The following is a 111081-nucleotide window of genomic DNA, read 5'->3' on the forward strand; positions in this document are numbered from 1 at the left end:
GAGGAAACTCCGCTGCAGCACCACCCGGATCACCGCCGTCGTCCGTGCCGTCGTCGCACTCGAACTCGCCACCTGATCGAGATGGAAAAGGCTCAGTGGCCGCTGGTGCCAGCCTGGTTCTGACGCGCGGATCTGTCGGTCAGGTAGCTGCGCCAGCTGTGGTGTGGGAGCTGTTCCTGCCCGAAGAGTGGGCGGACTCGATGCTTTGAGGCCCACAGACATAGGGCGGCCTCGGATCTCGGAGGCCGCCCCGATGCGGGGCCCGTACCTATGTTGCGTCGCCGTCTTCCTCTAGTGATTTGGCAGTTCGCGGCTTCCTCATGACCGTCGATGCAGCCGTGATATCGGCGGTGGATCACCTCCGGTGAGTTGCCGACCCGCCGGGCCACCCTCAGCGATCGGCACCCCCGCGTTCAACCATCGTGTGATGCACACGTGCCGCAGGTCGTAGGGGCGCCTTGCCAGCGGCGAGGCAACTCGCTCCGGCGGGAGCGCATATCCCCGCGCCTCCTCCCACACCCGCCAGTACGTGGAAAGAGCCGATCACTCCCCCGCGCTCGTTCCCGAAGACGCGCCCTTCCTTCGCCGTCCCGAACACCTTCAGGTGAGTCTCAAGGATCGCGACCAGGATGGACGGGATCGGGACCGGCCGGTCGGTGGTCGCTTCCCGCGCCTTCAAGCCTCGGCGGTCGTGCCGCTCCCCGGAGTCGGTCCACTTGCCGGAGACGGGGCGACTCTCCCGCAGCGTCAGCGTGCCCCAGCCCGCCGCCGGCAAGTGGCAGTCCGACCACCGGATGCCTCCTGCCTCAGCGTGCCGGAGCCCCGCGTAGTACAAGACCGCACAGAAAGCCACCAGGCGACGGCCGCGACAGCGGTCCCAGGACCCGACGTAAGAGACGGCGGCGAGCAGCTGCCCCGCCTGTACAGCGTTCACAAGGACGCGCCGGTCCACCACGTCGTTGGAGCCGCCGTGCTTCCGGCGGACGCGCTGTAGCGGGTTCTCCGGGAGCCCCCCGACGACCACGGCATGTCGCTAGGCACTAGCGACCTGAGCAGGGGGATATGGGGTGCTAGCGGTGCCGCTAGCCCTAGCGAGGTGTGCCGCTAGGTCTAGCGGCGAGGCTCAGTCAGCCTGCGTTCCGATTTCCGTCACGCTCCGCGACGGAGGCGGTGGTGCGGGCGGGGGGTGATCGACGCAATCACTCCGGAGCCGTGTGCGGAGGTTTCGAATCCTGCCGGGGACACCCTGTATGAGGTGCCCAAAGACCCCGTCACCAGTGGAGACGCTGAAGCCGAGGTCTTCGCGGTATGTGCAGCCATATGCCGCCCGAAGCAGCCGTATGACAGGGTCCGTGGACTCAGCACCCCGATTGCCCGAGAGTAAGGCCCCGTGTCGGCCCCGGCGTGAATGCGGAACCGTCTACTCCCTCAGGCCGGGGGCACGTGGTGCTCATGACACTGGCTCGCTCATTACCCGACGATGCCACCGAGTGGTGGTTCTACCTCGGTACGTTCGTTCTCTACGCACTCGGCCGGTGGTTCTTCGCCTGGCGGCAGGCTCGACGCGAGGGTAACAACCATCCTGTGCGCGCCGCGCTCGCCGAGGAGGACGATCCTGGTGCGGTGAATGCGGCACTGGCGGGTGGGTTCCGCTCCTATCGGCAGTTCTTCGGCTTCGTCGTCAGCGCCGTCGCCGTAGTCGTGGTTGCCGCCCTGACAGGTGGCCGACTTCGCGTCACACTGCTGTGGATCATTGTGCCGCTGTTGGTGATAGCGCTGTCGTACCTCGACTTCCGTCAGGGCCGGAAAGCGCGCTCAAGTGCTGGGTAGGGGGCCAGGGGCAGTCGCAGGAGCGCGCCGCCCGGCCTCACTCCTACTCGCACAACGACTCCTCGTGCCGCTACCGACGCAGTTCCACGGTGATGTGCGGGGACAGTGCGCGGAGGAAGTCGGGGGCGTCGAAGAGTGCTCCTGCCGACAGGACGCCGGAGGTGTGGGGCCGGGCCGTGAGGATGCGGTTGGTCGCTTCGACTACGAGGGGGGCGGTGATGGCGTAGATGTCCTGGCCGCGGGCTGTGGCGCGGCGTTCGGTGTGGCCTGAGCGGATGAGGACGTCGACGAGGAAGGTTTGAGCGGAGCGGCCGCGGTCGTCGATCGGGGACGGTGTCGGTGTGTCGGGGGACGCGATGTCCCGGGCCGCCTCGACCGTCATGTAGGTGGTCACTTCGGGGATGGAGAGGTGGCTGGGGATGGTTACGACGTCGGCCATGGTGAACTCACCGATGACGGGGCGGGGGCCCATCGGGGCGGGGAAGGGCCAGTTCAGGGTGGGTGGGGTGTCGTGGCGGTGCTCCAGCCGGCCGTTGGTGTAGCGGATGCGTCGGCCGCCTCGGCGGTGGCGGGAGACCGCGCCCGCCGTGCGGGTCCCGGGTGTGGGGTGCCAGTTGCTCAGTCCGTAGGCGATGTGGGCCTCGTCGGCCGCTGTCCAGTCGCCCATCGTCGCGGTGGCCAGCAGGTCGCCCAGGCCGCCGAAGAAGGCCATCGCCGGGACGATCACCGCTTGCGCGTCCCGTGCCCGGTCGGCGAAGTGCGCGAAGGTGTCGACGTTGGCCTCGATCTCGGCCGCCACGTCCAGATAGGGGATCCCGGCTCGCAGGGCCGCCTCGATCACGGGGGCGGCCGTCGTGGCGAAGGGGCCGGCGCAGTTGATGACGGCCGCGGTGCCGGCCAGAGCGCGGTCGAGGGAGGCCGGGTCGTCGACGGATGCCGGGCGGGCGTGCAGGCCGGTTTCGTACGCCAGCGCCTTCAGCTTGTCGGCGTCTCGGCCGGAGAGTACCGGGAGGAACCCACGTTCCCTCAGTTCCGTCACCACGAACCGCCCGGTGTGCCCGTATGCGCCGAACACCGCCACTGTCTGGCCCGATTGCATGGTTCTCCCCGTACTCGAATGATGCGCTGCGGTCTGTCACGGACATCCTGGCGAGGATCGGCACCTGACCAGGAGTGTCCGGAACGCCATGGCTCATACAATTCCGGACATGACCACTGTCGCGCTGGCCGTCACCGACGGCATGCTGCAGTTCGAGCTGGCCCTGGCGTGCGAGGTGTTCGGAGCCGATATGACCGGGGTGGCGGACCCCTGGTACCGCCTCTCGGTCTGCGGACCGGCGGCCGTGCGGGTCGGCCGTTTCCGGTTGGAGCCCGATCACGGACTCGACCGCCTCCCGCACGCCGACACCGTGATCGTCCCGGGCTGGGCCGACGTCGGCCAGGACCCGCCGGCCGAGCTGATCGACGCGGTGCGCGCGGCCCACGAGGCGGGCGCACGCGTGGCCTCCCTCTGCACGGGTGCCTTCGTGCTGGCGGCCGCCGGGCTGCTGGACGGCAAGCGGGCGACCACGCACTGGGCGCACACCCGGGAGCTGGCCGAGCGTCATCCCCGGGTGACGGTGGATCCGGACGTCCTCTACGTGGACAACGACAGCGTGCTCACCTCCGCAGGCAAGGCCGCCGCCATGGATCTGTGCCTGCACCTCGTCCGCGTCGACCACGGCTCGTCGATCGCCAACACGCTGGCCCGCCGCCTGGTCGTGCCGCCGCACCGGGACGGCGGCCAGGCCCAGTTCGTGAACACCCCGGTCCCCGCCCCGGACAACTACCCGCTCGCCGGACTCTTCCCCTGGGTGATCCAACGGCTGGACCATCCGCTCACCGTGGAGGACCTGGCCCGCCAGGCGGGGATGAGCTCGCGCCACCTGGGCCGTCATTTCAGGGCGGTGACAGGTACCACCCCGCTGCAGTGGCTGCTCACCCAACGGATCCGTCACGCACAGGAGTTGCTGGAGACCACCGACGACACCGTCGACACCATCGCGGCGGCGACCGGCATGGGCACCGCCACGACGCTGCGCCGGCACTTCAATCGGACGGTGGGTGTGCCGCCGGACACCTACCGCCGTACCTTCCGCTCGCGGCCCCGGCCCGGCCCGGCCCGAGCCATGGCGGCGACAGCGCCGACGCCCTGAGACATGAGGGGCAGGCCCACGCGGGGTTATGGCTTCGGCCGGGGCGCCGCGCGACGCCGGGGTGGGGTGAAGGTGTACAGGTCGAGGATCGCGGGCTGGGGAGCGATGCCGGGGCCGCCCGCTCGTATCCAGGTGGCGATGTCCTCCGTCGCCTCGGGGTCGTTGACCAGGCCGAGCCAGACGGGGCGGGCGCCGGCGGCGCGGGCGGCCGGGGAGGGCTGGACGACGATCACGTTGGCCTGGTCGCATACGTCGAGGCAGGTGGAGACGCGTACGGGCACCACCTCGGCGAGACGTGCGGTTTGCGCCGCGTGATCGACGCCGGGCACTTTGGGGGTGCCGCAGCAGCAGTCCCGGCACACGACGACCCGGCACGGCACCGGGTCGGCCGGTGCCTCCGCCGCGGTCGTCTCGTCAGTCGGCCTCGCGGACATGCCGAACCGCCCTCCTCTCCGGGGAGATCCGCCCCGGTGGTCGTCGAGGAGGCGACCGCGTGAGTCTCCTGGCTCTCGGGTCGTCGCTCGTCCCGGTCTTCCCGCCCGTGTCCGGGCGGTGACCTGTGCGGGATCCGCTCGCCGATCACAGTGGCGGGACCGCGCCGGATTCACACCGGCTTCCTCGTTCCGCCGTCGCCTTGTCGCCGGGCATCATCGCATCCGGACCGACACCACGTCACCACCGGCGTCCGCAGGGTCAGGTGGCGGTCGCGGTCGCCGAGGCCCGGCCCGCCCGGCGGCCGGAGAAGAGGCAGCCGCCGAGGAAGGTGCCCTCCAGCGAGCGGTAGCCGTGGACGCCGCCTCCGCCGAAGCCCGCGACCTCGCCGGCCGCGTACAGGCCGGGGACCGGGTCGCCCGAGGCGTTCAGGACACGGCGGTGCGGGAGATACGCGAGTTGCCCCTGCGGCGGCAGGGGTGTTACCGGCGATAGCCCAGGGGACCTCCCGCGGCCAGAGTGCTGCTTACATGAACTCCGCGCCGCCAAAAGGGAGTTGACGCTGACCGCGGTACGCCCCGTAGGCTGGCCGGTGCAGCTGGTTCGCCCCGTCCGCCAGGCGGGATGCGTCGCAAGAGGGAACCCGGTGGGAATCCGGGACTGCCCCGCAGCGGTGAGCGGGAACGACCGCCGTCATACGCACTGGGCCCCACGAACGGGGCCTGGGAAGCGACGGCCAGTAGGTGTCTCGTACGAACGACCTCGTACAAGCTGTACGACCTCGTACGGCAAAGACGTGCCCGCGAGTCCGAAGACCTGCCAACTGCCCGTGTGCGAACGACTCGTGCGCGGACATCCCGGTGACCTCGAGGGCGGGTCGGCGTACACACCAGGTCGCCCCTTCGCGCTCTCGTCCCGTCCCCGGGATCTCAGGGATTCATCTCGCGAAGGAGATCTCCGTGACCACCAGGACCGCAGCCGCGGCAGCACGGGCCACCGTGTACGGCTACCCCCGCCAGGGACAGAACCGAGAGCTGAAGAAGGCGATCGAGGGCTACTGGAAGGGGCGTGTCACCGCCGACGCCCTCCAGGCCACGGCCGCCGGACTGCGCCGCGCGAACTGGCGGCAGCTGGCCGGGGCAGGCATCCACGAGGTGCCCACCGGCGACTTCTCGTACTACGACCATGTCCTGGACACCACCGTCATGGTCGGAGCCGTGCCCGCACGCCATCGAGCCGCCGTCGACGCGGACGCCCTGGACGGATACTTCGCCATGGCGCGCGGCACCCAGGACGTGGCGCCGCTGGAGATGACCAAGTGGTTCGACACCAACTACCACTACCTGGTGCCCGAGCTGGGCCCGGACACCGTCTTCACGGCCGACTCCACCAAGCAGGTCGCGGAGCTGAGGGAGGCGCTCGCCCTGGGCCTGACCGCCCGACCGGTACTGGTCGGGCCGGTCACCTACCTGCTGCTCGCCAAGCCCGCCCCGGGCGTGCCCGCGGACTTCGTCCCGCTCACCCTTCTCGACCGGCTGCTGCCGGTGTACGCCGAGGTCCTCGCCGACCTGCACGCGGCGGGCGCCGAGTGGGTTCAGCTGGACGAGCCCGCCCTGGTCCTGGACCGTACGCCGGCCGAGCTGAACGCCGTCGCACGCGCCCTCCGCGGCCTCGGCGCCCTCACCGACCGGCCGAAGCTGCTGGTCGCCTCGTACTTCGACCGGCTCGGCGAGGCCCTGCCGGTGCTGGCCAAGGCGCCGGTCGACGGTCTCGCCCTGGACTTCACCGAGGCCGCCGCCGCCAACCTCGACGATCTCGCCGCGGTCGGCGGTCTGCCCGGCAAGCGCCTGATCGCGGGTGTGGTCAACGGCCGCAACATCTGGGTGAACGACCTGGAGAAGTCCCTGAGCACCCTCGGCACCCTGCTCGGGCTGGCCGGCCGGGTCGACGTGTCGGCCTCCTGCTCCCTGCTCCACGTGCCGCTCGACTCCGCCCCGGAGCGGGACATCGACCCGCAGATCCTGCGCTGGCTCGCCTTCGCCCGCCAGAAGACGGCCGAGATCGTCACCCTCGCCAAGGGGCTCGCCCAGGGCACCGACACGATCAGCGCCGAACTCGCCGCCAACCGCGCCGACCTGGCCTCCCGGGCGAGTTCGTCGGTCACTCGTGATCCCGCTGTACGGGCCCGCGCCGCCGCCGTCACGGAGGCCGACGCCCGCCGCTCCCAGCCGTACTCCGCACGGGCCGCGGCTCAGCGGGCCCACCTCGGGCTGCCGCTGCTGCCGACCACCACCATCGGCTCCTTCCCCCAGACCGGCGAGCTGCGCACCGCCCGCGCCGATCTCCGCGCGGGCCGGACCGACACGGCCGGCTACGAGGACCGCGTCAGGGCCGAGATCCAGGAGGTGATCTCCTTCCAGGAGAAGACCGGCCTGGACGTCCTCGTGCACGGTGAGGCCGAACGCAACGACATGGTCCAGTACTTCGCCGAACAGCTGACGGGCTACCTCGCCACACGGCACGGCTGGGTGCAGTCCTACGGCACCCGCTACGTCCGCCCGCCGATCCTGGCCGGGGACATCTCCCGTCCCGCGCCGATGACCGTGCGCTGGACGACGTACGCCCAGTCCCTCACCTCCCGCCCGGTCAAGGGCATGCTCACCGGCCCGGTCACCATGCTCGCCTGGTCCTTCGTCCGCGACGACCAGCCCCTCGGCGCCACCGCCCGGCAGGTCGCCCTCGCTCTGCGCGAAGAGGTCGACGACCTGGAGGCGGCCGGGACCTCGGTGATCCAGGTGGACGAGCCCGCGCTGCGCGAGACGCTGCCGCTGCGCGCCGCCGACCGCGCGGTGTACCTGGCGTGGGCCACCGAGGCGTTCCGGCTCACCACCGGCGGCGTACGGCCGGACACCCAGATCCACACCCACATGTGCTACGCCGAGTTCGGCGACATCGTCCAGGCCATCGACGAGCTCGACGCCGACGTCATCAGCCTGGAGGCCGCCCGCTCCCATATGCAGGTCGCCCGCGAGCTCGCCGCCCACCGCTACCCGCGCGAGGCGGGACCGGGTGTGTACGACATCCACTCCCCGCGCGTGCCGAGCCCGCAGGAGGCAGCGGCCCTGCTGCGCACGGGGCTGGAGGCCGTCCCCGCCGAACGGCTGTGGGTCAACCCCGACTGCGGGCTGAAGACCCGCGGCTGGCCCGAGACCCGCGCGTCCCTGGAGAATCTCGTCGCCGCGGCCCGAACGGTCCGTGCGGAGCTCTCCGGCTCCTAGAAGCCCCTTGCCCGGCCGAGAGGGCCGCACGCCCGGCCCTCTCGGCCGTGATGCCGTACCCAGACACGTCCGTACGGGCCGTGCGCGAAGGACAGGAGCGAAGGCATGACCAGCCGTGTCACCTTGATCTCACCGGCGGCGAACCGGTCCCTGCGGGAGGCGCGGTTCGACGACGGCAGTCCGCTCGACGCGAGGGGCGCGGCCCGTGCCCGGTCCGCCGCCTCCGCGCTGCGCGCCGCAGATCAGGTGCTGGTCTCCCCCAGCCCGCGCTGCCTGCAGACCGCCGAGGCCCTCGGTCTCGACGCCGCACGGGCTCCGGAGTTGGCCGGCCTGGACGTCGGCCGCTGGCGGGGCCGGACGCTCGGCGAGGTCGGCGCGGCCGAACCGGACGCTCTCGCCCGCTGGCTGGCGCGGCCGGACGCCGCACCCCACGGCGGCGAGTCGGTACGTGCCCTGTGCGCACGCGTCGCCCGCTGGCTGGACGCGTCGCAGGAGACGCACGGCAGAACCGTCGCCGTCGTGGAGCCGGAGATCGTACGGGCCGTGGTGATCAAGGTCCTCGACGCGCCCGAGGCGACCTTCTGGCGGCTCGACGTCCCGCCGTTGACGGCGACCGAGCTCAGCGGGCGAGCCGGGCGCTGGAACCTGCGGCTGGGGCGGGCGCTCGGCGAGGGGCAGGCGGACGCCGGGGACTGACGGGGCGATCATCCGGTCACCGGCAGGTCGGTCACGGCCGGCGCGGTGAGGTGGAGGAACGTTCCTGTCCCGGATCCCGTCCGGCGGCTCCACCGCGGTGGCGGACGAGGAGCGCCGCCACCGCGCAGCGCAGGCATTCCGTGTCCGGGTGCGTGCCCTCCGACGCCGTCGGGTGCGGGCCGGGACAGCCCTCCGCCGGACCGCCCACCAACTTCTCCAGCTCGCACAGCAGTTCCTCACCCCGCCGCACCCGCTGCGCCAGCACTCGTACGCGGGCGCTCTGGCCGCCGATCTGCCGTCTGCTGGCGATCAGTCGCTCGTACTCCGCCACGGTCAGCGCCACCGCCTCCCGGCCGCCGAGCGTGATGTGCCGCGGTTGTGGTCGTCTGGCCACTCGGGTCCTCCGCCCAGGTCCCTCACTGTCGCCGTCGACGCGAAAGGGCCCCCGGGATGGTTCCGGCGGCCCCTCTGCGCCTGCTCACGCGCAACTGCGGTGCGGTTCTTCTCAGTGCGGTACGGGAGTCGCCTGCGCGGGCGCCGCGACCGCTGCGGGACGCGGAGCCAGCAGACGCTGTGCCAGTTCACCGAAGACCAGCCCGAAGCCGGTCCACAGGGTGAGCTGGATGGCGAGGGCGGAGAGCCGGAACCGCCACAGCAGCATGGCCGGGAACTCCTTGGGCACCTCGTTGACGACCGGCAGGAACGCGAACGCGATTCCGATCACGAGGACGAAGGAGGCGACGGCGGCCACGGTGGCGTACCAGTTGCCCCACCTGGGTGCGAGGCGCTTGCCGAGGATCACGGACCCGACGGCGAGCAGCACGCTGAGCAGCATCATCAGGAAGTACAGGGTGGTGCGCTTGCCGATGGTGTCGGGGTCGCCGACCGACGGCGGGTTGGCCGGGTACTTCAGGAACGGTACGACGTACACGGCGAGCAGTGCCGCTCCGGACAGCAGCAGCGCCGTGGCCCGCGGGCTGAAACGGCCGACCCTGCCGAGGGCGAAGCAGTAGGCGAGCGCGGCGATGCCGCCGAACGCGACCCCGTAGATCAGGACGCCGGTGGCGAGACCCGCGGTGGACTGCAGGGAACGGGAGACGAGCTCCATCTCGTGCTCGTGGGAGTGGGCTTCCTCGAAGCTGATCGCGCTGTCGACGTTCGACTCACCGAGGAAGTAGGCGACGGCGAGGGCGAGCACGCCGGCGGCAAGGCCGGCGAGCATGCCCCGCACGAGAAGGTTCCGTACGGTTGCGGAGTTCATGGGTGCGCGGCGCCCCTCGTCAGTGGCAGGGGAAGCCGAGCAGGTGGCGGGCGTCGTGCACCCACTCGTGGACGTCCTCGCCGGAGACGACGGAGGTGGCGCCCTGCTCGGCGCCGACGAAGTACAGCAGGACCAGCATCAGGATGCCGAAGAACGCCGCCCACGGAGCGATCGCCTTCAGTGGCAGCTTGGCGGGAACGACGGGGTTGGTGGCTGTCGGCTGGGCGACGGTCTGCGCCATGGCAGGCCCTCCTCTGGGAGTTCGCGTCCCATCTCGGTGGTGCACAGGACGACAGCTGCGGGTCTGACTCACGCGCGGGCCGCCCGTTCGGGCGGTCCGTGTCGTTCACAGTGGCGCGACCGTGCCGGACTCTCACCGGCTTCCGCCATGCCGTCGTCGATATCGCACAGACCGTACCGCGTGACGGGAGCATGGCCAAGACCGCGCCATCGGCTTCGGCAGCGGAAGGCCCCCGCGAGCAGGTCGCTCGCGGGGGCCCTTCGTTGTGCCGCCTGCCGGTGATGGTTGAGAAGACGATCACGAGCAGGACATCTGTGCGGGTGACGAGGTCAGGGCGCGAGCAGCAGGCTGTCGCCGCGCTCCTTGGCGACGACGTAGCGCATGGCCACGTCCTGCCAATCGACCACCTGCCACATGGCCTCGATGAAGTCGACCTTCTGGTTGCGGTACTGCAGGTAGAAGGCGTGCTCCCAGGCGTCGAAGACCAGGATGGGGGTGGAGCCCTGGCCGACGTTGCCCTGGTGGTCGTAGACCTGCTCGACGATCAGCCGGCCGCTGAGCGGCTCGTAGGCGAGGACGCCCCAGCCGGAGCCCTGCGTCGTGGCCGCCGCCTTGGACAGCTGCGTCTTGAAGCCCGCGAACGAGCCGAAGGACTCGGCGATCGCGTCCGCGAGCTCGCCCACGCCGTCCTTCTCCAGCGGCTCGCCGCCGCCGTCGCCCGTCATGTTGTGCCAGTAGATCGAGTGCAGGATGTGCCCGGAGAGATGGAAGGCCAGGTTCTTCTCCAGGCCGTTGATCGAGCCCCACGACTCCTTGTCCCGCGCCTCCGCGAGCTGCTCCAGCGTGTCGTTCGCACCCTTCACATAGGCCGCGTGGTGCTTGTCGTGATGCAGCTCGATGATCTCGGGGCTGATGACGGGGGCGAGCGACGCGTAGTCGTACGGGAGCTCCGGGAGCGTGTAAACCGCCATGTGCAAGGCCCCTCCGCGTTATTGCGAGCAATATGCAGTTGCACAATAACAGCAAGAAACGGAGTGCCGTGCTCGGACGGCTCAGGCGGAGCGCTTGCGGGAGGCCGTCTTCTTGGCCGCGGTCTTCTTGGTGGCCGTCTTCTTCGTGGTCGACTTCGCGGTGGACTTCGCGGCCGTCTTGGATGCCGCCGCCTTGGACGTCGACTTGCGGGCGGGGGTCGCCGTCTTCTTCGCGGCGGTCTTCTTCGCGGTGGACGTCGACTTCTTGCCGCCCGTCTCCTTGGGGGCGGCGCGGGTGAGGGATCTGACGTCGGCCGGCTCCTCGCCGCGGGACTCCTTCGCCGCCCGGACGCTGTTCTCCAGGGCCGCCATCAGGTCGAGCACCTTGCCGCCGGAGGGTGGGGCGGGGGCCTCCGGTGGGGTCTCGCCGGCCGCCTTGGCGGCGATGACCTCCTCCAGGGCCTCGCGGTACTCGTCGTGGAGGTCCTCCAGGTCCACCTCGCCGAGGGTGTCCATCAGCGCGTCCGCCAGGTCGAGTTCCTTGTCGCGGATCGTGACGTCGACGTCCGGGGCGACCCCCTCGGGGGCGCGGACCTCGTCCGGCCAGAGCAGACCGTGCATGGCGATGGCGTCCTCCACCACCCGCAGCATGCCCAGCCGCTCCCGGCCGCGCAGGGCGTACTTGGCGATGGCGACCTTGTTGCTGCGCTTCAGCGCCTCCCGCAGCAGGGTGTACGGCTTGGCCGCCGGGGCGCCGCTGGCCGCGAGGTAGTACGCGGCGTCCATCTGGAGCGGGTCGATCCGCCCGGCCGGCACGAAGGCGACGATCTCGATCGTCTTCGCGGTCGGGATCGGCAGGCGGGTCAGATCCTCGTCCGTGATCGGGATGATCGAGCCGTCCGCGTCCTCGTAGCCCTTGCCGATCTCCCCCTGGCCGACCTCGCGGTCCTCCAGTTCGCACACCTTGCGGTAGCGGATGCGGCCGCCGTCCTCGGTGTGGATCTGGCGGAAGGAGATCGAGTGGCTCTCGGTGGCGTTCACCAGCTTGATCGGAATGCTGACGAGACCGAAGGAGATGGCGCCGTTCCATATGGATCGCACGTACAGAACCTTTCCGACGTTTCGTCCAGCTTTGTCATAATTCGCGTGGGATTCTCATGATATGACGCCGATCACAGAGGTGGAGGGGCGGAGGGTCGCGCTCAGCAACCTGGAGAAGGTGCTGTATCCGGCGACCGGCTTCACCAAGGGGGAGTTGCTGCACTACTACGCGACGACGGCACAGGCGCTGCTGCCGCATCTGCGGGACCGGCCGGTTTCCTTTCTGCGCTACCCGGACGGGCCGGACGGGCAGGTCTTCTTCACCAAGAACGTGCCGCCCGGTACGCCCGAGTGGGTCACCACCGCCGAGGTGCCGCGCTCGGAGGGGCCGGCGCGGATGGTGCTGGTGCAGGACCTGGCCTCGCTGATGTGGGCGGCGAATCTCGTCGCCGAGTTCCACACCCATCAGTGGCTGATCGGGGATCCCGGTGAGGCCGACCGGCTCGTCTTCGACCTCGATCCCGGGCCGCCGGCGCATGTCGTGCACTGCTGCGAGGTCGCGTTGTGGCTGCGGGAGCGGCTGGCGGCGGACGGGATCGAGACGTACGCGAAGACCTCCGGGTCGAAGGGGCTGCATCTGCTGGCGGCGGTGCGGGGGGCGTCTCCGGATCGGGTGTCGGAGTACGCGAAGGGGCTGGCCGTGGAGGCGGAGCGGGCCATGCCGCGGCTGGTGGTGCACCGGATGACGCGGAGTCTGCGGCCGGGGAAGGTGTTCGTGGACTGGAGTCAGAACGCCGGGCGGAAGACGACGGCGGCGCCCTACACCGTGCGGGCGCGGGCCGAGCCCTGTGTTTCGGCACCGGTCACGTGGGAGGAGGTGGCGCAGTGCCGAAGTGCCCGGCAGCTGGTGTTCGGGGCCGGGGACATCGCCCCGCGGTTGCAGGACTTCGGGGACCTGCTGGCCCCGTTGCTGGACGTTCGACGTGCCCGTCCGCTGCCGTGACCGCGGCTGAGCGGGTCCGCGGCACCGCCCAGGTCACACCCTCTCCCACGTCCCCCGGTCCCGCGCCATCCCGTGCAGCGCCTCCACGTCCGCCGGCTTCAGCACGCCCCCCAGCCGGGCCAGCCCCTCGATCTCGGTCTCCCGCAGGACGCGGATCTCGCGCAGGGGTACCGGTACCGACACCTCCGTCGCGCCCACCAGGGCGAGGACGGGGCGGACCTCGGCGGTGAGGGCGTACGAGGCGCGGTCGGCGGCGGTGCGGACGCGGCGCAGGAGTGGCAGCGGGTCGCGGCGGCCGAGGGTGACCAGGGGATCGGTGACCAGGACGCGTTGGCGGCGGGCGGAGACGGCGTGGAGGGCGAAGAGGCCGCCGGGGCCGATCACCAGGTGGTGGATGCGGTCGCCGCCGGGGAGGGGGACGGAGTGCAGGGTGTGCCACCCCGCGCCGTCGAGGCGGTCGAGGGCCTCGCCGACCGTCTGCTCGGCCGCGAGGGCGCGGCGGCGCGGGTCGGGGCGGAGGCGGTGCGGTGGGGCCGGGTCCCGGTCGAGGGAGACGAGCAGGGCCTCGCCGGGGCGGTTGGGGGCCAGGTCGTCGTCGGGGTGGAGAGTGAGGCGGGCGAGTTCGGCGGGGGTCGGGACCGGCGGCGGGCCCACGGTGACGGGGCCGGTGATGAAGGGACCGAGGGCGCGCAGTACGTCCTCCCTGCGCTCCTCGCTGAGCAGGTTGACCCGGCCCGCCTCACGGTCGTACCAGGCGATGTTGCCGCCGTCCGCGCGGCAGACGTACAGCCGTTCGTGACCGTGCCGCCAGGTCGGCACGACGCGCAGTCCGCTCATGCGCCATCACCCCTTGACCATGGGAACAGGCGGGGTGCTCCAGGGGCAAGAACCCGGCTACCTTTGACAGCGGTGGCGAGCGGAGTGGGGAGGCGCCGTTGCGGACCCGCGGGAGGCAATCCGAGGTACCGGCTCCGGACACCCCGTGGAGCGAGATCGTGCCGGGCCTGTGGATGGGCGGGCACGAGTTCCGGAGCTCCTCGGGGCAGGTGGAGTTCGCCGTCGTACGGGACGAGTTCGATCTCGTACAGACGCTGCTGCGACTTCCGGGGCACGGTCCCGACGCGCAGGTGGAGCACCATGTGTGGCCGATTCCCGACGGTCCGCTGGACGGCACGCAGCTCGCGGGCGTGATCCGGCTGGCCCGGGCGGCCAACGAGGCGCTGGACGCGGGCCGCAAGGTCCTCGTCCGCTGCTACCACGGCTACAACCGCTCGGGTCTGGTCGTCGCGCACGCCCTGATCCACCGGGGCCGGTCCGCCGAGGAGGCGATCCGGCTGGTCCGCGCCCGCCGTTCCCCCTGGGCGCTGCACAACGAGCTGTTCGTCGAGTACCTGCGCGCGGGCCTGGCGACGGCCCGGCTCCTGGAGGAACTGGCCGAATAGCGCGGCCCCGGGGGCGAGAAGCCGGGCAGCGGAGTGATCGTTTCTGCGGACGAATAGGGTGTGCGGGGCCCTCGCACCGCCCTGCCACCGAACAGTTCGAGCCACCCCGTACGCGTCACAGGAGTACCGTGCCCCGCACTCGTCCGATCCGGACCGCCCTCGCCGCCGGTGCCGTCGCCCTCGTGGCGGTGTCCGTGACCGGCTGCGGTGACTCGGGCGGCCTGCGCGGCGCCGGGACGACCCCGACCGCGATCAGTCCGGCGAAGCTCTGGCCCGACCTGCGCCCGGCGTCCAGCCCGGCCTGGCCCTACGACGAGGCGAGCACGGAGACCGTGAAGGGCGTCACCGTGCCCGGCGACGACATCCACGAGGCCGATCCGGGCGCGGTCGTCCGCGCGGAGATCGCGGCGCACCCGGACGACTACGGCAGCAAGGGGGCGTACCACGCCACGGTGGCCCGGATGGACGACTGCGACCCGGGCGGGGAGGCGCGCCGGTGTCCGCTCCTGAAGGCGTACTACCGCGACCTCACCGGGGACGGGCGCGACGACATGACGCTCGGCTTCCGGCTGTATCCGACCAACCAGACGGCCGTGCGCGTCTACACCGTCGAGCACCACAAGCTGGTGCAGGTGCTGGCCGACAACGACGCGATCGTCGGGGTGGAGCTGGCCGGGCGGGCGGTGATCGTCCGCTCCCCGGCGGGGATCACCGGGTACGAGTACCGCACCACCTGGACCTGGGACCCGGACCAGCGCGCGATGGTCTTCTCCCGCGACGAGTTCCTGCGCACCGGCAAGCGCAAGCACCCCCGTACGCACTCCCCCCGCCCCACCCTGTCCCCCTCGGCGAGCCCGCGGTGAGACTTCCCCAGTGGGCCGGGACCCTGGCCGCCAAGACCGCCGCCTTCATCACGGTGATGTGCTGCGCGCTGGCCGCGCTGCTGGGCGTGCTGGTGCATGTCTCGGTGACCGACCAGACGGTGGGCCAAGCCCGCGAGCAGGCGCTGGACCGGCTGACCGACGCGACCGCGGCCTACCGGGCCGGGGACGCCCTGCCGCCCGGCGCCGGGGTGGACCCCGCGGGGCTGCCGGGGCCGCTGCGGGCGCTGGCGCTGTCCGGGGAGCGCGGCACCATGGTCGCCACGCACCGGGGGCGGCCCACGATGTGGGCGGCGGGCCCGGCCGAGGGCGGGCGGGCGCTCGCGGTGGAGGTCGACCACTCGCAGCAGGCGAACACCATCGCCGGTCTGGACCGGGCGATCCTGTGGTCGTCGGTGCTGGCCATCGGGGCGACGCTGCTGTTCGGCGCGATGGCGGTGACCCGGGTGACCCGGCGGCTGCACGGCACGGCGCGGGTGGCCCGGCGGATCAGCGCGGGCGACCTGGACGCCCGGGTGCACGACCCCCGTACGAAGGACCCGACCCGGCCGCCGGACGAGGTGGCCGCGGTCGCGGCGGCGCTGGACACGATGGCCTCGTCGCTGCAGAGCAAGCTGCTGAGCGAGCAGCGGTTCACCGCGGACGTGGCGCACGAGCTGCGCACTCCGCTGACCGGGCTGCACGCGGCGGCCGAGCTGCTGCCGCCGGGACGTCCGACGGAGCTGGTGCGGGACCGGGTGGCCGCGCTGCGCACGCTCACCGAGGACCTGCTGGAGATCTCCCGGCTGGACGCCGGCCGGGAACGGCTGGAGACGGACGGCGAGGAGCTGGGCACACTGGCCGGGCGGGTGGTGCGGGCGTCGGGGACGGACACCGAGGTGCGCGTCGAGCGGGACGCGCGGGTGGAGACCGACCGGCGGCGACTGGAGCGGGTGCTCGGCAATCTCGTGGCCAACGCGCACAAGCACGGGCGCACGCCGGTGGTACTGACGGTGGACGGGCCGCGGGTCACCGTGCGGGACCACGGGGACGGCTATCCGGAGTACCTGGTGCGGCACGGCCCGCAGCGGTTCCGTACCGAGGGCGGGTCGAAGGGCCACGGGCTGGGGCTGACGATCGCGGTGGGCCAGGCGGAGGTGCTGGGTGCCGCGCTGACCTTCGCCAACGCCCTGGACGGCGGGGCGGTGGCGACCCTGACACTGCCTCGGACACCGCCCCGGCGGCCCGCGCTGCCGGATTGCTGACACCCCCGGGCGAACACAACACATAAGACGCACCATTTGGGTAAGTTCCGGACATGACCAAGGCCGGAACCACCGTGGCAGCGGCGCAGTCCCCCGCACCCGCCGTACGCCTCCCCCGGCGCCGTGGCATCGAACTCACCCTGATCCTGCTGGCCGTCCTGCTGTCCGTGTCCGGCTACTGCGCCGTGGGCCTGGCCAGGCACGGCACCCTTCCGCCGGGAGCCGCCGGCTACGGCGCCGGGCTCGGTGTGCTCGCCCTGCTCGCGCACATCGCGGTCCGGCTGCGCGCCCCCTGCGCCGACCCCCTCCCGCTGCCGATCGGCGTGCTGCTCAACGGCCTCGGCCTGGTCCTGATCTACCGGCTCGACCTGGAGACGCCGGGCGAGCGGGCGGCGCCCGCCCAACTCGTGTGGTCCGCACTGGGCGTGGCGCTGTTCACCGCGGTCGTCCTGCTGCTGCGCGACCACCGGGTGCTCCAGCGCTACGCCTACCTCTGTGTGGCCGCCGCCCTCGGTCTGCTCACGCTGCCGATCCTGTTCCCGGCGGTGAACGGCGCCCGCATCTGGATCCGGATCGCCGGATTCTCCATCCAGCCGGGCGAGTTCGCCAAGGTGCTGCTCGCGGTGTTCTTCGCCGCGTACCTGGCGGCCAACCGCGGCGCGCTCGCCCACACCGGCCGCCGGATCGGGTGGATCCAGCTGCCCACCGGCCGGGTCCTCGGCCCGATCGCCGCCATCTGGCTGGTGAGCGTCGGCGTCCTGGTGCTGGAGCGCGACCTGGGCACCTCACTGCTGTTCTTCGGCCTGTTCGTGGTCCTGCTGTACGTCGCCACCGGCCGTACCGGCTGGATCGCGGTCGGTCTGCTGCTCGCGGTGCTCGGCGCGGTCGCGGTGGGCCGGCTGGAGCCGCATGTGCACGCCCGCATCCAGGACTGGCTGCACCCGTTCGCCACGATCGACGCGGGCCAGGGCCCCAACCAGCTCGCGCAGTCGCTGTTCGCGTTCGCGGCCGGCGGCGTCCAGGGCACCGGCCTGGGCCTGGGCCACTCCATCCTGATCGGCTTCGCGGCCAAGTCGGACTTCATCCTGGCGACGGCGGGCGAGGAACTGGGCCTGGCGGGCCTGGCGGCGGTCTTCCTGCTCTACGCCCTGCTGGTGGAGCGCGGCTACCGGGCGGGCCTCGCGCTGCGCGACCCGTTCGGCCGTCTCCTCGCGGTCGGCCTCGCCTCGATCGTCGCGCTCCAGGTGTTCGTGATCGCGGGCGGGGTGACCGGCCTGATCCCGCTGACCGGTATGGCGATGCCGTTCCTGGCGCAGGGCGGCTCGTCCGTGGTCACCAACTGGGCGATCGTGGCCCTGCTGATCCGGGTGAGCGACTCGGCCCGGCGGCAGTACGACGGGCAGGAGGCCCCGTGACGAAACACATCCGGTACGCCGCCGCGCTCTGCGCGCTGCTGCTGGTGGCCCTGCTGGCCAACGCCACCCGTGTTCAGGTCGTCCAGGCCCGCTCCTACGACGACAGTCCGGCCAACCGCCGTGCCGCGATCGCCCGTTACCAGCAGCCGCGCGGGAACATCCTGGTCGACGGCGAGCCGGTCACCGGCTCCGTCGACACCGGGGAGCAGCTGCGCTACGAACGCACCTACGGGCAGGGCCCGTTGTACGCCCCGGTCACCGGCTTCTCCTCGCAGCGGTACGGGACGACGTTCCTGGAGCACACCGAGGACGCGGTGCTGTCCGGCGCCGACCCGATGCTGTCGCCGTTCCCGCTGTGGAACGAGGTCACACGGGCGCGGAACCCGGGCGGGGACGTCGAGACGACCCTCGACCGCGACGCCCAGGAGGCGGCGTACGCGGGTCTGGGCGCCCGCAAGGGCGCGGTGGCCGCGGTCGAGCCGGCCACCGGCCGCGTCCTGGCGCTGGTGTCCACCCCGTCGTACGACCCCGCCGAACTGTCCGGGAACGGCGAGGCGGTGGAGTCGGCCTGGGCCCGGCTCAACGACGACCCGGAGAAACCGATGCTCAACCGGGCGGTGCGGCAGACGTATCCGCCGGGCTCCACCTTCAAGGTGGTCACCGCGGCGGCGGCCCTGGACGCGGGCGTGGTCACGGACCTGGACGAGCGGACGACCTCCCCCGACCCCTACACCCTGCCCGGCACCCGGACCAGGCTGACGAACGAGGCCGACGGCTGCGCGGACGCCTCGGTGCGGGTCGCCTTCGCGTGGTCGTGCAACACGGTGTTCGCCAAGCTGGGGGTGGACGTGGGCGCCGAGCGCATGCGGTCCACGGCCGAGGCCTTCGGCTTCAACGACCGCGGCCTGAGGGTCCCCTTCTCGGTCGCGCCGAGCACCTTCGACGCCGGCGCGGACCGGGCGCAGCTGGCGCTGTCCTCGATCGGGCAGTACAACACCCGGGCCACCCCGCTGCAGATGGCGATGGTCGCGGCGGCGGTGGCGGGCGGCGGGCAGCTGCGGCCGCCGTACCTGGTGGAGCGGACCGTCCGCGGGGGCGGTGAGACCCTCGCGGCGTCCGGGCAGCGTCCGGCGCGCCAGGCGATGCGGCCCTCGACGGCCGCCCGGATGCGGGAGCTGATGACCGACGTGGTGGAGGAGGGCACCGGCGGCAACGCGGCGATCCCCGGGGCCACGGTCGGCGGCAAGACCGGCACCGCCCAGCACGGCATCGGCAACTCCGGGGTGCCGTACGCCTGGTTCGTGTCCTGGGCGCAGGCCGACGGCGACGTGGAGCCGAAGGTGGCGGTCGCGGTGGTGGTGGAGGACGCGTCGGCCAACCGGGGGGACATCAGCGGCGGCGGCGTCGCGGCGCCGATCGCCAAGGCGGTGATGAGGGCGGTTCTCGGTCTGTGAGACGCGGGTACCGCGCGGCGGGCGAGCCGCCCTACCGTCCGGTCATGACCACACCCGCAGCCACCCATGAACTCGCCCAGGTCAACATCGCCCGCCTCAAGTTCCCGCTGGACTCACCGCAGTTGAAGGACTTCGTCGACGCGCTCGACCCGGTGAACGCCGTGGCGGACGTCGCCGACGGCTTCGTCTGGCGGCTGCAGAGCGAGTCCGGCAACGCCACCGACGTACCCGTCTTCGGCGACGAGTGGCTGATCGTCAACATGTCGGTGTGGCGGGACACGAACGCACTCACCGCGTTCATGTACCAGGGACAGCACCGGGAGTTGCTGGCCCGGCGCCGCGAGTGGTTCGAGCGGGTCCAGGAGGCGGTGACGGCCCTGTGGTGGGTTCCGGCCGGTCACCGCCCCACGGTCGCCGAGGCGGAGGAGCGGCTGGTGCGGCTGCGGGCGCAGGGGCCGACGCCCTACGCCTTCACGCTGCGTACGCCGTTCCCGCCGGCGGAGGGCGAGGGGGAGGGGACCCTGGCCGTCAGCCGATCGGTTTGATCATTTCGGAGCGGATCGTGAGGGTCTTCTTCGCGGCGGCCCGAAGGTCGACGTCGGACGGGTCCTGAGTCATGGTCGCCGTGGTCACCTCGGCGACCGAGGCGCCCGTGTTGTCGTCGGCCCAGCCGCACACCGGCACGGTGATCTTCGTGCCGAGCTGCTCCTGGGTGAGCACCTCGCAGCTGATGGTGATGCCCAGGTCGAAGTCCTTCGCCGGTACGGCGAGAGTGGCGCCGTCGCCCTTGGCGGCGCCCTTCATCATGTTGTCCCGGGCTTCGTCGGTGTTCTTGAACCGGCCGTACATGCCCGAGATCACGAGGGTGCCCTTGGTCTCTTCGCCGCCTGGGCTGTAGCGGCCGACCACGGCCCTGGTGACCTTGGCGTCCCAGGCGCCGTCCGCCTCGTCCTCGATCTTCTGGCCCTCGGAGTCGGAGAGGTCCTCGACGAGTTGGTACTTCTCGTCGAGCAGCACCTTGGGCAGGGTCAGCCTCATCTTCGCCTCGGGGAAGCCGCTGTCGGCCTGGGCCCCGATCAGCGCGAGCGCCACCACGATCGCCACGAGCACGCCGACGCCGCCGCCCACGATCCCGAGCACCAGGCCGACCCGCCGCTTCGGGGGCGGCGGCACCATCACGGGCGCGCCGCCCCAGCCGGGGTACGGCTGCTGCTGGGGGTACGGGGTTCCGTACGGGCCGGGGGGCGGCTGCTGGCCGTACGCGGGCTGCGGGTACGGCTGCTGCGGGTACGGGGGTTGCGGCTGCTGCGGGTACGGGGGGCCGTAGGGCTGCTGCGGCTGCTGGGGCGGCGGAGGCATGGACACGCCAGCACGCTACTGCACCCGGGTGAGCGGTCAGAATTCGGCCGTGCCCGAGGCGCCCGCCTCGATGGCCTGCCCCACCTCCGCCACCCGTTCCCGCTCCTCCGCCGCGAACCGCTCGGCGTCCAACCGCTCCGCGATCTCCTCGTCCTGGGTCATGAGGAGGTCGAGGTTGGAGTCGCCCATCTCGAACACGCCCAGGTCGACGTAGGCCTGCTGGAGGCGTTTGCCCCACAGGCCGATGTCCTTGACGCAGGGGACGATGCGGCTGAAGAGCAGCTTGCGGAAGAGCTGGAGGAACTCGGAGCGCTCGCTGAACTCCTCGGCCTCCGCCTTCGGGATGCCGAAGTTCTCCAGCACCTCCACGCCCCGCAGGCGGTCGCGCATCAGATAGCAGCCCTCGATGACGAACTCCTCGCGCTCGCGCAGTTCGGCGTCGGTGAGCTGCTTGTAGTAGTCCCGCAGCGCCATCCGCCCGAAGGCGACGTGCCGGGCCTCGTCCTGCATCACATAGGCCAGGATCTGCTTGGGCAGCGGCTTGTCGGTGGTGTCCCGGATCATGCCGAAGGCGGCCAGGGCGAGCCCCTCGATCAGCACCTGCATACCGAGGTAGGGCATGTCCCAGCGGGCGTCGCGCAGGGTGTCGTCGAGCAGGGACTGGAGGTTGTCGTTGATCGGGTAGAGCAGCCCGATCTTCTCGTGCAGGAAGCGGCCGTAGATCTCGGCGTGCCGGGCCTCGTCCATGGTCTGGGTCGCCGAGTAGAACTTGGCGTCGAGGTCGGGGACGGACTCCACGATGCGCGCCGCGCAGATCATCGCGCCCTGCTCGCCGTGCAGGAACTGGCTGAACTGCCAGGAGGCGAAGTGCTGCCGCAGCTCGCCCTTGTCCCGGTCGGTCATCTTCGCCCAGTACGGCGTCCCGTACAGGTTCATCGCCTCGTCGGGGGTGCCGAGCGGATCGTACGGATCGACCTCCAGGTCCCAGTCGATGCGCCGCTGCCCGTCCCACTGCTTGTCCTTGCCCTTCTGGTAGAGGGCGAGCAGCCGGTCGCGGCCGTCGTCGTACTCCCAGCTGAACCGTGCGGCGCCGCTCGCGGGTACCTGCCAGTGCGGGTCGCCGGGGTCTTTGGCGTACAGGTCGTAGGTCGGCATACCTCGCAGGCTCACACGTAGACGGCGAGTCAACAAGTGGTGCGCAGGGGATTGACGGCCTTGCTGACAGGCAGTCTCATAAGAGCCGCAGGAGATGTGGACCAGGGCAACGAGGTGGGACAGCCATGACGACCGTGACGGAAGCCGACGCGCTCGCGGGACTGCGCGACGCGCTGGGCCTGCTCAAGGACCGGGAGCAGGTGGCCGAGCGGCTGCTCGCCTCTTCCGCCAAGCATTCCTTCGACCCGGACCGGGAACTGGACTGGGACGCGCCCTTCGAGGAGGGCAAGTGGTTCTGGCCGCCGGAGCTGGTGTCGCTCTACGGCACCCCGCTGTGGCGGCGGATGAGCGAGGAGCAGCGCATCCTGCTCTCCCAGCACGAGGCCGCCGCGCTCGCCTCCCTCGGCATCTGGTTCGAGATCATCCTCATGCAGCTCCTGGTCCGGCACATCTACGACAAGGCGGCGACGAGCGCGCACGTCCGGTACGCGCTGACGGAGATCGAGGACGAGTGCCGGCACTCGAAGATGTTCGCCCGGCTGATCTCGCGGGGCGACGCGCCCTGGTACCCGGTGAGCCGGGCCCACCAGAACATGGGGCGGCTGTTCAAGACGGTCACCACCACCCCCGGCTCCTTCACGGCGACCCTCCTCGGCGAGGAGGTCCTGGACTGGATGCAGCGGCTGACCTTCCCGGACGAGCGGGTGCAGCCCCTGATCCGGGGCGTCACCCGCATCCACGTGGTCGAGGAGGCCCGCCACGTCCGCTACGCCCGCGAGGAACTGCGCCGCCAGATGGTGACCGCGCCCCGCTGGTCCCAGGAGTTCACCCGGGTCTCCTCCGGCGAGTTCGCCCGCATCTTCTCGGTCGCCTTCGTCAACCCCGACGTGTACACCAACGTCGGCCTCGACAAACGAGAGGCCATGGCCCAGGTGAAGGCCAGCGCCCATCGCCGAGAGGTCATGCAGACCGGCGCCAAGCGCCTGACGGACTTCTTGGACGACATCGGCGTCCTACGGGGCGTCGGCCGACGGTTGTGGAGGTCATCGGGCCTGCTCGCCTGACGTCCGGAGGGTTACGCTGCGGTTCATGACCCCCGCCGCGCCCACCCCCGCCTACCGTCGGCTGAGCGTCGAGGAACGCCGTAGTCAGTTGCTCGACGCCGCGCTGTCCCTCTTCGCGCACCGCGCCCCCGAGGACGTGTCGCTGGACGACGTGGCGGAGGCGGCGGGAGTCTCGCGGCCGCTGGTGTACCGGTACTTCCCCGGCGGCAAGCAGCAGCTGTACGAGGCCGCGCTGCGCTCCGCCGCCGAGGAGCTGGAGCAGTGCTTCGACGAGCCCCGCGAGGGCCCGCCCCTCCCCCGGCTGCACCGCGCCCTCGACCGCTATCTCACCTTCGTCGACGAGCACGACGCCGGCTTCACCGCCCTCCTCCAGGGCGGCAGCGTCGTGGAGACCTCCCGGACCACCGCCATCGTGGACGGCGTGCGACGGGCCGCCGCCGAGCACATCCTCAGCCACCTCGGCGTCACCCGGCCGGGCCCGCGCCTGCGGATGACCGTCCGGATGTGGATCACGGCCGTCGAGGCGGCCTCCCTCATCTGGCTGGACGAGCAGAAACAGCCGCCCGGGGACGAACTGCGCGACTGGCTGGTGGAGCAGTTCGTGGCCGTGCTGACGGTGACCGCGGGCCGCGACCCCCAGACGGCGGCACTCGTCGCCGGCCTGTCCGAAGATGGCTGAGACTGGTCCCGTGAAGAGTCAGGACACCCCCTTCGAGGGCGGCCCCATGGACGGGCGCGTGCTCCCGGTACTGCTGGGCATGACCGGCCAGCCCCCGAAGACGTACCGCATCCCGGTCCCGGACGCCCACGGCGGCCCGCCCACGGTCCTCGTCTACCGCCGCGTTCCCCGGGGCCAGAGCAGGCGGCTGGGGCTGGTGCAGGGCTGGAAGTACGTGTACGACCCCGAGGGGAAACAGGGCGGCCAGGTCACCTGGCCCTGGTCGAAACCGCGAAACGGGCCGGACACCACGCCGAACGGCAAGCCGGACGACACCGCCGGGTGAATCGGTTGCCCCGAACGGCGTACATCCGGCGCCCGCCCGGGCCCACCCGTCCCATGCTCACGGTGCGGATAAGAAGAAAGGCGGATGATCCGCCTACCGCACCGGAGGTGATGACGTGTCAGGAAGACTTCTCGGCCTCGCCTGTACGGCCGCCATGGCGGCCCATGCCGCCCTCGCACCCGCCCCCGCCGCGGCCGCGGCACCGGACCCCCAGCCCTCCCTGGCCCAGCTGCTGACCGACCTCCAGCGGCTGTACCGGCAGGCCGAGCAGGCCACCGAGACCTACGACGCCACCGAGGAGAAGCTGCGGGCCCAGCGCGCCGAGGTCGACCGGCTGAACCGGGAGCTGGCCCGCGCCCGCCTCTCCCTGCAGGCCGGCCGGGGCGCCGCCGGCCGGCTGGCCCGGCAGCAGTACCAGGGCAGCACCAACATCTCCCCGTACGTACGCCTGCTGCTCGCCCGCGATCCGCAGCACGCGCTCGACGAGGGCCATGTGATCGGGCAGTTGGCGCGTGAGCGGGCGAGGACCGTGGGGCGGCTGACGAACAGCCGGCAGCGCAGCGACCGGCTGGCCCGCCAGGCACGCAAGGCGCTCGACCAGCAGCTCACCCTCGCCGAGCGGCAGAAGAAGGCACGCGACGACGTGCGCTCCCGGCTCGCCGAGGTGGAGAAGCTGCTCGCCTCGCTCAGCGCCGAACAGCTCGCCGCGCTGGCCGAGTTCGAGCGCGACGGGATCGCCGACGCGCAGAAGAAGTTCATGGCCTCCGGCGCGCTCAGCGGCGAACGCGCCCCCTCCCCCGAGGGCGACCGGGCGGTGCGCTATGCCGTGCGGCAGCTCGGGAAGCCCTACGAGTGGGGTGCGCAGGGCCCGGAGGCGTACGACTGCTCGGGGCTCACCTCGCAAGCCTGGGGGCACGCCGGAGCCCCGATCCCCCGCACCAGCCAGGAACAGTGGGCCGAGCTCCAGCACATCCCGCTCGCCGAGCTGCGCCCCGGGGACCTCGTCACCTACTTCCCCGACGCCACCCACGTCGCCCTCTACCTCGGCGACGGCATGGTCGTGGAGGCACCGCGCCCCGGCGACCAGATCAAGGTCTCACCGATCGGGGCCAAGCCGGTACTGGGCGCCGTACGCCCGGACCCGGAGGGAAAACCCCTCCAGCACTACACCCCGCCGGAGGTGACCCCCCAGGGGCTCCGGGAACCGAGCGACCAGCCACGGACGACCTGAAGCCGCGACTAGGCCCCCGCCACCGACCCCAGGTACGCCTCGGTCTTCGCCGGCTCGTAGAAGAAGTTCTCGAAATCGGCCGGATCGTTGAACCCGTTCGCGAACCGGTCGGCCACCGGCTGCATCTGACCAGCCGCCCCGATCAGGTTGAGGATGTGCTCCGGCGGCGGAGCCAGCATCGCGTTCGTCCACTTGGTGACGTGCCGCGCCGTCTCCCAGTACCGGTCGAACGTCCCCCGCATCCACTCCTCGTCGAAGGGCTTGTCGCCCTGCTCCAGGATGGAGGCGAGGTACGAGGCCGCGCACTTGGCCGCCGAGTTGGAGCCCTGGCCGGTGATCGGGTCGTTGGCCACGACCACGTCGGCCACGCCGAGCACCAGGCCGCCGCCGGGGAGCCGGCCGATGGGGTTGCGGACGGTCGGGGCGTAGCGGCCGGAGAGCGTGCCGCCGGCGTCGGTCAGCTCGACCTTGGTGGCCCGCGCGTACTCCCAGGGCGTGAACCGCTCCATGAGTTCCAGGGTCAGGGAGAGGTGCTCCGCCGGGTCCTTGACGCCGTGGAAGACGTCCAGCGGGCCGCCGGGTATGCCCTCCCAGAACAGGATGTCGGCGGGCCCGGAGGTGGTCAGGGTCGGCATGATGAACAGCTCGCCGACGCCCGGGACCAGGTTGCAGCGCACGGCGTGGAAGTCCGGGTGCTCCGGGCGCGGGCCCAGGCCGTGGACGTAGGCGACCGCGAGGGCGCGCTGCGGCTCGGTGTAGGGGGACCGCTCGGGGTCGCGGGCGAACATGGACACCAGCTCGCCCTTGCCCGCCGAGACCAGCACCAGGTCGTAGGTACGGGAGAAGTAGTCGAGGTCGGAGACCGCCGCGCCGTGGATGACGAGCTGGCCGCCGCGCTGCGCGAACGTCTCCATCCAGCCGGCCATCTTCACCCGCTGGTCCACCGACTGGGCGTACCCGTCGAGCCGGCCCACCCAGTCGATCACGCGCTGGGTCGGGCCCGGGTCGTGCGAGCCGGGGGCCGCGACCGAGACGCCGAGTCCTTCGATCTTCGGGGCCTGGGACTCCCAGAAGTTCAGCTGGAGATCGCGCTCGTGCCCCAGTGCCGTGTCGAACATGCACTGCGTGGACATGACCCGGCCGGAGCGGATCTCGTCCGCGGTCCGGTTGGACATCAGGGTGACCTCGTACCCGTGCGACTGGAGGCCGAGGGCGAGCTGGAGGCCGGACTGGCCGGCTCCCACGACGAGTATCTTCCGCATGCGGGTGGTGCTCCTAAATGGCGACTGCTCGGGGGATTCCCCGGGTTTACTCGGGGGTCTCGTCGAGCGCGTGCCCGACGAGGGCAAGGAGGGTCTCGATCACCGAGATCCGGCGGCGGGCGTCCATGATCATGACGGGTATGCGTGCGGGTACCGTCAACGCCTCCCGCACGTCCTCCGGCTCGAACAGCTCGCTGCCGTCGAAGTGGTTGACCGCGACGACGTACGGCAGCCCGCAGCTCTCGAAGTAGTCCAGCGCAGGGAAGCAGTCCTTGAGGCGGCGGGTGTCGGCCAGCACGACCGCGCCGATCGCGCCGCGCACCAGGTCGTCCCACATGAACCAGAAACGCTGCTGGCCCGGCGTGCCGAACAGGTAGAGCACCAGGTCGTCGTCGAGTGTGAGACGGCCGAAGTCCATGGCCACGGTGGTGGTCTGCTTGCCCGGGGTGGCGGCGAGGTCGTCGGTCTCCTCGCTCGCCTCGGTCATCAGCGCCTCGGTCTGCAGGGGCGTGATCTCCGAGACGGAGGTGACCAGCGTGGTCTTGCCGACGCCGAAGCCGCCCGCCACGACGATCTTCGTCGCGATGGGGGCGCGGGTACGGTCCGTCTGCCAGGACTTCAGATCCTCGTCGGACTCGACGAAGGGGGTGCCCCCGACGGAGGCGACGGCGTCAGAGACGACGGAGTCCACTCAGCACCCTTTCCAGCAGAGCGCGGTCCGGGCGGCCGGTGCCGTGACCGGTCCCGGTTCCGTACACACGGATCTTTCCCTGGTCCGCGAGGTCGCTCAGGAGCACCCGGACCACCCCGAGGGGCATCTTCAGCAGCGCGGCGATCTCGGCCACCGTGCGCATACGGCGGCACAGTTCGACGATGGCCCGCATCTCCGGCATGACCGCCGAGAGCGGCGCGCTGGTCAGTTCCCGGCGCTGCTCGGGGGCTTCGAGGGCCGCCGTGCTCGCCACGAACGTCTCCACCAGCAGGACGTGGCCGAAGCGGGTACGGCCGCCGGTGAGCGAGTAGGGGCGGACGCGGGCGGGCCTGCGGTCGCCGCCGCGTACGGGGAGCCTCTTCGGCGTGCTGCCGCTCATCGGGCGCTCCCCGTCGACTCGGACTCCAGGGATTTGCGCAGTTCGCTGCGGAGTTCGGGGGTCAGTACGTGACCGGCGCGGCCGACGAAGAGCGCCATGTGGTAGGCCACCACGCTCATGTCGCACTCCGCGGAGCCGTGCACGCCGAGCAGCGAGCCGTCGCTGATCGACATCACGAACAGGCTGCCCTCGTCCATCGCGACCATCGTGTGCTTGACCGTGCCGAACGCCATCAGCTTCGCGGCGCCGACGGTGAGGCTGCCGATGCCGGAGACGATGGTGGCGAGGTCGGCGGCGGAGCCTCGCGGGCCCCTGGGCGGGGGGCTCTGGCGGGATTCCCGGTGACTGGGGTCGGAGGAGAGGAGCAGGAGGCCGTCGGAAGAGACCACGGCGACGGACTGGATGCCGGGGACTTCCTCGACCAGATTGGTCAGCAGCCAGTGCAGGTTGCGGGCCTCACTGCTCAGTCCGAAGGTACTGGGCGCGGTCAACTGCTTGCCTCCTCGACGGTGCCCCCCGTGGCTTCTTCGGATGCGGCGATCTCCGCCTCTGCGTGGCGGTAGCCGGCCTGCGCCCCCTGGCGGAAGCCGCCGAGCCTGCGGCGGAGGGCCTCGGCGTCTACGGAGCCGCTGCGCTGGCGGGGCGTCTGTGCGGGTGCGGTGATCTTCGGGGTCCGCTTGGGCAGACCCTTCGCCGTGAGCTGTTCGTCCTCGGCTTCGTCTTCGGCTTTGGCGTCGTGTTCGGCCTTGGCCTCGTCTTCGGCCTTGGCCTCGTCTTCGGCTATGGCTTCGGCTTCGGACGGGGCGTTCCCCTCCCCACCACCCGTACTGGCTTCGTTGTCGGGTGCGGGTGGCCCCTGGGAGGGCTCGGCGCCGTCGGCGGCCTGGGATTCGGGGGCGACCTCGGGGAGCAGGAGCTCCATCGTCGTCTCGGCCGGGCTCTCGTGGGTCGGCTCCGGTTCCGGCCGGGACGAGTCGTGTACCGGCTGCTCCGCGTCCGGTGTGGCCCGTACCGCCTTCTCCGCCAGGGTCACCAGCGGGTCCCCGCCCGAGCGGCCGTGCAGGACGTTGGAGTTGGCCTCGGCGTCGGCGCCCGGCAGGGAGAAGGAGTGGGCGCCGCCCGCCACGGTGGTGGGGGCGGGGACGGCCGCCACCGGGGGCTCCGCCAGAAGGGGTGCGGGCAGGACCACGACCGCCGCCACGCCGCCCTGCTTCTGCTCGCGCAGCTGGACGCGGGCGCCGTGGCGGTGGGCGAGGCGGGCCACGACGTACAGGCCGAGGCCGAGGCCGTCCTCACCCTCCTGGTCGTAGGGGGACTCGGGGTCGAACTCGGCGAGGCGGGAGTTGAGGCGCTCCAGGCGTTCGACGGCCATGCCGATGCCCTCGTCCTGCACGGAGAGCATCACCTCACCGCTCTCCAGCAGCCAGCCGGAGACCTCGACGGGCAGGTCTGGCGGGGAGAACGAGGTGGCGTTCTCCATGAGTTCGGCCAGCAGGTGGGAGAGGTCGTCGGCGGCGAAGCCCGCGATGTGCGCGTGCGGGGGCAGGGCGGCTATGCGGACCCGCTCGTAGCGCTCGATCTCGCTGACCGCCGCCCGGACGACGTCGACCAGCGGGACCGGGCCGTGGTGCTGCTGGACGTGCTCGGTGCCGGCGAGGACCAGGAGGTTCTCGCTGTGGCGGCGCATGACCGTGGCGAAGTGGTCGAGCTTGAACAGCGTGGACAGCTGCTCGGGGTCCTGCTCACGCTCCTCCAGGCCCTCGATGACGGCCAGTTGGCGCTCCACCAGGCCGAGGGTGCGCAGCGCGAGGCTGACGAAGGTGCCGCCGATGCTGGCGCGCAGCCGCTCCAGCTGGGCGGCGGAGTCGGCGAGTTCGGCGCGCAGCTCCTCGCGTGCGTCGGCCATCCGCTGGCGCTGGCCGACCAGGTGCTTGCGGTCGGTCTCCAGGGTGGTGACGCGCTCATGGACGGCGAGGGCGTGCGCGTGCAGGGCGTTGACGGAGCGGACGACCTGGGCGAACTCGTCGTTGCGGCCGGTGAACTTGATCGGCTCCTCGCCCGTCGGGTCCTCGGCCCCGGCCAGGCGCGCGGAGCCCCGGCGCAGCACGGACAGCGGGCGGGTGAGGGTGCGTGCCATGGCGGTGGCGATACCCACGGCGACGAGCAGCAGGGCGCCGAGGGCGGCGGTGCGGATCTCCAGCGCGGTGACGTCGTCGTCGCGCTGCTTGGCGAGGTCCTTGGTGCGGTGGTCGTAGAGGGCGGACTCCGCGCCCCGCATCAGGTCGACGCGGGCGGACAGGGCGGCGTCCAGCTTCTTGGTGCTGGTGGCCAGGTCGCGGTCGGTCAGCGTCGGCTGGTCGGTGAGGGAGGCGAGGTACCTGTCGGCGGAGTTGACCTCGGCTCCGGTGACCGTGGAGTCGTACGAGGTGACGGCCGTCTTGGGCGCGGTCCCGCGGAAGTCGGCGAGGGCCGCGTCGGAGCGCAGCCGGGCCTGCTGGGCGGCGGCGGTGAGCGCGTCGCGCTGCTTGCGGTCGGCCGCCGAGGTGGTGGTGCTCGTGGTGGGCAGGCCGGTGGTGGGGTCGGTGACCGTCTGCTCGCTGGTCGGCACGTTCAGGGCCGCGAGGAGCAGGCCGCGGGCGGCGGCGGACTGCTGTACCGCGGAGTCCAGCTCGGCGAGCGCGTACGCGCCGGAGCCGGCCCGCGGGGGCATCTGCTCGGCGAGGTCCTCGGCGAGCCGGTGGAGTTCGGTGATGGCGGCGGAGTAGGCCTGGTGCGCTTCCAGGGCCGTGCTCTTGCCGGTGAGCGCGGCCCGGCGCACGGCGGCGATGCCGTCGAGGTCGGTGCGCAGCCCGCCGGGTGTGTCGGTGTCGGCGCGCAGGTCCTCGACCTGCCGGTCGACGCGCTCGCTGCGCTGCTCGGAGGGCGCCTTGGACTTGTCGCGGCCGGCCGCCACGTAGGAGGTGACCTCGTCGCGCTCGTCGGCCAGCGAGTGGGCGAGCGAGAGGGCGTCCTGGGTGCGCTGGGCGAGGGTCACCAGGTCCTGGGAGTCGCTCAGCTGCCCCGAGGCGGCGATCAGGGACGGGGCCCCGGCACCTGCGATGGCGGCGGCCACCACGGCGACGGCGACGATCAGCCGGTTGCGTACGTGGGTGGGGCGGCCGGTGCCGACGGGGGTGTGCTCGGCGCCGTCTTCGGAGGCCGTCTGCTTGCCTGTGCGCCGAGGCCGCTTCATCTGCACCGGTGCTCGCATTCCTGAACTCGTCTACCCATGGGCCCGGATGGCGTTCCGTCACATCGATGCCAAGTGGTGCGTACACCCGGGACGGTTCGTCCCCGACCCTCCCAGTGCCGGTGGTCAGTGGCCGCGCATCACCTGACCCGCCACCCAAAGGAGTGAACCTTGCCGAGGAGTTGGCGGGCAAGTTCCTGTGGCGTGTGCGCGGGCCTTGCGCGGTGGGCCGGTTGGACGCGGGCGGCAGGCTTTGGCAGGATTCGCCACCACGCCTTCCCGGAGTGCGCCATTCCACCCCAAAACAGGCGCCTGACCTGCGGGGTGGCGGGAATTCCGCGATCGTTGCCAGCCTTTGGCGGTCCTTGTGAAGAGGTCGTGCAGACTGGCCGAATGCGTACTGAACTCGTTTCGGAACCCGGTGACGCCACCCGCCCCAACGAGGACTTCGCCGCCGTCGCGCTACCGGCATCGGGGCAGGGCGGTGCCGTGGTCGTCCTGGACGGTGTGACCCCGCCGAGGGACGGGACGGGCTGTCTGCATTCCGTCCCGTGGTTCACCGCGCGCCTGGGTGGCGCCCTGACGGAACTGACCGTTTCGCGGCCGGATATGACGCTGCCGGAGATCCTCTCCCGGGCGATCCGTCGAACGGCCGACGCACACGGGGCCACCTGTGACCTTTCTCACCCGCGCACCCCCCAGGCGACGGTCGTCCTGGCCCGCTGGACCCCGGAGACGGTCGACCACCTGGTGCTCTCCGACTCCGCCCTGCTCCTCCAGTCCCCCGACGGCACCATCACCCCCGTCCTGGACGACCGCCTGGCCCGGCTCCCCCGCGCCTGGCTGGCCGGTGACGCGATCTGCGACGCGCGGGCCCGCAACAAGGAGGGCGGCTTCTTCACCGCCGCCGCCGACCCCGGCGTCGCCGTCCGCGCGGTCACCGGCACCCTCCCCCGCCACGGGGTCCGCGCCCTCGCCGCGCTGACGGACGGCGCGACCCGCTGGACGGAGAAGTTCCGCGAGGGCGACTGGACGGCCCTGTTCGACGTGGTCCGCAAGGAGGGCGCCCGGTCACTGGTCGACCGGGTACGGGAGCTGGAGGCGGCGGACCGGGAGGAGCGGGCGTTCCTCGGGCGGAGCAAGACGCACGACGACGCGACGGTGGCGTACGTGGAGCCGTGAGGGGCCCTGGCGGTTCGGCTACTTCTCCATGCCCCGGTTCAGCTGGTGCAGCAGCCGCGCCAGCTCCGCGACCTCCCGCCGGTCCCAGTGGGCGAGCTGGCTGACGTACCTCGCCCGGCGGGCCTCGCGGACCTTGCCGACCCGGCCGCGGCCCTCCTCGGTCAGGGTCACCAGCCAGGCCCGGCCGTCCGCCGGGTCCGGTTCGCGGGTGACGAGGCCGAGCTCCTCCAGGGCGCGCAGCTGGCGGGACATGGTGGCCTTGCCCACGCCGATGTAGGCGGCGAGTTCCGTGGCGCGCAGGCGGCCGTGCTCGTCGAGGCGGACGAGGAGGCCGTACGCGGCGGACTCCAGGTCCGGGTGGACCTCGCGGGCCATCTCGCCCTGGCTGGCGCGGGCGCGCCGCAGCAGCACCGTCAACTCGCGTTCCAGGTCCAGGAACTCCTGGTCCGCACCGGTCGGCGTCACCTCGGCGGCGACGGGATGCCCGTCGCCGTTCGCGTCCTCGTGCACGTCAGCACCCCTGCTCGGTTTCCCGGTCCTGAAAGTTTCTGCCAAAAATCGTCATCGCCGCAGCTACGTAAGTATTTCGCAGGCGTAGACCAACGGCGGCATCCGGACCCCCTTCCACGCCGTCATCTACGTGCGTAGCTTCCTAATCAGGCCCCGGAATGGCATGCCCACGCCAGTGGACACCCGTGGATCCCCACCACCTCCCCACCTCCCCCCACCTGACCTCGGAGGCACGTCATGCGCGTGCACAGACCCGGTTCCCCCTGCCCGCGGGCCCTGACCGCCCTCGCGGCGGCCCTGCTCGCGGCCGTCTCCCTCACCCTCCCCCTCTCCACCGCGCACGCCGCCGGCACTCCCACCCGCGGCTCCGCCCACATGGGCATGGGCGTCCTGGCCCACGACGGCCGGGGCGGCGCCCCCAGCGCCGGCGCCGTCACCCGGACCGAGGGCGTCGACGTCTCCGGCTACCAGGGCAACGTCGCCTGGTCGACCCTGTGGAGCAGCGGGGTCAAGTGGGCGTACACCAAGGCGACGGAAGGCACGTACTACACGAACCCGTACTTCGCCCAGCAGTACAACGGCTCCTACAACATCGGCATGATCCGCGGCGCGTACCACTTCGCGACCCCGGACACCGCCGGCGGCGCCACCCAGGCCGACTACTTCGTCGACCACGGCGGCGGCTGGTCCAAGGACGGCAAGACCCTCCCCGGCACCCTCGACATCGAGTGGAACCCCTACGGAGCCGCCTGCTACGGCAAGTCCGCCAGCGCGATGGTCAGCTGGATCGCCGACTTCCTGAACACCTACAAGGCGCGCACGGGACGGGACGCCGTGATCTACACGGCCACCAGCTGGTGGACCCAGTGCACCGGCGACTACGGCGGCTTCGCGGCCGGCAGCCCGCTGTGGATCGCGCGGTACGCGTCGGACGCGGGGACGCTGCCGGCGGGGTGGTCGTACTACACGATGTGGCAGTACACCTCGTCCGGGCCGACGGTCGGGGACCACGACAGGTTCAACGGGGCCCTGGACCGGGTGGTCGCCCTCGCGAACGGCTGACGTACGGGCCTACGGCGAAGGCCCGGGCCTCCCTCACGGGACCCGGGCCTCGCCTCTCCGGCAGCGTCCGTCACGCCGCCACCGGAACCTCCGGCGTCGCGTCGCTCGTGGCGGGCGCGAGCGCCAGCTCCAGGACCTGGCGCACATCGGTCACGGCGTGGACGTCGAGCCTGTCCAGCACCTCGGCCGGGACGTCGTCCAGGTCGGGCTCGTTGCGCTTGGGGATGATGACGGTGGTCACCCCGGCGCGGTGCGCGGCGAGGAGCTTCTGCTTCACGCCGCCGATGGGCAGCACGCGACCGGTCAGGGAGACCTCGCCGGTCATCGCCACGTCCGTGCGGACCAGTCGGCCGGACAGGAGCGAGGCCAGGGCCGTCGTCATCGTGATGCCGGCGCTCGGGCCGTCCTTCGGGACCGCGCCCGCCGGGAAGTGGATGTGCACGCCCCGGTCCTTCAGGTCGGCGACGGGCAGCTCCAGCTCGGCGCCGTGGGAGCGGAGGAAGCTCAGGGCGATCTGCGCGGACTCCTTCATCACGTCGCCCAGCTGACCGGTGAGGGTCAGGCCCGCCGCGCCCGTCTCGGGGTCCGCGAGGGACGCCTCGACGAACAGGACGTCGCCGCCCGCGCCGGTGACCGCCAGACCGGTGGCGACACCGGGGACGGCGGTGCGGCGCTCGGCCGGGTCCTGGGCGGACTCGGGCACATGGTGCGGCCGGCCGATCAGGCCGCGCAGGTCGCCGTCGCGGACGGTGAACGGCAGCTCCCGCTCGCCCAGTTCGTGCTGGGCCGCGACCTTGCGCAGCAGCCGGGCGATCGACCGCTCCAGGTTGCGCACGCCCGCCTCACGCGTGTACTCGCCGGCGAGCTTGCGCAGCGCGCTCTCGTCGAGGGTGACCTCGTCCTTGTCCAGACCCGCCCGGTCCAGCTGGCGCGGGAGCAGGTGGTCGCGGGCGATGACGACCTTCTCGTCCTCGGTGTAGCCGTCCAGGCGGACCAGCTCCATGCGGTCGAGCAGGGCCTCCGGGATGGCCTCCAGGACGTTGGCCGTGGCCAGGAAGACCACGTCCGACAGGTCCAGCTCCACCTCCAGGTAGTGGTCCCGGAAGGTGTGGTTCTGGGCCGGGTCGAGGACCTCCAGGAGGGCCGCCGCCGGGTCGCCGCGGAAGTCGGAGCCGACCTTGTCGATCTCGTCCAGCAGGACGACCGGGTTCATCGAACCGGCCTCCTTGATCGCTCGGACGATCCGGCCGGGCAGCGCGCCGACGTACGTACGCCGGTGGCCGCGGATCTCGGCCTCGTCGCGGACGCCGCCGAGGGCGACGCGGACGAACTTGCGGCCCATGGCGTGCGCGACGGACTCGCCGAGCGAGGTCTTGCCGACGCCGGGCGGGCCCACCAGGGCCAGGACGGCACCGCCGCGCCGGCCGCCGATCACACCCAGGCCGCGGTCGCCGCGCCGCTTGCGCACCGCCAGGTACTCGGTGATCCGCTCCTTGACGTCCTCCAGGCCCGCGTGTTCGGCGTCCAGGATCGCCTTGGCGCCCTGGATGTCGTACGCGTCCTCGGTGCGCTCGTTCCACGGCAGTTCGAGGACCGTGTCGAGCCAGGTGCGGATCCAGGAACCCTCGGGCGACTGGTCGCTCGCCCGCTCCAGCTTGTCGACCTCCTTCAAGGCCGCCTCGCGGACCTTCTCGGGCAGGTCGGCGGCCTCGACGCGGGCGCGGTAGTCGTCGGACTCCTCGCCGTCCTTCTCACCGTTCAGCTCGCGCAGTTCCTTGCGGACGGCCTCCAGCTGACGGCGCAGCAGGAACTCCCGCTGCTGCTTGTCGACACCCTCCTGGACGTCCTTGGCGATGGTCTCGGCCACGTCCTGTTCGGCGAGGTGGTCGCGCAGCTGCTGGGTGGCGAGCTTCAGACGGGCGACCGGGTCGGCCGTCTCCAGCAGTTCGACCTTCTGGTCGGTGGTCAGGAAGGGCGAGTAGCCGGAGTTGTCGGCGAGGGCGGAGACCTCGTCGATGGCCTGGACGCGGTCCACGACCTGCCAGGCGCCGCGCTTCTTCAGCCAGCTGGTGGCGAGCGCCTTGTACTCCTTGACGAGTTCGGCGACCTGGCCCGGCAGCGGCTCGGGCACGCTCTCGTCGATGCGCGTGCCCTCGACCCACAGCGCCGCGCCCGGCCCGGTGGTCCCCGCGCCGATCCGCACCCGGCCGCGCCCGCGGATCAGGGCTCCCGGGTCTCCGTCGGCGAGCCGGCCGACCTGCTCGACCGTGCCCAGCACGCCCGTCTTGGCGTACGTCCCCTCGATGCGCGGCACCAGCAGCACCTTGGGCTTCCCCGGCTCCGTCCGGGCGGCGGCCTGCGCGGCCTCCACCGCGGCCCGCACCTCGGAGTCGCTCAGGTCCAGCGGGACCACCATCCCGGGCAGCACTACCTCGTCGTCGAGCGGCAGCACAGGCAGGGCGAGTGGTGTGGACGCCGTGGACTCAGCAGTCATGATCTCCCCTTCGGCAGTCAAATTGAGCTATGCCGACTCAATGCTCATGAGCCTCCGATTGATTCCCCAAGGGGTGTTCGCTCTCAGCGATCATCAACGGAACCGTTGACGCGATCACGGGGGGCACCGCGCGATCCCTCTCAAAAGCAGTTGCGGCCCGCCCCGGCATTCCCCGTACCGTCCCCGCGTGACCGACACCGCGACGCTGCTCGCCGCCTACGACGCCCAGATACGCGCCACGCCGCCCGCGCCGCCGCCGGGCGTCACGCACGAGTACGACGGCAGGCTGCTGCGGGTCGTAGGCGGGTTCCGCGGCTTCCTCGGCACGCCGCCCGACCTGGGTCTGCGGGGGCGGGAGCTGGACGAGCTGATCGCGCGGCAGCGGGACTTCTTCGCGGCGCGCGGGGAGGCCGTGGAGTGGAAGGTCCGCGGCCACGACGCCCCGGCCGACCTGACCGATCGGCTGCGCGCGGCGGGCTTCGTACCGGAGGAGCAGGAGACGGTCCTGGTCGCTCCCGTGGCGGAACTGGCCGTACGGCGGCCCGTACCGCCGGAAGGTGTCACGCTGCGCCGGGTCACCGCCGAGGCCGACATGCGGCGGATCGCCGACATGCAGACGGTCGTCTGGGGTCAGGACATGAGCTGGCTCGCCGGGCACCTGTCCGGGCTGCTCGCCACCGCCCCGGACGATCTCTCCGTGCATGTCGCCGAGGCGGCCGGCGAGGTCGTCTGCGCGTCCTGGCTGTCCTTCCGCCCGGGCACCGAGTTCGCCGCTCTGCTGGGCGGTTCGACGCTCGCCGAGTGGCGCGGCAAGGGCCTCTACCGCGCCCTGGTGGCCATCCGCGCCGCCCTCGCCGCCGACCGCGGTGTCCGGTACCTGTACGTGGACGCCTCCGCCGACAGCGCGCCCGTCCTGCGGCGGCTGGGCTTCAGGGCGGTGACGACGACCACGCCGTACGTGTGGTCGCCGGGGCGGGAGTAGCCCGCATCGGTCCACGCGCGCGAGGTCAACGTCCCGGAGCGGAAGTACACCCACTTGCGCGTGCCCTAGAGGCAGGCGGCCCGGGTCAGGCGGTGCGGGCCCGCTGCGGGCGCCGGACCAGGGGCCAGCCCGCCACGCCTATGGCCAGGGAGATCAGGTGGCCCCAGTTGGTCATCGGGTCGGTGAAGGCGACCAGGTCGCTGACCAGTACGCCGCCGACCAGGACGAGGAGCGGCCAGCGCAGCCACGGGGTGAGCAGACCGGCCAGGGCGCCGACGCCGGCCGCCACGCCGAAACTGATGCCGTAGTCCAGGCGGTGCAGCGAGGTGTCCGGCAGGTGCCCGGCGAGGACGGCGAGCCCGACGGGCACCTCGGTCCCGAGGGTGGCCAGCACATGGCCGAGCAGGAAGATCCCGGCCGTGCGCGCGCCACCCGCCCGCCGCTCCAGCGCGGTCAGCACGAGCAGGAAGCCGAGCGCGTACGGCGACAGGATCCCGCCCGCGATCCACAGTGCGCTGGCCACCAGCACCAGCACGGGCGTGCGCACCAGGTGGGCGACGTCCGTGCTGGAGCCCTGGTGCAGGGCGTGCACGAGCGACGGGTCGGCGTACCTGGTGATCAGGGAGGTGACGACGAGCACGGCCGCGTAGCCGAAGGTGAACGGCGTGCCGGTGGGGGTGGGTAGCAGCCGCCAGGGGCGGAGGGCAGTGGCGCGGCGGGCGCGGGGCGGGGCCGGGTGGGCGGCCACGGGGTCCGGCGCGGTGGCCGGTCGGGCGGGCGCCGCGGAGCCGCGCTGGCGCGGCATTCCGTCCAGCAGGTCGGCGACCTCGGCGGTGGGTTCCACGGTGCGGCGCTCCTTCCGTCCCGCCCCACCCTTCGTGCCCCGTGCGTCGCTGTCTATGACCGACGCCACGCGAGTGCGGATTCACAGCAACCTCTGAGACTTCTTTCGCGTCCGCCCGGGCGCGACGGGCGTTAATTCCCGTGGCGGTGAAGCCCCGTTGGGGCAGGATGGCCCCATGACCGCCACCCACGACACGCCCGTGGTCCTGGATCGCCGCGAGGGCCCGTACGGCGAGGTGGTGCTGCGCCGCCACGGCGGGCTACTGCAGATCATCGCCAACGGCTGCTTCCTGATGGACACCTCCGACGGCCGCTCGGAGCGGCTGCTCGTCGACGCCGCGTACGGCGCCCTGGACGGCCGGCCGGAGCCGGACGTACTGATCGGCGGCCTGGGCGTCGGCTTCTCGCTCGCTCACGCCGCGGCCGATCCGCGCTGGGGCCGGATCACGGTCGTGGAGCGCGAGCGCGCCGTCGTCGACTGGCACCTCGACGGTCCCCTGTCCGAGCTCTCCGCCGCGGCGCTCGCCGACCCTCGTACCCGGATCGTGGAAGCCGACCTGATCAGATACGCCAATGAGACATGCGCCACGTACGACGCCCTGTGTCTGGACATCGACAACGGCCCCGGCTGGACCGTCACCGAGGGCAACGACGGCCTCTACTCGGCGTCCGGACTGGCAGGCTGCGCAAGGCTGTTGAGACCCGGCGGGGTACTCGCCGTGTGGTCGGCGAAACCCTCTCCGGAATTTGAAGGTAGCTTGCGGAATGCCGGGTTCCATCAGGTGCGTACCGAAGAGATCCCCGTTGCCCGGGGCGTTCCGGACGCCGTGCACCTCGCCGTACGCCCTGGATAGCGAGGGCGACGCGACTCCCCGTAATGTGCTTCCCTGACGCAGATCATTCAAGCGTCAATCGCAACCATGCGCAGACCGAGGAATCACCCCACTGGTTCCGGAAAGCACACTCAGGGGCGGGCGATGGAGCAGACACACACCTCCCACAACGGCGCGGCGGCGGCCACCCCAGGCGCGCAGCGCCGGGTCCTGGTGGTCGAGGACGACCCGACGATCGTCGACGCCATCGCGGCCCGGCTGCGCGCGGAGGGATTCCTCGTGCAAACCGCCGGAGACGGTCCGGCCGCCGTCGACACCGCCGAGGCCTGGCAGCCCGATCTGCTGATCCTCGACATCATGCTGCCCGGCTTCGACGGCCTGGAGGTCTGCCGCCGCGTGCAGGCCCAGCGGCCGGTGCCGGTACTGATGCTCACCGCGCGCGACGACGAGACCGACATGCTGGTCGGGCTCGGGGTCGGCGCCGACGACTACATGACCAAGCCGTTCTCGATGCGCGAGCTGGCCGCGCGGGTGCACGTGCTGCTGCGCCGGGTGGAGCGGGCCGCGGTCGCCGCGTCCACCCCGCGCTCGGGCATCCTGCGCCTGGGCGAGCTGGAGATCGACCACGCGCAGCGGCGCGTGCGGGTCCGCTCCGAGGACGTCCACCTCACGCCCACCGAGTTCGACCTGCTGGTGTGCCTGGCGAACACCCCGCGCGCGGTGCTCTCCCGGGAGCAGCTGCTGGCCGAGGTCTGGGACTGGGCGGACGCCTCCGGCACCCGGACCGTCGACAGCCACATCAAGGCGCTGCGCCGGAAGATCGGCGCCGAGCGGATCCGCACCGTGCACGGTGTGGGCTACGCCCTGGAGACCCCGACGCCATGAGCGACGGGCCGGCCGCACGGAGGGGCCCCGGGGATCCCTGGGGCGGCGTTCGCCCGTTCTCTATCAAGACCAAGCTGGGCGCGCTGGTCGTCATCTCGGTGCTGATCACGACCGGGCTGTCGATGATCGCGGTGCACACCAAGACGGAGCTCCGCTTCATCACGGTGTTCTCGATGATCGCCACACTGCTGATTACGCAGTTCGTGGCGCATTCGCTCACCGCGCCGCTGGACGAGATGAACACGGTGGCCCGGGCCATCTCGCACGGCGACTACACGCGCCGGGTGAGCGAGAGCCGCCGGGACGAGCTGGGCGACCTGGCCGAGACGATCAACGTCATGGCCGACGAGCTGGAGGCGCAGGACCTCCAGCGCAAGGAGCTGGTGGCGAACGTCTCCCACGAGCTGCGCACACCCATCGCGGGGCTGCGGGCGGTGCTGGAGAACGTCGTCGACGGCATCGCCGAGGCCGACCCCGAGACCATGCGGACGGCCCTGAAGCAGACGGAGCGTCTGGGACGTCTCGTGGAGACGCTCCTCGACCTGTCCCGGCTGGACAACGGCGTCGTACCGCTGCGCATGCGGCGCTTCGAGGTGTGGCCGTACCTCTCGGGCGTGCTGAAGGAGGCCAACATGGTCGCCTCCGCGCGCGCGGGCATCGCCTCCGGCTCCGGCAGCCACACCCGTACGGACGTCCATCTGCACCTCGACGTCTCCCCGCCGGAGCTGACCGCCCACGCGGACCCGGAGCGGATCCACCAGGTCGTGGCGAATCTCATCGACAACGCGGTCAAGCACAGCCCCCCGCACGGCCGGGTGACCGTGAAGGCCCGGCGCGGACCGCAGCCGGAGTCGCTGGAGCTGGAGGTCCTGGACGAGGGTCCCGGCATCCCCCGATCGGAGTGGCGCCGGGTCTTCGAGCGCTTCAACCGAGGCGCGGTACGCCGCCCCCACGGCCCCGGCAGCGACGGCGGCACGGGACTGGGCCTGGCGATCGCCCGCTGGGCGGTGGACCTGCACGGCGGCCGGATCGGCGTCGCCGAGTCCGCACGAGGCTGCCGGATCCTCGTCACCCTCCCCGGAGAACCCTCCGTACCGAACTGACCGCGCCCGCGGCCCCGGAGCCGTCCGCCCCGCCACGGCCGACCTCATCGGCACCCCCGCCCCCGTTGGCCCGGCGATCTCCACCCCGGCCGGATCGGTGTGGCTGAATCCGAGCGGAGTTGCCGGAAGCTCGTCACCCTTCCGGGAGAGCCTTCTGTGCCAAGTTGACGTAAAGTTCGAACCGGAGCCACAAGATCCACGAGTGTCCCGGCTGACGGACACGTGTGATCAGGGGGAGGCCCGCGCCGCGTCGCGCCCGGGTCCCGGCCGAGGTATCCCTTCCACAGGTGAACCACGCTTGTTTCCCGCCATATCAACCCCCGAAACACAGTTTTCGATGTGACTTACGCGACGATGAACGGGCCCGACCTGACCTTCGCGGTCTTGGAGGCGTAGCCTTTATTCCCGCTGTCCATCACCTTGTGAAGCGGAAGAGGGCGGTTGCCGCCGTGTCGCCACAGTCCCCCAGTAACTCGAGCATCTCCACCGACGACCAAGCCGGGAAGAACCCCGCTGCCGCGTTCGGTCCGAACGAGTGGCTCGTCGACGAGATCTATCAGCAGTACCTCCAGGACCCGAATTCGGTAGACCGCGCCTGGTGGGACTTCTTCGCCGATTACAAGCCGGGCGCCGCTCCGGCCGCACCGGCCCAGGCCGCGCCGGCGGCACCCGCCGCTCCCGCGCCTGCCCCGGCGCCCGCGAAGCCCGCTCCCGCCGCCCAGGCCCCGGCGCCCGCGAAGCCCGCCGCTGCGGCCGCCAAGCCGGCGCAGCCCGCCGCTCCGGCCGCCAAGCCCGTTCAGCCCGCGCAGCCGAAGGCGAAGGCCCAGCCCGCCGCCGAGCCCGCCGCGTCCGCGGACGGGCCGGAGTTCGTGACGCTGCGCGGCCCGTCCGCCGCGGTCGCCAAGAACATGAACGCCTCGCTGGATCTGCCGACCGCCACCTCGGTCCGCGCGGTCCCGGTGAAGCTGCTGTTCGACAACCGCATCGTCATCAACAACCACCTCAAGCGGGCCCGCGGCGGGAAGATCTCCTTCACGCACATCATCGGCTACGCGATGGTGCAGGCCATCAAGGCCATGCCCTCGATGAACTGGTCGTTCGGCGAGAAGGACGGCAAGCCGACCCTCGTCAAGCCGCCGCACGTCAACCTCGGCCTGGCCATCGACCTGGTGAAGCCCAACGGCGACCGCCAGCTGGTCGTGGCCGCCATCAAGAAGGCCGAGACGCTGAACTTCTTCGAGTTCTGGCAGGCCTACGAGGACATCGTCCGCCGCGCCCGCGACGGCAAGCTGACGATGGACGACTTCACCGGCGTCACGGTCTCCCTGACCAACCCGGGCGGCCTCGGCACGGTCCACTCCGTGCCGCGTCTGATGCCCGGCCAGTCGGTCATCATGGGCGTCGGCTCCATGGACTACCCGGCGGAGTTCCAGGGCACCTCCCAGGACACCCTGAACAAGCTCGGCGTCTCGAAGGTCATGACGCTCACGTCGACCTACGACCACCGGGTGATCCAGGGCGCCGCCTCCGGCGAGTTCCTCCGCCAGGTCGCGAACCTCCTGCTCGGCGAGAGCGGCTTCTACGACGACATCTTCGAGGCGCTGCGCATCCCCTACGAGCCGGTCCGCTGGCTCAAGGACATCGACGCCAGCCACGACGACGACGTCACCAAGGCCGCCCGCGTCTTCGAGCTGATCCACTCCTACCGGGTCCGCGGCCACGTCATGGCCGACACCGACCCGCTGGAGTACCGCCAGCGCAAGCACCCCGACCTCGACATCGTCGAGCACGGCCTCACGCTCTGGGACCTGGAGCGCGAGTTCGCCGTCGGCGGCTTCGCCGGCAAGTCGATGATGAAGCTGCGCGACATCCTCGGCGTGCTGCGCGACTCGTACTGCCGCACCACCGGCATCGAGTTCATGCACATCCAGGACCCCAAGCAGCGCAAGTGGATCCAGGACCGTGTGGAGCGCCCGCACTCCAAGCCGGAGCGCGAGGAGCAGCTGCGCATCCTGCGCCGCCTGAACGCGGCGGAGGCCTTCGAGACCTTCCTGCAGACGAAGTACGTCGGCCAGAAGCGCTTCTCCCTGGAGGGCGGCGAGTCCGTCATCCCGCTGCTCGACGCGGTACTGGACAGCGCGGCCGAGTCGCGTCTGGACGAGGTCGTCATCGGCATGGCCCACCGCGGCCGGCTCAACGTCCTCGCCAACATCGTCGGCAAGTCCTACGCGCAGATCTTCCGCGAGTTCGAGGGCAACCTCGACCCGAAGTCGATGCACGGCTCCGGCGACGTGAAGTACCACCTGGGCGCCGAGGGCACCTTCACCGGCCTGGACGGCGAGCAGATCAAGGTCTCGCTCGTGGCCAACCCCTCGCACCTGGAGGCGGTGGACCCGGTCCTGGAGGGCGTCGCCCGCGCCAAGCAGGACATCATCAACAAGGGCGGTACGGACTTCACGGTCCTGCCGGTGGCGATCCACGGCGACGCGGCCTTCGCGGGCCAGGGCGTGGTGGCCGAGACCCTGAACATGTCGCAGCTGCGCGGCTACCGCACCGGCGGCACGGTCCACATCGTCATCAACAACCAGGTCGGCTTCACCGCGGCCCCCGAGTCCTCGCGTTCCTCGATGTACGCGACGGACGTGGCCCGCATGATCGAGGCCCCGATCTTCCACGTGAACGGCGACGACCCGGAGGCCGTGGTCCGCGTCGCGCGGCTCGCCTTCGAGTTCCGTCAGGCGTTCAACAAGGACGTGGTGATCGACCTCATCTGCTACCGCCGCCGCGGTCACAACGAGTCGGACAACCCGGCCTTCACCCAGCCGCTGATGTACGACCTGATCGACAAGAAGCGCTCGGTGCGCAAGCTCTACACCGAGTCCCTGATCGGTCGCGGCGACATCACCCTGGAAGAGGCCGAGCAGGCCCTGCAGGACTACCAGGGCCAGCTGGAGAAGGTCTTCACCGAGGTCCGCGAGGCGACCTCCCAGCCGCTCGCCCCGGACTTCCAGGAGCCGCAGGACGGCTTCCCGGTCGCGGTCAGCACGGCCGTGTCCACGGAGGTCGTCAAGCGCATCGCCGAGTCCCAGGTCAACATCCCCGACCACATCACCGTCCACCCGCGTCTGCTGCCGCAGCTGCAGCGCCGGGCGGCCATGGTCGAGGACGGCACGATCGACTGGGGCATGGGCGAGACCCTCGCCATCGGCTCGCTGCTCCTGGAGGGCACCCCGGTCCGCCTGGCGGGCCAGGACTCCCAGCGCGGCACCTTCGGCCAGCGGCACGCGGTCCTCATCGACCGTGAGACGGGCGAGGACTTCACCCCGCTGCTGTACCTCTCCGAGGACCAGGCCCGCCTGAACGTCTACAACTCGCTGCTCTCCGAGTACGCGGCGATGGGCTTCGAGTACGGCTACTCGCTCGCCCGTCCCGACGCGCTGGTGATGTGGGAGGCCCAGTTCGGCGACTTCGTCAACGGCGCGCAGACGGTCGTGGACGAGTTCATCTCGTCGGCGGAGCAGAAGTGGGGTCAGACGAGCGGCGTAGTGCTTCTCCTCCCCCACGGTTACGAGGGCCAGGGCCCGGACCACTCCTCGGCCCGCCCGGAGCGGTTCCTCCAGATCTGCGCCCAGAACAACATGACGGTCGCGATGCCGACGCTCCCGTCGAACTACTTCCACCTCCTGCGGTGGCAGGTGCACAACCCGCACCACAAGCCGCTGGTCGTCTTCACGCCGAAGTCGATGCTGCGTCTGAAGGCCGCGGCCTCGAAGGCGGAGGAGTTCACGAGCGGGGAGTTCCGCCCGGTCATCGGCGACGCGTCGGCCGACCCGGCCGCCGTCCGCAGGGTCGTCTTCTGCGCCGGCAAGGTCTACTACGACCTGGAGGCCGAGCGTCAGAAGCGCGGTGCCACCGACACGGCGATCATCCGTATCGAGCGCCTGTACCCGCTGCCGGGTGCCGAGCTCCAGGCGGAGATCAAGAAGTACCCGAACGCCGAGAAGTACCTGTGGGCCCAGGAGGAGCCGGCGAACCAGGGTGCCTGGCCGTTCATCGCCCTCAACCTGATCGACCACCTGGACCTGGCGGTCGGCGCGGACATCCCGGCGGGCGAGCGCCTGCGCCGCATCTCCCGCCCGCACGGCTCCTCCCCGGCGGTGGGTTCCGCGAAGCGGCACCAGGCCGAGCAGGAGCAGCTGGTGCGTGAGGTGTTCGAGGCGTAGGCCTTTCGCCACCTCGCACGAAGGGCCCGGCCCCGAGCCGTACGGATCTCGTACGGACTCGGGGCCGGGCCCTTTCGTCTCCCCTTCGCCTCTCCGACGACGGTCCGTCGGGGCCTACTCCTCGTCCTCGTCGTCGAGCCGGGCGAGCCAGGTCGCCAGCCGCTCCACGGGAACCTCGAAGTCCGGGTTGAGATCCACGAACGTCCGCAGCTGCTCGGCCAGCCACTCGAAGGTGACCTCCTCCTCGCCGCGCCGCTTCTCCAACTCCTCGATACCGCGGTCGGTGAAGTACATGGGGCCTCTCCTGCGATGTGTGCCGTGTCCGGGCCGTCGCCCGGTCCTCTGGGCACAGCCTATGCGGGACGGAGGACGACACCTGAACGAGTGTCTTGACTTCTCGGGTACACGATATATCGTGATTCTCGGAAGACGCGATATGGCGTGTCGCATCCTGCCCGAGGAGGGCTCCACCATGTCCGAGTGGTCCGTCGCCGAGCCCACCAAGCTCACCTTCGACACCCCCGTGACCGACCTGCACGTCCGCATCGTCAACGGAACAGTGAACGTCGTGGGCACGGACGAGGGTTCCGCGCGTCTCGAAGTCACGGACATCGAGGGTCCGCCCCTCGTGGTCACCCAACAGGGCGGAATACTCTCCGTGGCCTACGAGGACCTGCCCTGGAAGGGCTTCCTCAAGTGGCTGGACCGCAAGGGCTGGCGGCGCAGCGCGGTCGTCTCCCTCGCCGTCCCGGCGGACACCCGCGTGGAGGTGGGCGTGATCGGCGCCGCCGCCGTCGTCTCCGGGATGCGCGGCCCCTCGCTGGTCAAGGGAGTCACCGGCGACACCACGCTCGTCGCCCTCTCCGGCCCGGTGCGCGCGGAGACGGTGTCCGGCAACCTCGAAGCCCAGGCCGTCACCGGCGACCTGCGGTACAACTCCGTCTCCGGGGACCTGACCGTGGTCGAGGCCTCGGGCTCCTCCGTGCGGGCGGACTCGGTCAGCGGCTCCATGATCATCGACCTGGACCCGGACGGCCCCACGGACGTCAGGCTGACCAGCGTCTCCGGCGAGATCGCCATCCGGCTCCCGCACCCGGCCGACGCCGACGTCGAGGCGAACACCGCGAGCGGAGTCATCTCCAACGCCTTCGACGGTCTTCGGGTGCACGGCCAGTGGGGCGCCCACAAGATCACCGGCCGCCTCGGCGCGGGCAACGGCAAACTCAGGGCCACGACGGTCTCCGGCTCGATCGCCCTGCTGCGCCGCCCGCCCAGGGAGGACGAGGACGCGGAGGCGCCGTGGGACACCGCGGCCACGACCGGCCAGGCACAGACACAGGCACAGGCACAGGCACCCACCGACGAACACGCGTCCACCGACCCGGCGCCCGGACCGCGGCACGGTTCGGGGGACAATTCCGCTTCCGGCCCGGGCGACGATGCCGGCAGCGCCCCGGCCGACGGTACGACCGACAAGAAGGTGCTCTGACATGCCTCCCGTCTTCGCCCACGGCCGCCTCCGCCTCTACCTGCTCAAGCTGCTCGACGAGGCCCCGCGCCACGGCTACGAGGTGATCCGCCTCCTCGAGGAACGCTTCCAGGGGCTGTACGCACCGTCGGCGGGCACCGTCTACCCCCGGCTGGCCAAGCTGGAGGCCGAGGGCCTGGTCACCCACACCACCGAGGGCGGCCGGAAGGTGTACGCCATCACGGACGCCGGCCGCGCCGAACTGGCCGACCGCAGCGGTGAACTGGCCGACCTGGAGCTGGAGATCCGCGAGTCGGTCGCCGAACTCGCCGCCGAGATCAGGGCCGATGTGCGCGGCGCGGCGGGCGACCTGCGGCGCGAGATGCGGGCCGCCGCCTCCGAGGCCCGGCGCGGCGGCCCGGAGGGCACCGGGGACCACGGCCCCTTCGGGGAGTACGGCGACCTGGGCGACAAGGAGGCCTGGCGCATCGCCAAGGAGGAGATGCGCCGGGTCAAGCAGGAGTGGAAGGAGCAGGCCCGCCGCGCCAAGGACGAGAGCCGCCGGGCCCGCGAGGAGGCCCAGCGGGCCCGCCGCCAGGCCCAGGAGGCCCAGGCACGGGCGCGGGCCCAGGCCCAGGAGGAGATGCAGCGCATCGCCCGGCGGGTCCAGGAGCACGTCCAGGACCACTTCACGCGAGGTGACTGGCCCACGGGGGTCCGGGAGGGCATTTCCGAACTCGCCAAGGAGTTCGGCGAGTTCGGGAAGGACTTCGGCTTCGGGCGCCCCGAATCAGCGTCCGGGGCAGGGGCTGGGGCGGGGACCGGGACCGCCAAGTCGGCACCCTCGCCCACGGCCGCCCCGGAGTACTCCGACACCCCGGAGGACTTCCCCGCCGACTACGAACCGGCCTGGGCCCACGAGGACCCCACCGGCGACCCGGCCCGCGACCTGGACCGCCTCCTCGACCGCTTCCGGGACGACATCAGGGACGCGGCACGCGACCACGGCGTCAGCGCCGACCAGCTCCGCGGCGCCCGCCGCCATCTGTCGACGGCGGCGGCGCACATCGGCGCGATACTGCGCGGGCCGAAGGTCTGAGCAGACCCGGGGGGTCAGCCGCTGGTGAGGACGATCTTGCCGAACTGGTCGCCCGACTCCAGCCGTTCGAAGCCCTCGCGGGCGCGGTCCAGGGGGAGCACCTCGTCGATGACGGGGCGGACACCGGTGGCGGCGCAGAAGGAGAGCAGGTCCTCCAGCTCGTCCTTGGTGCCCATCGTGGAGCCGACGACCTTCAGTTCCAGGAAGAAGATCCGGGTCAGCTCGGCGTGCGAGGGGCGGTCGCCACTGGTGGCGCCCGAGATCACCAGCGTGCCGCCGGGCCGCAGGGACTTCACCGAGTGGGACCAGGTGGCGGCGCCGACGGTCTCGATCACGGCGTCCACCCGCTGCGGCAGCCGGGCCCCCGACTCCAGGGCCTCGACCGCACCGAGCTCCAGGGCCCGCTTCCGCTTGGCCTCGTCCCGGCTGGTGGCGAAGACCCGCAGCCCGGCCGCCTTGCCGAGCACGATCGCGGCGGTGGCCACCCCGCCGCCGGCACCCTGGACGAGGACCGAGTCCCCCGGCCGTACCCCCGCGTTGGTGAAGAGCATCCGGTACGCCGTCAGCCAGGCGGTGGGCAGGCAGGCGGCCTCCTCGAAGGAGAGCTCCTTGGGCTTGGGCAGGATGTTCCAGGTGGGCACGGCGACCTGCTCGGCGAAGGTGCCCTGGTAGCGCTCGGTGAGGATGGAGCGGGGCTCCTTCGGGCCGACGCCGTGGCCGGTCTGCCCGATGACGGAGTGCAGGACGACCTCGTTGCCGTCCTCGTCGACTCCGGCGGCGTCACAGCCGAGGATCATCGGCAGCTTGTCCTCCGCGAGGCCGACGCCGCGCAGGGACCAGAGGTCGTGGTGGTTGAGGGAGGCGGCCCTGACGTTGACGGTGCTCCAGCCGGGACGGGCCTCGGGGGCCGGGCGCTCCCCCAACTCAAGGCCGGTGAGCGGCTGGTCGCGGTCGATTCGGGCGGCGTAGACAGCGAACATGGGCTTGACGATAGGTTCCCGGCCCGGTCGGCGGAACTATCGGGCCCTGTGACACATGCCCTCTTGCACAACGGCGGCCACCTCCCAAGTCACCTGAACAGGCGGCCGGGCGGGTAAAAAAATGGCCCCGCCCGAACGGGCGGGGCCATTCGGGAGTCACCGCCGGGCAACGCCCTCGGCCCGCGCCGCGGCCGCGACCGCCGCGGTCACCGCCGGAGCGACCCGCTCGTCGAACGGCGACGGAATCACATAATCGGCAGCGAGGTCGTCCCCGACGACCGCGGCCAGCGCCTCCGCCGCCGCGATCTTCATCCCCTCCGTGATCCGGGAGGCCCGCACCTGCAGCGCCCCGGCGAAGATCCCGGGGAACGCGAGCACGTTGTTGATCTGGTTGGGGAAGTCCGACCGCCCGGTCGCCACCACGGCCGCGTACTTGTGCGCGACGTCGGGGTGCACCTCGGGGTTCGGGTTGGCCATCGCGAACACGAAGGCGCCCTCGGCCATGGAGGCCACCGCCGCCTCCGGGACCGTACCGCCGGAGACGCCGATGAAGACGTCGGCGCCGGCCAGCGCGTCCTCCAGGGAGCCGGTGATGCCCGCCTTGTTGGTGAACCCGGCCAGCTCGCGCTTGACGGACGTCAGGTCCTCCCGGTCGGCGGAGACGACGCCCTTGCGGTCGGCGACCGCCACGTCCCCGATCCCGGCCTCGACCAGCATCTTGGCGATGGCGACACCGGCCGCGCCGGCACCCGAGATGACGGCCCGCAGGTCACCGATCGACCGCCCGCTCAGCCGCGCCGCGTTGCGCAGCGCCGCCAGCGTCACGACGGCCGTACCGTGCTGGTCGTCGTGGAAGACCGGGATGTCCAGCCGCTCCTGGAGCTGCCGCTCGATCTCGAAGCACCGCGGTGCCGAGATGTCCTCCAGGTTGACTCCGCCGAAGGAGGGAGCGAGCCGGACCACGGTCTCGACGATCTCGTCGACGCCCGTGCAGTCGAGCGCGATCGGCACCGCGTCCACGCCGCCGAACTGCTTGAACAGGATCGCCTTCCCCTCCATCACCGGAAGGGAGGCCTGGGGACCGATGTCCCCGAGCCCGAGCACGGCCGTACCGTCCGTCACGACGGCGACCACCGACGACTTCCACGTGTAGTCGTCGACCAGCTCCGGACGTTCCGCGATCGCGGTGCACACGCGCGCCACACCGGGCGTGTACGCGAGGGAAAGGTCGTCCTTGTCACGGACCGGCACGGTGGCCTGCACGGCCATCTTGCCGCCGCGGTGCAGCGCGAACACCGGATCGAAGGAATCGAGGGGCTCGCCCCCGCCGTCCTGGTCCGTATTGCTGTCGCTGCGAGGATTGACGATCTCCGCTGCCACTTTGTTTTACCCCTTAAGTATTCAATGGTTGAGGGTTGACCACTCCTGGTGAGGGGTGGGCGGGACCGTGCACGGCCCGATTCAGTGATACGTACGGGCGTACACGACGGGCGCGCCGCACACGCGCCCTGAGCCCCGGATGAGGGGTGTAAAGAACCTTCTTACCGGACGGACGGCACAGTCGACGAGTCCATTAGGTGCAAGGTCACATCTCTGCCCTCGCGGGGACCTCGTCGCGGACTCGACACCCGACCACATGATGAGATGGGTCGAAGATTTTCCGGCCAAGTGGCTTGATTCCCGCAGATAGAGGCCTTGGGATGCCGAGGATGTGTCGACCTGATGCGGTTCGGGGGTCACCCGTTATCCGATTTTGACATAGCGAGTCACCTGAACGGCGTAGTCCGAATGGCAAGATGCGGTAAACCCACGAGGTCGCGACACCCGATGGTGTGTGTTCTCGTCGACCCATCGGCATCTCCATCCATCCGCCGGAGGAACCCACGATGACCGCAAGCTCCACCCGCCGTACGACCGCCACGCACTCCCGCCTGGCCGCGGTCGGTGCGATCGCGGTCGCGGGCGCCCTGCTGCTCACCGGCTGCGGTGACCAGACGAAGGACAAGAACAAGGACTCCGGCAGCACCTCCACCAGCTCCGCCCCGCTCGCCGACAAGCTCCCCCAGGACATCCGGAGCAAGGGTGTCATCAAGGTCGGTTCGGACATCGCGTACGCCCCGGTGGAGTTCAAGGACTCCTCCGGCAAGGTCGTAGGCCTCGACCCGGACCTCGCGGCGGCCATGGGCAAGCAGCTCGGGGTGACGTTCCAGTTCGACAACGGCACCTTCGACGCCCTGCTCACCGGTCTGCGCTCGGGCCGCTACAACATCGCGATGTCGGCCATGACGGACAACAAGAACCGTCAGGAGGGCGTCGACCCGGACACCGGCAAGAAGGTCGGCGAGGGCGTCGACTTCGTCGACTACCTGACCGCCGGTGTCTCGATCTACACGCGCAAGGGCGACACCGAGGGCATCACGTCCTGGTCCGACCTGTGCGGCAAGAAGCTCGCCGTCGAGCGCGGCACCGTCTCGGAGGACCTGGCGAAGTCCGAGGCGAAGAAGTGCCCGAGCGGCAAGAAGCTGACCATCGAGCCCTTCGACGACGACCAGCAGTCGCAGACCCGTCTGCGCTCGGGCGGCGCGGACGCGGCCTCCTCCGACTTCCCGGTCGCCGCGTACGCGGTGAAGACCTCCGGCGGCGGCAAGGACTTCGAGATAGTCGGCGACCAGGTCGAGGCGGCCCCGTACGGCATCGCGGTGTCCAAGAGCGACACCCAGCTGCGGGACGCGCTGCAGGCCGCCATGAACGCCGTCATCAAGAGCGGCGAGTACCAGAAGATCCTCGAGAAGTGGGGCGCCGCGGACGGCGCCGTCAAGGAGTCCGTCGTCAACGGCGGCAAGTGACCGCACGTCCCCGGCGGGCACTGAAAGGCAACACCCGTGACTGACATCGAGAAGACGGCGGGGCCGAAGGACACTCCCCCGGCCGGCGCGGAGGCCATCAAGGCCATTCCGGTCCGGCACTACGGGAGATACGTCTCTGCCGTCATCGCGATCGCGCTCTTCGTCGCGATCATCTACGCGTTCGCCCAGGGCAAGATCAACTGGCACGCCATCCCGGACTACTTCTTCGACGACCGGATCTTGACCGGTGTCGGCAAGACCCTCCTGCTGACGGTCCTGTCGATGGTGATCGGCATCGTCGGCGGCATCCTGCTCGCCGTCATGCGCCTGTCCCGGAACCCGGTGACCTCGTCGATCGCGTGGTTCTACATCTGGTTCTTCCGTGGCACCCCGGTGCTGGTCCAGTTGTTCCTCTGGTTCAACCTGGGCCTGGTCTTCGAGTACATCAACCTCGGTCCGATCTACAAGAACTACTGGTCGGACTTCATGACGCCGCTGCTGACGGCGCTGCTCGGCCTGGGTCTGAACGAGGCCGCGTACATGGCGGAGATCTGCCGCGCCGGTCTGCTCGCCGTCGACGAGGGCCAGACCGAGGCCGCGCACGCGCTCGGCATGAGCCACGGCAGGACGCTGCGGCGGATCATCATCCCGCAGGCGATGCGAGTGATCGTGCCGCCGACGGGCAACGAAGTGATCAACATGCTGAAGACCACCTCGCTGGTGGCGGCCGTGCAGTATCCCGAGCTCTTCCGCTACGCCCAGGACATCGGCCAGGTCTCCGGCGCCCCGGTGGAGATGTACTTCCTCGCCGCCGCCTGGTACCTGATCATGACCTCGGTCCTCAGCGTCGGCCAGTACTACATCGAGCGGTACTACGCCCGCGGCTCCAGCCGCGCCCTGCCGCCCACCCCGTTGCAGAAGATCCGCGCCAACATGCTCTCCCTGGGCCGGCCGAAGGGAGGCACGGCATGACCGACAAGCTGAGCAAGACGGACTCGGTCCCGAAGCACACATCCGTCCCGATGGTGAAGGCCGAGGGCGTCCACAAGTCCTTCGGCCAGGTCGAGGTGCTCAAGGGCATCGATCTGGAGGTGAAGCCGGGCGAGGTGTTCTGCCTCATCGGCCCCTCCGGTTCCGGCAAGTCGACCTTCCTGCGGTGCATCAACCACCTGGAGAAGATCAACGCCGGCCGGCTGTACGTCGACGGCGAACTGGTCGGCTACCGCCAGCAGGGCGCCAAGCTCTACGAGCTGCGCGACCGCGAGGTCGCCATGAAGCGCCGGGACATCGGCATGGTCTTCCAGCGCTTCAACCTGTTCCCGCACATGACGGCCGTGGAGAACGTCATCGAGGCGCCGATCCAGGTCAGGGGCGCGAAGAAGGCCGACGCGCACCACCGCGCGATGAACCTGCTGGAGCGCGTGGGCCTGGCCGACCGGGCCGGGCACTACCCCTCGCAGCTCTCCGGCGGTCAGCAGCAGCGCGTGGCTATCGCCCGGGCCCTGGCCATGGACCCGAAGCTGATGCTCTTCGACGAGCCGACCTCGGCCCTCGACCCGGAGCTGGTCGGCGACGTCCTCGACGTCATGCGCGACCTCGCCGAGTCCGGTATGACGATGGTCGTCGTCACCCACGAGATGGGCTTCGCCCGCGAGGTCGGCGACAGCCTGGTCTTCATGGACGACGGCGTGGTGGTCGAGTCCGGCCACCCGCGCGACGTCCTGACCAACCCGCAGCACGAGCGGACGCAGTCGTTCCTGTCCAAGGTGCTGTGACGCTTCGCCGAGAGAGGGGCGGTACGGGTTTCCGTACCGCCCTTCGGCATGCCGGGGGGATCGTTCAGCGCCGTCGCGGCAGCCGCCCCCAGATGGTCACTTCAACGCCAGCAGCAGCGTGTCCGACGGCGACGCCCACACGGCCCGCGCCTCCCCGAAGCCCTTCTCCCGCAGCACGCGCGCGTGCCACGCGGCACCCGGCATGTCGCCGTCGGCGTGCTCACCGTAGATCTCGTACCGTCGGGCCGTCGGCCCGGCCAGGACCGGGTCCTGGGCCGCCAGCTGCCACCACTCGGACCAGTCCAGGGCGCCCGCGTCCTTGGCCTGATCCATGCGGGCGTGACGCTGGGCGCGCTCGGCCGCGTTGATCCGGGGCGTCGTGTCGTCGATCATGTGGTCCGCGTTCATGAAGACACCGCCGTCGCGGACGAGTTCCGCGACCTGACCGTAGAGGACCACGAGGGGTTCGCTGTGCAGCCAGTGCAGGGCAGTGGCGGTCAGGACGGCGTCGTACGAGTCGTACGGCAGCCTCGTCGGCCACCGCGGGTCCTTGAGGTCGGCGGTGACGAGGATGACGCGCTCGTCGCCCGCGAAGGTGCCCTCGGCGATGGCGAGCAGCGCGGGGTCGAGGTCGACGCCGACGCTGGTGGCGCCGGGGAACCGGGCGAGCAGCCGGGCGGTGATGCTGCCGGTGCCGCAGGCGAGGTCGAGGACGCGCGGGGCGGTGCCGACGAGTGCCTCGACCATGTCCAGCATGATCCGGAAGCGTTCCTCGCGGTCCGGCATGTACCACTCCTGCTGGCGGTCCCAGCTCTCCTGCCAGGCCTGCCAGTCGGTTCCGGTACCGGTGGTCATGGGAGCCCCCTCTTCAGCCGCCACGTAATACCCTGAATACACGCTCAGCCGTTACTCGACCGCGTCCACGACCATAGAGCGCCCCCGTAAGGACTACAAGTGGAACTGGCCTATTACTCGGATTACGCCGTACGCCTCGTCAACAGCGAGGAACCGGTCCGGGGCAAGGACACCCTGACCTCGGTCGAGGCCGTCCGCGACCTGTTCGGCGCCAACTCCTCGGCGGCCCGCCGCGCCACCGACGCCGATGTCACGCGCTTCCGCTCGGTCCGGGCCCGGCTGCGCGCGGTCTTCGAGGCGGCCGACACCGGCGACGAGACCCTCGCGGTGGACCTGCTGAACTCCCTGCTGCTGGAGTTCCCGGTGAGCCCGCAGATCTCCGGACACGACTTCCGCGACGAGGACGGCCGCCCGCTGTGGCACATGCACCTGGCCGACCACCCGTCGAACGCCACCGCGGGCTACGCGGCGATCGCCGCGATGGGCCTGGCGTTCCACCTGACCGAGTACGGCGTCGACCGCCTCGGCCTGTGCGAGGCGGCCCCCTGCCGCAACGCCTACCTCGACACGTCCACCAACCGCTCCCGGCGCTACTGCTCGGACCGCTGCGCGACCCGCGCCAACGTGGCCGCCTACCGCGCCCGCAAGCGCCTGGAGGCCGACCGGTCGGTCAAGACGGGCCTCGCGGCCGACAGCGCCCAGCGCACCAGCGCCAGCGGCGAGCGCTGACCGGCCCTGAGCGGCCTGTACCGCAACCGGACCCGGCCGAGAATCAGATCCTCCGGCACGGGCCCGTAGTCGGTGCTGTCCCCTCCCGCGTACGCGTTGTCCCCGAGCACCCACCAGCCGCCCTCGCGCAGCTCCACCGCGCGCTTGACGACGAGCAGGTCCTGCTGGAAGGGATGACGCAGGACGACCACGTCACCCGGCCTGATCCGGGCCCCGTACTGCACCACGAGCTGATCCCCGTGGTAGAGCGTGGGCACCATGGACGGCCCGGTCACCTCCGCCAGCCCGAAGGGCGGGACGGCCCTCCCCCGTTCGGTCTCCTGCGACAGCTCCGGCATCCCCGGCACCTCCCCGGTCCGTTCCTCCACCAGTCTCAGTCTGACCCCGGACTTTTGTCCTAAGCCCTAGGGGGCACTCGCGAAAACCCGTCTCGCAGGGAGTAATGTCCCACCTGAGAAGACGATCACGAGGAAGGAATGCTCCATGCTTTCCCGCCTGTTTGCCCCCAAGGTCAAGGTCAGCGCGCACTGCGACCTGCCCTGCGGTGTGTACGACCCGGCCCAGGCCCGCATCGAGGCGGAGTCGGTGAAGGCCGTCCAGGAAAAGATGGCCGCCAACGACGACCCGCACTTCCAGGCGCGTGCCACCGTCATCAAGGAGCAGCGCGCGGAGCTCGCCAAGCACCACGTCTCCGTGCTCTGGAGCGACTACTTCAAGCCCCCGCACTTCGAGAAGTACCCGGAGCTGCACCAGCTGGTCAACGACACCCTGAAGGCCCTCTCGGCCGCCAAGGCGTCCACCGACCCGGCGACGGGCCAGAAGGCCCTGGACTACATCGCCCAGATCGACAAGATCTTCTGGGAGACCAAGAAGGCCTGATCTTCGATCATGCCCTCTGACCTGCGATTATGTTGGTTGCAGCGTCTCCCTTTTTCCGCACCCGGGCCGCAGGCCGCCGAGTATGGCGTCCATGACGGTCCGGGTGCGGTCTTTTTCCCGGCCGTACGCGCGCCCGGCCGCCATGTGTGACATGACATGCCGCGTTCAGCGAAATAAGCACCCCGGGTCGGTCTGCCGCGTCACCCTGGAAGGAGTGATCGCGGTCGTGTCGGAAGACACCGATGCAGGGGCGCGGCTATGGCGCAGGGCGAGCGGCGTACGGACAACGGCCTCACGGACCGTTCTGAAGGCTTCGGTGAGCGGCTGCTGGGGGTGCTGCTGGACCGGGCACACGAGATGCCGCCACAGCTGATCGGCCCGCTGATCGCGGAAGAGGTCGCCAGGGTCGGTGGCCGGGACGTCTCGATCCTGCTGCAGGACTACGGCCAGCTGGTGCTGGTGCCGCTGCCGGGCCGGCGGCTGGTGGTCGGCGAGGCCGAGCCGATCGGTGACTCTCCCGCCGGCACGGCCTTCCTGCAGGCGACCACTGTCGAGGTGCCGAAGGCCGACGGCGTCCGGATGTACCTGCCGTTGCTGGACGGCAGCGACCAGGTGGGAGTGATGGTCCTCACCCTGGACCACGTCGATGACGACGACCGGCGGCTCCTGCGCAGGCTGGCCGGCCTGGTCGCCGACATGCTCGTCACCAAGCACAGCTACACCGACCAGTTCTTCCTCGCCCGGCGCCGCGAACCGATGAGCGTGGCCGCGGAGATCCAGTGGTCCCTGCTGCCGCCGCTGGCGATGTCCGTCCCGCAGGCAGCGGTCGCCGGAATCCTGGAGCCCGCCTACGGCGTCGCGGGCGACAGCTTCGACTACGCCCTCAACGAGGACATCCTGCACGTGGCCATGGTCGACGCGATGGGCCACGGCCTGGACGCCGCCACGATGGCGACCGTCGCCGTCGGGGCCTACCGGCACGCCAGACGCGCCGACATCGGCCTGTCCGAGATCTACACGTTCATGGACCGGGCCATCGCCGAGCAGTTCGGGCCCGAGCACTTCGTCACCGCGCAGATGATGCGTCTGAACATCACAACGGGCCACCTGCAGTGGGTCAACGCGGGCCACCCCGCGCCACTGCTGATCCGCGACCACCGGGTCCTCCGGCAACTGGCGGGCCCGACCACCCTGCCGGTCGGCTTCGGCGGCGAACAACCCCGGATCAGCGAGCAGATGCTCCGCCGCGGTGACCGGGTGCTGTGCTTCACCGACGGCCTGATCGAGGAACACGAAGCCGGTGAAGAGCAGTTCGGCGAGGAACAACTCATCCACTGGGTCAACCGCATCGAAGACACGGAGAAGGGGGTACGAGCGGTGGTGCGCTCGCTCTCCCACGCCCTGAAGCAACAACGGGGCGGCCGCACCAGCGACGACGCGACCCTCCTCCTGATCGAATGGCGCGGGGGCGCCGCCGACCACCTCACCCTCGTGGACTGAGCCGACGGCTGCCTCGACTCAGGCGTCGTGCCCGCCTTCGGATTCCCAGACCGCCTCGCGGACCGAGTCCGAGTCGGCCGCTTCCTCCGCCGCGATCCGGAAACGTTCGGCCTCATGGATCAGACCGCTCGCCGTGAGGGTCCGCGTCGGGTCGGTGGCCGTGGCCATCAGCCGGACCGCGGTGGCCGGCTCTGCCTCCGGTGGGATCACCAGCAGGTCCCAGCGGCCGACGGTGTAGGAGAGCAGCAACAGCTTGTGCGGGTCCTGCTCGGCCTCGAACCAGCCGACGTGGACCACGTGCCCGTGGACCGGCACCTTTCGCGGGATGACCGGCCAGAACGTGGGGTTCACCGTAACTCGGGTGATCCGTCCCCACAGCGGGTCGAGCACGTCGATGAGCGCCGGAAGCTCCGCCGTCAGGTCGCGGGAGCGGGGCCACCAGGCACCGTTGATCAGTGCCGGGGCTGTGCCGTCAGGTGCCAGCACGAGTCGGAGCGGCAACGCAGCAGGGATACGGTCTTCGACCGCGGGCGTCGACAGAATGGTGGCGGTCATGACGCGAACCCAACCCCGGGCCGGTCGTGACCCGGCCCGGTTGCCGTGAATCGCCGGGAACGACGCCGGCGTGGAAGCCGGTGTACGAAATGCTCTCGGTAATCACCAGGGTACTCCTCGCCGATTCCCGACGGGCCGACGCGGCGTCAGCGCGGGCGTCGTATCGGTGGGTGTGACGCGTCGGCGTCACACCCACCGCCCCCAGTCGGGCCGAAGTCGATGTCATCCGCGACCGCTGTCGTGGTGAGGCGGGTCGGCGGGCCCGTCCGCCGTCGGCCGGCGGTGCCTCCGGGGGCGGCGGCCGATCCCCGGCAGGGCATCGCTGTAGTGGAAGGCCGCGATCCGTTCATTGTGCTGAGCGTTGAGCCGGTGGATCAGAGCGATTCCGACGGCGATCACGAGTAGCAACACAGCCACGGCGAGGAGGGTCATGGCGCTCTCACATCCCTTGGAGAACCCCCGGGTCTTCACCCTACTCCGCCGCCGAGCTCGAAAATGTGCGTATGACCAGCTATTTCCCGGCTCGGGGGCGACTGGGTGCACTATCCGGCCGCAAGTGCCGACCTCGAAGTAGGGTACGGGTGTGGAGGTAAGTGAGATGACGCTCGTGGACCGTGTACGCGGCGCCGGAGGCGACGCGATGTGCCCCCATCGCGTGGCCATGGAGCACGTGACCAGCCGCTGGGGCACCCTGGTCCTGATCGCGCTGCTGGACCGCTCCTACCGCTTCGGCGAACTGCGCCGGGAGATCGGCAAGGTCAGCGAGAAGATGCTGACCCAGACGCTGCAGACGCTGGAGCGTGACGGTCTGGTCCACCGCGACGCCAAGCCCGTGATCCCGCCCCGCGTCGACTACTCGCTCACGGACCTCGGCCGCGAGGCCGCCGAACAGGTCCGCGCCCTCGCGCACTGGACGGAGCAGCGGATGGCGGCGATCGAGAAGGCGCGCGAGGAGTACGACGCGGCGAGGGCGTGACCCGCGCGTCGGGGAACACGGCACGGCCGGGGCTCAGTGGAACTGAGGCACGATCAGGTAGATCCCGTACGCCACCACCGCCGCGCACGCGACGAAGCACAGGCCCGCCTGGGCGAGGCCCATGGCCGAGCTGCCTCCCCCGGGGTGTTCGCGGGTGCCTTCGGCGCGGGCGAGGCCGAGGACGCCGAGGGCGAAGACGGCCACCACGGCGACCGTGACGCCGATGCTGACCGCGGTGACCTCGCCGAGGGCGGACCAGTCCAGACGCATGATGAACCCTTCTGATCTCCGCGGCTCAGGCGGCCGTGCCGACGTTCGTCGGAGCCGGGGTGCGGATGGTGACCTCGTGGTGGTCGTTGACGTTGTGCGCGCTCACCGGGTTGCGGCGCGAGGCGGCGACGATGGCCGTGGCGAGGGCGACGGCGACCAGGGCGATCACCACGGTGCCGGTGTTGCCGCCGTGCTTGACCACGCTCGCCGCGAGGCCGCCGACCAGGGCCGCCGCGGGCAGCGTGATCAGCCAGGCGACCACCATCCGGCCCGCGACACCCCAGCGGACCTCCGCCAGGCGCCGGCCGACGCCCGCGCCGAGGATGCTGCCCGAGGCGACCTGGGTGGTGGACAGGGCGAAGCCGAGGTGGGCGGAGGTCAGGATGACGGTCGTGGAGGCCGTCTCGGCGGCGAAGCCCTGCGGTGACTGGATCTCGGTGAGGCCCTTGCCCATCGTGCGGATGATCCGCCAGCCGCCGAGATAGGTGCCGAGGCCAATGGCCAGCCCGGCCGAGGCGATCACCCAGGCCGGCGGTCCCGCGTCGTGCCCCAGCGCACCCGCCGAGATCAGCGTCAGCGTGATGACGCCCATGGTCTTCTGCGCGTCGTTGGTGCCGTGCGCGAGCGAGACCAGCGAGGCGGAGGCGATCTGGCCGAGGCGGAAGCCCTTGGTGACCGAGTCCTTCCGGGTCCGGGCGGTGAGTTTGTAGGCGAGGTAGGTGGCTGTCAGCGCCGCCACGCCCGCCACCACCGGTGAGGCCACGGCCGGGATCAGCACCTTCTCGACCACCTTGTCGAAGTGCACGCCGTGCGAGCCCGCACCGGCCCAGACGGCCCCGATCAGTCCGCCGAACAGCGCGTGCGAGGAGCTCGACGGCAGCCCCGCCAGCCAGGTCAGCAGGTTCCACAGGATCGCCCCGACCAGCCCCGCGAAGATCATCCCCGGGGTGACGAGGGTGTCGTCCACGATCCCGCCGGAGATCGTCTTGGCGACCTCCGTGGACAGGAAGGCGCCGGCCACGTTGAGGACACCGCTCACCAGCACCGCGGTTCTCGGCTTCAGCGCGCCGGTGGCGATGGACGTGGCCATCGCGTTCGCCGTGTCGTGGAATCCGTTGGTGAAGTCGAAGGCCAACGCCGTGACGATGACGACCGCCACGAGGAACGTGATGTGGTCCATTCCCCGAGGAAAGCAAGCGCGGGTCAACACCCGGCGAACCGGAGGCGAAGGGTCCGTCGAGGTACGGCGCCCGCACTCGCGCCGTGCGTGCCATGCTGGCGAGGTGAGTCTCGAAGACCTGGTACGCCTGCGCCGGACCCGCGACCGTATGGACCGCGAGTACGCCGAGCCCCTGGACATGGCCGAACTCGCGCGCACCGCGCTGATGTCCCCCGGCCACTTCCAGCGCAGCTTCCGCAGGGCCTTCGGGGAGACGCCGTACAGCTACCTCATGACCCGCCGTGTCGAGCGGGCCAAGGCGCTGCTGCGCCGCGGCGACCTCAGTGTCACGGAGGTGTGCCTCGCCGTCGGCTGCACCTCCCTCGGCTCCTTCAGCTCCCGTTTCACCGAACTGGTCGGCGAGACGCCGAGCTCCTACCGGGCGCGCTCGCACGAGGAGGGCGCGGTGATCCCGTCCTGCGTGGCCCGCACCTTCACCCGGCCGCGGCGCCGCCCCTACTGACGGGGCGTCGCGCCGCGCCGCCCGTCCCGGCCGCCCTACACTGGCTCTTCTCAACAACGTTGCCAATCAAGGTCATTGAGGAAGTCGGGGGAGCCGTGGCAACCGCACTCATCTCCGTCCTGAGCGAGGACCCGGTCAAGGACGCCGAGTCGCTGACCGACTGGCTCAGAGGCGAGCCGGCACTCGCCGGCAGGGTCCGGCTGACCGGGGGCGCCCCCGAGCCGGGGCAACTGGGCACCGCGCTGGACACGGTGACCGTACTGCTCGGAGCGGGCGGCCCGCTCACCGTGCTCGCGTCCTGTCTGCGCACCTGGCTCGCCCAGCCGCGCCGCGGCGACATCCGCCTGAAGGTCCGGCTGGACGACGGCCGCGAGGTCGAGATCGACGCCAAGCGGGTCGACACCGAGGACGTGGAGCGGCTCCTGCGGCAGGCCCGCGAGGAGGGGCCGGACCAGGGCGTACGGGACTGACGTGCGCCTCCCCGACCCCCACCGCTCCCGGGTCGTGCTGATCGGCGCCAGTCGGTACTCCGACCCGGCCCTGCCCGACCTCCCGGCCGTTGACCGGACCATCACCGACCTGGCCGGACTCTTCACCGACCGGTACTACGGGCTGGTCCCCGACAGCCACTGCACGATGCTGCTCGACGAGGGCGACCTCAGGGCCGTCGGCGGGCGGCTGCGGGCCGCCGTGGCCGAGGCGGAGGACCTGCTCCTGGTGTACTACGCGGGGCACGGGCTGGTCAGCGGCCGGCGCCACGAGCTGTACCTGGCGCTGCCGGACAGCGAGTGGGCGGCGCCCGAGTTCAACTCCCTGGAGTACGACAAGCTGCGCGACGCCGTGCTGGACAGCCCCGCCGAGACCAAGGTGGTGGTCCTCGACTGCTGCTTCTCCGGCCGCGCCGTCTCCGACTCGCTCTCCGGCGGCGAGGCCGAGCGGATCGGGCAGCTGGAGGTGGCCGGCACCTATGTGCTGACCTCGGCACAGCGCGACCAGGTCGCCCTCGCCCTGCGCGACGAGGACCACACCGCGTTCTCCGGCCGGTTCATGCGGCTGCTGCGGGAGGGCGTGGTCGGCGGGCCCGAGCTGCTCACCATCGAAGACCTCTACCGGCGACTGCGCGCGATCATGGAGGCCGAGGGCCTGCCCACCCCGCTCAACCGGGGCGCCGGGACCGCCCACCGGATCGCCCTGGGCATCAACCGAGCCTTCGCCGCGACCGCCGGACCGGAGCTGCGCAGACGGCACGTCGCCGCCGTCGAACAGGGCAAGGCCGGGGACTGGAAGGGCGCGGCCGAGGAACTGCAGAAGATCCTCGACGAACAGACCCGGATCCTCGGGCCCGAGGACGCCGAGACCCTGCGCACCCGCCAGTCCTACGCGCACAGCCTGGGCGGCGCCGGCACCCCCGTGGAGGCCGCCGGTCTGCTCCGGCAGCTCCTCGCCGACCAGGTACGGCTCCTCGGCCCCGACCACGAGGACACCCTGCGCACCCGGCAGTTCCTCGCCGTCAACCTCGGCGAGGCGGGGCACCGCGAGGAGGCCGTCGGCATGCTCCGCGTCCTCCTCGCCGACCGGGGCCGCGTCCTGGGTGCCGAGCACCCGCACACCCTGCGCACCCGGCACATCCTGGCCCGCAACCTCGCCCTGACCGGCGGGCGGGACGAGGCGGTGGCGTTGCTGCGGCAGCTGGTGGTGGAGCGGGAGCGGGTGCTGGGGGCGGAGCATCCGCACACGCGCAGGGCGCGGGCGGATCTGGCGGGGTGCGAAGAGGCGGGGGCGGGCTGATGGAGCGGTTCAGCGAGCAGACGCGGCGGGTCACCACCGAGGGGGCCGAGGAGGCGCGGCTGCTCAACCACCACTACATCGGTACGGAACACCTCCTGCTGGGTCTGGTCGCCGTGGCGCGCGAGGAGACCGAACGGCTGCTCGGCGTCCCGGCCGCACAGATCCGCGGGGCGGTGCTCGGCGCCCGCGGTATGGGCGTCGGTGCGCCGTCACCGGGTCCCCTCCCCTTGAGCTCGCGGGCCAGTGAGGTCATCCGGCAAGCCTGCGTCGAGGCCGATCGACTCGGCTCCGCGGCCGTGGAGCCGGTGCACGTCCTCCTCGCCCTGATCGCCGTGGGCGGCGGCACGGCCGTGGAGGTCCTGGTCGCGAACGGGGTGGAACTCGACCGGGTGCGGGGATCGGTCAGCGGGGAGCCGAAGGCCGTCCGTCCCGCGTCCGACGAGGCGCCCGGCCTCCTCCACGCCGTCACCCGTGCGCTCGTTCCGCGCCCCGTCGTCGGCCGGACCGCGGAGATCGACCGGGTGATCCAGGTACTCACCCGCCACCAGCGCAACGTGCCCCTGCTCACGGGGGAGCCCGGCGTCGGCAAGAAGGCCGTGGCCGTCGGTGTCGCCTCGGCGATCGCGGAGGGACGCCTCCCGACGGCCCTTCGGGACCACACCGTCCGCGCGCTGGACCTCGGCGCCATCCTCGCCGACCCGCAGCACCGGGCCCGGGGCAGCGCCCTCATCACCGATCTGCTGGAGGAGTTCAGGAACAGTCCGCACATCGTCCTCCACCTCGACCACGCCCTGACCCCCCTGCACCTGCCCGACGGCGTCACCACACCCTTCGGCCTGTTCCGGCCTCTGCTCGGCCTTCCCGGCCTCTTCGTCCTGGGCGACTGCGGGCGTGCGCAGTACGAGCGGCGGGAGCCGGATCCGGGCATCGACCGGCTCATCCAGCCGGTGTTCATCGAGGAGCCGTCCGAGGACGACGTACGGAACATCCTCCGCACCGTCGGCAAGCGCCTGGAAAACCACCACAACGTGCTGCTCTTCGCCAACGCCCTGGAGGTCGCCGCCGCCCTCGCGCGGGACCACGTCCCCGACCAGTCCCTGCCCGGTTCGGCGATCGGTCTGCTGGACGAGGCCGCGGCGCTGGTGCGGATACGGGCCGCGCGCTCGGACACGCCACCGGACGTGATCCCGACCGTGAAGGAGCGCGACGTCCGCGCGGCCCTCGCCGCCAGCTCCGGCATCCAGTCCCCCACGCCTCGTCCCGCCCCCGCCCCCGCCGAACACGACCCCTACGTCTGGTCCATGAGCTGAGGCGGCGCTTCCGGCACCCCCGAACTAGCGTGTGCCCATGGACCTGAAACTCGCGCAGTGCTTCATCGCCGTCGACGACCACGACAAGGCGCTGGCCTTCTACGTCGACGTCCTGGGCCTGGAGATCCGCAACGACGTCGGCTTCGAGGGGATGCGGTGGGTGACCGTCGGTTCCCCGCTCCAGCCGGACGTGGAGATCGTGCTGGAGCCGCCCGCCGCGAACCCGGACACCTCGCCCGCCGACCGGGAGGCGATGGCCGAACTGCTCGCCAAGGGCATTCTGCGCGGGGTCATCTTCACCACCCGCGACTGCGACGCCCTGTACGCGCGGGTCCGGGATGCCGGCGGCGATGTGCTGCAGGAGCCTACGGACCAGCCGTACGGGGTGCGCGACTGCGCGTTCCGGGACCCGGCCGGGAACATGCTGCGGTTCATCGAGCGGGTGGACGCGTGAACATCCGCTGGACGTACGCCTTCGTCGACCGGCCGGTGGCGGGACTGGAGCGCGCCCGGAGTTTCTGGACGGCCGTCACCGGCACCCGGCTGTCCGAAGCCCGTGGAGACGACGGCGAGTTCGTGACGCTCGTCCCCGATGCCGGGACCGACGCCTGTGTGAAGCTGCAGGGGGTCGCCTCGGGCGGTGGTGCGCATATCGACCTCTGTGTGGAGGACGTGGCCGCGCTGGTGGAGTCGGCCCGGGAACTCGGCGCGGACCTGGTGGCCCGGCACGAGGGCTGGGCCGTACTGCGGTCGCCCGCCGGGCAGGCGTTCTGCGCGGTGCCGTGGCACGGGGAGTCGGTACGGCCGCCGGTGGTCGCGGGCAGCAGGCTGGACCAGGTGTGCCTGGACATACCGCCCTCCGCGTACGACGCCGAGACCGCCTTCTGGGCCGGGCTGACCGGCTGGGAGCTGCTGACCGGCTCGCTGCCCGAGTTCCGGGTGCTCAGACCGCCGCCGGGCCTGCCGGTCCGCGTCCTGCTCCAGCGGCTCGGCGAGGAACGGGCCGCCTCCGCGCACCTCGACCTGGCCTGCGCCGACATTCCGGCGGCCCGGGCGCACCACGAGGCCCTGGGGGCGTCCTTCGTCGCCGCGGGCACCCACTGGACGGTGCTGCGCGATCCGTCCGGCGGCGTCTACTGCCTGACCGGCCGGGACCCGGAGACGGGCGGGCTGCCACCGGCGTAGGGCGCCGTCAGCCCCAGGGCTCCACCTCGACCACGGCGCCGACCGGCACCGGTCCGTACACATGCGGGAACTCCTCGCCGCCCGGCTCCATGGCCTCGTACTTCACTGGTACGTCGAGCCGCGCGGGGTCGACGACCAGGACCACCAGGTCGTCGGGGCCGTCATAGGAGCCGTACAGGAAGGCGCCGACGCGCGGGAGTTGGTCGCGGGTGGAGAAGTGGATGAAGCCCTGCTCCTGGAGGGTGCGGCCACGGGTCGCCATCTCGTAGGTGCCGCGCTCGCGGGCGGCGTCCCACAGGGAGCGTTCGGTGAGATGCAGGATGTACGCCGGTTTCGTCATACGGCCACGCTACGGGCCGGGGTCCTGCTGCTGCGCCTCGTTCACGGGGGCCGTCGGGGCCGGTGGCGTCGGGGCGGGGGGCGGTTGCTCGGGGGCCGGGGGCCGCGGCTGCCCGGCCGGGTTCGCCGCGCAGTCGGGGTTGCGGCAGGGCCCGGGGCCCCACACCGGGACCCAGGCGCCCAGGGTCTTGTGCCGCCGGACGACGGTCTCGACGGGCTGTCCGCAGACCGGACAGAGGCGTTCCTCGCTGCCCATGTCCCCAGGGTAGGGCGGACGGCGGTTCAGCGCTTCCCGGTGTACGTCCACTGTGCCGGGCGTCCTGGACGGGGACGGGCCCCGCACACCGTGGGGATGTGCGGGACCCGCCGGGCCGGAGCCCCCGGTGACCGCGCGGGGTCAGGAGCCGCGCGGTCCCGGAGACTCCGGGGTCTTTCCACGGCCGTCGGCCGTCGGCTAGCTGCTGCGCCGGGTCACGAACTCCGCCAGCGCCAGCAGGGCGCCCGCCGCCTCCGGCTCCGGTACCGCGCGGGCCAGCTCCTGCATCGCCCGGGCCATCCGGTCGGCCGCCTGGGCCTGCGCCCAGTCCCGGCCGCCCGCCCGTTCCACCGCCTGTGCGGTACGGGCGATCCCCTCGGCGCCCTCCTTCTCGTACGGCATCGAGTACAGCTCGGCGAGCTCGAGGGCGGCCGGGGTGCCGGAAGTGAGCGCCGCGACGACGGGCAGCGACTTCTTACGGGCCGCGAGGTCGGCGCCGACCGGCTTGCCGGTGCGGTCGGGGTCGCCCCATATGCCGATGACGTCGTCGATCAGCTGGAAGGCGAGCCCGGCCTGGCGGCCGAAGGCGTCCAGCGCCGCCACGTCGTCCGCCGTCGCTCCCGCGTACAGCGCGCCGAGCGCACAGGCGCACCCCAGCAGCGCGCCGGTCTTGGCCTCGGCCATGACGAGCGCCTCGTCGAGCGTGACCTCGTCCGGGGCGCGCTGCTCCATGGCCGTGTCCGCGTGCTGACCGGCGCACAGCTCGACGACGCACGCCGCGAGCCGGGCGCCCGCCGCCCCGGACGCGGGGTGCGGGTCCTCGGCGAGCAGCCGGAGGGCCAGCGCCTGCAGGGCGTCCCCGGCGAGGATCGCGTCGGCGTCGCCGAACACGGTCCACACCGTGGGCCGGTGCCGGCGCGAAGTGTCGCGGTCCATCACGTCGTCGTGCAGCAGCGTGAAGTTGTGGACCAGCTCCACCGCGGCGGCAGCCCGTACGGCCGCCGCCCTCGCCCCCGGTCCGCCCAGCGCGTCGGCCGCCGCGAGGACGAGCGCGGGACGTATGGCCTTGCCCGCGTGGCCGGCCGCCGGGGTGCCGTCCGCGTGCTCCCACCCGAAGTGGTACCGCGCGATCCGCCGCATCGAGCCGGGCAACGACTCGACGGCGGCGCGCAGTGCGGGGTCGACCCAGGCGCGGGCGCGGTCCAGGACCGCCGTGGCCTCCTGCCCGTCGGACATTTCACCGAGCCGCGGCGACCCCGCTGGGCGCTGCTTCGTCTCGGTCATGAACTCGGCCATGGGTCCCCCTCGCGGAGTCCGCGGACGGTGGCGTTGCCGCCCCGGCTGAGCGCGTTCCCGGAAGGTCTACCCGCGTCGGCGTCCGGGGACACGGCGGCGAGGTGCGTGAGCGTCACCGCCAGCGGCCGATCTCGACGTTCTCCAGCACACCCAGCGCGTCCGGCACCAGGACCGCGGCCGAGTAGTAGGCCGTGACCAGGTACTTGATGATGGCCTGTTCGTTGATGCCCATGAAGCGCACGGACAGGCTCGGCTCGATCTCGTCCGGGATGCCGGACTGGCGCAGCCCGATGACGCCCTGTTCCTCCTCTCCCAGACGCATGGCGATGATCGAGGTCGTGCGTGCCTCGGTGACCGGGATCTTGTTGCACGGGAAGATCGGCACCCCGCGCCAGGTGGGGATGCGGTTGCCGCCCATGTCGACGGTCTCCGGGACGAGTCCGCGCTTGTTCAGCTCGCGGCCGAACGCGGAGATCGCGCGCGGGTGGGCGAGGAACAGCTTGGTGCCGCGCCGCCTGCTGAGCAGCTCGTCCATGTCGTCCGGGCCGGGCACGCCGTCGTGCGGCTGCAGCCGCTGGTCGTACTGGCAGTTGCTGAGCAGGCCGAACTCGCGGTTGTTGATCAGCTCGTGCTCCTGGCGCTCCTTCAATGCCTCGACGGTGAGCCGGAGTTGCTGCTCGGTCTGGTTCATCGGCTGGTTGTAGAGGTCGGCCACGCGCGTGTGGATGCGCAGCACGGTCTGCGCGATGCTCAGCTCGTACTCGCGCGGGCTGGCCTCGTAGTCGACGAAGGTGTGCGGGATGTCCGGCTCGCCGCTGTGGCCGGCGGCGAGGTCGACCGCCTTCTCGCCGTACTTGTTGGTGCGCTGCCGCGGGATCGAGCGCTGCCGCTCGACGTGCTCGCGCAGTGAGTCGGCGCGCGCGGCGACCTCCTCGAAGTCCTGCCGGGAGAGGATCAGCACGGTGCAGGCGGTGTCCGCGCGGGCGGTGTACTCCCAGATCGCGTCCGGGTCGAGCAGCGCCTGGTCGCCGAAGTACGCGCCGTCGGCGAGGACGCCGAGGACCGCGTCGTCGCCGTAGGGGCCGGTGCCGACCTTCTCCACCCTGCCGTGGGCGAGCAGATAGACCTCGTCGGTCTGGCTGCCGAAGGAGACGATCACCTCGCCCGGGGCGAAGTCGCGCTGCCGGCAGCGCTGGGCCAGCTCCGAGAACACGTCCTGGTCCTCGTACGACCGCAGAACCGGCAGTTCCGCCAGTTCGCCCGGGATGACCTCGACGCGGGCGCCGGTCTTCACGAAGGTGATGCGGCCGTCGCCGAGCTCGTACGCCAGTCGCCGGTTGACCCGGTACGTGCCGCCCTGCACGTTCACCCACGGCAGCATCCGCAGGAGCCAGCGGGAGCTGATCTCCTGCATCTGGGGTGCGGACTTGGTGGTCGTGGCCAGGTTCCGCGCCGCCGCGGTGTTCAGGCTCTGCTGCGGCCTGCTCTGTTCCGCGCGGACCTCGTCGCCTACCGACTCGCCTACCGACATAGAGAATTGCCCTCCCGGTCATGCTCCGGCACGGAAGTGCGCCGGGCATCGGTCTCGCACCCAGCCTCCCATCACGGAGCGTGTCTGATCCATTACCCGAAAGAGCGGGATTGGATCATCGCACTAGCGGGAAAACAGAGGGACTCCACTTACCGCCTGCCTGGATTGCGGAAGTTGTCCGGATCGGCTCGCACAGTGTGCGAATGATGCATAACGGGACATCTGGTTTCGGTAGTAGCAGCTGTACGAGGCGGTCGCGACCGGCTGCCGCCCAGCACAGCGCGAAGGAGGCGGCCATGGCGTCACCCATGACCGCGAGCGGTTTTCTGAACACCCTGAGAGCGGAGGGCCTCACCGTCGTCGAGGTCGGCGAATGGCAGCATCACAACCGCAACCACAAGGGACTGTGGGGTCCCGTCCACGGCGTGATGATCCACCACACGGTGACCAAGGGCAGCGAACGGACGGTGGACCTCTGCCGGGACGGCTACACCGGCCTGCCGGGCCCGCTCTGCCACGGCGTGATCACCAAGGACGGCAGGGTCCACCTGGTCGGCTACGGCCGCGCCAACCACGCCGGGCTCGGCGACGACGACGTACTGCGCGCCGTGATCGCCGAGAAGGGGCTGCCGCCGGACAACGAGAGCAACACCGACGGCAACCAGTACTTCTACGGCTTCGAGTGCGAGAACCTCGGCGACGGCGTGGACCCCTGGCCCGAGGTCCAGCTGAGCGCCATCGAGAAGGCCGCCGCCGCCGTCTGCCGCCACCACGGCTGGACGGAACGCTCGGTCATCGGCCATCTGGAGTGGCAGCCGGGGAAGTCGGACCCGAGGGGCTTCACGATGGCCTCGCTGCGGGAACGGATCAAGGCACGCCTGAAGCAGTGACCACCGGGGTGCCGTGGACAATGAACCCGTGACCGGCCCCGAAGCGCTCCGCCCCCACCTCCCCTCCCCCCTCCGGGAGCTGGCCGACGACCGGTTCACGAGCCACGGCGTCCGTCTCCTCGTCAAGCGCGACGACCTGATCCACCCGGACCTGATCGGCAACAAGTGGCGCAAGCTGGCCCCGAACCTGGAGGCGGCGGCCGGCCGCGCCATCGTGACCTTCGGCGGCGCGTACTCCAACCACCTGCGGGCCACCGCCGCCGCCGGCCGCCTCCTCGGTCTGGCCACCATCGGCGTGGTCCGCGGCCAGGAGCTGGCCGACCGTCCCCGCAACCCGTCCCTGGCCCGGTGCGAGGCCGACGGCATGCGCCTGCACTTCATCGACAGATCGACATATCGCCGCAAGGCCGAACCCGAGACCCTGGCCGCCCTCCTGCGCACACTCGGCGCGCGGGACGCGTACGTCGTCCCCGAAGGCGGCAGCAACGCCGAAGCCGTCCGCGGCTGCCGGGCCCTAGGCCGGGAACTGCGCGGCCACGCCGACATCGTCGCCCTCGCCTGCGGCACCGGCGGCACCCTCGCCGGTACGGCCGCCGGGCTGGCCCCGGACCAGCGCGCCCTGGGCATACCCGTCCTCAAAGGCGGCTTCCTGACCGCGGAGATACAGGCCCTCCAGGAGCGCGCCTTCGGCGCCCGCCGCGGCACCTGGTCCCTGGACGACCGCTTCCACTTCGGCGGCTACGCCCGCACCACCCCCGCCCTCGACGCCTTCGCCGAGGACTTCGAGGCCCGCCACGGCCTGCCCGTGGAGCGTCTGTATGTCGCCAAAATGCTCTATGGCCTTCTCACTCTCACGAGTGAGGGCGCCTTCCCGCGCGGGACGACCGTCGCCGCCGTGGTCACCGGCCGCCCGTTCCCCTGAGCCGCGCCCCTACGCGGCCTCGCGGTACGCCGCCGCCTCCTCCAGATCCAGCCTGCGCAGCAGCGTGCGCAGCATCTCGTCGTCGATGTAGCGGTGGTCGCGCAACCGGACGAAGACCTCGCGCTCGGCGCTGATCATCTCGCGGGACAGCCGGCTGTAGGTGTCGTCGACCGTCTCCCCGGTCACGGGGTTGACCGCGCCGAGCCGCTCCCAGACGGCGTTGCGGCGGCGCTCCAGGACCGTGCGCAGGCGGTCGGCGAGCGGCGGGGGCAGGGCGTTGCGCTCGTCGGATAGGAGCTCGTCGAGGCGCCGCTCGGCGGCCCGGGAGGCCTGGGCCTGGGCGTTGGCCTCGGCGAGCGTCTCGGCCTGCTGGTCCCGGCCGGGGAACTTCAGCAGACGGATCAGCGGGGGCAGGGTCACGCCCTGGACGACCAGCGTGCCGATGACCGTGGTGAAGGTCAGGAAGAGGATCAGATTGCGGTGCGGAAAGGGTTCTCCGCCGTGGATCGTGCGGGGGACGGAGAAGGCGATGGCCAGGGAGACCACTCCGCGCATCCCGGCCCACGCGGTGACCATCGCGCCCTTCCAGGTGGGGTTCGGCTCCCGCTCCCTGATCCGCCGCGACAGCAGGCGCGGCAGGAAGGCCGCCGGGTACACCCACACGAACCGGGTCACGACCACCACCAGGAAGACGACCACCGCGTACCAGACGGCCTCCACGCCCTTGTACTCCCCGAGGCCCTTGAGGACGACCGGCAACTGCAGTCCGATGAGCGCGAAGACCGCGGACTCCAGGACGAAGGCGACCATCTTCCACACCGCCTCCTCCTGGAGCCGGGTGGCGAAGTCGACCTCCCACGCGCGGTGCCCGAGGTAGAGGGCGACGACCACGACCGCGAGGACACCGGAGGCGTGCAGCTGCTCGGCGACGCCGTACGCGACGAACGGGATGAGCAGGGAGAGCGTGTTCTGGAGCAGGGGCTCCTTCAGATGCGTGCGCAGCCAGTGGAGGGGGGCCATCAGGACCAGGCCGACACCGACGCCGCCGAACGCCGCGAGCAGGAACTCGCCGATCCCGCCGAGCCAGGTGGCGCCCTCTCCGACGGCCGCGGCGAGGGCCACCTTGTAGGCGGTGATCGCGGTGGCGTCGTTCATGAGGGACTCGCCCTGGAGGATCGTGGTGATCCGGGAGGGCAGCCCGACCCGGCGCGCGACCGCCGTCGCCGCGACCGCGTCCGGCGGCGCCACCACCGCGCCCAGCACCAGCGCGGCGGGCAGCGGCATCCCGGGGACGAGCCGGTAGACGGCCCAGCCGACGACGAAGGTCGCGAAGAGGACGTATCCCACCGACAGCAGCGCCACGGGCCTCACCTGGGCACGCAGGTCGAGGTAGGAGCTGTCGCCGGCCGACGTGTACAGCAGCGGGGGCAGCAGGAGGGGGAGGACGACCTCGGGGTCGAGGGTGTAGTCCGGCACGCCGGGGACGTACGAGACCAGCAGTCCGGCCGCGACCAGCAGCAGCGGGGCCGGCACCGGCGTCCGCCGGGCCGCCGCGGCGATCGCGGCGCTCCCCGCCACCAGCAACAGCAGCGGCATCACGTCCATCGTCCTCGCCCGCCCTCTTTTTCCGCGCGGCCACCCGCACGCCCGTCGTAACCTGGCAATCATGAAACAGTGCACGCACGCCGACGCGCTGCCGCACCCGGAACCCGAACCGCAGAACGAGACCTGCCCGGAGTGTCTCGCGGAAGGCACGCACCCGGTGCAGTTGCGGATGTGTCTGACCTGTGGCCACGTCGGCTGCTGCGACTCCTCGCCCCACCGGCATGCCACGGGGCACCACGAGGAGTCCGGTCATCCGGTGATGCGGACCTTCGAACCGGGCGAGAACTGGCGGTGGTGCTTCGTCGACCACGTCCTCGTGTGACCCTGTATGTGATCCTGTAACAGGGCTCCGATCCCGACGGTTCGACCGTCTGACGTCTGGGTACGTCAACCCGGCGCGCGCTCTTCCCAATTGGGCCCGCTGGACCTCTAGACACGGAGCGTATCCACAGCTTTACTGTGAGTGACGCCAGGGGGTTGGGGTCCCGGGACAGGAATGTTCGGAGCGCGATAGCGTCACCGCTGAACCACGTATCGCGTTAACCCGGGGGGCGACCCTCGGCCCCGTAAAGCTTGTACCACCATGGAGGTGAGGGTGTCCCAGATCGCAGGCGAGCCCGCGACCCAGGACTTCGTGGAAGTCCGGCTGCCGGCTGCGGGTGCCTACCTGTCGGTGCTGCGGACGGCCACGGCCGGTCTCGCCGCCCGCTTGGACTTCACCCTGGACGAGATCGAGGACCTGCGCATCGCCGTGGACGAGGCCTGCGCGATCCTGCTCCAGCAGGCCGTGCCCGGCTCAGTGCTCAGCTGTGTCTTCCGGCTCGTCGACGACTCGCTCGAGGTCACCGTCTCGGCGCCGACCACCGACGGCCACGCGCCCTCGCGGGACACCTTCGCCTGGACCGTGCTGTCGGCCCTGGCGGGCAAGGTCTCGTCGGCCGTGGACGAGGACCGGACCGTGTCGATCAGCCTCTACAAACAGCGCGGCGCGGGACCCGGGCCGGCGTGAGGAACGGGGACGGGCCGGTGCGGGACGAAGAGCGCGGCACACGGGAGCTACCGGCCGGGGGCACAGACCCCGCGGACGGTTCCCGACGCATGCGGGACGGCATCGACGGGATCCCCGAGCAGGCCAGGCCGCACCCGGAGGACCCCTCCGCGGAGGCCGGCTTCCCGGACGACGGGCAGCGGGATCAGGACGGTGCCGTGCAGAGCGCGCCTCTGGAGCGGCGGAGCGGGGTTTCCCCGGCCCGGACGGAGGCGAGGGCTCGGGGAAGGGCGACGGGCGGGACGATGAGCGAGCACGAACGGGACGACGACGAGCTGGGCGCGAAGGCCGTGCCGGGCCTGCAGGGCGCACAGCACGCCCCCCAGGACCGCAGTGGGGCGCGCGCGATGTTCGTCGAGCTGCGGACCCTGCGGGAGGGCAGCGCCGAGTACGCGGAGCTGCGCAACCAGCTGGTCCGCATGCACCTGCCGCTCGTCGAGCACCTCGCGCGCCGCTTCCGCAACCGCGGTGAGCCGCTGGACGACCTCACCCAGGTCGCCACCATCGGCCTGATCAAGTCGGTCGACCGCTTCGATCCGGAGCGGGGCGTGGAGTTCTCGACGTACGCCACCCCCACCGTCGTCGGCGAGATCAAGCGGCACTTCCGCGACAAGGGCTGGGCGGTCCGCGTCCCGCGCCGTCTGCAGGAGCTGCGCCTGTCGCTCACCACGGCCACGGCCGAGCTGTCCCAGCAGCACGGGCGCTCCCCCACGGTCCACGAGCTGGCCGAGAAGCTCGCCATCTCCGAGGAGGAGGTCCTGGAGGGCCTGGAGTCGGCGAACGCGTACTCCACTCTCTCCCTGGACGTCCCCGACACCGACGACGAGTCCCCGGCGGTCGCCGACACCCTCGGCGCGGAGGACGAGGCGCTGGAGGGCGTGGAGTACCGGGAGTCGCTCAAGCCCCTCCTGGAAGACCTTCCGCCCCGGGAGAAGCGAATCCTGCTCCTGCGCTTCTTCGGCAACATGACCCAGTCGCAGATCGCCCAGGAGGTCGGCATCTCCCAGATGCACGTCTCCCGCCTCCTGGCCCGCACCTTGGCCCAGCTGCGGGAGAAGCTGCTGGTCGAGGAGTAGGCCTACGGCACACACGGCGGGCGGCGCGATGGCACCGCCCGCAGTCGTACGACCGGCCCGCCGAACCCCGGCGGGCTATCGCTCGGTCTCCCCCGTCCGGCCCGGCCCCTTGATGCCCAGGGCCGCGGTCGTGGCCGGGTTCACCAGCAGCACCAGCGCGCTCACCGCGACGACCGCGAGGGCGATGCCGGCCGGGATGGCGACGCTGTCGGCCTGGAGGAGGGTGTAGGCGACCGGGAGGGCCATGATCTGCGTGATCACGGCGGGGCCTCGGCTCCAGCCGCGCCGCAGCAGCAGCCCGCGCGCGGCGAGCAGCGGCAGCAGGGCCAGGACGACCAGCGTGATGGCCAGCGTCACGGCCTGCTTCCGGTCGTCCGGGGCGCCCGTGATACCGAGTACGAGCGTCCACACACCCCCGACCACCAGCGCGAGGCCCTCCAGCGCGACCAGCGCCGCCGCGTAGGTCAGTCGGCGCGGGCGGGGCCCGTCGGCCTCCGCGGGGGTCTTCGGGGCGGTGTTCTGCTCACTGCTCACACCTGAAGGGTAGCCGTCGCCCCGGACGCCGGGGTGTCCAGGCTCACGCCCTCCGCTCTTACCGGATCCCTACCTCGGTCTGGGCCGAGTACCACCCAGTAGGTACGCTGCAACTCATGCGTGCACTACTCGTGGTCAATCCGGCGGCAACCACCACAAGCGCACGTAGGCGTGACGTGCTGATCCACGCGCTGGCGAGCGAGATGAAGCTGGAGGCGGTGACCACCGAGTACCGCGGTCACGCGCGCGACCTCGGCCGGCAGGCGGCGGAGAGCGACGACATCGACCTCATAGTGGCCCTCGGCGGCGACGGCACCGTCAACGAGGTCGTCAACGGCCTGCTGCACGCCGGCCCCGACCCGGACCGCCTGCCCGGCCTCGCCGTCGTCCCCGGCGGCTCCACCAACGTCTTCGCCCGCGCCCTGGGCCTGCCCAACGACAACGTCGAGGCCACCGGCGCCCTTCTGGACGCCCTGCGCGAGGGCCGCGAGCGCGTCGTCGGCCTCGGTCTGACCTCGGGCACGCCCGGCACCGAGGACGAGTCCGTCCCGTCACGCTGGTTCACCTTCAACGCGGGCCTCGGCTTCGACGCGGGCGTGGTCGGCCGGGTCGAGCAGCAGCGTGAGCGCGGCAAGAAGTCGACACACGCACTGTACGTCCGGCAGGTCGTCCGGCAGTTCCTCGGTGAGCCGCACCGCCGGCACGGCACGATCACGCTCGAACACCCCGGCGGGGACCCGGTGACCGATCTTGTCGTCGCCATAGTCTCGAACACGTCGCCTTGGACGTATCTCGGCAATCGCCCGATGTACACGTCGCCTAAGGCCTCGTTCGATAAGGGACTCGACGTGCTCGGTCTCAGCCGTCTGTCCTCGGCCGCGGTTGCCCGGTATGGCACCCAGTTGCTCACTTCGTCCCCCGAGCGGGGACCCCACGGCAAGCACGCCGCCTCTCTGCACGACCTGGACCGGTTCACCTTGCATTCGAAGGTGCCACTCCCCCTCCAGATGGACGGCGACCACCTCGGACTGCGCACCAGCGTGACGTTCACAGGCGTACGCCGTGCACTGCGTGTGATTGTGTGAGCGGAACGGGCTAAAGTCCTTTCACTCGAACGTTTAGGCCAGGATCCACCCCATGGAAGTACGGCTGTGACCTAGTCGACACCGAGGAATCAAAAAAAACTTTCCGGAAGGGGTTGTATCCGCCGCTGAGGTTTGCGAGTCTCTACGTGGCGATCGGGACGGCCCGCAACACCAGCCTCCACTGATCACCGGAACCCCTCTTCAATCTCAGGACCACGCCGGGGAGACTCGGCGGTCGGCCCTTCACTTGTTGAGGGATTCGTGAAAGCGTTCACATTCACAAGCAACCTGCATGTAATACCAAGGAGAGGTAGCAGCCATGGACTGGCGTCACAACGCCGTTTGCCGCGAGGAAGACCCCGAGCTCTTCTTCCCCATCGGCAACACCGGTCCTGCGCTGCTGCAGATCGAGGAAGCCAAGGCCGTCTGCCGTCGCTGCCCGGTTATCGAGCAGTGCCTGCAGTGGGCGCTCGAGTCCGGTCAGGACTCCGGCGTCTGGGGTGGTCTCAGCGAGGACGAGCGCCGTGCCATGAAGCGCCGCGCCGCCCGCAACCGGGCCCGTCAGGCCTCCGCCTGACAACCCACCCCTGCTGACAGCCTGAGCTTGGCGGCGCGTACAGCGCGTACGCATCTCCCGCCCCCGAGCCGCAGCGCGCAGTACCCCCGATGCGCTTAGTAGAGCAGCAACGAGCGACTAGCCCCGGACCCACAGGTCCGGGGCTCTTTGCTTTGCCCCGGACGTCGCCTACTTCTGCGCCGGCACCGGAATGTCGAGGATCACCCGCGTCCCCCGCTCCGGGGCCGGAACCATGTCGAAGGTTCCCCCCAACTCGCCCTCCACCAGGGTCCGTACGATCTGCAGACCGAGGTTGCCCGAGCGGTGCGGGTCGAAGCCGTCGGGGAGGCCGACGCCGTCGTCCTGGACGGTGACCAGGAGGCGGGCCTCCTTGGTGGTGCCGCCGCGGACCGCGGAGACCTCGACGGTGCCGGTGTCACCCTCGCGGAAGCCGTGCTCCAGGGCGTTCTGCAGGATCTCGGTCAGGACCATGGACAGCGGGGTCGCGACCTCGGCGTCGAGTATGCCGAAGCGGCCGGTGCGCCGGCCGGCGACCTTGCCCGGCGAGATCTCGGCGACCATCGCGAGCACACGGTCGGCGATCTCGTCGAACTCCACGCGCTCGTCCAGGTTCTGGGAGAGCGTCTCGTGCACGATCGCGATCGAGCCGACCCGTCGTACGGCCTCCTCCAGGGCCTCCCGGCCACGCTCGGAGTCGATGCGGCGGGCCTGGAGGCGGAGCAGTGCGGCCACCGTCTGGAGGTTGTTCTTCACCCGGTGGTGGATCTCCCGGATGGTGGCGTCCTTGGTGATCAACTCGCGTTCACGGCGGCGCAGTTCGGTGACGTCCCGGAGCAGCACCAGCGAACCGATGCGGGTCCCCTTGGGCTTGAGCGGGATCGCCCGGAACTGGATCACCCCGTCGTTGGACTCGATCTCGAACTCGCGCGGCGCCCATCCGCTGGCGACCTTGGCCAGCGCCTCGTCCACCGGCCCGCGGGTCGGGGCGAGTTCGGCGGTGGTTCGGCCCAGGTGGTGGCCGACGAGGTCCGCGGCGAGACCTAGGCGGTGGTAGGCGGACAGGGCGTTCGGCGAGGCGTACTGGACGGTGCCGTCCGCGTCCAGCCGGATCAGGCCGTCGCCGACGCGCGGCGAGGCGTCCATGTCTACCTGCTGGTTGGGGAACGGGAAGGAGCCGGCCGCGATCATCTGCGCCAGGTCCGAGGCGCTCTGCAGATACGTCAGCTCCAGACGGCTCGGGGTGCGCACGGTGAGGAGATTGGTGTTGCGGGCGATGACCCCGAGGACGCGCCCTTCCCGTCGTACGGGGATCGACTCGACCCGGACCGGGACCTCCTCGCGCCACTCCGGGTCGCCCTCGCGCACGATCCGGCCCTCGTCGAGCGCGGCGTCCAGCATCGGGCGCCGGCCGCGCGGGACCAGGTGGCCGACCATGTCGTCCTGGTAGGAGGTGGGGCCGGTGTTGGGCCGCATCTGGGCGACCGAGACATACCGTGTGCCGTCCCGGGTGGGAACCCACAGGACCAGGTCCGCGAAGGAGAGGTCGGAGAGCAGCTGCCACTCCGAGACCAGCAGGTGGAGCCACTCGAGATCGGAGTCGTCGAGGGCGGTGTGCTGGCGTACGAGTTCGTTCATGGAGGGCACGTCTGCGAGCGTACCCGGGTGTTCGGAAACGGCCGAAAAACACCCGCGGGCCGCGGCGCCTGGGAGGGACCCTCAACCCTCCCGGCACCGCAGCCCGGAGCAACAACGGCCGTGGGGTGTGCGGTCCCGGTCGGCCGAAGGATGAGGAGCCGGGGCAGTCAGGGCAGAGAGCTCCGGTTCCTCGGTCCGTCTTCCTGTGCGGGGAAGACGGAAGAATGCGCCCTACGCATTGTGGACTAGACCAGAAGGTGTGTCCATGTGTTCATGCGTGCGGAGTTGTAGCAACTTGATACCTCGAAGCCTAGCCCGCCCGGGTCACGCGCGGGACCAGATGGCCATGGCAATTTCCGCGAGGGCCTCCAGTTCCGCCCGGCTCGCTCCGTCGCGCGCCTGCTGGGACATGCCCTGGATCACCGCGCCGGTGTGCCGGGCCAGCGCGGCGGCGTCGACGTCCGCCGGCAGTTCGCCCGCGTCGACGTCCTCGCGGATACGGCGCTCGAAGGCGGCGATGTTGGCGTTGCGCCGCTCCCGCAGCAGTTCCTCCACCTCGGGGCTGGTGCAGTTGGTGGCCGCGTGGATGACCAGGCAGCCGTAGGGATGGGCGGGGTCGGTGTACTCGGCCGCGGCCTCGCGCAGTATCCGCTCGACGGCCGCCCGGGCGGTGGGCTCCTCGGCGAGGGCCCGCTCGCCGAAGGAGCCGTGCGTCCCGGCGTAGACCCGGACGACCTCCTCGAACAGCGCCCGCTTGTCACCGAAGGCCGCGTACAGGCTGGGCGCGCCGATGCCCATGCTCCGGGTGAGGTCGGAGACCGAGGTCGCCTCGTAGCCGTGCCGCCAGAAGGCCATGACCGCCTTCTCCAGCGCGCTCGCCCGATCGAAGGAGCGGGGGCGGCCACGGGACTTGGATACGGGCCTGACCTGCTCTTTCGTCTCGCTTCTCGGCTCGCTCGACACCATGGAGTGAATTCTATAGCGCTCCCTAGAAAAAGGCCGCCGCCCTGTTGTACGGTCTTTTTGTAGCGACCGTTAGACAAATCGGGAGGGGCGTCGGCATGGGTGTGCTCATGGGCAGGACGGCACTGGTCACGGGGGCGAGCAGGGGGATCGGCCGGGGAATCGCCGAGCGGCTGGGGCGCGACGGGGCGCGGGTCGCGGTGCACTACGGCAGGAACGAGAGGGCGGCGCGGGAGACGGTCGCCGCGATCGAGACGGCGGGCGGCTCCGCTTTTGCGATCGGGGTCGAGCTCGGCCGGCCCGGCGACGCGAAGGCGCTGTGGGAGGAGTTCGACCGGCACGCGGACGGGCTGGACATCCTGGTGAACAACGCCGGGATAGGCGGCGCCCCGCCCATCGAGGAGATCGACGAGACGGCGTACGACGAGGTCTTCGCCGTGAACGTGAGAGCACCGTTCTTCCTCGTCCGGCACGGCCTGGAGCGGCTGCGCGACGGAGGGCGGGTCATCAACATCTCCTCTGGCCTCGCCCGGACGGCGGTGTTCCCCCACCAGATCGCCTACGCCATGACCAAGGGCGCCCTGGACGTCTTCTCACGGGACCTGTCCAAGGTGCTGGGACGCCGGGGCATCACGGTGAACTCGGTGGCCCCGGGCATCATCGACACGGACAACACCGCCGAGCTGCTGCACGCGACCGAGGGCGGCTGGACGCGGGCGGCGGAGATATCGGCGCTGGGCAGGGTGGGCGAGACGGCCGACGTCGCTGACGTGGTGGCCTTCCTCGCCTCCGACGCCGGGCGATGGGTCACGGGCAGCTGGGTGGACGCGACCGGCGGCTCACTGACGTAGGCGGGATGCTGGGGGTACCATTCTGTTCGATTGGTCTAAACCACACAGCCAGACAGATCGGCAGGCCCCAGCGTGGAAGTTGTCATCGTTCCGGACGCCGAGTCGGGTGGCGAGCTCATCGCCGAGGCCATCTCGCGACTGCTGCGGCGCAAGCCCGAGGCCCTGCTCGGCGTGGCCACCGGCTCCACTCCGCTGCCCATCTACCAGGCACTGGCGGCCAAGGTGCGCTCCGGTGCCGTGGACATCTCGCGGGCGCGGATCGCGCAGCTCGACGAATACGTGGGACTGCCCGCCGAGCACCCCGAGTCCTACCGGTCGGTGCTCCGGCGGGAGGTCCTGGAGCCGCTGGGGATAGGGCTGGAGGCGTTCATGGGGCCGGACGGCACCGCCGAGGACGTGCAGGGCGCGTGCGAGGCGTACGACCGGGCACTCGGCGAGGCCGGGGGCGTGGACCTGCAGCTGCTCGGGATCGGCACCGACGGGCACATAGGGTTCAACGAGCCCTGCTCCTCACTGGCCTCGCGCACGCGCATCAAGACGCTCACCGAGCAGACCCGCGTCGACAACGCCCGGTTCTTCGACGGTGACATCGAGCAGGTGCCGCACCACGTCATCACCCAGGGCATCGGGACCATCCTGGAGGCCCGCCACCTGGTGCTGCTCGCCACCGGCGAGGGCAAGGCGGACGCGGTCGCCGCGACGGTCGAGGGCCCGGTCGCCGCCGTCTGCCCGGCCTCGGCGCTGCAACTGCACCCGCACGCCACCGTGGTCGTCGACGAGGGCGCCGCGTCCAAGCTGAAGCTCGCGGACTACTTCCGGCACACCTACGCCAACAAGCCGGACTGGCAGGGCATCTGAGGTGATGGACTAGACCAGAGGTGGTCACAACGGTATACAGAGGAGATCACGGAGCGTGCGGGCGGGCGCCCGACGCGCTGAGCCGTGCCACGATGTGAGCCGCGGCCGACGGGACGTCGGTCGCTTCGGCACCCGGAGCCGGGAAGGCAGAGCATGAGCACCGACGTCAGCAGTGCGGAGAACGAGAACGGGGCCACCGTCCGTACCGCGCGCGTGCCCAAGTACTACCGCCTGAAGAAGCACCTGCTCGACATGACGGAGACGCAGTCGCCGGGTACCCCCGTCCCGCCCGAGCGCACGCTGGCCGCCGAGTTCGACACCTCGCGCACCACCGTGCGCCAGGCTCTGCAGGAGCTGGTCGTCGAGGGCCGGCTGGAGCGCATCCAGGGCAAGGGCACCTTCGTCGCCAAGCCGAAGGTCTCCCAGGCGCTGCAACTCACCAGTTACACCGAGGACATGCGGGCCCAGGGCCTGGAGCCGACCTCGCAGCTGCTGGACATCGGCTACATCACCGCCGACGACCGGCTCGCCGAGCTGCTCGACATCACCGCCGGCGGCCGGGTGCTGCGCATCGAGCGGCTGCGCATGGCCAACGGGGAGCCGATGGCGATCGAGACCACCCATCTGTCCGCGAAGCGCTTCCCGGCTCTCAGACGCAGCCTCGTGAAGTACACCTCGCTCTACACCGCGCTCGCCGAGGTCTACGACGTCCACCTCGCCGAGGCCGAGGAGACCATCGAGACCTCGCTGGCCACCCCGCGCGAGGCGGGTCTGCTCGGCACCGACGTGGGCCTGCCGATGCTGATGCTCTCCCGGCACTCCCTGGACCGGGAGGGCAAGCCGGTGGAGTGGGTGCGGTCGGTGTACCGGGGGGACCGGTACAAGTTCGTGGCGCGACTGAAGCGGCCGCAGGAGTAGGCGGGGTGCCGCCTACGCGGCGGAACCTCACAACTTCACAAGGTGCCCCCGAAATCGACATACCGATATCCGGACTGGGTCTTCCACTGCCCTGAGCCCGTCGCCTAGATTGCCTGCGCATTACACAGGTGATCAGCGAGGGGACGGAGCCGACAGAGATGTCCAACGCACCGGATACGACGAGACCGGCGGTGGTGACGCCTCTGCGCGCCGTCATCGCCCTCTGCCTGATCGCGCCCTTCGTGGCGATGCTGTGGGTCGGTTCCTACGCCAAGGCGGACCCCGCGTTCATCGGCATTCCGTTCTTCTACTGGTACCAGATGCTCTGGGTGCTGATCTCCACCGCGCTGACCATGATCGCCTACCAGCTGTGGCGGCGTGACCAGCGTGCCCGCGAGGCCGCGAAGGGGGGTGCGGCGGAATGAAGGACGGCGTGAACGGCGTCGCGCTCGGCGTCTTCATCTTCTTCTTCCTGGCCGTCACGGTCATGGGCTTCCTGGCCGCGCGCTGGCGCAGGGCCGACGACGAGCACAGCCTCGACGAATGGGGCCTGGGCGGGCGGTCGTTCGGGACCTGGATCACCTGGTTCCTGCTCGGCGGCGACCTGTACACGGCGTACACCTTCGTCGCCGTCCCGGCGGCGATCTACGCGGCGGGCGCGGCCGGCTTCTTCGCGGTGCCGTACACCATCCTCGTCTATCCGCTGATCTTCACGTTCCTGCCCCGCCTGTGGTCGGTCTCGCACAAGCACGGCTATGTGACGACCTCGGACTTCGTGCGGGGCCGCTTCGGCTCCAAGGGCCTGTCGCTGGCGGTGGCGGTGACCGGCATCCTGGCGACAATGCCGTACATCGCGCTGCAACTGGTCGGCATCCAGGCGGTGCTGGACGTGATGGGCGTCGGTGGCGGCGAGAACACCAACTGGTTCGTGAAGGACCTGCCGCTGCTGATCGCCTTCGGTGTGCTGGCGGCGTACACCTACTCGTCGGGCCTCAGGGCGCCCGCGCTGATCGCGTTCGTCAAGGACACGCTGATCTACATCGTCATCGCCGTGGCGATCATCTACATCCCGATCAAGCTGGGCGGGTTCGACGAGATCTTCGCCAAGGCGGGCGCGAAGTACACGGAAGCGGGCGCGGGCGGGCTGGTGCCGGCCCCGACGGGCCAGTGGACGTACGCCACGCTGGCGCTGGGCTCGGCGCTGGCGCTGTTCATGTACCCGCACTCGATCACCGCGACCCTGTCCTCGCGCAGCCGTGAGGTGATCCGCCGCAACACCACGATCCTGCCGCTGTACTCACTGATGCTGGGCCTGCTGGCGCTGCTCGGCTTCATGGCGATCGCGGCCGGGGTGAAGGTCACCAACGGCCAGCTGGCGATCCCGCAGCTGTTCGAGACCATGTTCCCGGACTGGTTCGCGGGCGTGGCCTTCGCGGCGATCGGCATCGGAGCGCTGGTGCCGGCGGCGATCATGTCGATCGCGGCGGCCAACCTCTTCACGCGCAACATCTACAAGGACTTCATCAAGCCGGACGCGACGCCGAAGGAGGAGACGCGGGTCTCCAAGATCGTGTCGCTGCTGGTGAAGGTGGGCGCGCTGATCTTCGTCCTGACCATGGACAAGACGGTCGCGATCAACTTCCAGCTGCTCGGCGGCATCTGGATCCTGCAGACCTTCCCGGCCCTGGTCGGCGGCCTGTTCACCCGCTGGTTCCACCGCTGGGCGCTGCTCGCGGGCTGGGCGGTCGGCATGGTGTACGGCACGCTCGCCGCGTACGGCATCTCCTCGCCGACGCAAAAGCACTTCGGCGGCAACGCCAAGGAGATCCCGGGCATCGGCGAGATCGGCTACATCGGTCTGACCGCGTTCGTGCTCAACGTGGCCGTCGCGGTGGTCCTCACCTTCGCCCTGAAGGCGCTCAAGGCCCCCGAGGGCGTCGACGAGACCAGCCCGGAGGACTACACGGCGGACGCGGGCGACCCGGGTGTCCAGGTGGAACTGCCGCCGGCCACGGCGGGCAGCGCGCACTGAGCCGTACGCGAGCGACGGGCCGCCGGGGAAATCCGGCGGCCCGTCGTCGTACCCGTCCCGCGCACTCGGCCGCACGGACATCGTGATCCGGCCACGCGGACCCCGACGCGCCCCGCACGCCGCCCACCGCATCTGCGAACGCCTCGGCCTCGTCCGCTCGCCCGGGCGGGACCGGAGCCCGCTCCGGCACCTGGACGACATCACTCTCCTCATCTACGAGTTGACGCTATGAAGCCGACGCAACACAACATCTGGGGGTGACACCGCAGCCCGGCACTAGATGTATGCTCATGCTCGCTGTCGCCGCAGGGGAATCCGGTGCGAATCCGGAACTGTCCCGCAACGGTGTACTCATGCCCGTATGCCCGCATACGGGTGTCGAGCGTCAGTCCGAGGACCTGCCGACAGCGCGCCCGGCCGTCCGGTCGGGTGCCCATGACGTCCGGGCCTCGTGGAGTGGGCCGGTGGACGCGACGCCGCGTGCGCTCGTGCTGCCCCCTGCCCTCCGCCAGGCCCCACGCCGAGCGAGGGAGTGCCTCACGTGACCATCGCGCCAGTCGACCCGGCTTCAGCCACCCAGGCGACCGAGGCGGCCCCGGTGGAGTCCGACGGTCCCGGTGCCGCGCTGTTGCGGACCCTGACCGAGCTGACCGCCGACCTGCCGGACGCCGACCCCGGCCGGGTCGCCGCCGCCGCACTGCGCGGCCGGTCCGCCCACGCGGACGAAGCGGAACTGCGCGAGCTGGCCACGGAGGCGGCGGCCGGCCTGATCTCCGAGGACCCCGCCTACTCTCGGCTGGCCGCCCGGCTGCTCACCCTCACCATCCGCGCCGAGGCCGCCTCCCAGGGCGTGACGTCCTTCGCCTCGTCCGTCGCCGTGGGCCACCGCGAGGGCCTGATCGCCGACCGGACCGCCGAGTTCGCGCGCCTGCACGCGGCCCGCCTCGACGCGCTGGTCGACGACGGCGCCGACGACCGCTTCGGCTACTTCGGTCTGCGCACCCTGCACAGCCGCTACCTCCTGCGGCACCCGATCACCCGCAAGGTCGTCGAGACGCCCCAGCACTTCATGCTGCGCGTCGCCGCCGGTCTCGCCGAGGACGACACCTCCCGCTCGGTGGACGAGGTCGCCGCGCTCTACAAGCTGATGAGCCGCCTGGACTACCTGCCCTCCTCCCCCACGCTCTTCAACTCCGGCACCCGGCACCCCCAGATGTCGTCCTGCTACCTCCTGGACTCCCCCAAGGACGAGCTGGACTCCATCTACGACCGCTACCACCAGGTCGCCCGGCTCTCGAAGCACGCCGGCGGCATCGGTCTGTCGTACAGCCGGATCCGTTCGCGCGGTTCCCTCATCCGCGGCACCAACGGGCACTCCAACGGCATCGTGCCGTTCCTGAAGACCCTCGACGCCTCGGTCGCCGCCGTGAACCAGGGCGGCCGGCGCAAGGGCGCCGCCGCGGTCTACCTGGAGACCTGGCACTCCGACATCGAGGAGTTCCTGGAGCTGCGCGACAACACCGGCGAGGACGCCCGCCGTACGCACAACCTCAACCTCGCGCACTGGATCCCCGACGAGTTCATGCGCCGCGTCAACGCCGACGAGCAGTGGTCACTGTTCTCCCCGGCGGACGTGCCGGAGCTGGTGGACCTGTGGGGCGAGGAGTTCGACGCCGCCTACCGCAAGGCCGAGGCGGCGGGCCTCGCCAAGAAGACCATCCCCGCCCGCGATCTGTACGGCCGGATGATGCGCACCCTCGCGCAGACCGGCAACGGCTGGATGACCTTCAAGGACGCCGCCAACCGCACCGCCAACCAGACGGCCGAGCCGGGCCACGTCGTCCACTCCTCCAACCTGTGCACGGAGATCCTGGAGGTCACCGACGACGGGGAGACGGCGGTCTGCAACCTGGGGTCGGTCAACCTCGGCGCGTTCGTCGACCCGGCCGCCCAGGACATCGACTGGGAGCGGCTGGACGCCACCGTCCGCACCGCCGTCACCTTCCTCGACCGGGTCGTCGACATCAACTTCTACCCGACCGAGCAGGCGGGCCGCTCCAACGCCCGCTGGCGCCCGGTCGGCCTCGGCGCGATGGGTCTGCAGGACGTCTTCTTCAAGCTGCGCCTGCCCTTCGACTCGGCCGAGGCCAAGGCGCTGTCCACGCGCATCGCCGAACGCGTCATGCTCGCCGCGTACGAGGCCTCCGCCGATCTCGCCGAGCGCAACGGCCCGCTGCCGGCCTGGGAGAAGACCCGTACGGCCAGGGGCGTGCTGCACCCGGACCACTACGGCGTCGAGTTCACCTGGCCGGAGCGCTGGGCGGCGCTGCGCGAGCGCATCGCGACGACCGGGATGCGTAACTCGCTGCTGCTGGCCATCGCCCCCACCGCCACCATCGCCTCGATCGCCGGGGTGTACGAGTGCATCGAGCCGCAGGTCTCCAACCTGTTCAAGCGCGAGACGCTGTCCGGTGAGTTCCTCCAGGTCAACTCCTACCTGGTGAAGGAGCTCAAGGAGCTGGGCGTGTGGGACGCCCGGACCCGTGAGGCGCTGCGCGACTCGAACGGCTCGGTGCAGGAGTTCGCCTGGATCCCGGCCGACGTACGGGCGCTGTACCGCACGGCCTGGGAGATCCCGCAGCGCGGACTGATCGACATGGCCGCGGCCCGGACCCCGTTCCTGGACCAGGCCCAGTCGCTGAACCTGTTCCTGGAGACGCCGACCATCGGCAAGCTCTCCTCGATGTACGCGTACGCCTGGAAGCAGGGGCTGAAGACCACGTACTACCTGCGCTCCCGCCCGGCGACCCGTATCGCCCGCGCGGCCCAGGCGCAGGCCCAGCCCGAGAAGACCATCCCCGTCCAGCAGGTCACCGACCCCGACGCCGTCGCCTGCTCCCTGGAAAACCCCGAGTCCTGCGAGGCCTGCCAGTAATGCCCACCCGTCACCCGACCACCACCCCTGATGGACGGCGCTCCGCGCCGACCGCAACATCCACCCGTAACACCAACCTGCTCGACCCGGGCTTCGAGCTGACTCTGCGCCCCATGCGCTACCCGGACTTCTACGAGCGCTACCGGGACGCCATCAAGAACACCTGGACCGTGGAGGAGGTCGACCTCCACTCGGACGTCGCCGACCTCGCCAAGCTGTCGCAGGGTGAACAGCACATGATCGGCCGCCTGGTGGCCTTCTTCGCGACGGGCGACTCGATCGTGGCGAACAACCTGGTGCTGACCCTCTACAAGCACATCAACTCCCCCGAGGCGCGGCTGTACCTGTCCCGCCAGCTCTTCGAGGAGGCCGTGCACGTCCAGTTCTATCTGACGCTCCTGGACACCTACCTCCCCGACCCGGACGACCGGGCGGCGGCCTTCGCGGCCGTCGAGAACATCCCCTCCATCCGCGAGAAGGCCGAGTTCTGCTTCAAGTGGATGGACTCGGTGGAGAAGATCGAGCGGCTGGAGACCAGGGCCGACCGCCGCCGGTTCCTGCTCAACCTGATCTGCTTCGCCGCGTGCATCGAGGGCCTGTTCTTCTACGGCGCCTTCGCTTACGTCTACTGGTTCCGCAGCCGGGGTCTGCTGCACGGCCTGGCGACCGGCACCAACTGGGTGTTCCGGGACGAGACGATGCACATGTCCTTCGCCTTCGAGGTGGTCGACACCGTCCGCAAGGAGGAGCCGGACCTCTTCGACGAGGAGCTCCAGCAGCAGGTCACCGACATGCTGCGGGAGGCCGTCGAGGCCGAGCTGCAGTTCGCGCGCGACCTGTGCGGTGACGGCCTCCCCGGCATGAACACCGACTCGATGCGGCAGTACCTGGAGTGCGTCGCCGACCAGCGTCTGACGCGCCTCGGCTTCGCTCCGGTGTACGGCTCGGAGAACCCCTTCTCGTTCATGGAGCTGCAGGGCGTTCAGGAGCTGACCAACTTCTTCGAGCGGCGCCCCTCGGCGTACCAGGTGGCGGTGGAGGGCACCGTCGACCTCGACGAGGACTTCTGAGCCGGTCGGACGGCTCATGGCCCGTGGGACGCCGCCCGGTGGCGGCGTCCCACCCGCTCACCAGGGCACGGGCCGCAGCAGCAGACGGTGCGGGCGGAGCGTGATGCCCACCCGGGTGGCGTCGTTCGACCCGCTGACCTCCTCGAAGCGGTACTTCGCCGACACCGCCGCCGTGACCAGGGTCAGCTGGGCCATGGAGAAGTGGTCGCTGGGGCACTTGCGGTTGCCGACGCTGAACGGGCTCATCGCGTACTTGGGCACGTCCTTGACCCGGTCCGGCAGCCAGCGGTCGGGGTCGAAGTCGAGGTGGTGGGCGTACGAACGCGGGTCGCGCTGGATCGCGTACGGGCTGTAGACGAGGTCCGCTCCCGCCGGAATGCGATAGCCGCCGAGCTCGGTGTCGCTGACCGCCCGGCGCGTCAATATCCATACGGCGGGGCGCAAACGCAAGGCCTCGACGACGACATTGTTCGTGTGGGTCAGCTTGCGCACGTCGTCGAATCCAACGGGCCGGCCGCCGGTCACGGATTCGACCTCGGCGCGCACCTTGGCGGCGTGTTCCGGATGTGCGGCGAGCAGCTGGAGCAGCCACATGATCGTGGAGGCGACTGTTTCGCTTCCGGGGGTGAGTATCGCGACCACCTGGTCGTGGATCTCCTGTTCCCCGATGGGGTCGCCATTGTCGTCCTTCGCCTCCAGCAATGCCGTCAGCAAATCGTCCGGCCTTTGACCAGATGCCCGGCGTTCGGTGACGATCTCGTCCACCAGGAGATGCAAATCGGCCAGCGCCCGGTTGAATTCCCGGTTGGCCGGCAGCGGCAGCCGGTAGAGCGGCCCGAGCGGCACGACCATCCGGCGGTACATGCCGCGGAAGACGGTTGCGAGGGCCACGCACAGCCGCTCGGCGCGCTCGTCCATGTACTGGCCGCGCAGCAGGCAGCGGGCCGCGATGCGCACGGCGACCCGGAAGGACTCGGAGGTGCAGTCGAGGGTCTCGCCGGGCTGCCAGCGCTCGGTCAGCGCGTGCGCCTCCTCCTCCATGACCTGCCCGTAGGCGGGGATGGCGTCGAGCTTGAAGGCGGGCTGGATGATGCGCCGCTGGCGGCGGTGCCGGGGGCCGTTGGCGGTGGCCACGCCCTCCTTGCCGAGCAGGCCCTCCAGGGACTCCCACAGCGGTCCGGCGATGATGTAGTCGGGGCTGAGCGCCAGCGCGCCGGTGAGCTCCGGCGTGGTGACGGCGTACACCGTCTTGGGGCCCAGTTTCAGGCGTACGACGTCGCCGTGGTCGCGGAGCCGGGCCATGAAGGCCAGCGGATCTCGGACCAGCTTCCAGCCGTGGCCGAGCGCCGGGACGGCGCCCCCCGCGAAGGGCGGTTCACCCAGCTCCGGCGCCTCGGGCGTGGCGGGCCGCACGGATTCGACGGTCATTTCTCACCTGCCGCTTCGTTGTTGACGTACGGGGGCGTGGACCGGTCGTCCCAGCTGTCGACCCTGTACCGGCCGGACTCGTGGTGGAACCAGTAGACGGAGCTGAACCAGTTCCGCATATTGCCGAGGCAGGCGCGTACGGTGACGGCGAGTTCCTTTCCCCGCACCGTGCCGTCGTCGAGGTCGTCGGCGAACCGTAAGGCGATCCGCTCCGCGTCGAGGAATTCCGCTGTGCATTCCTCGACCCGTCGCCGCATTTCCCCCACTGCCTCTTCGAGAGTCAGTCCCTGATGGGTGATCAGACTGATTCCGAGATTGTGCAGCTCGTCGCCCGCTAATTCCTTCGGCAGCGAGCAGAGGTCGTTGTACCACGCGGCGAATTCCTGGCTCAGCAGGGCCGGCCGGCGATAGGCCGGGTGTTTCCGCACGGCGTCCGGGAGTTCCTGTCCGGCACTCGGCTCCAGCAGGTCCGTCCATATCCGGTGGGCGAACGTCAGGCGCCGCAGGGCGAGGTACTCCTCGACCTCGGGGACGCGTCCTTCGGTGCGGTTGCGGAACTCCCGGTCGTACGCCTCGATCACCGCGTGGAAGTGCCGGGCGAACCGCGCGTTCCAGGTGCCGGACAGGAACGAGTACAGCCGCAGCACGCCGTCCGCGAATCCGGCGACCAGGGGGTCCGGGTGACGCACGTGGTGCCTGGGCGAGTCGAGGGCGGTGTGCAGGCGGAACCTGAGCCGCCGCCAGGCGCCCGCGCGGCCGTGGACGATGTCACGGTCGTGGCGGTCGTCCCAGACGAAGAACCACGCGCTGTAGTCGGCTATGGCCTGCAGCACCTCGTCGGGGGCGCCGAGGTAGTAGCCCGCCATGAGGTCGGTGTAGCACAGTCCGTCGGCATATTCCGCAACCTTGTCGGCCGGCATGAGCCGTTTTTCGAGCAGCCACAGGCGGGTCTTCTCCTGAAGCTTTGGCCAATACGGATGCAGTTGCCGGGGAAACGCGTCCTCGATCACCGGAAGGGCGAGTTGGGGCGGTACCGCGACCGCCGTCGGTGATGTGGTGCGGTGTGGGAAAGCATGCACGAACAAACCCCTCTCAGCCGCCAGGAACGCACGCCCCTCCCGCTGTGCCGGGCGTGCGCCGTTGCGTATCCCCGCACTTCCATTCAGCACCACAACTGACCAGTCTGGGAACGGATTTACTCCACTCACTACCCCAAGTTGCCGGGAATCGAGCGACGAACAAACGAACGATGCCCGGTCGGGACGGATCCTGACCGGGCATCGTCGCTGCTCTCGTACGGTCCCCGTACGGCGCGGGGGCGTCTCAGTCGTTGGCGACCACGGGATAACGTGGCTCGTTCTCGGCCATCTGCCGCAGCGCGTCCTTGCGTTCGCGCTTGGAGAGGCGGTCGATGTACAGGTAGCCGTACAGGTGGTCGGTCTCGTGCTGCAAACAGCGTGCGAAGTAGCCGGTGCCGCGCACCTTGATCGGGTTGCCCTTCTCGTCCTGGCCGGTCACCTCGGCGTAGTCGGGCCGCGCGAGCGGCGCGTACGCGGTGGGCACGGACAGGCAGCCCTCGTTGCTGTCGTCCAGGCGGCGCCGGTCGGCGGGCAGGTCGACCACCTTCGGGTTGCACACCACGCCGACGTGCCGCACGCCCTCGTCGTCCTGGCAGTCGTAGACGAAGACCTTCAGGTCGACGCCGATCTGGTTGGCGGCCAGGCCCACGCCCTCGGCGGTGCGCTGGCTGGCGAACATGTCGGCGACCAGCTTGTCGAGCTCCTCGCCGAACTCGGTGACATCGGCGCACTCCTTGTGCAGCACCGGGTTGCCGACGACCGTGATCGGCCGCGAGGTGCCGCGCTCGCGCCAGGCGGTCTCGCGCTCCTCGCAGTCCTCCGTGTCGACGACGAAGCCCTCCTCGTCGACGGGGAGCACGCCCGCGTGCTGCTGATCGGTGTCCTGCTGGGCCATGACCGACGTACGCCTTCCTCGGAAAACTGGAGTGCAAAACAGGGGTGTGATGCTGATACAGGGTACGGCGAACGCTCAGCAGACCTCTTCCAGATCCCGCCAGTCCCGTGAGTCCGGGCTGTCCGCCACCCAGCCGTCCAGGAGTCCCCTCACCAGCGAGGCGGGAGCCGCGACCCCGCACTCCCGCTCCGGCACCCACAGCTGCCCGTCCGTGCGGTGTCCCAGCGGGCCGGGATGGCCGGGCTCGCTGTGGTCGTGCGGGTCGAGGTGGATGCCGTCGCCCTCGTCGGAGGGCATACGGGACTCGGAGCACATACGGCACAGCAGCCGTACGGACGACGACCAGTCCTCCGCCGCGAACCCGGCGTCGGCGGCGAGCTGCTCCAGGGCGTCCCGGTCGGCCTCGGTGGCGGCCTCCAGGAGGACCACCCAGGTGGGCACCGGTGAAGGCGCCCACAGCTCGATCTCGTCGAAGACGGGGTAGGCGTGCCCGGCCGCCGTGGTCCGTTCGCCGTGCGGCACTCCGTCGTGCAGGACGACCTCGCCCCAGCGTCGCCCTGAGGAGGGAAGCGGAATGGACAGCACCTCGATCCGCGCCGGATCGAGCCTGCGCCCCCACACGACCTCGGCCTCGCCCTCCGGCGACAGCCGTACGGCCGCGCTGCCCAGCTCCATGCCGAGCGGCTCACCGGCGGCGGTGGCCCCGCCCGGAACCCGGAGGCCGTAGGCCTGCCAGGCGCGGCGGGCCAGCGGCCAGTCCTGCAAGGCGGTGGCGGCGATGCCGACGTTCCACCAGTCGGGCGCCCCGGTCTCCCGGTCGAGCAGCGCCACGGCCCTCAGGCCCGCGGCCCGGGCCTGCTCCCAGTCGTGCCGGAACTTGTGCAGCAGGGCGAGGTTGAACCAGGACTCCGACAGCCAGGGCTCCAGGTCGGCGGCGCGCGTCAGCAGCTCGCCCGCGTCCTCGTACCGGCCGTCACCGATCAGCGTGAACGCGCGGTCGGTGGCCTGCCGCCAGGAGGCGGAGGGCCGGTGCCGTCCCTTGCCGAAGATCCTCACGATTCCCGCCTGCCAGTTCCAGTTCCGCTCAGTGGGCTGGCTTGTGCCCCCGGACACCCTCTCCCTCGCATCCAACCACGTACGGACGGAGGGCCGCTCATTACCCATGGGTTACCCAGCCCGCGGCAGGGTCAGACAGTCCCGGGCGAGGACCCGGGCGAGCGACTCCACCACTTCCGGCGCGTACTCCCCGCCCGTTCCCAGGCGCAGTTCCTCCAGCGCCTTCAGCGCTCCGCCGGGCCCGGCGTCCCGCGCCTTCTCCTCGTAGGCGTTCACGGCCCGGACGATCCGCGCGGCGACCGGCTGCTCCGGGTAGGGGTCGGCCTGGCGCTCCACGACCACCGCGACCGCCGCGTCCACCCCGGTCTGCCGTACGACGGCGCCGCCGAGCAGCGCGATGCGCCGCTGCTCCTCGGGGGACAGGACGGCGGTGGCCCCGGCCGGCACCGGGTCGACCAAGCTCAGCTGGCCGATGTCGTGCATCAGGGCCGCGTACTCCAGCACGGTCAGCTCGGGCCGGGTCAGGCCCAGGTCGCGGCCGACGGCCCGGCTGAGCGCGGCGACCCGGCGGGCGTGCCCGGTGGGGGTGTAGCCGGCGATCTCGGTGGCCCGGGCGAGGGAGGCGATGGTCTGCCGGTAGGTGGCGCGCACGGCCGCGTACCGCCTGAGCGACTGCTGGGTGAGCAACAGGGGCAGGCAGAACACGGGCAGCGCCCACAGGCCCGCGACGGCGACCGCCAGCGCGATCACCGCGCCGGTCGCGCAGACGGCGGAACCGACCCCGAGCAGCCCCCGCAGCTCGTCCCGGAGCAGCGGGCCGAAGGGCCACCGGGTGCGGGAGTGCGCCAGCGCGGCGGCCAGAACGGTGTCGCACAGCGCGGTGAGGGTGAGCAGCACGAGCAGCAGCAGGGCGTAGGCGGGTCCGCGCCAGGTCTCCAACACGCCCTCGCTCTGCAGGGGTTGGAAGCAGACGGCGACGAATCCGACGGTGAGAACGCGGCGCGCCAGGTGGTCCAGCGTCGGTGTCCGACCGCGCCAGATGTGCGGCACGCTGCCGAGCAGGGAGGCGGCGAGGACGACGGCCACGACCTGGGCGGCGTCGTGCCCGGTGGCCTGCCCCGCCTCCGCCCCGAGCAGCGCGTACCCCAGCGCCCCCGCGGCACCGAGCGGCGCGGCCTCCCTGACCTGGGCCCCGGTCCAGCGGGTGAGCTCGCCGACGGTGACCAGGAGGCCGAAGGCGAGCGCGATGCCGCGTTCGTCGACGCCGGTCCAGAGGGTGCGGGCGAGGCAGGCGCCGGCGACGAGGGCGGCGGCGGTGTGTATGAGGCGCAGCGCGGTCACCGTCGCGCTCCGGTCCGGCCGGGGCTGGGGACGAACGGGGGCGGTGCCGTCGCGCACCGCGGTTCGTCGGCGGTGACCGCGGGATGCCAGCCGTGCCGGCCCAGGGCCCGGACCAGCGCGTCGACCATCCGGGGGTCGAACTGGGTCCCGGCACAGCGCTCCAGTTCCTCCAGGGCGGTCGGGACGGGCCGGGCCCTGCGGTAGGACCGCGTGGACGTCATAGCGTCGAAGGCGTCGGCCACGGCGACGATCCGGGCGCACTCCGGGATCTGGCTGCCGACGAGTCCGTAGGGGTATCCGCTGCCGTCCAGCCGCTCGTGGTGGTGCAGGATCGCCGCCCGCGCCTCGCCGAGGAAGGAGATGCCCCGGACCATCTCGTGGCCGTACTCGGGGTGCAGTTCGATGATCCGCCGCTCCTCGGGGGTGAGCGGTCCGTCCTTGCGGAGCAGCCGGGTGGGCACGCCCAGCTTTCCGACGTCGTGCAGGATTCCGGCGAACCGCAGCACCTCGACGCGCTCGTCGTCCATGCCCAGCTCGCGGGCGATCAGCACGGACGCCTGGCCCACGCGCTCGCTGTGCCCGCGCGTGTAGCCGTCCTTGATGTCGACGGCCTGCACCAGCGCGCGGATGGTCGCCTGGTGGGCGGCCCGCTCCCGGTGGTACTGCGAGAACACCCACCAGGAGACGCACATCGGCAGCAGCACCAGCAGCGCGGCGACCGGGCCGTACGGGCTGCGCCACAGCACGGCCATCATCAGCCCGGCCAGTCCGTGCACCGCGACCGGCGCCAGGGAGCGCGGGAGCAGCCCCCGCCAGGCCCGGCGCACCGGGACCTGTTCCCCGAGGGCGAGGATGCCGCCGTCGAGCGCGGCCAGCACCAGGCAGAACGCCACCACGGCGGCGCCGGCGGGCAGCAGCGCGTACGGGAAGTCGGGGGCGACGACCGCGTCCCGTCCGTCCAGTGCCTCGTGCACCCGGGCCGCGCCCCACACGGCGAGCGTCAGCCGGGCGGCCCGCCAGATCCGCCGCGCCCGGGCGGGCCGCTGCTCCACGGGGGACAGCAGGGCGCCCGGCAGCGGTACGAGCGCGGCGGCGGAGGGGGGCAGCAGGAACGCCCCGGCGAGCAGGACGGCGTGGACGGGGTGGAAGGCGCCCGCGAACCGGCGCCGGACGGCGTGCTCGCAGGCCGCGTGCAGCGTGGCGAGCGGCACGAGCGTCCACCAGGACACGTCCGGTGTCGGCAGCGGCAGTGTGCAGAGCAGCGCGAGCAGGGCGGCGGAGGCCACGTACCAGCGCACCCGTGCCGGAACCGCCTCCATGAGCCCTCCCCCGACCATGCCTGCCCAGGCTTCCGGAGCCTAGGGCGGTTGTCGGGGGGTAGGAGGGCTGGTGACCCGAGGATTAGCACGTTCGGGTGAAGGCCGCGAACGTGCTGAACGAGCCGTGCGAGGAGTCAGGACTCCTGGGGTGAGACCGGAGCGGCCGTCACGTCGTGCTCGGGCACCGCCTGGCCGGAGCGGATCAGTTCGATCCGCCCCATGACCTTGGCGCGCAGGTCGGTCGGTACGTCGTCATGTCCGCAGCACCGCTTGACCAGCTTCTTCACGGCCTGTTCGAGTCCGTACTTCTCCAGGCACGGGGAGCATTCCTTGAAGTGCTGCTGGAACTTGTCGCGATCGACGTCCGGCATCTCACTGTCGAGGAACTCGTACAGATGGTCGAGTACCTCACTGCAGTCCGTCTCGTGCGGCTCTCCGCAGCTCATGAGCCCGAGCCTTTCGCTTCGTTCGACTCCCCGGCGCCGGCCGGGACCAGCCCACGCTCGCGGGCGTAGTCCTCGAGCATGCCGCGCAGTTGACGGCGGCCCCGGTGCAGCCGGGACATCACCGTACCGATGGGTGTCCCCATGATGTCCGCGATCTCCTTGTACGCAAAGCCCTCTACGTCCGCGAGATACACGGCGATGCGGAATTCCTCGGGGATCGCCTGCAGCGCTGCCTTCACGTCCGAGTCGGGCAGATGGTCGAGCGCCTGCGACTCGGCGGAGCGCAGCCCCGTCGACATGTGCGACTCGGCACGGGCGAGCTGCCAGTCCTCGATCTCCTCGGCCGCGCTGCGCTGGGGTTCGCGCTGCTTCTTGCGGTACGAGTTGATGAAGGTGTTGGTGAGGATCCGGTAGAGCCACGCCTTGAGGTTGGTGCCCTCGCGGAACTGGTGGAAGGACGCGTACGCCTTGGCGTACGTCTCCTGCACCAGGTCCTCGGCGTCGGCCGGGTTGCGTGTCATGCGCAGGGCGGCCGAGTACATCTGGTCGAGGAATTCGAGCGCGTCCCGTTCGAAGCGCGCACTGCGCTCCGCGGTCGACTCCGCGCTGTTGCCCTGGCCCTCGGGCAGCTCCGCCTGGCCGTTGTCGGTCCCTGCGTCCGTCCCAGTGACCGGACCCACCTCCTCAAGATCGCGCGTGGGAGCGAAACCGATCCCACTCGAATCGGAGGATAGACGACGACCGGTGCCTGCCGCCGCTCCAATAGGAGCGGTCTTGGCCGCGTGCAGCACCGTCCAGTCCAGGTCAGTGCGGCTGCTGCGGCTCGGGCAGATGGTCGAACCCATGCGGCGGACTTCCTTTCCCACGACATCGGTGCTGGTGGTTCAGCACTTCTGTCCGCCACAACAGTGGTGCGGCGCGCAACATTCCCGGCCGTCAGCCGAGTGACGCGGTCCACCGGACGACCGCGTCACAGATGACCTCCAGTGCCCGCTCCTGGGTGATCTCCGCGCGCTTGGGCACCGCGAAGCCATGATCGCCGTACGGCACCTCGACGATCTCGTACGTCCCCTCGGGGAACTCCTCCGGCTTCCCGAACGGGTCGTTGCCGCCCTGCACCACGAGCGTGGGCACCCCGGCCCCCAGCAGCTCGTCGGCGCGGGACTTCTCGGGCCTGCCCGGCGGGTGGAGGGGGAAGCCGAGGGCGAGAACGGCGTGCGCGCCGAGTTCGGTGGCGGTACGGCAGGCGACGCGCGCCCCCGCGCTCCGCCCGCCGGAGACCACCGGCAGCCCCGGCGCGGCGAGCGTGGGCCAGATCCCGCGCCAGCCGGTGTCCAGCGTCTTCGGCGCGGGCGCCACCTTCCTGCCCGCCACCCGCCAGGGCTGCTCGACGAGCGCGACGGTCACGCCGTGGTCCGGGAGGATCCCCGCCAGCGCCTGGAGGTCCCGTGCCTCGATGCCGCCCCCGGCGCCGTGGCTGGCGGCCAGCACGAGCCGTGCCTTCTTCGCCCGGTGCCAGGTGACGCGGGCGTCGCCCGCGTCCGTGCCAATGATCTCGGTCGTCACGTCAGAAGAGTGTGCCCTCTTCCGGCCCTTCCAGCTCCTTCAGCAGCTCCGGGCCGTTGTTGCGGACGTTGCTGACGGCCGTGGAGACGGGGTAGGCACGCATCAGCCCGGCCGGGGGCGGGGCGAGCAGTTCGCGCAGGTCCTCGACGTCCGTACGGGAGGGGTCCAGCCAGGCGTCCCAGCGGTCGGGCGTGAGCATCAGGGGCATCCGGGGGTGGATGTCGGCCAGCGCGTGGGGACCGTCCGCCGGGGCGACGGCCAGCGGCGTCCGCTCCGCCTCCGTGGTGATCACCGAGCAGGTCACCCACCAGGCCCGCGGATGGTCGTCGGGCAGGGTCCGGTCCCGCCAGAACTCGTACAGCCCGGCCATCGCGAAGACCGAGCCGTCGGCGGGCAGCACGAAGTACGGCTGCTTGCGCGGCCGCTTCTTCTTCCCCTCGACCTCCAGGTCCCGCTCCTGCTCGCCGGTGACCCACTCGTAGTAGCCGTCGGCGGGCAGGATGCAGCGCCGGGTGGCGAAGGCGCGGCGGTAGGACGGCTTCTCGTGCACGGTCTCCGCGCGCGCGTTGATCATCCGGGCGCCGCCCTCCGGCGACTTGGCCCAGGAGGGGACCAGACCCCACTTCAGCCTGCGCAGCTGACGAACCGGGCGCTGGTCGTCCGCCTCTTTGAGGGGGCGGTCCAGGATCGCGTGGACCTCCTTGGTCGGAGCCACGTTGTAGTCCGCCTCCAGGGACTCCTCGGGCTCCCACTTCTCGACTTCAAAGATTCCCGCGAGATCCTCTGGCCTACGACTCGCCGCATACCGTCCGCACATACGTGCCACACTGCCAGACTTCGTCCTACCAGAGGGAGCGACCGCCGAACATGCAGAGCACCGCCGCCACCGCGCTGCCCGACCTCTGGGACCGCCTCGTGGGCGCCCAGCCCGACCCCGACCTGTGGGTGGTGCTCGCCACCCTGGTCGCGGCGCTCGCGGTGGTCGTCCCCCACCCCCTGTGGCGCGTCTCCCGCAACGCGATCACCATCGCCCACGAGGGCGGCCACGGACTCGTCGCCCTGCTCACCGGCCGGCAGCTCACCGGCATACGCCTGCACTCCGACACCAGCGGCCTCACCCTCAGCCGGGGCAAGCCGCACGGCATCGGCATGATCCTCACCGCCGCGGCCGGATACACCGCTCCCCCACTGCTGGGCCTGGGCGGCGCCGCGCTGCTGGCCGCCGGGCACATCACCCTGCTGCTGTGGGCGGCGACCGCCCTGCTGGTGGCGATGCTGGTGATGATCCGCAACGCGTACGGCGCCCTGACGGTGGTCCTCACGGGCGGCACCTTCCTGCTGGTGTCCTGGCTGACCGGACCGCAGGTGCAGGCGGCGTTCGCGTACGCGGTGGTGTGGTTCCTGCTGTTCGGCGGGGTCCGCCCGGCGTTCGAGCTCCAGGCCAAGCGCTCCCGGGGCGGGGCGGGCGACTCGGACGCGGACCAGCTGTCGCGGCTGACGCACGTCCCGGCGGGCCTGTGGCTGTTCCTGTTCCATGTGGTGTCCCTGTGCTCGCTGATCGGCGGCGGTCGGTGGCTGCTGGAGGTGTGACCCCCTGCGGGCGCACCACGTCACCTGGCCAAACCCACCGGAGCCAACCCCCACTAAAGTGGGGCCATGGCCGTTAACCCCGCACCCACCGCCCTCTGGCCCGCCCCGCACGCGAGCGGAGCCGTCGACGCGACGGTCCACGTGCCCGGGTCCAAGTCGGTCACCAACCGCGCCCTGGTACTCGCCGCCCTCGCCTCCGAGCCCGGCTGGCTGCGCCGCCCGCTGCGCTCCCGCGACACCCTGCTGATGGCCGGCGCCCTGCGCGCGATGGGCGTGGAGATCGAGGAGGGGGTGGGCCCGGACGGCACCGGCGAGGCCTGGCGCGTGCTCCCGACGGGCCTGCACGGCCCGGCCACGATCGACGTCGGCAACGCCGGCACCGTCATGCGCTTCCTGCCACCGGTCGCCGCGCTGGCCGACGGCCCCGTCCGCTTCGACGGCGACCCCAGGTCGTACGAGCGTCCCCTGAACGGCGTGATCGACGCGCTGCGCGTGCTCGGCGCCCGGATCGACGACGACGGCCGGGGCGCGCTGCCGCTGACCGTGCACGGCGGCGGCGCGCTGGACGGCGGCCCGGTGTCGGTCGACGCCTCGTCCTCGTCCCAGTTCGTGTCGGCGCTGCTGCTGTCGGGCCCGCGCTTCAACCAGGGCGTCGAGGTCCGTCACACCGGGGCGACGCTCCCTTCGATGCCGCACATCCGGATGACGGTCGACATGCTGCGCGCGGTCGGCGCCCAGGTGGACACCCCCGAGTCGGGGGGCGAGCCGAACGTCTGGCGGGTCACGCCGGGCGCGCTGCTCGGCCGCGACCTGACGATCGAGCCGGACCTGTCCAACGCCCAGCCGTTCCTGGCGGCGGCGCTGGTCACCGGCGGCAAGGTGCTGATCCCCGACTGGCCGTCCAGGACGACCCAACCGGGTGACCGGCTGCGCGAGATCTTCACCCAGATGGGCGGTACCTGCGAACTGAGCGAGTACGGCCTGGTCTTCACCGGCTCGGGCTCCGTCCACGGCATCGACGTCGACCTGGGCGACGTCGGCGAGCTGACCCCGGGCATCGCCGCGGTCGCCGCCCTCGCCGACTCCCCGTCCACCCTGCGGGGCGTGGCGCATCTGCGGCTGCACGAGACGGACCGGCTCGCCGCGCTGACCAAGGAGATCAACGAGCTCGGCGGTGACGTCACCGAGACGGCCGACGGCCTGCACATCCGCCCGCGCCCGCTGCACGGCGGGACCTTCCACACCTACGAGGACCACCGTATGGCGACGGCCGGTGCGATCATCGGCCTGGTGGTCGACGGGGTGCGGATCGAGAACGTGGCGACCACCGCGAAGACCCTGCCGGACTTCCCCGAACTGTGGAGCGGGATGCTCGGGAGCGACAGGACGTAGGGACTCACCGCCATGCGCCGCTACGGCAAGCACACCGACGAGGACGACATCCGCTCCCGCCCCAACCGCAAGGGCAACCGACCCCGTACGAACATCCGGCCCAAGCACGAGGACGCGGCCGAGGGCATGGTCCTCACCGTCGACCGGGGCCGTCTGACCTGCCTCGTCGACGGCCGTACGGTGATGGCGATGAAGGCCCGCGAACTGGGCCGCAAGGCGGCCGTCGTGGGCGACCGGGTGGCGCTGGTCGGTGACCTGTCCGGCAAGAAGGACAGCCTGGCGCGGATCGTCCGCATCGAGGCGCGCACCTCGGTGCTGCGCCGCACCGCGGACGACGACGACCCGTTCGAGCGGGTGGTGGTGGCCAACGCCGACCAGTTGGCGATCGTCACGGCGCTGGCCGATCCGGAGCCGCGCCCGCGCCTGATCGACCGCTGCCTGGTCGCGGCTTACGACGGTGGTCTGTCGCCGCTGCTGGTGATGACCAAGTCGGACCTGGCCTCGCCGGACAAGCTGCTGGAGCTGTACGGCCACCTCGACATCCCGTACGTCGTCACCAGCCGCGAGGAGCTGGAGAACGGCGGCGCGGCCGACCGGGTGCGGGAGTATCTGGACGGCAGGATCACGGCCTTCGTCGGCCACTCCGGCGTCGGCAAGACGACCCTGGTCAACGCGCTCGTCCCGGAGGACCGCCGCCGTACGACGGGCCATGTGAACGCGGTGACGGGCCGCGGCCGGCACACCACGACGTCGGCGCTGGCGCTGCCCCTGGCCGGGGCGGACGACTGGGTGATCGACACTCCGGGAGTACGGTCCTTCGGCCTGGCGCACGTCGACCCGTCCCGGGTGATCAACGCCTTCCCGGACCTCGTACCCGGCACGGAGGGCTGCCCGCGCGCGTGCAGCCACGACGAGCCGGACTGCGCGCTGGACGCGTGGGTGGCCGAGGGACACGCCGATCCGGCGCGGCTCTACTCCCTGCGCAGACTGCTGTCCACCCGGGAGCGCACGGAAGGCGACTGACGCCGCGTTGTTTGGAGGGGGCCGGGCCCGGTAAGTGCATAATCGCACCGAGCCGGACCAACGGGAGGACAGCACATGGCGTGGCTGCTGGTCATCGTGGCCGGACTGCTCGAAACAGGTTTCGCCGTGTGCCTCAAGCTGTCCCACGGCTTCACCCGGCTGTGGCCGACCATCGCGTTCTGCTGCTTCGCCCTCGGCAGCTTCGGCCTGCTCACCCTCTCCCTGAAGAAGCTGGACGTCGGCCCGGCCTACGCCGTCTGGACCGGCATCGGCGCGGCGGGCACCGCCATCTACGGCATGATCTTCCTCGGCGACCTGGTCTCCGTCCTGAAGATCGTCTCCATCAGCCTGGTCATCATCGGCGTGATCGGGCTGCAGCTGTCGGGTTCGGCGCACTAGGCCTGCAGCGACGGAGCGTGCCGTGGCCGCCTGTGGCTTCGGGCAGCTGCGGGCCGAGAAGCTCCGGGCGGACGACGGGACCTTGCGGACACGACCTAGACGACCTCCCGCACCCGCGGGAAGTGGCAGGCCGCCCCCTGGCCGTCGAACACCGGCACGTCATGGGCGCACCGCTTGCGCTCCTCCTCGGCGAGGTGGCCGTACAGCGGGCAGCGGGCCCGGAAGCGGCAGCCGTCGTGGCGGCGGGTGGGGCTCGGCGGGTCGCCGGCGAGCAGGATCCGCGACCGCTGCCGCTCCCGCTCGCGCTCCGGGTCGGGCAGCGGAACGGCGGACAGCAGGGCCTGGGTGTAGGGGTGGCGGGGGCGGGCGAAGACCTCGTCGACCGGGCCGGCCTCGACCGTGCGGCCGAGGTAGACCACGCTGACGCGGTCGGCGATGTTCCGTACGACGGACAGGTCGTGCGAGACGAAGAGGTAGGCCAGTCCCAGCTCCTCCTTCAGCCGCTGGAGCAGTTCCAGCACCCCGGCCTGGACCGAGACGTCGAGGGCGGAGACCGGCTCGTCCAGCACGAGCAGCTCGGGCTCGACGGACAGGGCGCGGGCGATGCCCACGCGCTGGCGCTGGCCGCCGGAGAACTCGTGCGGGAAGCGGTCGGCGTGCGCCGGGTCCAGGCCGACCTGGGCGAGCAGTTCGGGGACGCGGCGGGCGATCGTGGCCCGGTCGGCGCCCTGGGTGCGCAGTGGCTCGGCGACGATGTCCCCGACGGGCAGGCGCGGGTCGAGGGAGGCCATCGGGTCCTGGAAGACGATCTGGATCCGCCGCCGCAGCGCCTTGACCTGGGCCTTGGTGAGGGTGCCGAGACGCTGTCCGAACAGCTCGACGGATCCGCCCTCCGGCGCTGCGAGTTCGAGCAGTTCGAAGAGGGTGGTCGACTTGCCGGACCCGGACTCGCCGACCAGGGCGAGGGTTTCGCCGCGCCGGACGTCGAGGTCGACGCCGTCGACGGCGTACACCGTGCCGACCCGGCGTTTGAAGGCGGCGCCCTTCAGGACGGGGAAGGTCCGGGTGAGCCCGCGGACCCGCAACACCGGCTCGCCGGTGGCCGGTTGCGGCTCGCGCGGGGTGTCGATGCGGGGGACGGCCGCGAGGAGCCGCTGGGTGTACGGCTCCTTCGGGCGCCGGAAGACCTCCACCGCCGTACCCGACTCGACGACCCGGCCCTCGTGCATGACGGCGACCCGGTCGGCCATCCCGGCGATCACCCCGAGGTCGTGGCTGACCAGCAGCAGCGCGGCGCCGGTCTCCCGCTGGGCGGTGCGCAGGACGTCGAGGACCTGGGCCTGGATGGTGACGTCCAGGGCGGTGGTGGGCTCGTCGGCGAGGATCAGGTCGGGGGCGTTGGCCATCGCCATGGCGATCATGGCGCGCTGCCGCATGCCGCCGGAGAACTCGTGCGGGAACGCCCGCGCGCGCAGGTCGGGTTCGGGGATGCCCACGAGGTCGAGCAGCTCGACGGCCCGGGCCAGGGCCTGCTCACGGGAGACGTCCTGGTGGGCCCGGACGGCCTCGGCGATCTGGTCGCCGATGCGGTACACGGGCGTGAACGCGGACAGCGGGTCCTGGAAGACCATCGAGACGCGGCGGCCCCGGACCCGGGTCAGCTCGCGCTCGGTGGCGCCGAGGAGTTCGCTGCCGTCGAGCCGTACCGACCCGCGTACCGCCGCGTTCCCGGGCAGCAGCCCGAGGACGGCGAGCGCGGTCGCGGACTTCCCGGAGCCGGACTCGCCGACGAGACCGAGCACCTGGCCGCGTTCGAGGGAGAGGCTCACCCCGCGGACGGCGGGTCTGCCGTCGAAGTCGACGTCCAGACCGGTCACTTCCAGCAACGGGCTCGTGCGCGCGCTCATCGGGACGCCCCCTTCGAGGTCGGGTCGAGGGCGTCACGCAGTCCGTCGCCCACCAGGTTCACGGCCAGCACGAACACGACCAGCAGCCCGGCCGCGAAGAAGAACATCCACGGGTACGTCACCGCCGCACCCGTCCCCGACGCGATCAGCGTGCCCAGGGACACGTCGGGCGGCTGGACGCCGAAGCCGAAGTAGGACAGCGCGGTCTCGCTCATCACGGCGCCGCCGACCTGGATGGTGGCGTCGATGATGAGGAAGGAGGCGACGTTCGGGAGGATGTGCCGCCAGATGATCCGGAACGGGCCCACGCCCATGTACCGTGCCGCGCGCACGAATTCGCGCTCCTTGAGGGAGAGGGCCATCGAGCGCACCACGCGGGCGGTGATCATCCAGCCGAAGACGGTGAGCAGCGCGACGAAGGCGAACCAGCCGCCGGAGCGCAGCCGGGGCGAGACGATCGCGATGACGAGGAAGGACGGGAAGACGAGGAGCAGGTCGACGAAGAACATCAGCAGCCGGTCGGTCCAGCCGCCGAAGTAGCCCGCCGAGGCCCCGACCAGCGAGGCGAGCCCGGTCGAGAGGACGGCCACCAGCAACCCGATGATCAGCGACTTCTGCAGTCCGCGCGCGGCCTGCGCGAACACGTCCTGCCCGATCCGGTTGGTGCCCCACCAGTGGTCGGCGTCGGGCGCGGCGCGCAGGGCGGTGTAGTCGATGTGGCTGTAGGACCACGGGGTGACGTACGGCCCGGCGAACGCCAGCAGGAAGAGCAGCACGAGGACCACGGCGCCGGCGAGCGCGGTGCGGTTGCGGACGAAGCGGCGCAGGACGACGGCGCCGCGGCCGGCGGGCGCCGGGGCTTCGGTGACGTCGGTGGTCTCGGGGATCGTGGCGGTCATGACGCCTGCCGGATGCGCGGGTCGAGGGTGGCGTGCAGCAGGTCGGCGAGGAAGCCGGAGAGCAGCACGGTGACGGCGGCGAAGACGTTGACGGCGACGACCGAGTTCACGTCGTTCTTGCCGATCGAGGCCACGAACCACTCCCCCATTCCGTGCCAGCCGAAGATCGTCTCGGTGAAGGTGGCGCCGGTGAAGAGGGCGAGGAAGCCGTAGGAGAAGTAGGTCGACATGGGGATGAGGGCCGTACGCAGGCCGTGCCGGAACAGGACCGCCCGCCGCCCGAGTCCCTTCGCGCGTGCCGTGCGCAGATAGTCCGAGCCGAGCACGTCGAGCATGGTGTTGCGCTGGTAGCGGCTGTAGCTCGCGACGGCGAAGAGGGCGACGGAGAGGGTGGGCAGCAGCAGGTGCACGGCCCGGTCCCCGAGGATCGTCCAGAAGCCGCCGGTGAGCCCGGGGCTCTTCTCTCCCGTGAACTGGATCAGATCCGTCCCCGTGGTCTGGTTGAACCAGATCGCGCCGGTCTTCAGCAGGATCGCCAGCAGGAACACGGGCGTGGAGAGCAGCGCGAAGGAGGCGACGGTGACGGCGCGGTCGCTGAAGCGGTACTGCCGTACGGCCGTCCAGGCCCCGGCGAGCACGCCCGCCACCGTGCCGAGGACCGTCCCGGCGAGCAGCAGCCGCAGGCTGACGCCGATGCGGCGGCCGAACTCGGCGTTGACGGAGGTGCCGTCGATGGTTCGGCCGAGGTCGCCCCGCGCCGCGTGGCCGGCCCAGCGCAGGAAGCGGGTGAGCAGCGAGTCGTGGTCGTTGACGCCGATCTCGGTGAGGTGGTGGTCGACCGCGCTCGCGGCGATGGGCGGCTGCCGGTCCGCGTAGTACGCGCGCGGGTCGAGCGCGAGCGAGGCCAGCAGGTAGGAGAGGCAGACGGCGGCCACGAGCAGCACGGCGTAGTAGCCGAGGCGTTTGGCCAGGTAGGCAGGCACAGGAGAAATGGTCCAGGCCTGTTGTTGCCACTTCATGAAGAGAACATGACAGCAGCTCAGGTTCCCTCCCCCGCCGGTCGCGGGGCGTTCTACGTTCGGCGCACGCATCCACCGACCGCCCCCACGAAGGACACCGACATGCGTCAAACCCCCGCCCCGGCCTGGGTCGCCGCCACCGCGGCCGCCGCGTTGCTGGTGACCGGCTGCGGCTCCTCCGACGACGACGGCAGACCCGCGGCGCAGCGCAGCGCGGCCCCGGCCGGCAGCCAGGAGATCAATCCGCACCCGCTCAGCGACATCAAGCAGGGCGGCACCTTCAAGCTCCCGATCTCCCAGTGGATCGCCGACTACAACCGCTACACCGCCAACGGCAACCAGGGCGACGCGGCGGAGATCACCGAGCTCGTCGAGCCCAACCTGTTCAGCGCGGACGCGAAGGGCGAGGTCCACCCGGACACCGACTTCCTGCTCTCCGCCTCGGTGACCTCGACCAGCCCGCAGACGGTCGTCTACAAACTCAACCCCAAGGCCAAGTGGTCCGACGGGAAGTCACTGGGCTGGCGTGACTTCGAGGCCGTCTGGAAGGCCCTCAACGGCACCGACAAGGCGTACGAGGCCGCCAACACCTCGGGCTACGACCAGATCCGCGAGGTCGAGCGAGGCGCCGACGCCCACCAGGTCAAGGTCACCTTCCGCAAGCCGTACGCCGACTGGAAGCGACTGTTCGACCCGCTGCTGCCGGCCGCCGGGATCGACTCTCCGGCGAAGTTCAACAAGGGGTGGACGGAGAAGATCCCGATCACCGGCTCCGCCTTCAAGATCTCCTCGTACGACAAGACCGCCCAGACGATCACCGCGGTCCCGGACCCCGACTGGTGGGGAACGAAGCCCAAGTTGGACTCGATCGTCTTCCGTGCCCTGGACTTCACGGCCTGGACGGACGCCTACCTCAACAAGGAGATCGACTTCGCGACCGCGCTCCTGCCGGAGGACTACAAGCGGCTGGCGAAGGCGGCCGGTACCGACATCCGGGTCGGCGCCCGCTGGGACGAGGTGCACATCACGTTCAACGGCGGGCGCGGTCCGCTCAAGGACGTCCGCGTGCGCCAGGCCCTCCAGCACGCCATCGACCGCAAGTCCATCGCCACCGCCTTCGGCAAGGACCTCCCGGTCGAGCTGCGGACCTACGGCAGCCACTTCTTCATGCCCAACCAGGCGGGCTACCAGGACAACTCCGGTACGTACGCCACCTACGACCTGAAGAAGGCGGGCGAGCTGCTGGACGCGGCGGGCTGGAAGCTCCAGGGCGACAAGCGGGTCAAGGGCGGCAAGCAGCTCACCCTGCACTACACGCTCAGCTCGGGCTCCACCTCGGCGCAGGTGGACCAGTCGCAGCTGGTGCAGGCGCAGCTGGCCCAGGCGGGCATCAAGCTGGACATCGACAAGGTGCCGGCCAACGACTACTTCTCCAAGTACGTCACCATCGGCAACTTCGAACTGACCAGCTTCCGCTGGGTCGACCAGACGTTCCGCGCCGAGGCGTTCCCGATCTACCGCGAGCCCTCCGGCAAGAACCTCTACCAGAACTACGGCTCGGTCGGCTCCCCGGAGATCGACGCGCTGCTGGAGAAGGCGGGCGAGACCACGGACGCGGCCGCGGCGAACAAGCTCTACAACGAGGCCGACGCCAAGATCTGGGCCCTCGGCCACTCCATCCCGCTCTACCAGCGCCCGCAGGTCCTCGCCGTCCGCTCGACCCTCGCGAACTACGGGGCGGGCGGCCTGGCGGACGACGACTACACCAAAGTCGGCTGGCTGAAGTAGCCCCTCACGCCAACTGCCGGGGCAGGACGGCGCGGACCAGCTCCGCCACCCCGCCCTCCCCCGGCGGAGCCGCGACACAGGACAGGGCGAGCCGTACGGCCAGCTCGCAGGACCGGGCCAGCTCGGCGGCGTCCGCCGTGGGCGCGGGTCCGGCCGCCACCGCCACCACCCGGTCCCGCACGATCTGCACCAAGTCGCCGGGCGACGGCAGCGGGCCGTCCGCCCGGCGCTGCGCCGGCACGGCGGAGGAGGACGGCACGGCGGACAGCGTCGGCGAGGGCAGGCGCTCGCTCCAGCAGCCGGTGAGCATGGCCCGCACCAGCGCGTTCTCCCCGGCGGCCGACACCGTCCACTCGGCGGTGGCGATGAGCCGGTCGCGCGGGTCGGCGTGCGCGCCGAGCGCCCGCTCCACCCCGGCGAGATACCCGTCGGCCTCCCGGCGCACCAGCGCCCTGGCCAGCCCTTCCTTGCTGCCGAACTCGTTGTACAGCGTCTGCCGGGACACCCCGGCCGCCGCCGCCACGTCCACCATCCGCACGGCGGACCACGGCCGACGCGCAAGCGCCGTGTAGGCGGCGTCCAGTAGGGATTCCCGCGCTGCAGGCATCATCGCCTCCCTCGGGCGAGCGGCTCTCGCCCAGATTTGACGCGCACACAGGCACTGTCAAGGGTTCACGAAGGCACCAAGGGGCGCCTTCGAGCCGCCCCACGCGGGCCCCCGCCTACCCAGCCGCCGCGCCTGGGGGCTGACGCGAAGCCCTCATCCGCGGGCCGGTCAGCGCAGCGTCCTCAGCTGCGGGCCTCGACGCAGCCGCGAGCCCGTGGTCCCAGCCCGCGTAGCTGCGGGCAGTCGTGCCGCTTGGGGCGGCGCGGGTGGGCGCAGCGGCACCCCTGCAGCGCCGGGCCGCGCGACCCACCCCCCGGCACCGACGCCGGTCACGTTCGCACCCGGGCCCGGCGCACACCCCCGTACCCCGACCCCGGCCCCCGGTAGCCCCACCCCAGCCCGCCCGGATACGGTTCCTACATGCCCGACTACCTCGACGACCTGCGCCTCGCCCACGTCCTCGCCGACGCGGCCGACGCCGCGACGACGGCCCGCTTCAAGGCCCTCGACCTCAAGGTGGAGACGAAGCCGGACATGACCCCGGTGAGCGAGGCGGACAAGGCCGCCGAGGAGCTCATCCGCGGCCAGCTCCAGCGCGCCCGCCCGAGGGACGCGATCCTCGGCGAGGAGTACGGCATCGAGGGCACCGGCCCCCGCCGCTGGGTGATCGACCCGATCGACGGCACCAAGAACTACGTACGCGGCGTCCCCGTCTGGGCCACCCTCATCTCCCTGATGGAGGCGGGAGAGGGCGGCTACCAGCCCGTCGTGGGCGTCGTCTCCGCCCCGGCCCTCGGCCGCCGCTGGTGGGCCGCGAAGGGCCACGGCGCCTTCACGGGCCGCAGCCTGTCCTCCGCGACCCGCCTGCACGTCTCCCGCGTGGCACAGCTCACCGACGCCTCCTTCGCGTACTCCTCGCTCAGCGGCTGGGAGGAGCAGGGCCGCCTGAACGGCTTCCTCGACCTCACCCGCGAGGTCTGGCGCACGCGCGCGTACGGCGACTTCTGGCCCTACATGATGGTCGCCGAGGGCTCGGTCGACCTCTGCGCCGAGCCCGAGCTGTCCCTGTGGGACATGGCCGCCACCGCGATCATCGTCACCGAGGCCGGCGGCACCTTCACCGGCCTCGACGGCCGCCCGGGCCCGCACAGCGGCAACGCGGCGGCGTCCAACGGCCTGCTGCACGACGAGCTGCTGGGGTATCTCAACCAGCGCTACTGACGCCGGTTGCGGCTTGACCTGCGCGTTTACCCCTCCCTCAGTCCTCCTGGGCCGTCGTGGGGCCGTCATCGGCGTCCGGGCCGTCCTCGAAGGCCCGGTTCACTGCCTCGCGCGTCCGCTTCTCACTGCTCGGCATGAGGTGTGTGTACGTCCGGAGCGTGAAGCCGGGGTCGTGGTGTCCCAGGTACTCGGACAGAGCCTTGATGTTCTCCCCGGCGTCCAGCAGGACCGACGCGTAGAAGTGCCTCAGCGCGTGCATGCCGTTCTCCCTGCCGCGCGGTACGCCGGCCGTGTCGAGGGCGGGGCGCCACACGACACGGTTGAAGACGACGCGGTTCACCGCGCGTCCATCGATGTTGGGGAAGAGCAGGGCAGCGGTGACCGGCGAGCCGTCGACTGACCGCCACGGCAAGGACACGGCCGTCGGCGGGTGCTTCGCGATGTGCCCCTCAAGCGACCGCGCGACGCTCTCAGGCAGCGGGACGGTACGCGTCTTGCCACCCTTGGGCAGCGCGAACACCTGCTTTCCGGCGATGAGCTTGACCTGCCGGACGACGTGCACGACTCCCTCGACGAAGTCCACGTCGTCGACGGCCAGGCCGAGCACTTCGCCCTGCCGCATGCCGCATCCGCCGGCCACGTCCACCATGGGCTGGTACCGCTCGGGCATGGCCGAGCGCACCGCCAGCACCCGCTCAGGACGCCACGGCACGATCCGGCGGGGCTCCGGCTTGGGTGCCTTCACCGACGACGAACGGCACGGGTTGTGGGGGATCAGCCGGTCGTCGACGGCCGCCGCCAACATGGCGTTGAGGTTCGCGAAGATGACCCGCTGATAGGCGGGGGCCACTCTCCCGTCTTGGAGCTTTCGCAGCCACTCGCGGACGTGCACGGGCCGCAGCGAATCGAGCGAACGGCTTCCCAGGTGGGGAATGACGTGCAGCCGAATGCGCTGCTCGGTGCTCACGAAGGTACCGGGGTCCATCGTGAGCGACGCCAGCCACCGTTCTGCGTGCTGCCGCACGGTGAGGCGACCGGCGCGAGGGTCGATGTACTGCCCGCGCGTCATGTCGGCCTCGATCTGAGACAGCCACTTTTCGGCGAGGCGCTTCTGTCCGTCGGGGAAGCTCTTGGACTTCTCGGTACCGTCCGGACCGATGTACCGGGCGCGGTACCGCATGCCAGTGCCATGGCGGTCGGTCTTGACTCGGGTGGTCTTGCCGTCGGCGTTGGTCTCGGTCTTGAACCAGCGGTCTTGGATGTGGCCTGCCATTCGGCGGCGGTCCCCTCTCGACATGCAGCAGGGAGAGCCGCGGGCGGCGGCTCTCCCTGCTGCGTCGGGTCGTGTTCGGTTAGGCGGCGGCGTTGTCGTTCTTGCGGCTGGTGACGTAGTCGTGCACGTCGGCGGGGTCGTAGCGGACGTGCTTGCCGATGCGGAAGCCGGGCGGGCCGATGCGCTTCTTGCGCCACTGGTAGACGGTTTCCTTCGGCACCTCGAACATCTGGGCGATGTCGTCGGGGGTGAGGTACCGGTCGGGAAGTCCGCCCCGGAGGGTGGCGCGCGGGTCGGGGTCTGTCGGCTTTGCCATAGGGACTCCAAGCGGGGAGGGCGTGGCCGCGTCTGTCCGAGGTGCGGATTTCTGCGTCACCTGCGTCATCTGCGTCATTCGCCGCTCTGACCTGCGCTTTCGCGGTGACGCAGCACAGTGGGGATGCGTCACCGGTGACACAGACCTGCGTCATCGGGTGACGCAGGTGACGCGGGGTGACGCAGGAATCGGCCGTCTGCGTCACCCGTCTTTCGGCAGGTCAGCGGCCGTTTTCGGGGTGTGGGTGACGCAGGTGACGCAGCGTCTCTCTACTTCGGACAAAGAAGGGGGTGGTGTCTGTTGTGGTGCGCGGCTCAGAGAGTGAAGAAGGAGCCGCTTCGCGGTGCGACCATCGCAGGGCGGCGCCGCCGCCGAACAGCAAGAAGAGCACGCCGTGCCGGGTGCTCCTCTTGCTTGTGCGGGCAGTCGCGGTGACGCGCGGTCAGAAGGCCGCTTCCTGCTCCAGCGAGGGCGCGGCGGCAGACGGCCGCGCGATCTCGATATAGCGGGACGTGTTGGTGCGCCCCCAGTCGATGAGGACGCCCCGGGCGGCGAGGGTGGGCTGAAGGCGCTTGAGGCGGTCTGAGAGCACCTTGCCGGTGGTCGGCCAACCTTTGGGCAGGGGGCGGAAGTCCTCGCCCGTGTAGAGGCCCGTGAGGCAGTGCAGCCACTCGGCAGACGTCATCCGCTGCTCGGTGCCCGGGTCAACGCTGGCGGCGTACTTGAGCACCGTCTGCGCCAACAAGTCGCCCTCAATGACGTCGTCGTTGAGGTCGTCCAGGCTGGCCCTGTAGGCGGCGAGCGCTCCCAGACCGGTGGCCGCGTCGAGCTGCGCGCACAGGTGCGCGAAGTCGGCCATGCGCAGGTCGGTCGGGATGTCCGCCTCCGCTGCCCGCACCTGCACCGTGAGGTCCAGGAGCGAGCCGAGGATGACGGGCAGCACCTCTGCGAAGTCGGACCACAGTTCCGCCTCGGTGCGCCGGACCCGGGGGCGTTCCAGGCGGAGCGGCAGGAGCCGTTCGGCGAGGTCGGGCCGGATCACGCCGACGTCGATACCGGTCAGGAGCAGGGGGCGGCGGTAGCCGATGCGGAAGACGTCCCCGTCGGTGAACAGGGCACGTTTGACGTTCTCGGCCCCGGTCACGATGCAGCACATCGCATCGGACAGTTCCGGGGTCATGTGGGAGAGGTTGTCCAGGGCGGTGACCCATCCGGCCGCCACCGCTGTGATCAGGTTCTCCTCATCCTTCGGGGCGCGGCGCAGGTCCCCGGTCATGCCCTCGATGATCCGCACGAGCATGCG

109 protein-coding genes, 1 pseudogene and 3 riboswitches (1 of these 113 only partly in view) are annotated in these 111081 nt (G+C 71.1%); of the genes and pseudogenes, 57 read left to right on the forward strand and 53 right to left on the reverse strand.

What is annotated here, in order from left to right:
- Positions 1-1446: 1446 nt before the first annotated feature.
- Complete coding sequence (locus ACZ7L0_RS04775; RefSeq protein WP_471240981.1) at positions 1447-1830, forward strand: hypothetical protein; 384 nt, start codon at positions 1447-1449, stop codon at positions 1828-1830.
- 70 nt (positions 1831-1900) lie between these two features.
- Here the strand turns inward: ACZ7L0_RS04775 and ACZ7L0_RS04780 are convergent, their stop codons facing one another.
- Entirely contained in the window at positions 1901-2929 is a 1029-nt protein-coding gene (locus ACZ7L0_RS04780) for a saccharopine dehydrogenase family protein (protein WP_471240982.1), read from the reverse strand.
- Between the two features lie 109 nt (positions 2930-3038).
- On the opposite strand from ACZ7L0_RS04780, the gene ACZ7L0_RS04785 reads away from it, so the two are divergent.
- Positions 3039-4025, forward strand: coding sequence for a helix-turn-helix domain-containing protein (locus tag ACZ7L0_RS04785; protein ID WP_471240983.1), 987 nt, complete (start codon positions 3039-3041; stop codon positions 4023-4025).
- Positions 4026-4051: 26 nt separating this feature from the next.
- Here ACZ7L0_RS04785 and ACZ7L0_RS04790 read toward each other — a convergent pair whose 3' ends face one another.
- Positions 4052-4459 (reverse strand): (2Fe-2S) ferredoxin domain-containing protein, encoded by a 408-nt coding sequence (locus tag ACZ7L0_RS04790; RefSeq protein WP_471240984.1) that lies wholly within the window; start codon positions 4457-4459, stop codon positions 4052-4054.
- A gap of 41 nt (positions 4460-4500) precedes the next feature.
- Positions 4501-4690, reverse strand: a riboswitch (cobalamin riboswitch).
- Between the two features lie 28 nt (positions 4691-4718).
- Positions 4719-4895: pseudogene (locus ACZ7L0_RS04795) on the reverse strand (FAD-binding protein); the annotation flags it as partial.
- Between the two features lie 144 nt (positions 4896-5039).
- Positions 5040-5295: riboswitch (cobalamin riboswitch) on the forward strand.
- Between the two features lie 121 nt (positions 5296-5416).
- Between ACZ7L0_RS04795 and metE the strand changes: the two are divergent.
- The gene (gene metE / locus ACZ7L0_RS04800) at positions 5417-7735 is read left to right on the forward strand and encodes a 5-methyltetrahydropteroyltriglutamate--homocysteine S-methyltransferase (protein ID WP_471240985.1); all 2319 of its coding nucleotides are present in this window, start codon (positions 5417-5419) and stop codon (positions 7733-7735) included.
- 105 nt (positions 7736-7840) lie between these two features.
- The gene (locus tag ACZ7L0_RS04805; protein ID WP_471240986.1) at positions 7841-8431 is read left to right on the forward strand and encodes a histidine phosphatase family protein; all 591 of its coding nucleotides are present in this window, start codon (positions 7841-7843) and stop codon (positions 8429-8431) included.
- Positions 8432-8462: 31 nt separating this feature from the next.
- Here ACZ7L0_RS04805 and ACZ7L0_RS04810 read toward each other — a convergent pair whose 3' ends face one another.
- The 5 genes from ACZ7L0_RS04810 to ku form a co-directional block, all read right to left on the reverse strand.
- Positions 8463-8825 (reverse strand): hypothetical protein, encoded by a 363-nt coding sequence (locus ACZ7L0_RS04810; protein WP_471240987.1) that lies wholly within the window; start codon positions 8823-8825, stop codon positions 8463-8465.
- Positions 8826-8936: 111 nt separating this feature from the next.
- A complete protein-coding gene (locus ACZ7L0_RS04815) occupies positions 8937-9692 on the reverse strand; it encodes a CbtA family protein (RefSeq protein WP_471240988.1) in 756 nt (251 codons plus the stop codon).
- A 19-nt stretch (positions 9693-9711) separates the two neighbouring features.
- The gene (locus ACZ7L0_RS04820; protein ID WP_471240989.1) at positions 9712-9933 is read right to left on the reverse strand and encodes a CbtB domain-containing protein; all 222 of its coding nucleotides are present in this window, start codon (positions 9931-9933) and stop codon (positions 9712-9714) included.
- A 329-nt stretch (positions 9934-10262) separates the two neighbouring features.
- Positions 10263-10904 (reverse strand): superoxide dismutase, encoded by a 642-nt coding sequence (locus ACZ7L0_RS04825; RefSeq protein ID WP_471240990.1) that lies wholly within the window; start codon positions 10902-10904, stop codon positions 10263-10265.
- An 81-nt stretch (positions 10905-10985) separates the two neighbouring features.
- Positions 10986-12005 carry a non-homologous end joining protein Ku gene (gene ku, locus ACZ7L0_RS04830; RefSeq protein ID WP_471240991.1) on the reverse strand — a complete coding sequence of 340 codons (1020 nt, stop codon included), beginning with the start codon at positions 12003-12005 and terminating at the stop codon, positions 10986-10988.
- Between the two features lie 61 nt (positions 12006-12066).
- Between ku and ligD the strand changes: the two genes are divergently transcribed.
- Positions 12067-12948 (forward strand): non-homologous end-joining DNA ligase, encoded by an 882-nt coding sequence (ligD, locus tag ACZ7L0_RS04835; protein ID WP_471240992.1) that lies wholly within the window; start codon positions 12067-12069, stop codon positions 12946-12948.
- Between the two features lie 33 nt (positions 12949-12981).
- On the opposite strand, the gene ACZ7L0_RS04840 is transcribed toward ligD, so the two are convergent.
- Complete coding sequence (locus ACZ7L0_RS04840; protein WP_471240993.1) at positions 12982-13785, reverse strand: nuclease-related domain-containing protein; 804 nt, start codon at positions 13783-13785, stop codon at positions 12982-12984.
- 98 nt (positions 13786-13883) lie between these two features.
- Between ACZ7L0_RS04840 and ACZ7L0_RS04845 the strand changes: the two genes are divergently transcribed.
- From ACZ7L0_RS04845 to ACZ7L0_RS04870, 6 genes are all read left to right on the forward strand, one after another.
- Positions 13884-14390 carry a protein-tyrosine phosphatase family protein gene (locus ACZ7L0_RS04845; RefSeq protein WP_471240994.1) on the forward strand — a complete coding sequence of 169 codons (507 nt, stop codon included), beginning with the start codon at positions 13884-13886 and terminating at the stop codon, positions 14388-14390.
- A 128-nt stretch (positions 14391-14518) separates the two neighbouring features.
- Complete coding sequence (locus ACZ7L0_RS04850) at positions 14519-15253, forward strand: hypothetical protein (protein ID WP_471240995.1); 735 nt, start codon at positions 14519-14521, stop codon at positions 15251-15253.
- A gap of 56 nt (positions 15254-15309) precedes the next feature.
- The gene (locus ACZ7L0_RS04855; protein ID WP_471241584.1) at positions 15310-16515 is read left to right on the forward strand and encodes an ATP-binding protein; all 1206 of its coding nucleotides are present in this window, start codon (positions 15310-15312) and stop codon (positions 16513-16515) included.
- A 53-nt stretch (positions 16516-16568) separates the two neighbouring features.
- Entirely contained in the window at positions 16569-17930 is a 1362-nt protein-coding gene (locus tag ACZ7L0_RS04860; RefSeq protein ID WP_471240996.1) for an FtsW/RodA/SpoVE family cell cycle protein, read from the forward strand.
- Positions 17927-19384 carry a penicillin-binding transpeptidase domain-containing protein gene (locus tag ACZ7L0_RS04865; protein WP_471240997.1) on the forward strand — a complete coding sequence of 486 codons (1458 nt, stop codon included), beginning with the start codon at positions 17927-17929 and terminating at the stop codon, positions 19382-19384. Before ACZ7L0_RS04860 ends, ACZ7L0_RS04865 begins: the two co-directional genes overlap by 4 nt.
- A 44-nt stretch (positions 19385-19428) precedes the next feature.
- Positions 19429-19929, forward strand: a complete 501-nt coding sequence (locus ACZ7L0_RS04870; protein ID WP_471240998.1) for a DUF3291 domain-containing protein — start codon at positions 19429-19431, stop codon at positions 19927-19929.
- Here ACZ7L0_RS04870 and ACZ7L0_RS04875 read toward each other — a convergent pair.
- Both ACZ7L0_RS04875 and ACZ7L0_RS04880 read right to left on the reverse strand, forming a co-directional pair.
- Positions 19913-20743 carry a hypothetical protein gene (locus ACZ7L0_RS04875; RefSeq protein WP_471241585.1) on the reverse strand — a complete coding sequence of 277 codons (831 nt, stop codon included), beginning with the start codon at positions 20741-20743 and terminating at the stop codon, positions 19913-19915. The two genes, ACZ7L0_RS04870 and ACZ7L0_RS04875, sit on opposite strands and share 17 nt — an antisense overlap.
- A gap of 36 nt (positions 20744-20779) precedes the next feature.
- On the reverse strand, positions 20780-21898 hold the full coding sequence (locus ACZ7L0_RS04880; protein ID WP_471240999.1) for a ferritin-like domain-containing protein: 1119 nt from the start codon (positions 21896-21898) through the stop codon (positions 20780-20782).
- 125 nt (positions 21899-22023) lie between these two features.
- On the opposite strand from ACZ7L0_RS04880, the gene ACZ7L0_RS04885 reads away from it, so the two are divergent.
- The 4 genes from ACZ7L0_RS04885 (at position 22024) to ACZ7L0_RS04900 (ending at position 25197) form a co-directional block, all read left to right on the forward strand.
- Positions 22024-22962, forward strand: a complete 939-nt coding sequence (locus ACZ7L0_RS04885) for an AurF N-oxygenase family protein (RefSeq protein ID WP_471241000.1) — start codon at positions 22024-22026, stop codon at positions 22960-22962.
- A gap of 25 nt (positions 22963-22987) precedes the next feature.
- Positions 22988-23641, forward strand: a complete 654-nt coding sequence (locus ACZ7L0_RS04890; RefSeq protein WP_471241001.1) for a TetR/AcrR family transcriptional regulator — start codon at positions 22988-22990, stop codon at positions 23639-23641.
- 10 nt (positions 23642-23651) lie between these two features.
- On the forward strand, positions 23652-23966 hold the full coding sequence (locus ACZ7L0_RS04895) for a hypothetical protein (RefSeq protein WP_471241002.1): 315 nt from the start codon (positions 23652-23654) through the stop codon (positions 23964-23966).
- A 115-nt stretch (positions 23967-24081) separates the two neighbouring features.
- Positions 24082-25197 (forward strand): C40 family peptidase, encoded by a 1116-nt coding sequence (locus ACZ7L0_RS04900; RefSeq protein WP_471241003.1) that lies wholly within the window; start codon positions 24082-24084, stop codon positions 25195-25197.
- Positions 25198-25205: 8 nt separating this feature from the next.
- On the opposite strand, the gene ACZ7L0_RS04905 is transcribed toward ACZ7L0_RS04900, so the two are convergent.
- From ACZ7L0_RS04905 to ACZ7L0_RS04925, 5 genes are read right to left on the reverse strand one after another with little or no spacing between them, the layout of a single operon-like run.
- Positions 25206-26459, reverse strand: a complete 1254-nt coding sequence (locus tag ACZ7L0_RS04905) for a styrene monooxygenase/indole monooxygenase family protein (RefSeq protein WP_471241004.1) — start codon at positions 26457-26459, stop codon at positions 25206-25208.
- 46 nt (positions 26460-26505) lie between these two features.
- The gene (locus ACZ7L0_RS04910) at positions 26506-27150 is read right to left on the reverse strand and encodes a GTP-binding protein (protein ID WP_471241005.1); all 645 of its coding nucleotides are present in this window, start codon (positions 27148-27150) and stop codon (positions 26506-26508) included.
- Positions 27131-27550 carry a DUF742 domain-containing protein gene (locus ACZ7L0_RS04915; protein WP_471241006.1) on the reverse strand — a complete coding sequence of 140 codons (420 nt, stop codon included), beginning with the start codon at positions 27548-27550 and terminating at the stop codon, positions 27131-27133. Before ACZ7L0_RS04915 ends, ACZ7L0_RS04910 begins: the two co-directional genes overlap by 20 nt.
- Complete coding sequence (locus tag ACZ7L0_RS04920; RefSeq protein ID WP_471241007.1) at positions 27547-28041, reverse strand: roadblock/LC7 domain-containing protein; 495 nt, start codon at positions 28039-28041, stop codon at positions 27547-27549. Before ACZ7L0_RS04920 ends, ACZ7L0_RS04915 begins: the two co-directional genes overlap by 4 nt.
- Positions 28038-30788 (reverse strand): sensor histidine kinase, encoded by a 2751-nt coding sequence (locus ACZ7L0_RS04925; protein WP_471241008.1) that lies wholly within the window; start codon positions 30786-30788, stop codon positions 28038-28040. Before ACZ7L0_RS04925 ends, ACZ7L0_RS04920 begins: the two co-directional genes overlap by 4 nt.
- 384 nt (positions 30789-31172) lie before the next feature.
- On the opposite strand from ACZ7L0_RS04925, the gene ACZ7L0_RS04930 reads away from it, so the two are divergent.
- The gene (locus ACZ7L0_RS04930) at positions 31173-31961 is read left to right on the forward strand and encodes a hypothetical protein (protein WP_471241009.1); all 789 of its coding nucleotides are present in this window, start codon (positions 31173-31175) and stop codon (positions 31959-31961) included.
- 18 nt (positions 31962-31979) lie between these two features.
- Here ACZ7L0_RS04930 and ACZ7L0_RS04935 read toward each other — a convergent pair whose 3' ends face one another.
- The gene (locus tag ACZ7L0_RS04935) at positions 31980-32471 is read right to left on the reverse strand and encodes a MarR family winged helix-turn-helix transcriptional regulator (RefSeq protein ID WP_471241010.1); all 492 of its coding nucleotides are present in this window, start codon (positions 32469-32471) and stop codon (positions 31980-31982) included.
- Positions 32472-32708: 237 nt separating this feature from the next.
- Here ACZ7L0_RS04935 and ACZ7L0_RS04940 point away from each other — a divergent pair, with 237 nt between their 5' ends.
- On the forward strand, positions 32709-33533 hold the full coding sequence (locus tag ACZ7L0_RS04940) for a lysozyme (protein WP_471241011.1): 825 nt from the start codon (positions 32709-32711) through the stop codon (positions 33531-33533).
- Positions 33534-33603: 70 nt separating this feature from the next.
- On the opposite strand, the gene lon is transcribed toward ACZ7L0_RS04940, so the two are convergent.
- Positions 33604-36027 carry an endopeptidase La gene (gene lon, locus ACZ7L0_RS04945; protein ID WP_471241012.1) on the reverse strand — a complete coding sequence of 808 codons (2424 nt, stop codon included), beginning with the start codon at positions 36025-36027 and terminating at the stop codon, positions 33604-33606.
- Positions 36028-36214: 187 nt separating this feature from the next.
- Between lon and ACZ7L0_RS04950 the strand changes: the two genes are divergently transcribed.
- A complete protein-coding gene (locus tag ACZ7L0_RS04950; protein WP_471241013.1) occupies positions 36215-37009 on the forward strand; it encodes a GNAT family N-acetyltransferase in 795 nt (264 codons plus the stop codon).
- Between the two features lie 85 nt (positions 37010-37094).
- Here ACZ7L0_RS04950 and ACZ7L0_RS04955 read toward each other — a convergent pair whose 3' ends face one another.
- Positions 37095-37814: a rhomboid-like protein gene (locus ACZ7L0_RS04955; protein WP_471241586.1), complete on the reverse strand. Its 720-nt coding sequence runs from the start codon at positions 37812-37814 to the stop codon at positions 37095-37097.
- A gap of 214 nt (positions 37815-38028) precedes the next feature.
- On the opposite strand from ACZ7L0_RS04955, the gene ACZ7L0_RS04960 reads away from it, so the two are divergent.
- The 4 genes from ACZ7L0_RS04960 (at position 38029) to ACZ7L0_RS04975 (ending at position 44896) form a co-directional block, all read left to right on the forward strand.
- On the forward strand, positions 38029-38706 hold the full coding sequence (locus ACZ7L0_RS04960; RefSeq protein ID WP_471241014.1) for a spermidine synthase family protein: 678 nt from the start codon (positions 38029-38031) through the stop codon (positions 38704-38706).
- A 123-nt stretch (positions 38707-38829) separates the two neighbouring features.
- Positions 38830-39570 carry a response regulator transcription factor gene (locus ACZ7L0_RS04965; RefSeq protein ID WP_362575401.1) on the forward strand — a complete coding sequence of 247 codons (741 nt, stop codon included), beginning with the start codon at positions 38830-38832 and terminating at the stop codon, positions 39568-39570.
- Positions 39567-40673, forward strand: coding sequence for a HAMP domain-containing sensor histidine kinase (locus tag ACZ7L0_RS04970; RefSeq protein ID WP_471241015.1), 1107 nt, complete (start codon positions 39567-39569; stop codon positions 40671-40673). The genes ACZ7L0_RS04965 and ACZ7L0_RS04970 overlap by 4 nt, the downstream gene beginning before the upstream one ends.
- A gap of 449 nt (positions 40674-41122) precedes the next feature.
- Entirely contained in the window at positions 41123-44896 is a 3774-nt protein-coding gene (locus ACZ7L0_RS04975; protein ID WP_471241016.1) for a multifunctional oxoglutarate decarboxylase/oxoglutarate dehydrogenase thiamine pyrophosphate-binding subunit/dihydrolipoyllysine-residue succinyltransferase subunit, read from the forward strand.
- 114 nt (positions 44897-45010) lie between these two features.
- On the opposite strand, the gene ACZ7L0_RS04980 is transcribed toward ACZ7L0_RS04975, so the two are convergent.
- On the reverse strand, positions 45011-45190 hold the full coding sequence (locus tag ACZ7L0_RS04980) for a DUF6104 family protein (RefSeq protein WP_023586593.1): 180 nt from the start codon (positions 45188-45190) through the stop codon (positions 45011-45013).
- A 178-nt stretch (positions 45191-45368) separates the two neighbouring features.
- Here ACZ7L0_RS04980 and ACZ7L0_RS04985 point away from each other — a divergent pair, with 178 nt between their 5' ends.
- Both ACZ7L0_RS04985 and ACZ7L0_RS04990 read left to right on the forward strand, forming a co-directional pair.
- On the forward strand, positions 45369-46385 hold the full coding sequence (locus ACZ7L0_RS04985; protein ID WP_471241017.1) for a DUF4097 family beta strand repeat-containing protein: 1017 nt from the start codon (positions 45369-45371) through the stop codon (positions 46383-46385).
- A 1-nt stretch (position 46386) separates the two neighbouring features.
- A complete protein-coding gene (locus tag ACZ7L0_RS04990; RefSeq protein ID WP_471241018.1) occupies positions 46387-47463 on the forward strand; it encodes a PadR family transcriptional regulator in 1077 nt (358 codons plus the stop codon).
- Between the two features lie 14 nt (positions 47464-47477).
- Here the strand turns inward: ACZ7L0_RS04990 and ACZ7L0_RS04995 are convergent, their stop codons facing one another.
- Both ACZ7L0_RS04995 and ACZ7L0_RS05000 read right to left on the reverse strand, forming a co-directional pair.
- Positions 47478-48443: a zinc-binding dehydrogenase gene (locus tag ACZ7L0_RS04995; protein WP_471241019.1), complete on the reverse strand. Its 966-nt coding sequence runs from the start codon at positions 48441-48443 to the stop codon at positions 47478-47480.
- 156 nt (positions 48444-48599) lie between these two features.
- On the reverse strand, positions 48600-49823 hold the full coding sequence (locus ACZ7L0_RS05000) for an NAD(P)-dependent malic enzyme (protein ID WP_471241020.1): 1224 nt from the start codon (positions 49821-49823) through the stop codon (positions 48600-48602).
- A 506-nt stretch (positions 49824-50329) separates the two neighbouring features.
- Here ACZ7L0_RS05000 and ACZ7L0_RS05005 point away from each other — a divergent pair.
- From ACZ7L0_RS05005 to ACZ7L0_RS05015, 3 genes are read left to right on the forward strand one after another with little or no spacing between them, the layout of a single operon-like run.
- Positions 50330-51289 (forward strand): ABC transporter substrate-binding protein, encoded by a 960-nt coding sequence (locus ACZ7L0_RS05005; protein ID WP_471241021.1) that lies wholly within the window; start codon positions 50330-50332, stop codon positions 51287-51289.
- Positions 51290-51325: 36 nt separating this feature from the next.
- A complete protein-coding gene (locus ACZ7L0_RS05010) occupies positions 51326-52261 on the forward strand; it encodes an amino acid ABC transporter permease (protein WP_471241022.1) in 936 nt (311 codons plus the stop codon).
- A 50-nt stretch (positions 52262-52311) separates the two neighbouring features.
- Positions 52312-53064 (forward strand): amino acid ABC transporter ATP-binding protein, encoded by a 753-nt coding sequence (locus tag ACZ7L0_RS05015; protein WP_471241587.1) that lies wholly within the window; start codon positions 52312-52314, stop codon positions 53062-53064.
- A 96-nt stretch (positions 53065-53160) separates the two neighbouring features.
- On the opposite strand, the gene ACZ7L0_RS05020 is transcribed toward ACZ7L0_RS05015, so the two are convergent.
- Positions 53161-53919: a class I SAM-dependent methyltransferase gene (locus tag ACZ7L0_RS05020; RefSeq protein ID WP_471241023.1), complete on the reverse strand. Its 759-nt coding sequence runs from the start codon at positions 53917-53919 to the stop codon at positions 53161-53163.
- Positions 53920-54018: 99 nt separating this feature from the next.
- Here ACZ7L0_RS05020 and ACZ7L0_RS05025 point away from each other — a divergent pair, with 99 nt between their 5' ends.
- A complete protein-coding gene (locus tag ACZ7L0_RS05025; RefSeq protein ID WP_471241024.1) occupies positions 54019-54648 on the forward strand; it encodes a CGNR zinc finger domain-containing protein in 630 nt (209 codons plus the stop codon).
- On the opposite strand, the gene sodX is transcribed toward ACZ7L0_RS05025, so the two are convergent.
- Positions 54552-54986 carry a nickel-type superoxide dismutase maturation protease gene (gene sodX, locus ACZ7L0_RS05030; RefSeq protein WP_471241588.1) on the reverse strand — a complete coding sequence of 145 codons (435 nt, stop codon included), beginning with the start codon at positions 54984-54986 and terminating at the stop codon, positions 54552-54554. The two genes, ACZ7L0_RS05025 and sodX, sit on opposite strands and share 97 nt — an antisense overlap.
- Before the next feature lie 145 nt (positions 54987-55131).
- On the opposite strand from sodX, the gene sodN reads away from it, so the two are divergent.
- Both sodN and ACZ7L0_RS05040 read left to right on the forward strand, forming a co-directional pair.
- A complete protein-coding gene (sodN, locus tag ACZ7L0_RS05035; RefSeq protein ID WP_020136639.1) occupies positions 55132-55527 on the forward strand; it encodes a superoxide dismutase, Ni in 396 nt (131 codons plus the stop codon).
- A gap of 258 nt (positions 55528-55785) precedes the next feature.
- On the forward strand, positions 55786-57027 hold the full coding sequence (locus ACZ7L0_RS05040; RefSeq protein WP_471241025.1) for a PP2C family protein-serine/threonine phosphatase: 1242 nt from the start codon (positions 55786-55788) through the stop codon (positions 57025-57027).
- An 18-nt stretch (positions 57028-57045) separates the two neighbouring features.
- Here ACZ7L0_RS05040 and ACZ7L0_RS05045 read toward each other — a convergent pair whose 3' ends face one another.
- Positions 57046-57582 carry a DUF5994 family protein gene (locus ACZ7L0_RS05045; protein ID WP_471241026.1) on the reverse strand — a complete coding sequence of 179 codons (537 nt, stop codon included), beginning with the start codon at positions 57580-57582 and terminating at the stop codon, positions 57046-57048.
- Positions 57583-57804: 222 nt separating this feature from the next.
- Positions 57805-58014 (reverse strand): hypothetical protein, encoded by a 210-nt coding sequence (locus tag ACZ7L0_RS05050; protein ID WP_471241027.1) that lies wholly within the window; start codon positions 58012-58014, stop codon positions 57805-57807.
- A gap of 166 nt (positions 58015-58180) precedes the next feature.
- Here ACZ7L0_RS05050 and ACZ7L0_RS05055 point away from each other — a divergent pair, with 166 nt between their 5' ends.
- Positions 58181-58558 carry a winged helix-turn-helix transcriptional regulator gene (locus tag ACZ7L0_RS05055; protein ID WP_471241028.1) on the forward strand — a complete coding sequence of 126 codons (378 nt, stop codon included), beginning with the start codon at positions 58181-58183 and terminating at the stop codon, positions 58556-58558.
- A 33-nt stretch (positions 58559-58591) separates the two neighbouring features.
- Here ACZ7L0_RS05055 and ACZ7L0_RS05060 read toward each other — a convergent pair whose 3' ends face one another.
- Positions 58592-58828: a hypothetical protein gene (locus ACZ7L0_RS05060; protein WP_471241029.1), complete on the reverse strand. Its 237-nt coding sequence runs from the start codon at positions 58826-58828 to the stop codon at positions 58592-58594.
- A 25-nt stretch (positions 58829-58853) separates the two neighbouring features.
- Complete coding sequence (locus tag ACZ7L0_RS05065; RefSeq protein WP_471241030.1) at positions 58854-60008, reverse strand: inorganic phosphate transporter; 1155 nt, start codon at positions 60006-60008, stop codon at positions 58854-58856.
- A 103-nt stretch (positions 60009-60111) separates the two neighbouring features.
- Between ACZ7L0_RS05065 and ACZ7L0_RS05070 the strand changes: the two genes are divergently transcribed.
- The 6 genes from ACZ7L0_RS05070 (at position 60112) to ACZ7L0_RS05095 (ending at position 64793) form a co-directional block, all read left to right on the forward strand.
- On the forward strand, positions 60112-60510 hold the full coding sequence (locus tag ACZ7L0_RS05070; protein WP_471241031.1) for a helix-turn-helix domain-containing protein: 399 nt from the start codon (positions 60112-60114) through the stop codon (positions 60508-60510).
- Between the two features lie 95 nt (positions 60511-60605).
- The gene (locus ACZ7L0_RS05075; protein WP_471241032.1) at positions 60606-60980 is read left to right on the forward strand and encodes an effector-associated constant component EACC1; all 375 of its coding nucleotides are present in this window, start codon (positions 60606-60608) and stop codon (positions 60978-60980) included.
- Between the two features lies 1 nt (position 60981).
- Entirely contained in the window at positions 60982-62298 is a 1317-nt protein-coding gene (locus tag ACZ7L0_RS05080) for a caspase family protein (protein WP_471241033.1), read from the forward strand.
- A complete protein-coding gene (locus tag ACZ7L0_RS05085; protein ID WP_471241034.1) occupies positions 62298-63608 on the forward strand; it encodes a Clp protease N-terminal domain-containing protein in 1311 nt (436 codons plus the stop codon). Before ACZ7L0_RS05080 ends, ACZ7L0_RS05085 begins: the two co-directional genes overlap by 1 nt.
- A 37-nt stretch (positions 63609-63645) precedes the next feature.
- A complete protein-coding gene (locus ACZ7L0_RS05090; RefSeq protein ID WP_471241035.1) occupies positions 63646-64062 on the forward strand; it encodes a VOC family protein in 417 nt (138 codons plus the stop codon).
- Positions 64059-64793: a VOC family protein gene (locus ACZ7L0_RS05095; protein ID WP_471241036.1), complete on the forward strand. Its 735-nt coding sequence runs from the start codon at positions 64059-64061 to the stop codon at positions 64791-64793. The genes ACZ7L0_RS05090 and ACZ7L0_RS05095 overlap by 4 nt, the downstream gene beginning before the upstream one ends.
- A gap of 7 nt (positions 64794-64800) precedes the next feature.
- On the opposite strand, the gene ACZ7L0_RS05100 is transcribed toward ACZ7L0_RS05095, so the two are convergent.
- The 4 genes from ACZ7L0_RS05100 to ACZ7L0_RS05115 form a co-directional block, all read right to left on the reverse strand.
- Positions 64801-65133, reverse strand: a complete 333-nt coding sequence (locus ACZ7L0_RS05100; RefSeq protein ID WP_471241037.1) for a DUF952 domain-containing protein — start codon at positions 65131-65133, stop codon at positions 64801-64803.
- 9 nt (positions 65134-65142) lie between these two features.
- Complete coding sequence (locus tag ACZ7L0_RS05105; protein ID WP_471241038.1) at positions 65143-65388, reverse strand: hypothetical protein; 246 nt, start codon at positions 65386-65388, stop codon at positions 65143-65145.
- A gap of 198 nt (positions 65389-65586) precedes the next feature.
- Positions 65587-66672, reverse strand: coding sequence for a family 2 encapsulin nanocompartment cargo protein polyprenyl transferase (locus ACZ7L0_RS05110; RefSeq protein ID WP_471241589.1), 1086 nt, complete (start codon positions 66670-66672; stop codon positions 65587-65589).
- Positions 66673-66796: 124 nt separating this feature from the next.
- The gene (locus ACZ7L0_RS05115) at positions 66797-68215 is read right to left on the reverse strand and encodes a family 2B encapsulin nanocompartment shell protein (protein WP_471241039.1); all 1419 of its coding nucleotides are present in this window, start codon (positions 68213-68215) and stop codon (positions 66797-66799) included.
- 296 nt (positions 68216-68511) lie between these two features.
- Here ACZ7L0_RS05115 and ACZ7L0_RS05120 point away from each other — a divergent pair, with 296 nt between their 5' ends.
- Complete coding sequence (locus ACZ7L0_RS05120) at positions 68512-69105, forward strand: N-acetylmuramoyl-L-alanine amidase (RefSeq protein WP_471241040.1); 594 nt, start codon at positions 68512-68514, stop codon at positions 69103-69105.
- Between the two features lie 28 nt (positions 69106-69133).
- On the forward strand, positions 69134-70027 hold the full coding sequence (locus ACZ7L0_RS05125; protein ID WP_471241041.1) for a 1-aminocyclopropane-1-carboxylate deaminase/D-cysteine desulfhydrase: 894 nt from the start codon (positions 69134-69136) through the stop codon (positions 70025-70027).
- Positions 70028-70036: 9 nt separating this feature from the next.
- On the opposite strand, the gene ACZ7L0_RS05130 is transcribed toward ACZ7L0_RS05125, so the two are convergent.
- On the reverse strand, positions 70037-71632 hold the full coding sequence (locus ACZ7L0_RS05130; RefSeq protein WP_471241042.1) for a Na+/H+ antiporter: 1596 nt from the start codon (positions 71630-71632) through the stop codon (positions 70037-70039).
- A gap of 61 nt (positions 71633-71693) precedes the next feature.
- On the opposite strand from ACZ7L0_RS05130, the gene ACZ7L0_RS05135 reads away from it, so the two are divergent.
- From ACZ7L0_RS05135 to ACZ7L0_RS05145, 3 genes are all read left to right on the forward strand, one after another.
- A complete protein-coding gene (locus tag ACZ7L0_RS05135; protein ID WP_471241043.1) occupies positions 71694-71954 on the forward strand; it encodes a UBP-type zinc finger domain-containing protein in 261 nt (86 codons plus the stop codon).
- A gap of 273 nt (positions 71955-72227) precedes the next feature.
- Complete coding sequence (locus ACZ7L0_RS05140; RefSeq protein WP_006136266.1) at positions 72228-72641, forward strand: ATP-binding protein; 414 nt, start codon at positions 72228-72230, stop codon at positions 72639-72641.
- Entirely contained in the window at positions 72638-73756 is a 1119-nt protein-coding gene (locus ACZ7L0_RS05145; protein WP_471241044.1) for an RNA polymerase sigma factor SigF, read from the forward strand. Before ACZ7L0_RS05140 ends, ACZ7L0_RS05145 begins: the two co-directional genes overlap by 4 nt.
- 75 nt (positions 73757-73831) lie before the next feature.
- On the opposite strand, the gene ACZ7L0_RS05150 is transcribed toward ACZ7L0_RS05145, so the two are convergent.
- A complete protein-coding gene (locus ACZ7L0_RS05150; protein WP_471241045.1) occupies positions 73832-74290 on the reverse strand; it encodes a hypothetical protein in 459 nt (152 codons plus the stop codon).
- A gap of 116 nt (positions 74291-74406) precedes the next feature.
- Here ACZ7L0_RS05150 and ACZ7L0_RS05155 point away from each other — a divergent pair, with 116 nt between their 5' ends.
- On the forward strand, positions 74407-75375 hold the full coding sequence (locus tag ACZ7L0_RS05155; protein WP_471241046.1) for a diacylglycerol/lipid kinase family protein: 969 nt from the start codon (positions 74407-74409) through the stop codon (positions 75373-75375).
- 319 nt (positions 75376-75694) lie between these two features.
- Positions 75695-75952, forward strand: a complete 258-nt coding sequence (locus ACZ7L0_RS05160; RefSeq protein WP_003992873.1) for a WhiB family transcriptional regulator — start codon at positions 75695-75697, stop codon at positions 75950-75952.
- A 168-nt stretch (positions 75953-76120) separates the two neighbouring features.
- Here the strand turns inward: ACZ7L0_RS05160 and ACZ7L0_RS05165 are convergent, their stop codons facing one another.
- Together ACZ7L0_RS05165 and ACZ7L0_RS05170 are read right to left on the reverse strand one after the other, a co-directional pair.
- The gene (locus tag ACZ7L0_RS05165; RefSeq protein ID WP_471241590.1) at positions 76121-77587 is read right to left on the reverse strand and encodes a sensor histidine kinase; all 1467 of its coding nucleotides are present in this window, start codon (positions 77585-77587) and stop codon (positions 76121-76123) included.
- A 324-nt stretch (positions 77588-77911) separates the two neighbouring features.
- Positions 77912-78553 carry a TetR/AcrR family transcriptional regulator gene (locus ACZ7L0_RS05170; RefSeq protein WP_471241047.1) on the reverse strand — a complete coding sequence of 214 codons (642 nt, stop codon included), beginning with the start codon at positions 78551-78553 and terminating at the stop codon, positions 77912-77914.
- Between the two features lie 95 nt (positions 78554-78648).
- On the opposite strand from ACZ7L0_RS05170, the gene ACZ7L0_RS05175 reads away from it, so the two are divergent.
- The 7 genes from ACZ7L0_RS05175 to ACZ7L0_RS05205 all read left to right on the forward strand — a co-directional run bounded on the left by ACZ7L0_RS05175 (position 78649) and on the right by ACZ7L0_RS05205 (position 87214).
- Positions 78649-79401: an SDR family oxidoreductase gene (locus ACZ7L0_RS05175; protein ID WP_471241048.1), complete on the forward strand. Its 753-nt coding sequence runs from the start codon at positions 78649-78651 to the stop codon at positions 79399-79401.
- 72 nt (positions 79402-79473) lie between these two features.
- A complete protein-coding gene (nagB, locus tag ACZ7L0_RS05180; RefSeq protein ID WP_471241049.1) occupies positions 79474-80259 on the forward strand; it encodes a glucosamine-6-phosphate deaminase in 786 nt (261 codons plus the stop codon).
- 153 nt (positions 80260-80412) lie between these two features.
- The gene (locus tag ACZ7L0_RS05185; RefSeq protein ID WP_471241050.1) at positions 80413-81177 is read left to right on the forward strand and encodes a GntR family transcriptional regulator; all 765 of its coding nucleotides are present in this window, start codon (positions 80413-80415) and stop codon (positions 81175-81177) included.
- A 158-nt stretch (positions 81178-81335) separates the two neighbouring features.
- Positions 81336-81602 carry a DUF3311 domain-containing protein gene (locus ACZ7L0_RS05190; protein ID WP_471241051.1) on the forward strand — a complete coding sequence of 89 codons (267 nt, stop codon included), beginning with the start codon at positions 81336-81338 and terminating at the stop codon, positions 81600-81602.
- The gene (mctP, locus tag ACZ7L0_RS05195) at positions 81599-83209 is read left to right on the forward strand and encodes a monocarboxylate uptake permease MctP (protein ID WP_471241052.1); all 1611 of its coding nucleotides are present in this window, start codon (positions 81599-81601) and stop codon (positions 83207-83209) included. Before ACZ7L0_RS05190 ends, mctP begins: the two co-directional genes overlap by 4 nt.
- 284 nt (positions 83210-83493) lie before the next feature.
- Positions 83494-83629, forward strand: a riboswitch (cobalamin riboswitch).
- A gap of 121 nt (positions 83630-83750) precedes the next feature.
- Positions 83751-86144 (forward strand): ribonucleoside-diphosphate reductase subunit alpha, encoded by a 2394-nt coding sequence (locus ACZ7L0_RS05200; protein ID WP_471241053.1) that lies wholly within the window; start codon positions 83751-83753, stop codon positions 86142-86144.
- On the forward strand, positions 86144-87214 hold the full coding sequence (locus tag ACZ7L0_RS05205; protein WP_471241054.1) for a ribonucleotide-diphosphate reductase subunit beta: 1071 nt from the start codon (positions 86144-86146) through the stop codon (positions 87212-87214). Before ACZ7L0_RS05200 ends, ACZ7L0_RS05205 begins: the two co-directional genes overlap by 1 nt.
- A 57-nt stretch (positions 87215-87271) precedes the next feature.
- On the opposite strand, the gene ACZ7L0_RS05210 is transcribed toward ACZ7L0_RS05205, so the two are convergent.
- From ACZ7L0_RS05210 to ACZ7L0_RS05255, 10 genes are all read right to left on the reverse strand, one after another.
- Complete coding sequence (locus ACZ7L0_RS05210; RefSeq protein ID WP_471241055.1) at positions 87272-88642, reverse strand: bifunctional albaflavenone monooxygenase/terpene synthase; 1371 nt, start codon at positions 88640-88642, stop codon at positions 87272-87274.
- Positions 88639-89721 (reverse strand): epi-isozizaene synthase, encoded by a 1083-nt coding sequence (gene cyc1, locus ACZ7L0_RS05215; RefSeq protein WP_471241056.1) that lies wholly within the window; start codon positions 89719-89721, stop codon positions 88639-88641. The genes ACZ7L0_RS05210 and cyc1 overlap by 4 nt, the downstream gene beginning before the upstream one ends.
- 244 nt (positions 89722-89965) lie before the next feature.
- Positions 89966-90616 (reverse strand): peptide deformylase, encoded by a 651-nt coding sequence (def, locus tag ACZ7L0_RS05220; RefSeq protein WP_471241057.1) that lies wholly within the window; start codon positions 90614-90616, stop codon positions 89966-89968.
- A gap of 75 nt (positions 90617-90691) precedes the next feature.
- Entirely contained in the window at positions 90692-91672 is a 981-nt protein-coding gene (locus ACZ7L0_RS05225; protein ID WP_471241058.1) for a hypothetical protein, read from the reverse strand.
- 111 nt (positions 91673-91783) lie between these two features.
- On the reverse strand, positions 91784-93013 hold the full coding sequence (locus tag ACZ7L0_RS05230) for an HD-GYP domain-containing protein (protein ID WP_471241059.1): 1230 nt from the start codon (positions 93011-93013) through the stop codon (positions 91784-91786).
- Positions 93010-94332, reverse strand: a complete 1323-nt coding sequence (locus tag ACZ7L0_RS05235) for an HD-GYP domain-containing protein (RefSeq protein ID WP_471241060.1) — start codon at positions 94330-94332, stop codon at positions 93010-93012. Before ACZ7L0_RS05235 ends, ACZ7L0_RS05230 begins: the two co-directional genes overlap by 4 nt.
- A gap of 134 nt (positions 94333-94466) precedes the next feature.
- Positions 94467-94778, reverse strand: a complete 312-nt coding sequence (rsrA, locus tag ACZ7L0_RS05240) for a mycothiol system anti-sigma-R factor (RefSeq protein WP_471241061.1) — start codon at positions 94776-94778, stop codon at positions 94467-94469.
- Positions 94775-95458, reverse strand: coding sequence for an RNA polymerase sigma factor SigR (gene sigR / locus ACZ7L0_RS05245; protein WP_471241062.1), 684 nt, complete (start codon positions 95456-95458; stop codon positions 94775-94777). The genes rsrA and sigR overlap by 4 nt, the downstream gene beginning before the upstream one ends.
- Positions 95459-95714: 256 nt before the next feature.
- Positions 95715-96344, reverse strand: a complete 630-nt coding sequence (locus ACZ7L0_RS05250) for an alpha/beta hydrolase family protein (RefSeq protein ID WP_471241063.1) — start codon at positions 96342-96344, stop codon at positions 95715-95717.
- A 1-nt stretch (position 96345) separates the two neighbouring features.
- Complete coding sequence (locus tag ACZ7L0_RS05255) at positions 96346-97161, reverse strand: SOS response-associated peptidase (protein WP_471241064.1); 816 nt, start codon at positions 97159-97161, stop codon at positions 96346-96348.
- Positions 97162-97211: 50 nt separating this feature from the next.
- Between ACZ7L0_RS05255 and ACZ7L0_RS05260 the strand changes: the two genes are divergently transcribed.
- From ACZ7L0_RS05260 to ACZ7L0_RS05275, 4 genes are all read left to right on the forward strand, one after another.
- A complete protein-coding gene (locus ACZ7L0_RS05260) occupies positions 97212-97934 on the forward strand; it encodes a M50 family metallopeptidase (protein ID WP_471241065.1) in 723 nt (240 codons plus the stop codon).
- Positions 97935-98000: 66 nt separating this feature from the next.
- Entirely contained in the window at positions 98001-99326 is a 1326-nt protein-coding gene (gene aroA / locus ACZ7L0_RS05265) for a 3-phosphoshikimate 1-carboxyvinyltransferase (RefSeq protein ID WP_471241066.1), read from the forward strand.
- A gap of 12 nt (positions 99327-99338) precedes the next feature.
- On the forward strand, positions 99339-100349 hold the full coding sequence (rsgA, locus tag ACZ7L0_RS05270) for a ribosome small subunit-dependent GTPase A (RefSeq protein WP_471241067.1): 1011 nt from the start codon (positions 99339-99341) through the stop codon (positions 100347-100349).
- A 75-nt stretch (positions 100350-100424) separates the two neighbouring features.
- Positions 100425-100748 carry a DMT family transporter gene (locus ACZ7L0_RS05275; protein WP_471241068.1) on the forward strand — a complete coding sequence of 108 codons (324 nt, stop codon included), beginning with the start codon at positions 100425-100427 and terminating at the stop codon, positions 100746-100748.
- A gap of 95 nt (positions 100749-100843) precedes the next feature.
- Here ACZ7L0_RS05275 and ACZ7L0_RS05280 read toward each other — a convergent pair whose 3' ends face one another.
- From ACZ7L0_RS05280 to ACZ7L0_RS05290, 3 genes are read right to left on the reverse strand one after another with little or no spacing between them, the layout of a single operon-like run.
- The gene (locus ACZ7L0_RS05280) at positions 100844-102655 is read right to left on the reverse strand and encodes a dipeptide ABC transporter ATP-binding protein (RefSeq protein WP_471241069.1); all 1812 of its coding nucleotides are present in this window, start codon (positions 102653-102655) and stop codon (positions 100844-100846) included.
- Complete coding sequence (locus ACZ7L0_RS05285) at positions 102652-103554, reverse strand: ABC transporter permease (protein ID WP_471241070.1); 903 nt, start codon at positions 103552-103554, stop codon at positions 102652-102654. Before ACZ7L0_RS05285 ends, ACZ7L0_RS05280 begins: the two co-directional genes overlap by 4 nt.
- A complete protein-coding gene (locus ACZ7L0_RS05290) occupies positions 103551-104537 on the reverse strand; it encodes an ABC transporter permease (RefSeq protein WP_471241071.1) in 987 nt (328 codons plus the stop codon). The genes ACZ7L0_RS05285 and ACZ7L0_RS05290 overlap by 4 nt, the downstream gene beginning before the upstream one ends.
- Before the next feature lie 138 nt (positions 104538-104675).
- On the opposite strand from ACZ7L0_RS05290, the gene ACZ7L0_RS05295 reads away from it, so the two are divergent.
- Complete coding sequence (locus ACZ7L0_RS05295; RefSeq protein WP_471241072.1) at positions 104676-106361, forward strand: ABC transporter family substrate-binding protein; 1686 nt, start codon at positions 104676-104678, stop codon at positions 106359-106361.
- 4 nt (positions 106362-106365) lie between these two features.
- Here ACZ7L0_RS05295 and ACZ7L0_RS05300 read toward each other — a convergent pair whose 3' ends face one another.
- Positions 106366-106971, reverse strand: a complete 606-nt coding sequence (locus ACZ7L0_RS05300) for a TetR/AcrR family transcriptional regulator (RefSeq protein WP_471241073.1) — start codon at positions 106969-106971, stop codon at positions 106366-106368.
- Between the two features lie 417 nt (positions 106972-107388).
- Between ACZ7L0_RS05300 and hisN the strand changes: the two genes are divergently transcribed.
- Positions 107389-108189, forward strand: coding sequence for a histidinol-phosphatase (gene hisN, locus ACZ7L0_RS05305; RefSeq protein ID WP_471241074.1), 801 nt, complete (start codon positions 107389-107391; stop codon positions 108187-108189).
- A 37-nt stretch (positions 108190-108226) separates the two neighbouring features.
- Here the strand turns inward: hisN and ACZ7L0_RS05310 are convergent, their stop codons facing one another.
- The 3 genes from ACZ7L0_RS05310 to ACZ7L0_RS05320 all read right to left on the reverse strand — a co-directional run.
- A complete protein-coding gene (locus ACZ7L0_RS05310) occupies positions 108227-109462 on the reverse strand; it encodes a tyrosine-type recombinase/integrase (protein ID WP_471241075.1) in 1236 nt (411 codons plus the stop codon).
- Positions 109463-109541: 79 nt separating this feature from the next.
- Entirely contained in the window at positions 109542-109778 is a 237-nt protein-coding gene (locus tag ACZ7L0_RS05315) for a helix-turn-helix domain-containing protein (protein WP_471241076.1), read from the reverse strand.
- A 442-nt stretch (positions 109779-110220) separates the two neighbouring features.
- Positions 110221-111081: the 3' portion of an ATP-binding protein gene (locus tag ACZ7L0_RS05320; RefSeq protein WP_471241591.1), read on the reverse strand. The gene runs 618 nt beyond the window's last position; only the last 861 of its 1479 coding nucleotides appear in the window; its start codon lies beyond the right edge, outside the window — the gene reads right to left on this strand; the stop codon is at positions 110221-110223.

Source organism: Streptomyces sp. NPDC039424 (genome assembly GCF_055639495.1).

Coding starts and splice junctions, on each gene's coding strand:
- ACZ7L0_RS04780 (WP_471240982.1), bottom strand. CDS start 2,929: ATGCAATCGGGCCAGACAGTGGCGGTGTTCGGCGCATACGGGCACACC.
- ACZ7L0_RS04785 (WP_471240983.1), top strand. CDS start 3,039: ATGACCACTGTCGCGCTGGCCGTCACCGACGGCATGCTGCAGTTCGAG.
- ACZ7L0_RS04790 (WP_471240984.1), bottom strand. CDS start 4,459: ATGTCCGCGAGGCCGACTGACGAGACGACCGCGGCGGAGGCACCGGCC.
- ACZ7L0_RS04805 (WP_471240986.1), top strand. CDS start 7,841: ATGACCAGCCGTGTCACCTTGATCTCACCGGCGGCGAACCGGTCCCTG.
- ACZ7L0_RS04815 (WP_471240988.1), bottom strand. CDS start 9,692: ATGAACTCCGCAACCGTACGGAACCTTCTCGTGCGGGGCATGCTCGCC.
- ACZ7L0_RS04820 (WP_471240989.1), bottom strand. CDS start 9,933: ATGGCGCAGACCGTCGCCCAGCCGACAGCCACCAACCCCGTCGTTCCC.
- ACZ7L0_RS04825 (WP_471240990.1), bottom strand. CDS start 10,904: ATGGCGGTTTACACGCTCCCGGAGCTCCCGTACGACTACGCGTCGCTC.
- ligD (WP_471240992.1), top strand. CDS start 12,067: ATGACGCCGATCACAGAGGTGGAGGGGCGGAGGGTCGCGCTCAGCAAC.
- ACZ7L0_RS04840 (WP_471240993.1), bottom strand. CDS start 13,785: ATGAGCGGACTGCGCGTCGTGCCGACCTGGCGGCACGGTCACGAACGG.
- ACZ7L0_RS04855 (WP_471241584.1), top strand. CDS start 15,310: ATGTGCTGCGCGCTGGCCGCGCTGCTGGGCGTGCTGGTGCATGTCTCG.
- ACZ7L0_RS04860 (WP_471240996.1), top strand. CDS start 16,569: ATGACCAAGGCCGGAACCACCGTGGCAGCGGCGCAGTCCCCCGCACCC.
- ACZ7L0_RS04870 (WP_471240998.1), top strand. CDS start 19,429: ATGACCACACCCGCAGCCACCCATGAACTCGCCCAGGTCAACATCGCC.
- ACZ7L0_RS04875 (WP_471241585.1), bottom strand. CDS start 20,743: ATGCCTCCGCCGCCCCAGCAGCCGCAGCAGCCCTACGGCCCCCCGTAC.
- ACZ7L0_RS04880 (WP_471240999.1), bottom strand. CDS start 21,898: ATGCCGACCTACGACCTGTACGCCAAAGACCCCGGCGACCCGCACTGG.
- ACZ7L0_RS04885 (WP_471241000.1), top strand. CDS start 22,024: ATGACGACCGTGACGGAAGCCGACGCGCTCGCGGGACTGCGCGACGCG.
- ACZ7L0_RS04890 (WP_471241001.1), top strand. CDS start 22,988: ATGACCCCCGCCGCGCCCACCCCCGCCTACCGTCGGCTGAGCGTCGAG.
- ACZ7L0_RS04905 (WP_471241004.1), bottom strand. CDS start 26,459: ATGCGGAAGATACTCGTCGTGGGAGCCGGCCAGTCCGGCCTCCAGCTC.
- ACZ7L0_RS04915 (WP_471241006.1), bottom strand. CDS start 27,550: ATGAGCGGCAGCACGCCGAAGAGGCTCCCCGTACGCGGCGGCGACCGC.
- ACZ7L0_RS04930 (WP_471241009.1), top strand. CDS start 31,173: ATGCGTACTGAACTCGTTTCGGAACCCGGTGACGCCACCCGCCCCAAC.
- ACZ7L0_RS04940 (WP_471241011.1), top strand. CDS start 32,709: ATGCGCGTGCACAGACCCGGTTCCCCCTGCCCGCGGGCCCTGACCGCC.
- lon (WP_471241012.1), bottom strand. CDS start 36,027: ATGACTGCTGAGTCCACGGCGTCCACACCACTCGCCCTGCCTGTGCTG.
- ACZ7L0_RS04955 (WP_471241586.1), bottom strand. CDS start 37,814: ATGCCGCGCCAGCGCGGCTCCGCGGCGCCCGCCCGACCGGCCACCGCG.
- ACZ7L0_RS04960 (WP_471241014.1), top strand. CDS start 38,029: ATGACCGCCACCCACGACACGCCCGTGGTCCTGGATCGCCGCGAGGGC.
- ACZ7L0_RS04965 (WP_362575401.1), top strand. CDS start 38,830: ATGGAGCAGACACACACCTCCCACAACGGCGCGGCGGCGGCCACCCCA.
- ACZ7L0_RS04970 (WP_471241015.1), top strand. CDS start 39,567: ATGAGCGACGGGCCGGCCGCACGGAGGGGCCCCGGGGATCCCTGGGGC.
- ACZ7L0_RS04980 (WP_023586593.1), bottom strand. CDS start 45,190: ATGTACTTCACCGACCGCGGTATCGAGGAGTTGGAGAAGCGGCGCGGC.
- ACZ7L0_RS04985 (WP_471241017.1), top strand. CDS start 45,369: ATGTCCGAGTGGTCCGTCGCCGAGCCCACCAAGCTCACCTTCGACACC.
- ACZ7L0_RS04990 (WP_471241018.1), top strand. CDS start 46,387: ATGCCTCCCGTCTTCGCCCACGGCCGCCTCCGCCTCTACCTGCTCAAG.
- ACZ7L0_RS04995 (WP_471241019.1), bottom strand. CDS start 48,443: ATGTTCGCTGTCTACGCCGCCCGAATCGACCGCGACCAGCCGCTCACC.
- ACZ7L0_RS05005 (WP_471241021.1), top strand. CDS start 50,330: ATGACCGCAAGCTCCACCCGCCGTACGACCGCCACGCACTCCCGCCTG.
- ACZ7L0_RS05015 (WP_471241587.1), top strand. CDS start 52,312: ATGGTGAAGGCCGAGGGCGTCCACAAGTCCTTCGGCCAGGTCGAGGTG.
- ACZ7L0_RS05020 (WP_471241023.1), bottom strand. CDS start 53,919: ATGACCACCGGTACCGGAACCGACTGGCAGGCCTGGCAGGAGAGCTGG.
- sodX (WP_471241588.1), bottom strand. CDS start 54,986: ATGCCGGAGCTGTCGCAGGAGACCGAACGGGGGAGGGCCGTCCCGCCC.
- sodN (WP_020136639.1), top strand. CDS start 55,132: ATGCTTTCCCGCCTGTTTGCCCCCAAGGTCAAGGTCAGCGCGCACTGC.
- ACZ7L0_RS05040 (WP_471241025.1), top strand. CDS start 55,786: ATGGCGCAGGGCGAGCGGCGTACGGACAACGGCCTCACGGACCGTTCT.
- ACZ7L0_RS05045 (WP_471241026.1), bottom strand. CDS start 57,582: ATGACCGCCACCATTCTGTCGACGCCCGCGGTCGAAGACCGTATCCCT.
- ACZ7L0_RS05050 (WP_471241027.1), bottom strand. CDS start 58,014: ATGACCCTCCTCGCCGTGGCTGTGTTGCTACTCGTGATCGCCGTCGGA.
- ACZ7L0_RS05055 (WP_471241028.1), top strand. CDS start 58,181: ATGACGCTCGTGGACCGTGTACGCGGCGCCGGAGGCGACGCGATGTGC.
- ACZ7L0_RS05060 (WP_471241029.1), bottom strand. CDS start 58,828: ATGCGTCTGGACTGGTCCGCCCTCGGCGAGGTCACCGCGGTCAGCATC.
- ACZ7L0_RS05065 (WP_471241030.1), bottom strand. CDS start 60,008: ATGGACCACATCACGTTCCTCGTGGCGGTCGTCATCGTCACGGCGTTG.
- ACZ7L0_RS05085 (WP_471241034.1), top strand. CDS start 62,298: ATGGAGCGGTTCAGCGAGCAGACGCGGCGGGTCACCACCGAGGGGGCC.
- ACZ7L0_RS05090 (WP_471241035.1), top strand. CDS start 63,646: ATGGACCTGAAACTCGCGCAGTGCTTCATCGCCGTCGACGACCACGAC.
- ACZ7L0_RS05100 (WP_471241037.1), bottom strand. CDS start 65,133: ATGACGAAACCGGCGTACATCCTGCATCTCACCGAACGCTCCCTGTGG.
- ACZ7L0_RS05105 (WP_471241038.1), bottom strand. CDS start 65,388: ATGGGCAGCGAGGAACGCCTCTGTCCGGTCTGCGGACAGCCCGTCGAG.
- ACZ7L0_RS05110 (WP_471241589.1), bottom strand. CDS start 66,672: ATGACCGAGACGAAGCAGCGCCCAGCGGGGTCGCCGCGGCTCGGTGAA.
- ACZ7L0_RS05115 (WP_471241039.1), bottom strand. CDS start 68,215: ATGTCGGTAGGCGAGTCGGTAGGCGACGAGGTCCGCGCGGAACAGAGC.
- ACZ7L0_RS05120 (WP_471241040.1), top strand. CDS start 68,512: ATGGCGTCACCCATGACCGCGAGCGGTTTTCTGAACACCCTGAGAGCG.
- ACZ7L0_RS05130 (WP_471241042.1), bottom strand. CDS start 71,632: ATGGACGTGATGCCGCTGCTGTTGCTGGTGGCGGGGAGCGCCGCGATC.
- ACZ7L0_RS05135 (WP_471241043.1), top strand. CDS start 71,694: ATGAAACAGTGCACGCACGCCGACGCGCTGCCGCACCCGGAACCCGAA.
- ACZ7L0_RS05155 (WP_471241046.1), top strand. CDS start 74,407: ATGCGTGCACTACTCGTGGTCAATCCGGCGGCAACCACCACAAGCGCA.
- ACZ7L0_RS05160 (WP_003992873.1), top strand. CDS start 75,695: ATGGACTGGCGTCACAACGCCGTTTGCCGCGAGGAAGACCCCGAGCTC.
- ACZ7L0_RS05165 (WP_471241590.1), bottom strand. CDS start 77,587: ATGAACGAACTCGTACGCCAGCACACCGCCCTCGACGACTCCGATCTC.
- ACZ7L0_RS05170 (WP_471241047.1), bottom strand. CDS start 78,553: ATGGTGTCGAGCGAGCCGAGAAGCGAGACGAAAGAGCAGGTCAGGCCC.
- ACZ7L0_RS05175 (WP_471241048.1), top strand. CDS start 78,649: ATGGGTGTGCTCATGGGCAGGACGGCACTGGTCACGGGGGCGAGCAGG.
- ACZ7L0_RS05185 (WP_471241050.1), top strand. CDS start 80,413: ATGAGCACCGACGTCAGCAGTGCGGAGAACGAGAACGGGGCCACCGTC.
- ACZ7L0_RS05190 (WP_471241051.1), top strand. CDS start 81,336: ATGTCCAACGCACCGGATACGACGAGACCGGCGGTGGTGACGCCTCTG.
- mctP (WP_471241052.1), top strand. CDS start 81,599: ATGAAGGACGGCGTGAACGGCGTCGCGCTCGGCGTCTTCATCTTCTTC.
- ACZ7L0_RS05205 (WP_471241054.1), top strand. CDS start 86,144: ATGCCCACCCGTCACCCGACCACCACCCCTGATGGACGGCGCTCCGCG.
- ACZ7L0_RS05210 (WP_471241055.1), bottom strand. CDS start 88,642: ATGACCGTCGAATCCGTGCGGCCCGCCACGCCCGAGGCGCCGGAGCTG.
- def (WP_471241057.1), bottom strand. CDS start 90,616: ATGGCCCAGCAGGACACCGATCAGCAGCACGCGGGCGTGCTCCCCGTC.
- ACZ7L0_RS05235 (WP_471241060.1), bottom strand. CDS start 94,332: ATGGAGGCGGTTCCGGCACGGGTGCGCTGGTACGTGGCCTCCGCCGCC.
- rsrA (WP_471241061.1), bottom strand. CDS start 94,778: ATGAGCTGCGGAGAGCCGCACGAGACGGACTGCAGTGAGGTACTCGAC.
- ACZ7L0_RS05255 (WP_471241064.1), bottom strand. CDS start 97,161: ATGTGCGGACGGTATGCGGCGAGTCGTAGGCCAGAGGATCTCGCGGGA.
- ACZ7L0_RS05260 (WP_471241065.1), top strand. CDS start 97,212: ATGCAGAGCACCGCCGCCACCGCGCTGCCCGACCTCTGGGACCGCCTC.
- aroA (WP_471241066.1), top strand. CDS start 98,001: ATGGCCGTTAACCCCGCACCCACCGCCCTCTGGCCCGCCCCGCACGCG.
- rsgA (WP_471241067.1), top strand. CDS start 99,339: ATGCGCCGCTACGGCAAGCACACCGACGAGGACGACATCCGCTCCCGC.
- ACZ7L0_RS05275 (WP_471241068.1), top strand. CDS start 100,425: ATGGCGTGGCTGCTGGTCATCGTGGCCGGACTGCTCGAAACAGGTTTC.
- ACZ7L0_RS05280 (WP_471241069.1), bottom strand. CDS start 102,655: ATGAGCGCGCGCACGAGCCCGTTGCTGGAAGTGACCGGTCTGGACGTC.
- ACZ7L0_RS05285 (WP_471241070.1), bottom strand. CDS start 103,554: ATGACCGCCACGATCCCCGAGACCACCGACGTCACCGAAGCCCCGGCG.
- ACZ7L0_RS05295 (WP_471241072.1), top strand. CDS start 104,676: ATGCGTCAAACCCCCGCCCCGGCCTGGGTCGCCGCCACCGCGGCCGCC.
- ACZ7L0_RS05300 (WP_471241073.1), bottom strand. CDS start 106,971: ATGATGCCTGCAGCGCGGGAATCCCTACTGGACGCCGCCTACACGGCG.
- hisN (WP_471241074.1), top strand. CDS start 107,389: ATGCCCGACTACCTCGACGACCTGCGCCTCGCCCACGTCCTCGCCGAC.
- ACZ7L0_RS05310 (WP_471241075.1), bottom strand. CDS start 109,462: ATGGCAGGCCACATCCAAGACCGCTGGTTCAAGACCGAGACCAACGCC.
- ACZ7L0_RS05315 (WP_471241076.1), bottom strand. CDS start 109,778: ATGGCAAAGCCGACAGACCCCGACCCGCGCGCCACCCTCCGGGGCGGA.